The organism is Paraburkholderia sp. A1BS-2L (genome assembly GCF_051125205.1).
Taxonomy (GTDB): domain Bacteria; phylum Pseudomonadota; class Gammaproteobacteria; order Burkholderiales; family Burkholderiaceae; genus Paraburkholderia.
In genome coordinates, this window is the sequence record NZ_CP120431.1 from 685,768 (window position 1) to 801,110 (window position 115,343).

The following is a 115,343-nucleotide window of genomic DNA, read 5'->3' on the forward strand; positions in this document are numbered from 1 at the left end:
ACCACGCTGCGCCTGCAGACCATCGTTTCGCGCGAGATCGCGCCGAGTGATCGCGCCGTGCTCACCGTCGGCTCATTGCAGGCGGGCACGAAGGAAAACATCATTCCCGACGATGCCACGCTCAAGCTCAATGTGCGCACCTACGACGAGGACGTGCGCGAGTACATGCTCGGCGCGATCCGGCGCATTTGCTGCGCGGAATGTGCAGCTTCCAATGCGCCGCGCGAACCTGAGTTCACCACGATCTCGACCCTCCCGCTTACCGTGAACGACGACGCCACCACCGCGCGCCTGCGCACGGCATTCGAGGCGCATTTTGGCGAGCGCGCCTACGAAACGCAGCCTGCGGCCGCCAGCGAGGACTTCAGCGTGTTTGGCCGCGAATGGGGCGTGCCATACGCGTTCTGGTTCGTCGGCGGCACCGATCCCGAGATTTACGCGAAGGCCAAAGCGGCAAAGAAGATCAACGAGATTCCGAGCAATCACTCGCCCTTGTTCGCGCCGGTTATCGACACGACGCTGCGTGCGGGCGTCGAAGCCATGCTTTGCGCCGCCGGCGCGTGGCTTGGCTACGAGAATCAGCGCGAGTGCACAACCGGACAGGAAAGCGAGGCAGCGTGAGCGCAGCACTGGGTGCGCACGTCAGCGCGCATATGAACGCCCATACGGCGTACACGGTCCTCGATCTGGTCGGCACCTTTGCATTCGCGATCTCGGGCGCCGTGGCCGCGCGGCAGCGGCGGCTCGATCTGTTCGGCATCATCGTCGTGACCTTCATGGTGGCGTGCGGCGGCGGCATCGTGCGCGATGTGAGCATCGGCGCGATTCCGCCCGCGGGGCTGTCCAACTGGGCGTATCTGGCGGTGTCGCTGCTCGCGGCGGCGCTCACTATTGCCGCTTATCCAAAAGTGCGGCGGCTGCGCCATCCGGTGCTGTTTTTCGATGCGATCGGGCTGGGACTGTTCGCGGTGTCGGGTGCGCAGAAGGCGTGGATCTGGACCAACAGTGCAGAGACCGCGATCCTGCTCGGCATGGTGAGCGCGGTGGGCGGCGGCGTGCTGCGTGACATTCTGCTTTCGCGCGTTCCCGCGATTCTGGAGCGCGAGATCTATGCGTCGGCTGCGCTCCTGGGGGCGGCGTTACAGGTCGGGCTCAATGCGGCCGAGTGGTCGTCGTCCTGGACGCCATGGGTCGCGACTGCGGCCTGCGTGGCGCTGCGGCTCGCGGCGCTGCATTTCGGCTGGCGTCTGCCCGTGTTTCATGCGCGTGAAGGCGCGAGGCACACGCATTCCCGTACCAATCCGGCCGACGATCGGCAACACCAAAACGAACGATAGCGTGTTCAAGGGCCGATGAAGCGCGGCCGTCCATGCCGCGCATGATGGCGGCGTGCAGCGAGAAAGCACTCGCTTCAATGACGCGCTATATTTTTCCAGACGCAGTGCGGTTGGATCAGTGTGCATCGAACGATGCCTGGCCCCTGGCGCCGCGTGAAGCATCCCCAGCGGTACGGAAAAGCGAAGCAAGAAACCCACCTGGGAGCTGAGATGGGAAAAAAGCAACTGGGCGCGTGTGTCCTGCTCGCAGCCAGCACGGCTGCCTCGGCACAATCGAGCGTGACGCTCTATGGCCGCGTCGACGGCGGCATCGAATACCTGAACCATATCGCCAACGGCACGGGCGGCAGCTCGACCCGCTGGAGCGCGGAAGGCGGAGATTGGGGCACCAGCATGTTCGGCCTCAAGGGCAGCGAGGATCTGGGCGGCGGCACCCGTGCGCTGTTCGACCTCGAAACCGCCGTGCAGATCATGAACGGCACCACGGGGGGCGGCCGGTTGTTCTCGCGCCGCGCCTATGTCGGCATGAAGAACGAGACGTGGGGCCAGTTGCAGGCGGGCCGCAATCTCTTCATCGACAGCGATGGCGTATGGGAATTCGATCCGTTCGTGCAGCAGGCGGTGTCGTCGGCTTCGCTCGTGCGCGGCCGCAACTGGCAGCAGACCAGCAACAACGTCGAATATCACAGCCCGGTCTGGCATGGCTTCGACGTGCAGGGGCAATATGCGTTCGGTAATCAGCCGGGCGCATGGAACAGCGGCGCGCCGGGCGAGTTCGGCCGCTCGGACGGCATCATGCTCACGTATCACTCGTCGCTCTTCGACGTGCGCGGCATCTACGACGAGCTGCGCGATCAGAACGGCCGCCTTTCAAACATCTTCACGGCCTCGCGCGAGTATTTCGCGGGCGGCAATCTGCGCGTGCAGAAGTTCAAGATTCAGGCTGCCTACACGCACTATTCCGCGCCCGACTCGCCCGTGGGCGTGGCGCATAGCGCCGACCACTACTGGTTGGGCGCGACCTACCAGGCTACGCCGCGCTGGGCCATGACGGCGGCGGGTTTCTATATTCACGTGGGCGAGGGCGGTGGCGACGCTGCGCATGATCCGTCGAGCCATGCCATGCTCTATGCGCTCGGGACCACTTACAACCTGAGCGCGCGCACCTTCCTTTACGGCACCGTTGCGTACGTGGATAACAGCAAGAACGGGACCTTCTCGGTGTTCGCCACGCCGCGCGATTCGGGTTCGCCCACGAGCCCGATGGCCGGCGAGTCGCAGACTGGCGCGTACATCGGCATGATGCACGTATTCTGATCTGATCAAGAGCGGTGAAAGCGGCGCCCTCAAACGGAGGTTGAGACCATCATGTCCAGGCAAGCTGCATCGTCGACGTCGCCGGGGTTCATCGGCGGCATTACGCTAGTTTTCATCGCGCTTACGGCGCTCTATCTGCTGGCGGGCGGCGCATGGCTGCTTTCGCTCGGCGGCTCTCCGTACTACGTCGTGACCGGCGTCGTGCTGCTCGGCGTGACGTGGCTGTTGCACCGGCGCAGTCCCGCCGCGCTCGTGCTCTATGCGCTCGTGCTGGTGGGCACGGCAATCTGGTCGCTCTGGGAGTCGGGGCCCGACTTCTGGGCGCTCGCGCCGCGCTCCGGCGTGCTGGTCGTCTTTGGCGTGTGGCTCCTGCTGCTCGTGAGCTGGCGGCTCGAAGGCGCGAAGAAGCTGGGCGTGAGCACGCTCGTCGCCGCGCTCGTGATCTGGGCGGGCGTGCTGGTCTACGCGTGCTTCAACGATCCGCAGACGATCAACGGTTCGTTCGGCGCATCGGCGGGTACGACGCCTGCTGCGAATCCCGACGGCATCGATCCTGCCGACTGGCCCGCCTACGGTCGCACTCAGGAAGGCACGCGCTATTCGCCGCTGCAACAGATCACGCCGGAAAACGTGAAGAACCTGCGGGTGGCCTGGACCTTCCGCACGGGCGACATGAAAGGCCCGAACGATCCGGTCGAGATCACCAATGAGGTCACGCCGCTGAAGATCGGCAAGCTGCTCTATCTGTGCTCGCCGCACCAGAAGCTTTTCGTGCTCGACGCGCAGACGGGCGAGCTCAAGTGGAAATTCGATCCGAAGCTGCAGGCCGATCCGTCCTTCCAGCATGTGACTTGCCGCGGCGTGTCGTATATCGATCTCGCGGCGAATGCGGCGAACGCGGCAACAACGCCCGCCGCCGCCGCGAGCGACGTTGCAGCCAGCGCTTCGTCCGCGCAAGCCGCGGCATCGGACGCCATAGCCACTTCGTCGACGCAGGGCGCTGCGCCCGCCAGCGACGCAGGCGCATCGGCCAGTCAAGCTGCCGCGCCGGCGAGCGATGCCGCACCGGCCGCGCCAGCGACCACCGCATCGGCGAACGGCGCCTGCACGCGCCGCATCCTGCTGCCCGTGAACGACGGCCACCTCTATGCCCTCGATGCGATCACCGGCGAGCGCTGCGCGGGCTTCGGCAACAACGGCGAGCTCGACCTGCAGCATGCGATGCCGGTCAATACGCCGGGCATGTACGAGCCCACCTCGCCGCCGGTCGTCACGAACAAGGTGATCGTGATGGCGGGCGCGGTGGAGGACAACTTCTCGAACCGCGAACCGTCGGGGGTGATCCGTGGCTTCGACGTACGCACGGGCGAGCTGCTCTGGGTGTTCGACACGGGCGCGGAGAGTCCGAACAAGATTCCAGGCCCGGGCGAGCATTACACGTGGAATTCGCCGAACTCGTGGGCGCCCGCCGCCTACGACGCGAAGCTCGACATCGTCTATCTGCCGATGGGCGTGAAGACGCCGGACATCTGGGGCGGCGACCGCACGCCGCTGATGGAGCGCTACGCGAGCGGCATCCTGGCGCTGCACGCGTCCACAGGCAAGCTCGCCTGGTTCTACCAGACCGCGCACCACGACCTGTGGGACATGGACATGCCCTCGCAGCCCACGCTCGCCGACATCGCCGACAAGGACGGCAAGACCGTGCCGGTGGTGTACGGCCCTGCGAAGACGGGCAACCTGTTCGTGCTCGACCGCCGCACCGGCCAGCCCGTCGTGCCGGCGCCCGAAATGCCGGTGCCGCAAGGCGCGGCGCCTGGCGACCACGTCGCGCCGACGCAACCGTTCTCCTCGCTCACGTTCCGCCCGAAGAAGCTGCTCACCGACGCCGACATGTGGGGCGCGACGATGTACGACCAGCTCGTGTGCCGCGTCATGTTCCACAAGCTGCGCTACGAAGGCACCTTCACGCCACCTTCGCTGCAAGGCACGCTGGTATTCCCGGGCAACCTCGGGATGTTCGAGTGGGGCGGCATTGCCGTCGATACGGACCGCCAGATCGCCATCGCCAACCCGATCGCGCTGCCGTTCGTCTCGCGGCTGATCCCGCGCGGCCCGGGCAACCCGATGGAGCCGGAGCCGGGCGCCAAGGGCAGCGGCACGGAGTCGGGTATCCAGCCGCAATACGGCGTGCCCTACGGCGTGACGCTCAACCCGTTCCTCTCGCCGTTCGGCCTGCCGTGCAAGCAGCCGGCATGGGGCTACATGGCCGCAATCGATTTGAAAACCAACGAGATCGTGTGGAAGAAGCGCATCGGCACGGTGCGTGACAGCTCGCCTGTTCCGCTGCCGTTCAAGATGGGCATGCCGATGCTGGGCGGCCCGATCGTCACGGCGGGCGGCGTGGCCTTCATCGGCGCGACGGCGGACAACTATATCCGCGGGTTCGACGTGAACACCGGCAAGGAGATCTGGCGCGCCCGTCTGCCGGCAGGCGGCCAGGCCACGCCGATGAGCTATTCGGTCAACGGGCGGCAGTACGTGGTGATCGCGGCGGGCGGGCATGGCTCGTTCGGCACGAAGCTCGGCGACTACGTGATCGCCTACGCGTTGCCGCAGTAACGCGTGCGGCTTTGTGTGTGGTTTTGTGTGCGGCTTCGCGCCCGCTTTTGCGAGCGGAGCGCGCCGCCAGGCGCGCTCGTCTTGCTCTTCGTGCTCTTTGTGCTGGCGGCGCACCCGCGTGACGCGCATGCCCAAAGCACCGTCACGCTCTACGGCTTGCTCGACACGAGCATCGAAGTCACCAACCCTGGCGCGGGCTACGTCGCGCGCATGGACTCGGGCGCGTATCGCGGTTCGCGCATGGGCCTGCGCGGCGCCGAGGACATCGGCAACGGTGTGCGGATTCTGTTCGCCCTGGAGAACGGCTTCGGCTCGAACGACGGCACGTTCGCGGTGAATAACACGATTTTCAACCGCCAGGCGTGGATCGGCCTGGGCACGCCGTACGGCACGCTGCGCGTGGGCCGCCAGTACTCACCCATCTACATTCCATTCAAGGGCGGGCTCGATGCGTTCGGCGCGGGCACCATCGCCTCGGGGCTCAACAATCTCTCGAAGATCACGCCGTACGAGAGCAACGCCATCACCTGGCTTTCGCCCGAATTCCACGGCTTCTCGACGACGCTGATGATCGCGCTGCGCAATGCGAGCGATGGCGATGGCAACGGCATCGCGGGAAACATCGAAACCTTTGTGTATCGCAACGGCCCATTGCGCATTTCATACGCGCACCAGCAAACGCATGGCAATGGCGCGCTGCGTGCGAATCTGGGCGGCGTTTCGTATGTATACGGCCCGATCACGGGTTTTGTTTCGTTCTTCAACGGCGATGGCGGCACGCCGCGCTATCACAACGATGGCGTGTCGATATCGGCGCGCTATGCGGTGAGCGCGCGTTTTCGCGCTGCGCTGGGCTACACGTTTATGCGCGACCGCTCCGGCGGCGACAATGACGCCGACCAGTTCAGCGCGGCTTGCGAGTACGACGTCTCGGCGCGCGTATTGCTTTACGCGAGCGCTGGTTGGCTGCGCAATCACGGGCAGGGCGAAATGACGTTGCGTGGCGTGAGCGTCACCGGTCTTCCGCCATCGTGGCCGGGCGCGACGGTGCGGGGTGTGCAGCTCGGGATGATCGACCGGTTCTAGCCGCCGGCCCTTGCCTTTGCGGCGCGCTTTGCGCTTTCTGCCCGTGGCAATCAGCGCTCGACCTGGCAGGACGACTTCGACAAGTTCAGGATCGGCTAAACCGGTGACGATGCGGGCCGGCTGTTGCACGCCTCGCCCAGCTCGAACGAGAAGTCGAGGCCCACTGCCGGCCGCCTGCGCCCATAGCCGCCGTCGATGAAAGGCATCACGCGCGGCGGCGGCGTCTTCGATTTTCCGGATGAATCGAACTGGGGAATGGCGAGATTGTCGACCTTTGCGCTGTCGACGATGTTGCGCGTGGCCTTGACCGAAACGCTGGAGCCGTTGAATAACGCGCCGCTGAGCGCACTGCCCGTGGCGCCGAGGTCCTGCGCCTGGGCAAGCACCGGAGCCAATAGCGCTGCGCACGCGATCATCGCGCGCAGCGTCAATTGCCTCGTATTGCTAAACGAATCCACCGCATCTCTCCTGAAAGCCGGGAAGCGCTGGCAGCGGAGCTGCTCCGGCAGATTCGACTTTACGCCGGGAGTATACGAATCCATTAAACGAAATGCAGCCATTTTCAGGCGTTAATTGTCGCTTTCTTGTAACCCGTATTCGACCCCGTAAATTGAAAAGGGCACTGCCAATAGGGTCCTGTAAATGCTGCAATGCGGCGCGCCACGCTGTTCAGCACCGCGCGCAACGCGCACATCCAGCCCTTTCCAGCGTGAGGCCGGTGCATAATGAACTCCCGCCGATGCAGTCCATGGCCGTCCTTTCTGGAGTCCGCCATGCAAGTAAGAAACGAGGAATTCGTCACCCATCTGCTCTCCGATCTAGTGGAATTCGCGCGTGGGCGTTTACCCGAACCGACCTTCCAGATCGTCGAACCTTTTCTAAGGCATTACTACGACTTCGTCGACGCCGAAGACCTGCGCAGCCGCAGCGTGGCCGATCTCTACGGCGCCGCCATGGCGCACTGGCAGGCGGCGCAGCGCTTCGTGCCGGGCAGCGAGCGCATGCGGGTCTACAACCCGATCCTCGAGCAGCACGGCTGGCACTCCGACCACACGGTGATCGAGATCGTCAACGACGACATGCCGTTTCTCGTCGACTCGGTCTCCATGGCCGTCAACAAGCTCGGGCTCGCGCTGCATTCGGTGATGCATCCGGTGTTTCGCATCTGGCGCGGCCAGGACGGTGCGATCGTGCGGGTGGACATGGGCGGCGCGGGCGCAGACGACGGCCAGTCGCAACTCGCCTCGTTTATCCATTTCGAAGTCGACCGCTGCGGCGATGCAGCGAAACTCGAGGAACTGCGTGGCGCTATCGCCAAGGTGCTAGGCGACGTGCGCGCGGCGGTCGAGGACTGGCCGAAGATCGTCGAGGTGGCGCGCGCCACGATCAAGGCCATGAAGGCGCGCGAAAGCAGCGCCGAAGACGTCGAATCGCGCGCGTTCCTCGAATGGATGGCGGCCGACCATTTCACCTTCCTCGGCCAGCGCGACTACGCGCTCGTCGAGCACGGCGATGGCTTCGCCCTGCGCGGCGTGGAAGGCTCGGGCCTCGGCATCCTGCGCGAGTCGCTGCGCGCGCCCGGCACGCCCGATACGACGCCGCTGCCCAGCGCGGCGTCGGAAATCATCACGGGCGCGTGGCCCATCTTCCTGACCAAGGCGAATTCGCGCGCGACCGTGCATCGGCCCGGCTATCTCGACTATGTGGGCGTGAAGCTCGTGGGGCAGGACGGCAAGGTGAGCGGCGAGCGGCGCTTCGTGGGGCTCTACACCTCCACGGCCTATATGGTCTCCAGTTCCGAAATTCCCATCGTGCGCCGCAAGTGCGCGAACATCGTGCGGCGCGCGGGCTTCCTGCCCAAAGGGCACCTCGGCAAATCGCTCGTGACGGTGCTCGAAACCTGGCCGCGCGACGAACTCTTCCAAGCCGACGAAGACGACCTTTTCGACGTTGCCATGGGCGTATTGCGCTTGCAGGAACATCAACGCACGCGCCTGTTCGTGCGGCGCGACCGCTTCGGCCGTTTCGTGTCCTGCCTCGTGTACGTTTCGCGCGACAAGTACAACACGGATCTGCGCCTGCGCGTCGCCAATCTGCTCAAGGAAGCGTTCAACGGCGAATCGGTGGAATTCACGCCGCTGCTGTCCGAATCGGCGCTCGCACGCATTCATTTCGTAGTCCATGCGAAAACCGGCGCCATGCCCCAGGTGAACACGCGCGAGCTGGAGGCGCGGCTCGTGCAGGTCACGCGGCGCTGGCAAGACGATCTGGCCGACGCTTTGCTCGACGCTTTTGGCGAAGAGCAGGGCACGCGGCTCCTGCACCGCTACGCCGATTCGTTTCCCGCCGGCTATCGCGACGACTATCCGGCGCGCACCGCCGTGCGCGACATCGAGCTGATCGAGCGCGTGCAAGGCACGCGGCGCATTGCCATGAATCTTTACCGCCCCATTGAAGCCGGACCGCGCGCGTTCCGCTTCAAGGTGTACTGCACGGGCGAAGCCATCGCGCTGTCGCGCAGCCTGCCGATGCTCGAGCATCTGGGCGTGCGCGTGGATGAAGAGCGTCCTTACATCATCGAAGCGCCGGGCTGCGAACCCGCATGGGTACACGATTTCGGCCTCGAGCTCGCCGACGACGCGGAGTTCGACATCGAACGCGTGAAAGACCTGTTCGAAGACGCATTCGAAGCCGTGTGGAGCGCGCGTATCGAGAATGACAACTTCAATCGCCTCGTGCTGCGCGCATATTTGAGCGCACGCGAAGTCACCATTTTGCGCGCGTATGCAAAGTATCTGCGCCAGGTGGGATCGACATTCAGCGATGCCTATATCGAGCGTGCCCTCACGGGCAACCCGGCCATCGCGCGCCAACTCGTCGAGCTGTTCGTCATTCGTTTCGATCCCATGGTCGGCGATGTGGGAGAAGCGCGTGAGGTGCGCACCGAGCGCGCGCTCAAAGCCATCGAAAGCGCGCTAGACCAGGTCCCCAATCTCGACGAAGACCGCATACTCAGGCAATTTCTCGGCGTCATCAACGCGACGCAGCGCACCAACTATTACCGTCGCGATGCGGACGGCGCGCTGCTTCCGTCGCTGTCGTTCAAGTTCAATCCGGCAAAAGTGCCCGGGCTGCCCGAGCCCAAGCCGATGTTCGAGATCTGGGTCTACTCGCCGCGCGTGGAAGGCGTGCACCTGCGCGGCGGGCGCGTCGCGCGCGGCGGCTTGCGCTGGTCCGACCGGCGCGAGGACTTCCGCACCGAAGTCCTCGGCCTCATGAAGGCGCAGATGGTGAAGAACGTGGTGATCGTGCCGGTGGGCTCGAAGGGCGGCTTCGTGGTGAAGAATCCGCCGCCGCTCACCGACCGCGAAGCGTGGATGCGCGAAGGCGTGGCGTGCTATCAGACCTTCCTGCGCGGCCTGCTCGATCTCACCGACAACCTCGTGAACAACGTGATCGTGCCGCCGCCAGACGTGGTTCGCCACGACCCCGACGATCCGTATCTGGTGGTTGCGGCGGACAAGGGCACCGCGACCTTCTCCGACTACGCCAACGCGATTTCGCACGAATATGGCTTCTGGCTCGATGACGCCTTCGCTTCGGGCGGCTCGGTGGGCTACGACCACAAGAAGATGGCGATTACGGCGCGCGGCGCGTGGGAGTCGGTCAAGCGGCACTTCCGCGAAATGGGCGTCGATACGCAGGCGACCGACTTCACCGTGGTCGGCATCGGCGACATGTCGGGCGACGTGTTCGGCAACGGCATGCTGCTCTCGCCGCATATCAAGCTGGTTGCCGCGTTCGATCATCGGCATATCTTTCTCGACCCCAATCCCGATCCGGCAACGAGCTTCGCGGAACGCAGCCGGCTCTTCGCGCTCGAGCGATCGAGCTGGGCCGACTATGATCCCGCGGCCATCTCGGCGGGCGGCGGCGTGTTCGCGCGCACCGTGAAGACCATTCCGCTTTCGGCGGCCGTGCAAAGCGCGCTGGGCATCGAGGCGGCGTCGCTCGCCCCAACCGAATTGATTCGTGCGATCTTGCTCGCGCCCGTCGATTTGCTCTACAACGGCGGCATCGGCACCTATGTGAAGGCCGCGCGCGAGACCCATGCCCAGGTCGGCGACAAAGCGAACGACGCGGTGCGCGTGAACGGCGCGGAACTGCGCTGCAAGGTCGTGGGCGAGGGCGGCAATCTGGGCGTCACGCAGTTCGGCCGCATCGAATTCGCCCAACGCGGCGGGCGCATCAATACCGACGCCATCGACAATTCAGCGGGCGTCGACTGTTCGGATCACGAAGTCAACATCAAGATCTTGCTTGGCCTCGTGGTGGCCGATGGCGAGATGACCATGAAGCAGCGCAACACGCTGCTCGCCGACATGACCGACGAGGTCGGATTGCTCGTGCTCAGCGACAACTACTACCAGACCCAGGCGCTCTCGATCGCGGGCCGCTACAGCGCGGAACTGCTCGATGCGGAAACGCGGCTCATGCGCTGGCTCGAACGCGCGGGCCGCTTGAACCGCGCCATCGAGTTCCTGCCGACCGACGAGGAAATCGCGGAACGGCAGGGGGCGAAGCTCGGTTTCACGTCGCCCGAGCGCGCCGTGCTGCTCGCCTACAGCAAAATGTGGCTCTACGACGCGCTGCTCGAATCGGACGTGCCGGAAGATCCGCTCGTCGCCAACTTGCTGATCGATTATTTTCCGAAGCCGCTGCAGCAGCGCTACAGCGAACCGATGCAGCGCCATCCGCTGCGCCGCGAGATTCTCGCGACCCACCTGACGAACGCGCTCGTGAACCGCGTGGGCTGCGCGTTCGTGCATCGCCTGATGGAAGAAACAGACGTGCAGCCCGGCGACATCGTGCGCGCATGCATCATGGCGCGCGACGTGTTCGACCTCAACGATGTGTGGCGCGACATCGACGCGCTCGACAACCGCGTGCCCGACGACGTGCAGGCACGCATGTTCGTCGACGTTGCGCGGCTGCTCGAACGCGCTGCGCTCTGGTTCCTGCGGCATCTGCAGGCGGGCGCGGTGGACAGCGAAGGGGCGCTGCTCGCGCGTTGCCGCGACGCGGCGCAGCGGCTCGCGCCGCAATTGCCGATGCTATTGCCTGCCGGCGATCTCGAGGCGTTGTCGGCCCGCCAGGCGGCGCTCGTGAACGCGGGCGTGGAGAGCGCGTTGGCGGTGCGGGTGGCAAGCGGTGAAATTTCCATCGCACTGCTCGATATTGCCGATGTGGCGGCGGCGTGCGACCGGCCGCTCGAGCACGTGGCGGCAGCGTATTTCGCGCTGGACATGCGCCTGAACTATGGCTGGATCGGCGAACGCGCGGCGGCGCTGCCTACGCCCACGCATTGGGACACGATGGCGCGTGCAGCGGCGCTTGCGGAGGTGGCGCGCCTCAAGCGCGCGCTCACCACGAATGCGCTTGCCGCCGCGCCCGACAGCGCCGATGCGCAAGCCCTCGTGGATGCCTGGTGCGAACAGCACGCAGCGGCGCTCGAACGCTACGGGCACCTGCTAGCGGAGTTGCGTGCGACGAGTGGCGTGAGCCTTTCCGTGCTGCTGGTGATCGTGCGCGCGATGGCGGCGCTGGAGCGACCTTGAGGTGCAAGACGTCACGCGGGAACCATCGGCTAAATGCGGGTGGTTCCCGTGCTGAACATTTCGCGAATTGGCATTGCGTCAATCAATAGATTTAATCTCCGGAATTGATAATCTCGAGTCAATGTGGATGTCCATTCCGATTCTTTCAATAATTAATAAAGCCTTTCATGAATGAATTGCGTCAATTACACGCATTCATTTATTCGCATCGACTCGATCTCTTAACGCTACTTCCTGCCCGCGTGCAAGCACAACGCTTGTTCGCGCGTCTTCGTGCGCTCCACGGGGAGCCGCTCGCCCACCGTGTCTACGCCCGCTGGGAACGGCCCGTCGGGTTCGGAAACACCGGGTCCTTCAGCACGCGGCGCTATATCGATCAACTGAAATTCGGTTAATTTTCACAAGAATTAGAGCGCTATCAAAGCGCCAATTTAATTGCATCGGAATTTGACAGAAACGAGAGTCTTTAAGAGAGGCCTGTGCGATGCTTCCGCTCAAAATCCGAAGGCATGAAATTCGCCATGCCCGCGCGATGCGTGCCTTTCGGCAAGACCATGAAAAGGAAACACTATGTCGTGGCTGACAGACACACTTCGGCAGTACCCCGAGATCGCCATCTTTCTTTCGTTAGGCATTGGCTACTGGGTGGGGGGCAAGAGCTTCAGGGGCTTCAGCCTCGGGGCCGTTACGGCAACCCTGCTTGCGGCTATCGCCATTGGCCAGCTCGGCATCACGGTTTCATCCAATGTCAAATCCGTGTTCTTTCTGATGTTCCTGTTCGCAGTCGGTTATGGGGTGGGGCCGCAGTTCGTGCGCGGCATCGCGAAGGACGGCCTGCCGCAGGCCTTGTTCGCTGTCGTGCAGTGTCTGTTGTGCCTCGCCGCTCCCATCGTCGCCGCCAGATTCGCCGGCTATGACCTGGGATCCGCTGCGGGCCTGTTCGCCGGCTCGCAAACCATTTCCGCCTCGATGGGGCTCGCGACCGATGCCATCGGCCGGCTCCATCTTCCGCCGGAGCACGCCAAGGCGCTGCTCGACGCCATGCCGACCGCCTATGCTGTCACCTACATCTTCGGCACGATCGGCTCCGCGCTCATTCTCGCGACGCTCGGCCCGCGGCTGCTCGGCATCGACCTGCCGGCCGCATGCAAGGAATACGAAGCAAGCTTGGGCGGCAAGCGTGCCGGCGCGCAGGAGGGCCGCGAATGGCATGACTACCAACTGCGCGCCTATCGCATTGCCGGCAACAGCGCGCTCATCGGCAGCACGATAGGCCAGATTGAGGCTTCCGAGGCGGCGGGTGTGCGGCTTTTCATCGAGCGCGTCAGGCGCGCGGACGCCGTCCAGGAAGCCACGCTGGACTTCGTTGTGCAAGCCGGTGACGTCATAGCCGTTGCCGGGCCGCGCGACCAGCTCGTATCGCAACTCGGCCCGAGCGGGGCAGAGGTGGAGGACGCGGAACTGGTCGCCGTCAGCACCGAGGGCGTGGACGTTTACGTCACCAGCAAGTCGGTTGCCGGCAAGACCTTGCAGGAACTCGCGGACCTGCCCGGCGCACGCGGGGTGTACCTGAAGAAGATCAAGCGCGGGCCCACCGAAACGCCGATCCCGGTGTTGCCCAATACGAAGCTCGAACGCGGCGACACCGTCACGATCGTGGGCCGCACCCAGGACACCAGCGCCGCCGCCAAAGCACTGGGCGTGCTCGATCGCCCCAGCACGGTTGCCGACATTGCCTTCGTGAGCCTCGCCATCGCGCTGGGCGCGTTGATTGGCGCGATCGTGATCAACGTGCACGGCATTCCGCTAACGCTGTCCACGGCGGGCGGCGCGCTCATCGCCGGGATCGTGTTCGGCTGGCTGCGCGCGATCCACCCGACCTTCGGGCGCATTCCCGAACCTACCGTGTGGTTCATGAACTCCGTGGGTCTCAATGTGTTCATTGCCGTGGTGGGCATCACTGCGGGCCCCGGATTCGTCGCCGGCTTGCAGCAACTCGGCGTCAGCCTGTTCCTCTGGGGCATTTTCGCCACGGCGGCGCCGTTGGTCGTCGGCATGTATATCGCGCGCTACGTGTTCAAGTTCCACCCCGCGATCCTGTTCGGCGTATGCGCGGGGGCAAGAACCACAACGGCGGCACTGGGGATGATCTGCGACGCCGCACGCAGCCAGGTGCCCGGACTCGGCTATACGGTGACCTACGCGGTCGGCAACACGCTTCTGACGATTTGGGGAATGGTGCTCGTGATGATCCTGAGCTGATGTCTGGACCAATTAGATATTTCGCTAACTAATGAAATGGAGCACAAATTGACGACTTCAAAAGACAACCACGCAACCCAGGCGCAAAAATTCTCGGCGCTCAGTCCGTTCGAACTCAAGGACGAACTGATCAAGGCGGCCGGTGGCGGCGCAACGGCTCGTTCGGCTGCAAACCTGCCCATGCTCAACGCCGGCCGCGGCAATCCCAACTTCCTCGCGACGATTCCGCGTCACGGCTTCTGGCAACTGGGCCTGTTCGCCATGCGCGAGTCGGAGCGCTCGTTTGCCTATATGCCCGAGGGCGTGGGCGGCTTCCCGCAGCGCGAAGGCATTGTCGAGCGCTTCGACCTGTTCGTGCGCGAGAACAAGGGGCAAGCCGGCGTCGATTTTCTCGCGGGCGCGGTGTCGTACGTGCGCGACCAACTGGGCCTTCCCGCAGGCGACTTTCTTTACGAAATGTGTGAAGGCATTCTCGCCTGCAACTATCCGGTGCCGGACCGCATCCTCAAGAACACGGAAACCATCGTCGGCCAGTACCTGCGCCGCGAGATGATCGGCAAGCATCCGTTCGTGGGGGAGTTCGACGTGTTCGCGGTGGAGGGCGGCACCGCGGCCATGACGTACATTTTCAACACGATGCGGGAGAATTTTTTCATCAAGCCGGGCGACACGATCGCGCTCGGCATGCCGATCTTCACGCCATACATCGAAATTCCCGCGCTCAACGACTACGAGCTCAATATCGTCAACGTCCAAGCGGATGTCGCGAACGGCTGGCAGTACTCGAAGAAGGAACTGGACAAGTTGCGCGATCCGAAGGTCAAGGCGTTTTTCCTCGTGAATCCGAGCAACCCGCCTTCAGTGAAGGTGGACGCGGCGAGCCTCGAATATATCGCCGAGATCGTCAAGACGCGCCCGGACCTCATTATCCTCACCGACGACGTGTACGGCACCTTCGCCGACAACTTCGTCTCGCTCTTCGCACTCGCTCCGAAGAACACGATTCTCGTGTATTCGTATTCGAAATACTTTGGCGCAACGGGCTGGCGTCTGGGTGCAATCGCGACGCACCGCGAGAACGTTCTGGACAGCGCGCTTGCGAAGCTGTCGAAAGAGCAAAAACAGACGCTGCACAAGCGCTACGAGTCGATCACGACGGAGCCGGAGAAGCTGAAGTTCATTGACCGGCTGGTCGCGGACAGCCGCACCGTCGCGCTCAATCACACAGCCGGCCTTTCGACGCCGCAGCAGGTGCAGATGGTGCTGTTCTCGCTGTTCTCGCTCATGGACACACCGGACGCGTACAAGAATGCGCTCAAGCGCCTCATTCGCAGCCGCAAGCGTGCGCTCTTCGAGACCATCGGCATTCCGTTGAAGGAAGGGGATCCGAACGTCGTCGACTACTACACGGTGCTGGATCTCGAGTATTTCGGCGAGCGCGCCTATGGCCGCGATTTCGTCGAGTGGCTGCTCAAGAACACCGAGGCTTCTGAACTGCTGTTCCGTCTCGCCAGGGACGCACATGTCGTGCTCCTGCCTGGCCAGGGCTTCGGCACGCCTCATCCGTCGGGCCGCGTGTCGCTCGCCAATCTCAATGAGTCGGACTATCGCGCGATCGGCAATGCGATTCGAACGCTGCTCGACGAATACCTGGAGCGCTATTGCGCGCAGACGGGTAAGAGCGTAGCGCGCTAATCCAGGCGCTGCCTCAACCGTCCGCGCAGCCGGTTGAGGCGGTGCGTGGGAATGAAGCGTCCAACCCGAGGGCGCGTACCGAAAGGAGCATTCAGATGTCTTTGGATTTCGAGAAGATCACTCCGTACGACGAATTCAATTTACCGGTTCCGCAGGACGAATTTCCGGCAACCGGAATGTCGGCCAGGGCCGCAGCCGCGCTTGTCGAAAGCGACGAATGGACGGATACCAATCCTGTTCTGAACATGTCGTCGTTCGTGACGACCTTCGCCGAACCCGAAGCATTGGAGACAGCGAAGCGCAATATCTTCAAGAACTATATCGACCACGACATGTACCCGCAGTTGTTCGCGATGGAAACGCGAATGGTGCGCTGGCTTCACAAACTGTGGAATGGCCCGCGCGACGCGGAGCCTTACGGAACTGCGACGGTGGGCTCATCCGAGGCGTGCATGCTCGCGGGTCTCGCGCACAAATGGAACTGGAAGCAGCAGCGCGAGAAAGCGGGTAAGGACGCAAGCCGGCCCAATCTGGTGACGGGCGGCAACGTGCAGATCGTCTGGAAGAAGTTCATGCGGTACTTTGACGTCGAACCGCGCATCGTGCCGCTCAAGCCGGGGCAATATAGTTTGACGGCCGACGATCTCGGCCAGTACGTCGACGAGAATACGATTGCCGTCGTGGCCATTGCCGGGCAGACGTTTACGGGGGAAGACGACGACTTTGCCGGCATTCATGCCTGGCTGGACGACTACGAACGGCGCACGGGAATTTCGGTTCCGATGCATATCGATGGGGCGTCGGGCGGCTTTATTCACCCGTTCCTCTATCCGGATTACCAATGGGACTTCCGGCTGCCGCGAGTGCAATCGATCAACGCATCCGGACACAAGTACGGCCTCACCCCGCCGGGGCTCGGCTGGGTGATATTCCGCGACCGCAAGGTATTCAATGAAGACCTGGTGTTCTACGTGAACTATCTGGGCGGTGAAATGCCCACCGCGACTTTGAATTTCAGCCGCAATGGTTTCCAACTGGCCGTTCAGTATTATCAGTTCCTGCGCCTTGGATTCGATGGCTACAAGCGCGTCATGCAGCACACCCTCGATAACGCGCTCGCGCTGCGCGAAATGCTCGTGAAAAGCGGCTATTTCACGATCATGAACGATACGCAGCGCATTCCGGTGGTGGCCGTTACGCTGGACAAGAAAATCACGCGCTTCAACGAATTCGACGTGTCGAACAAGGTGCGCGAGAAGGGCTGGGTGCTATCGGCCTATACGATGCCGCCAGACGCGGAGTCGGTGAGAAGCCTGCGCGTTGTGGTGCGCCCGCACATCAACCGCAACGTCGCGAGCAATCTCGGGCGTGACATCATCGATGCCTGCCGCTATCTGGCGGAGCACGGCGGTAATGCCACGCCGCCGGCGCTGCATGGCCACGCGCATCTAAAGGGCTCGCCGGCCAAGTGCTGAAGCGGGGCGCGCGCATGGCCTGGCGCGTGTGATCACGTGCCAGGCCGCGCCGACGCCCACGTTGATTGAGGAGCGCATCTGGAGTCAGGCGACCACCCGCGAAGTTTTCGCGCGCGGCGACGGGTCGACTGCGGAGGACGCGGTGGCGCAGGCGCGCTGAGCGCGTCTTGCGGCTTCGTTCACGTGCAGGCTTGTTCGATGTGTGTCAGTGCGCGGCGATGGACGCCGCGATACGGTCTGCGAGCATCCCGAGCACGCGGCTCATCGCGGCAGCCTGGGTCGTTGCGGCGTCGGCTGCTTCGTCGTCCGCTGCGCTGGCCGGGGCCGCGGTTTCGAGCGTCGCCTCGCGAGTCAGCGTGGCACGCGTGGGCTGACCCGACAACAACGTCCACGATGCCTGCATCTTCAGTGCCCCGCGCGCATCGGCCTGAACACCGAGTATCGTGACGACCAGCGTGCGCGTGTCCGCGGGCACCGGCGCGTCGGGGAAAACGAAGGCGCCGGCGGGCAATCGCATCACGAGGTCCTGAGCGAGCGTGCGCCTCATCATACGCGCGAGCGGCGCACCCCATCGGTGGTTGTCATCGATCGCCAGCCGGTTCGGTGCGATCTGCGTGACCACTTCGGGCCGATCGAGTTCGGCGGGAATATGCACCGCGGTCAGTTGCACCGCCTGCATTGCCGGCATGGCGCCCGCTGCTTGGCCCGGCGCCGCGCTCAGCGTCACATAGTGCATAGGCGGGCTGTGTCCGCAACCCGCGAGTATGAGCATCGCGCCCATCCGCGCGGCCGCCCCGGCCGCTGCCCTGAAGCGGGCGAGGCGGGCATATGACGCAGAGTGCACGCCTGTGCGTGTAGCCGGTCGCCGGGAGCGGCGCATCATGGGCCTACTCCTCGGGCCGGCCGCGCGCCAGCGCTTCAGGGTGACGGTCGAGATAGTCAGCGAGCGTTCGCACCGAGCGCGCCGCGTCGCTCAACTCGCGCAGGGCAGCGGGCAGATCGTCCTGGCTTGATACATCGCCCCCGAGCGTGCGGTTCGCAGCGGCGACAGTGCTATCGACCGCCTTCGCGGTTTCGCGCAGTTGCGCCACGAGCGGCCCAACTTGCGGCGAGACCTGTTGCAGCGTGCGGTCGATCTGTGCCACCGAGCGGTCGATGTGGGTGAGGCTCTCGCGGATCTGCGGCGAGTTGCTCAAGGCATCAACGTGGGCCGCGATGCTGCGGACCTGGTCGCCCGTTTCCTTGATCGGCAGTGCGTCGATCTTCGCCACGACGTCATTGGCTTGCGCGGCGATGGCGTCGAGATCGGCGGATGGCGCATCCGGAATCACCGGTACGCCGTTTTCGGCAGTGAGGGTGGCGGCGGGCGCGGTTTTCACGAAGTCGAGCACGACCTTGCGCGGTCCCACGAGCGGCGGGTCTTGCATCAGACGCGCGCGTAAGCCCCGAGCGATGAGGCGTTCGAGCATGGTGTCGACGATCGGCCGCCAGTCGCCGTTGGCTGGCGCCGCCACGCCTGCGATGCCAAGCCGCGATGGATCGAGCGCCAGTTGCGCGAGCGTGCTCAGTGCGCCCGTGCCGGCGTCATAGTTCAGGCGCACACCGGTGACCGTGCCCACGCAAAATCCGCGCAATTGCACATTGGCGCCGCTTTTGAGCTCGCCGGCGGCACCCTCGAAGCGCACGGCATAGCTCACCATCGGCCCATGCAGCGGCGCGAGCGCGGGCCGGTGCTCAGCGCCATCGAAGTGCGTGGCGGGCTTGCCGCGGCCTGGCTCCATGACGATCTCGGGTCCGGAGAGCAGTGCTTTCATCGATGCCGGATCGCTCAAGTCCAGCTCGGCGCCGCGCAGAAAGAACTGCGTACCGGCGCGCAGGTATGGCGCGTCCTTGCGGTCGATTTCGAGTTTCGCCTCAACGCGCCGCCCGTCGGGCGTGAGCGCCACGCTCGACACCTGGCCCACCTTGACGCCGTGCAGCGTGACGATCGTTTCGTCTGCGGCCATGCCATAGGCGTTGTCGAACCCGACCGTGACGGTCTCCCCCTTGTGAACCAGCGCCTGCACGCCGAGCCATCCCGTCACGCAGATCGCCGCAATGGGGACCGCCCAGATCCAGCCTGGCCAGGCGCTGCGACGGACCTCGGCCTGGGTGCGCCGCGAGCGCGCGTCTGTCATGGCCAGCTCCGGAGATGCACGTCCCACATCATGCGCGGGTCGAACGCGTGCGAAGCCGCCATCGTGAGCATCACGGCGAGCGCGAATGCCGTCGCGCCGATCGCTGGGCGCGCTTGCGCCATGCCGCCGAAATGGATCAGCGGCACGAAGGCGGCAATGGTGAAGACATCGACATTGGACCAGCGGCCCAGCTCGTCGATCCAGCGGTACAGATGGGTTTTCGTGCGCAGATGCCGGCGCGAGCGCCGCCGCACGGACGCGATGAACCAGCCCATGCCGACGATCTTGGCCACGGGAATGACGATGCTCGTGCCAATGATAAGTATGCCGAAGGGCCAGAGGCCCGCGAGAAAGAGCTCGTGGACGCCATCGGCGATGCGGTGAGAATCGTGCTGGCCGAGTTGCAGCGAGACGGTCATCGGATAGAGGTTGGCGGGCACCGTCAGCACGAGCGCCGCGAGCGAGAGTGCCGCCGCGCGCACGACGGCGTCGGGTTTGCGCACGTGCAGCTTCAACCCGCAGCGCGGGCAGGGCCGGTTTTCGTGCGACACGGGCACGACCAGATCGCATACGGTGCACGACAGGGCGCGCTCGCGCGGGTGCAGCGTGTGTTCCGCGGCGAGCGCGCGCCACACGGTGCGGCGATCGAGCGATGCACGTGCGAGCATCGACATCAACGCTGCGACGATGAAGCAATATCCGCCCACGCCTATCGTACCCGTAAGGTTTTGCGTTACCCGCGCATAGCCGACGCAACAGCCCATGAGATAAACGTCGGGCATGGCCCAGGCGTCGAGCCGGATGGTCCAGCGAAAGAGCCGTCCCATGCCCCTGAAGCGCCAGCCGAAGCGCACCGCGGCCAGCACGAGCACGAGGCCGCCGAAGCGCACGAAAGGCAGCACGATGCCGCACGCCCCGAGCAGCAGCGCGAGGATCAGCGAGCCGTCGCGCCAGATCGCCACGACGCCCGAGGCGAGCACCGACGAGCGCTCGGCGCCCAGCACGTGTACCGTCATCAAGGGCGCGAGATTGGCCGGGAACAGCAGAACAAAGGTGCAGACCGCACAGGCGAGTGCCGCGTCCACGCTACGGCCGCTGCGCCGCTCCAGCGGGTAATGGCAGGTCCGGCAACGCGCGATACCGTGCGGGGAGAGCGGCGGAAGGTCCTGAAGCGCGCCGCATTCGGGGCAGCCGAGTGTCATGCTGGTTTATCCGCTCGATTGTTCGCTGGTTCGGTCGCTGGCTCGTTCATCAGGCGCTGGCAGCGGGCCGTTCATCGCGTGTCCGCGCGCGCCGGCAACGGCGCCGCTTTGCCGCCCGTTCGAGCAACGATTGTGCCCAGCTCGAGAAGATGCGCGGCGCCCGCACCGCGATTCGCAAAGGAACGCAGGCTGCTGCAATGAGAGGGCGACTTGCCGCGCTCGCCATCCGCGCAGAGCGTCGCGCCAACCGCGCGTCGTCAAAGGAGGACGTCATGAACAGCACGCTGGACCCCGACAACGAACCGACACAGCAACCTGCCGCACCGGGCCACGACAACGAGGCACTGGGCCCTGGGGACTCGTCCGATACGGGCAGCGACAGCAGAGGTGCGAAGCGCCACGACTTCGATCGCGACACGGAACTCGACAATCACGCGCTGGAAGCCGGCGCCGACGAAGCGCAGAGCGACACCGACCGCAGCGGCACCGGTGAGCGCGCCAGCGCCGATGGTGACGAGACGCTGCGCCCCGGCAGCGATGTATTGCCGGACGACATCGAGGAAGAACAGGCGCAAGAGGGCGCGGACGAAGAAGAGGACGAGGACGAAGGCAAGACTTGAGGGCCGCTCGCGACGCTCAATGGAAGCGAAGGGCGTAACGCATCGAGCCGTCGCGAAGTGAGCGCGAGAGAAACGTCGAACCGCGCATGTAGAAGCTACAGGTAAGCGATGAAACGCCGCGTGACGTGACGGCGCGTGGCTGCGCGACGCGTGGGCGCGCTTACGGCACATCCGTTGCACGGTTTCACTACGCCAACGCAACCCAGGAGGTGACGATCATGACTCAGCATTCCCGAGGGCACGCCTCATCGCACGACAGCAACGCTGGACATCGTTTCATCGACGTGCAAAAAGCGCTAAAGGGCGCGTCCTATCCGGCGGACAAGCAAAGTCTGCTCGAATGCGCACGTTCGAACGGCGCGAGCGAGGAGGTCGTGCACGCCCTCGACAGCCTGCCGGAGCGCGAATTCGCGAATCCCGCCGATGTGTCGAAAGGCGTGGGCAACGAGGCCTCCTGACGTATGCCATGTCGAGCCGTCCTCTTCCGGAGGGCGGCAGTAGTCACGAGTGTCTCGGGCGGCGCCTTGCGCCGGCCGGAAGCAGCACCTGTTCGGCGATCGTCTGCGATACGTCGTAATGCTGGCGTCGGGGATGCACCCGGCTCGTTGTAGTGCAGCTTCGCGAGCAGCGCTTCGGGCCGACCGCACTGGCCGCGCCGATGGCGTTGCTGCGGGTTTTGACGGTCAGCCGTCTCGCGGACTAGCGTTCGCGGCGGCGCTCATGCGCATGTTAGTCCGTTAGTGCGAGGTCTCGCCGACATGTAGCGCGTTCGTGACCGAGGTGAACTCCGTCCAGTTCTTGAATGGATTGGGCGGCGCGATTCTTCTGTGCATCGTCGGAGACCGTACCCGTGAGCGTCACGACACCGCGATTCGTCGTAATGTGCACATCGTTCGAGTCGAGATCAGCAGTGCCGAGCAACGCCGCTCTCGCTCGGGCGGTGATGATCGCGTCGTTCGTCTCTGAGCCGACCGACGAACTCCCGGCGACCAGGCCGTGCGGTGGAGGAACCTCCGGGCGCGCGGCGCCAGAGCCGGACTGGGCAAATGCACCGGCAGCCATCGTGCCTATGGGGACCCCGGGGGAAAAGCAACGGCGCTACCGTTGCACGCCCATTTTTCGTGCACGAAATAGGCGAAGGGGAAGCGCCTGGCCGGATCATGTACCTTGATGTTTTTCTTCCCTTTTATTTTACATAAGATAAATTATCGACGTTTTAAGTTGTACGGGCTAAGTTGTAGTGTCCGCTTTTAGCCAAGTTCAGATGTCGTACCTGGGTCCGATTTGAGGCGCACGCGCGCGTCGACGTCCCGCTCTTGCTCCGCCACGACAGGAAGCTGTACAGCAGCGCGGCACCAATGGCGGCGGACTTGCATTTAGTCCGTTTGCTACCTTCTGCGGTATTCGAGCGTCAGAGCGAAAAGGATCACGGCGACGTTGAATATCGCCCGTGCGAAGCCGTGTATCGCGCTGGTAGCGCCACCAAAGGCAAACACCGCGGACACCGATGCAACAACAAAAAATACGAATGCAACAATCACCAACTTCTCCAGGTGAATTTGTGGGTTGCGGCGACGTTCCGGAACTTGCCACGTCCTGCTTCCACACCTCGCGGTTTCGGCTCAAACAGGCAATACCTCGCTATCGCGCAACACAACTTCGCGCTGGCGAAATTCACGTTGCGCTTCGGAACGAATAACGGGCCGATCGAAATGCGAGACCGCCTGATCGACAAATGCGCGCACCTTGCCCGGTAGGAATTCCCGCGCCGGGTAGACGATGTTTATGGTGACGTCGTCGTTGCCGATTCGATATTCATCCAGCACCCGGATCAGCGTCCCGAACCTCACGTCGTTGGCCACCACGAACTCGGGCGCGACGGCGATACCGGCGCCGGCAAGCGCGATATGCCTTTGCATCAGCGCGCTGTCTACCGCGAAGCTTGCTTCGTGTGGAACGCTGTGATCAATGCCGTCTCCGTCGGTTAAATGCAGTACTTTGCCGTGAGCCGTATGGGTGATCAGGCGATGCCTGGCGAGATCAGCCGGCCGCAGCGGTGCTGGCGCCCCCATCAAATATGCGGGTGAGGCGACGGCCACGAGCGGTGCGCGCGCAAGCGCGCGCGAAACCCACGATACGGAGGTGATCATCCTGTCGGCGACCATCCCGACATCGAAACCACCTGCGAGCAGGTCGACTTCCGCTTCGGTCAGGGTGATGCGCAGTGCAACGTCGGCATAGCGCGCCCTGAAATCTGCAAACAGCGCAGCGAGTTCGGGCGACATGAGGCTCCCGAGCACGACCACGTGCAGGTCCCCGCAAACGCGGCCAGACTCATGCATCGCGCAGGTTTCGATTCTCTCGAGGTCGGCCAATAGCGCGCGGCACCCATCCGCATAGCGCGCCCCCACCTCGGTCAGCACAATTCGGCGTGTCGAGCGCTGGAAAAGCCGCACGCCGAGATGTGCTTCCAGTTCGCTGACATGGCGCGTCACTCTTGCAGGTGAAAGCTGCAATTGCTCAGCGGCTCGTGTAAAGCCATGCATATCAACAACTTTCAGAAACGTACGCATGGCAGCGATGAGATGGTTCAAATTGACACCTGAATCAGCATGGAAAATCGGACGTCGACCGGCGTCTGGACACCGCCTTTGCGGCTTCGGATAGACGCCATTCAGGAATGGGTTCAGCTGCCGAGATAGATATTGCAGAAACTTGCAGGGCCGACGCAGGGAGACGGGTTTTGATTGCCCGCGGCAGGCGTAGCCGCTTTGGCTGCGTCCTTGCTGGCCACGCCTTGCGTGGCCGCGACCTGCAACGGGTGTGCCTGATTCGCAGCTACAGCAGGGTCCTTCTCAGTCGGGCTTTGTTGTGCGAACGCGCCTGCGGCGAATCCGAACGAAGCGATGGAAAAAACGATGACTTTGGCGGACGAAACTTTAAACATGATTGAACTCCAGAATGATTAAATTCGAACTACGAATCATTGAATGAAGATGCCTGCTTCGCATCGTTCTGTTTCCCTGCTTCGCTGTCGACGGATGAATCATGCGACAAACTCGGGCGACTGTCCAAATCGTTTTTTCGATTCAGTCTATAAGGATAAACGATTAGTTTCGGGCTTTTGCCGGCCAATGGAGTCGAAGGCGCGCAACGAAGCAAGGCGCGCCGGATGCTGCGTGGCGCGCCAATGGGAAGGTCCGTCGGGAGAGAACGATGGCCGCTCGAACGAGACTTCCGTACGGAACGATTTCAATGCGGAACTAGCACGAGCGAGGGACAGACGCCCGCTCGCGCAAATGGCTCAACTACCGAAGAACACCGAACAGAAACTCACGGGGCCGACGCATGCATTTGCTGCCCGATCCTGCGCAGCCTTCGCATGTTGAGCAGCGACAGCTGCCGGCGCGTGGTTTTCTGCCACTTCACGCTGTACGCCTGCAACCGTACCCTGAAGATCAGCCACTAGCGTGGCGCGAGCGCCGCCGGGGTGCCCCTGTGCGTCGGCTACATCAGTCTGCGCATAAGCCTGCGCCGATACGGTCGCAAACGCGCCCATGGAGACAAGCGCAATTGCCGCGAGGCGGGTCATCGATTGCTTCTTCATTTTCAGTTCCTTGCAAAAATCCAGATACGATTTTGTCGATCCATCCGGCCCGCGTACCGTAAGCCGGTGAGGCGGCGGATCGACGGACCGAAGCATGCAGCGTCTGGCGCACGATGTCCAAGCCGAAAAATCGATCTGCTCCATAAGGGAAACCGATGATCTCCTCGTGACCATTTCACGGATGGTGCCGCGCTCCTGCGTGACCGCCCAGCATTGCCATAAGTAAAACCGATCGGTTCTTTCAGAAATCCGACTTGGACGCGCCATCGGGCGGCAGGCACAATTTGTCGCGTCCGCAATAGAGTAAAACCCGGATCCATTCGTTGGATCTATCACTGACCCTGATTGTCAGAGCGCATATCGACATGCCCTGCCCCGGCGCGGCACGTGGTGCGCTCGCGCCAAAAATGCCTGTATATCCAGTACTTTCCGTGTGGAACTTTTTTCCCCACACAGATCATCCCCGCCATTTCCTCTGCCCTCACCGTTTGGCAAGTGCCACCGCTTGTCACCCAGGCGACCCGCATCGACGCACACCACCCGCTGTGACGATGCAGACCGCGCTTCGCGCCTGATATCACCGGCCGTTGTATTCGCAGAATTTCACAGGATTTCCCGTGCCGCATGCCTCTGCCGCGCCGCTTCGGTCGCGCGACGCATTCACCATTGATTCTGGAAAGGTGCTTTTCTCGCTGAGCACTTATCTAGCTGCAGCACTTGTGCTAGTCATCGCGTTCACGGCCAGTCTGCCGCGACCATGGTGGGCACTCCTTACGGTCTATGTTACGGCGCAGCCCATGGCGGGCGCGTTTCGCCCGCGCGTGCTTTATCGCCTGGCCGGCATCGCTACCGGCGCGCTCGTTACGATCGCAATCGCGCCGAATCTGCAGAATTCCCCTGTATTGCTGGTTCTCTGCCTGGCCATCTGGATCGGTCTATGCATCTATCTCGCGGTGCTGGATCGCACGCCGCGTGCCTTCCTTTTCCAGATGGCGGCATTCAGTTCGGCCGTCATCTGCTTTCCATATCTGGATGATCCTTCGTACATTTTCACGACGACGATTTCGCGCGTCGAGGAAATGACGGTGGCCATTCTTTGTGTGACCACTGCACACTGGATTTTCCGGCCTGTCGATATTCGCTCCGTCATTCACCAGCGTGCATTGTCGTTCCTGAACGATGCCTGCCGCTGGACGGGTGAAGCCTTCGGCGTTCAGCACACGCGCCTCGAATACGAGCACCGTCGCAAGCTCGCGGCCGACGTGACCGAACTGGGCATGATGGCCGTGAATCTGCGCGCCGAACATCGCTTCGCCTATGCGACGCGTTCCGCCGTGACCGAATTGCAGCATCGGCTCGCTACGCTGCTTTCGATCGCATCCGCGGCCGCGAACCGGCTCGATCTGCTTCGCTCGCTCAACGCAGTTGACAGCGAAACCGAAGCGCTGATCGATTCACTGGTGAGCAGCCTGAGCGCCTCGCAGGAAGTGGGTGATGCGTGTGACGACGGCCTGGTCGCCCGCTGCCGCGCCCTCGCTGCAGAGCGTCTGCACAGAAGGCAATGGCAGTCCCTGCTCGCCGCGAACCTGCTGGAGCGCACCGCAGAGTTCATCGAGACACTGCATGCTGCGCGCGGCCTGGTTCGCGCGTTCGTCGAGGACAAGCCCGTGCATGGCCCCACCATGCAACTCGCCTCGAGCAACGACAATTTCCCGCTAGCGCGGGACCATGGCGTGGCACTGCTCGCCGGCGCAGCAATGACGACGGCCATCATGATCTATTGCGCCGTATGGATTCTGCTCGCTTGGCCCAGCGGCGCTGCAACGGCTGCATTCGCCGCACTCGTCACCTGCTCGTTTGCCGCTCAGGACGACCCCGCGCCGGTGATAGGCCGCTATCTGATCGCTACGCTCATGACGTTTCCGCTGGCTGCGCTCTACCTCTTCGTGATCCTGCCGCGCGTGGATGGAGCCATCATGCTCATCGTGACGCTCGCGCCGGCTCTCGTATGGATGGGTTATCTCCAGGCCGATCCGGCGCACAGCGCGCGCGCGCTGCCGATGCTTTCCTGCTTCATCGTCGCGATGGGTTTTCTCGACCGCTTTCAGGCCGACTTCGCGGGCTTCCTCAATACGGGGCTTGCGCAAATTGGCGGCATCGTCACCACCCTCGTCGTCACCCGGCTGTTTCGTTCTGCCAGTTCACGCTGGACCGCTTATCGGATTGTGCGCCAAAGCTGGGCGGATCTCGCGCAACTCGCGGATATGGCTCATCCGCTGGATGCGCAGGCTTGGACGGCACAGGCTGTAGACCGTCTTGGCCAGGTTGCGGCACGCATGGCGCTCGCCAGTGCCGACGATGTGCTGCACGCCGCCGATGGTCTCAACGACCTGCGTATCGGCCGCAACCTCATTCGCGCGCGCGAGGGTCGCGCGAGCCGCGATGCGGCCACGCACATCGCCATCGAAACGGCGCTGCGCGAAGTGTCGAAGCTGTACCGCGCGAGGCTCGCGGCCCATCATCCGCTGCCCGGCTCGCCCGAATTGCTCGAAGCGCTCGACCGCGCGATCGACTTTGTCGCCGGCCAGCCTCTGGAACGTGCGGACCCCACACTCATGGCGCTCGTTGGCTTGCGATGCAACCTGTTCCCGCAGACATATCAACACCGAGAGGTCGAACGATGATTGAAGAGATCCGCATTCTGGGGGTCTATATGCCGGCGGCGCTCTTCTGGGCCGCCATCGCACTGGTCGTCACGTTTCTGTTGCGCGGTGCACTGTTGCGCTTGCCTCTGCGGCAAGTGCTGTGGCATCCCGCGTTGATCGATCTCGCCGCCTTCTTCGCACTTTGGTGGGGACTCACCCGCCTCGCCGACGCCTGTTGCCCCCACGGTTTCATTTCCTGACATGCAGCGATTTTCCAGCCTCTTGCGCACCGGCCTCACCGTAGCGATCATCCTCAGCATCCTGGCCGCCATTTACGCCCTATGGGTTCGCTACCAGATCGAGCCGCTCACGCGAGACGGCAAGGTGCGCGCCGACATCGTGCCGATCGCCCCCGATATCAGCGGACTCGTGACCGATGTGCGCGTACACGACAACGAAACGGTCAAACAGGGGCAAGTTCTGCTTGTGATCGACCCGTCGCGCTATCAGATTGCACTCGCCCAGGCCGACGCCAATCTCCAGAGTGAACGCGCCGACCTCGATGAGGCCGTACGCGAAGACCGCCGCAACCGCTCCATGCCCGACGTGGTCGCAACGGAGTCCACAGAACAAGGCACGGCCCGTGTGCAGAAGCTGCGTGCCGCCGTTGCGCAGGCGCAGGCTGCCCGCAACCTCGCCGCATTGAATCTCGATCGCACGCTCGTACGGGCGCCCGTCGACGGCACGGTGTCCAATGTGGGCCTGCTGCCCGGCACGTATCTGACTGCCGGAAAGGGGGCGATGGCGCTCGTCAGCAACCAGTCGTTGCGCGTGGAAGGCTACTTCGAAGAAACCAAGCTGCCGGGTATTCACGTTGGAGATCCGGCCAGCGTCTATCTCATGGGCGTCGCCACCGCCATTCGCGGCCACGTTCAGAGCATCGCCGGCGGTGTGCAGGATCGCGAACGCGAAGGCGGCGACGCGCAGCTCGCCAACGTGAACCCTTCGTTCACCTGGGTCCGTCTTGCGCAGCGTATCCCGGTGCGCATTGCGATCGACTCGGTGCCCGCTGGCGTGCGTCTGGTGCCGGGTCAGACGGCTTCCGTCGAAATTCAAGCGCGTGCGGGCGATGTCGCGGTACGCCGGAGCTTGCCATGGTAAGCACGCGAGCCGTTGCGGCTGTAGCGATCAGTGTGCTTCTCGCGGCTTGCGCCGAGGTGGGTCCCGATTACAAGGTCCCGCCACAAGCGCTCGTCAACGCGCCGGTGGCGCAAGGTACGTTCATTTCCGGGGCGACCGTGGCCTCGGATGATGCACTGCCCGATCACTGGTGGCGCCTCTACAATGACCCTGTGCTCGATCGCCTGGTCGAAAACGCGCTTGCCAACAACGTCGATCTCAAGGCCGCAGAGGCCAATCTCGAACGCAGCGATGCGCTGCTCGCGCTCGCACACACGGCGCGCGAACCGTCTGTCGCAATCGGCGCGTCCACCAGCTACACCCAGCAGTCTGCGCAGGCCGTGCTTTCGCATGTCCAGCCGCCCAGGCACGAGATCTACGACATGGGTGTTTCGATCAGCTACGACCTCGATCTCTTCGGCGGCATTCGCCGCGGCATCGAGGCAACTGCAGCCGATCGCGACGCGGTCGTCGCGGCCCGGGACCTCGTGCGCGTGAACGTCGCCGCGCAAACGGCGCACGCCTATTCGGATCTGTGCAACGCCGGCAATCAGATCGACATCGTGCAACAGCAGATCGCCGTGCAGGAGCGACGCCTCGCACTCACGCGAGAACTGATCGCGAACGGCCGCGCCCCCGCGTTCAGCCAGGACCAGCAGCGAGGGGAAATCGAGAGCAGCCGCGCACAACTCGCTCCGCTTGAAGCAGGCCGCATGAACGCCGCGTTTCGTCTAGCCACCTTGATGGGCGAGCCGCCCGCCAACTACGACAAAGCCCTGCTCGCCTGCCACACGCCGCTACAGTTGAAGGCGCCGCTTCCCGCGGGCGACGGCCGCGCATTGTTGAGCCGCCGGCCCGATATTCGCGCAGCCGAACGCCATCTGGCCGCAGCGACTGCGGATATCGGCGTGGAGACGGCGGCGCTCTATCCGGACATCAAGATTGGAGCGTCGATCGGATCGACCGGTGCGGCCACCAGTTTCCTTTCCCCACTCACGAACCGCTTTGCTGTGGGCCCGATGGTCAGCTGGGATCTCCATCGCAGCGCGATTCGCGACCGGATTGCGGCTGCGCGTGCGCAGAGCCGCGCGAGCCTCGCACATTTCGATAGCACGGTGCTCGCAGCGCTGCGCGAAACGGAAACTTCGCTCGACAATTACGCGAGTGCACTCGCCAGGCTGGAGCGGCTCCAATCCGCTCGCGACGAAGCGCGTGAAGTCGACGCCCGCACCAACGAGTTGTGGCGCGGCGGCAAGGTCGGAGGTCTGGCAGCGCTGGATGCACAACGCACGAGGCTAGCAGCCGAGAGTGCCGTCGCGCTTGCGCAGGCCGATGTCAACAACGATCAAATCGCCACCTTTCTGGCGTTGGGAGGCGGATGGCAGTGACCCTCCGCTAGTCACGCCGCATTTCACCCAGCCAAACCTGTTATTTACCTGACTTCCAATCGATGCTCGAAAATACCAACGCAACACCGCAGCACACTGATCTCGGGACCGCTGCTTGCGCGCAACCCTCGATCCAGGCCGGGAAAGCCATCGTTGCCAATCACGGATTCAACCTCCGCAACCGAAATCTGATGCATCGCAATCCGCTCCTGCGAAACATCAGCTATCTGCTCGCCGTCGACGAACATCGAAACTTCACGCGTGCGGCGGATGCACTATTCGTTTCGCAGTCGGCCCTCTCGCAGAAGGTTCGACAACTGGAGGACGAGCTTGGCGCGCAGTTGTTCGATCGTGGCGGTCGGGCCGTGCGCCCGACCGATTTCGGCACGATCTACCTGGAGTACGCGCGCCGCGCATACTATGATCTTCTTACGGCGCAACGCGCCGTACAGGACGTACAGGACCTTTCGCGCGGACAGTTGCGTCTCGCCTTTACGCCAACGTTCACCGAATATCTCGTCGCCCCTGTCGTCGAGCATTTTCATGAGCTGTATCCCGGCATCGTCATCGAAATGATCGAGATGTCGCTGGACGCCGTCGAAACCGCGCTGGTCGAGGACCAGGTCGATCTCGCATTCGGCTTTACAGACGTACGCTCCGAAGAGATCGAAGCGGAACCGCTTTTCTCCGAGCAATTGATGCTCGTGGTCGGCAACAGTCATCCACTGGCTAAACAGCGTGTCGCGGTCGCACCGGAGGAATTCGCGAAAACGCCGCTTGCGCTGCTCACCACGAGCTTCGTTTCGCGCTTTTATGTCGACAGCTATTTTCTGTCGCGCGATTTGCAGCCCACGGTTGCATTGCAGGCGAATTCGATCAGTGCCGTGCTCAAGATCGTGAGCCGCGGAACGATTGCGACCATATTGCCCAGCTCGATCGAATTCGAGCACCGCAACCTGCAGTATGTGTCGTTGAACCCGGCTTTTCCGGTAAGAACCGTCGCGCTGCTGCGATGCAAGCGTGCCTACCGTTCCGTGGCATCCGCCGCGTTTGCGGCGTCGGTTCTCGAGCTGCTTGGTGACGGATGCCTGTCTTCGCTTAGAACATCCATACAAGGCGCCGCTTGAGCCCTAGCCGGGTGTAACGCATCAGTAACCCGGACGGCACGTCCCGCCCGTTCCGGTTTTGTGGATTACCGCATGTCAGCAAGAAACAGATCAATATCCCTCGCCAACGAAGTCCCTTCATGCACACGTGCTGGAAATGCGCCCGTCGAGCGTACGACGGCCGAAATGCAACCACCCATTGCCGTCCGCAAGAACAAGGTGAGGGTCATCGTCTCAATCGATCCCGATCTGCTCGCGTCCCTCGACTCCCTTGCAATGCGCAAAGGCCTCAGTCGCGCCGGTGCTATTTCGCTAGCCTGTGCTGATCTTCTCGAGGTGCATCGCCACTCCACCAGGCCGGCGGAATAGCAGCTCGCAGACTGCACTCGGCGCCGAAGCCGGCTCCGCGCGATCATCGGCCCCCAGCCAATCAATCGTCCACGACTCTTCACGACGACTTTGCTAACGCGATTACCAGGAAACGCGCAGCGTTCTCATATTGAATCCAGTGTCCTCCGGGAAGAACCGCCCACTTGCGGCCGCGACGACTCCGTGAGAGCCAATTTGCGACCTTGGCCGGGTAATTCGCGGTTACGTTGCCTTCACCCCAGATGAACAGAATGGGATGGCGAAGTACTCGATCACGGCGGCAATGTCATTCCTGGCCTCTTCGCATGCGGCAACGATCTTGCTTCGATCTTCCGCGGCACTTACCCAGGACCCGGCACGACACTCGGCCCGGCTATCGTGTTCGGCTGGCGCATTTCAGGCCCATATTTTGGCCTTGTGCGCGCCCTGTGGGGTCGCGGCTCCGCCCTGGGCGACGAACTTTGCGAGGTGTAACTGGCGAGCGCCCAGAAAGCGATTTTGTTCAGTACAAGATCAAAAATCACTCGACTGGCTCGTACGGCAAACCCACGTAATTTTCCGCAATCGTCTTGAGTCCAGCTTCGGACGTCGTGTAGTAGTCGTAGTCTGTACCCTGCATGCGCTTGTCGAAGGTGTCTCGCTCCGAGAACTCGTGCAGCAGGTTCGTCATGAACCATGAAAAGCGCTCTGCCTTCCACACGCGGCGCAGCGCGATCTGCGAATATTTTTCCAGCAGATCGGTGCGACCGTCGCGGTAGACCCGATTCAGAATACGATACAGCGTGCTCACATCGCTCGCGGCAAGATTGAGCCCTTTCGCGCCGGTCGGCGGTACGATATGCGCCGCGTCACCAACTAGAAACAGCTTACCGTACTGCATCGGTTCAACTACATAGCTGCGCAGCGGTGCGACGCTCTTCTCGAGCGACGGACCGGTGACCACCTTCTCAGCCACGTTCAGCGGCAGGCGCGCTTTCAATTCTTCCCAGAAGCGTTCGTCGGACCAGTCTTCGGCCTTCTCGGTCAACGGCACTTGCAGGTAGTAGCGGCTGCGCGTCGTCGAACGTTGGCTGCAGAGCACGAAACCGCGTTCGTGGTGCGCATAAATCAGTTCGTGATTGACCGGCGGTGTGTCGGCGAGCAGGCCGAGCCAACCAAAAGGATAGACGCGCTCGTAGTGTGTGAGCACCTCGACCGGGATCGTCTTGCGTGAAACGCCATGAAAACCATCGCAGCCGGCGATGTAATCGCAATCCAGGCGGTATGTTTCGCCGTTCCTTTCGAATGTGATGTAGGGCGCGTCGCCTTTCACGTCGTACAACTGAACGTTGGCCGCTTCGTAAATCGTGGTTGCACCGCTGGCCTCGCGTGCCGCCATCAAATCACGCGTCACTTCGGTCTGGCCATAGACCAGGACCGACGAGCCACCTGTGAGCGCTTTGAGATCGATCCTGTCACGTCGCCCGCCGAAAATAAGTTCAATGCCGTCGTGAACCAGTCCTTCCGCATCCATGCGCTCGCTCACCCCCGCCTCGCGCATCAGATCGATCATGCCCTGTTCGAGCACGCCCGCGCGGATCCGGCCAAGCACGTACTCGCCGCTTTGACGCTCAAGAACGACGTTGTCGATGCCCGCCTTGTGCAGCAACTGCCCCAACAGCAGGCCGGACGGCCCGGCGCCGATGATCGCTACCTGGGTTTTCATAACCGATGTCTCCTGTATTCCTATCTACACCGTGACCTTTTCACTTTTGCTCTTCGAGCCCGAATCATTGGCGTCACGGTTGAATTGCATTTTTCTAGAAATACAGAGCGCTGGTAAGGCAATTTTTTCGATTAAAATTGGACTTTTAGAAAGTCTCCTGCGGGCCGACAACCGGCGACAGATCCATGAAGCAACCGGCACAGCACAACATCCCTGTATTCAAGTTATACGGAGAAGGACCTGACTGGAGCACGCTCGACTTGCTGCACTGTGAGTCGATACCTGAGCGAAGCAGTTTGCACGACTGGGAAATCAGGCGGCACACGCATGCCGACCTCGCGCAGCTGCTGTACGTGCAGAAAGGAGTTGCACTGCTCGAAATTGAGGGCGAAAAGACCAGGATCGACACGCCTTCGGTCCAGGTCGTCCCGCCGATGTGCGTACACGGTTTCCAGTTTTCTCCGGAAGTCGACGGCTACGTGATCACGATCGCCGCGCCCCTGACGAACTGGCTTCAGCAGCAAATCGATGCGCCTCGCCGCGTACTGGAGCATCCAGCGTGCTATTCGGTCGGCAACGATCTACCCTACCTGAATACCCTGTGCAGCCAGTTAAACCAGGAGTACGGCCTTCCCGCGCCTTCGAGGGACTTATTGCTTCGGTCGCTCGTGAGCGCGCTAGTCGTGTGGGTCAGCCGTCAGGATCAAGAAGGCGAGGAAAGGGACGCCCCCCAGGATCGCGGCCAAGCGCTCCTGAAAGCGTTCTCCGGGCTGATCGAAAAACACTACCGCGAACATTTTCCCATTAGCCGCTATGCCGAACGCCTCGGGGTGACGCCGGTGTATTTGAATATGGTTTGCCAGCGCATTGCAGGCAAGAGCGCGCTCGCTCTCGTCCATCAGAGACTGCTGCTCGAAGCGAAGCGAAGCCTGACTTACACCTCGCTCAATATCAATCAGGTGTCCGACTTTCTGGGCTTCACGGAACCGGCGTATTTCACGCGATTCTTCAAGCGATTCACGGGTGCTACGCCAAACGCATTTCGCAAGCGAGAATGATTTCTCCGCTTTCAATATCCGGCCGTGTACGGAAAAACCACCCCACATGCTCTCGCGCTAACACGATCCGGCCGGATCGGTCGTATACAAGCAGGCTTTGTCGCAACAAGCGATCTTCACCATTGCCTGGCGCGGAACTGCTCAACATCACACAACCGTCGTCGAATACTTTCCGGGCCACAGTTCCAACCACGGTGCAAGGGCGCGCGCACGAGCACGTGGCCGCAGTTCGACGAGTCGTCCGCGTTGCCCAGGGTGGCCACTGCCGGCGTGCCTGTGGACCGGGCGCCTACGACACTAACAAACGGCCCTAGTGCATGGGCACGCTTCCCTGAACACCCGACTGAACCACGCTGCCGCCTCGCCCGATCATAGCGAACAGTGCGGACGCGGACACGAGGGCCGGGAGCGCGAGCAGGCCGAATACCGAGCCGAACTGCCAGCCGAAGCCCATCAGTGCTGCGCCGACCAGCGCCCCCGCCACCCCGCCGATACGGCCGACTCCGAGCATCCATGCGACGCCCGTCGCCCGCCCGTGCGTCGGATAAAAGGCGGCAGCAAGCGCGGACATCGACGTCACTGCGCTCGTCACCAGTGTGCCAGTCAGAAACACAAGCGTGCCGAGCCACAACTGATGTCCGACACCGCGCCCCACCAGCAGGACCATCAGTGCAGCAAGCACATACGTGGCCGCAATCACGCGGTTGGCGTTGAGGCGGTCCATGACCCAGCCCACACAGAGGTTGCCGACTACACCGCCGAGCGGGAACAGTGACGTCATGAGCGCAGCGCGCTCGCCGGAAAAGCCAGTGTCGCGAAAGAGCGTAGGCAGCCAGCTAGTGAGCAGGTAATAGATCAGCAGGCCCATGAAATACGCGAGCCACAGCATCAGCGTCCCGAAGCGGTACTGTCGCGACAGGACGACGCGAATCGCCGATTCGTGCTTCGTGCTCACGCCGCGCTCCGGGGCAACGAAGCGACAACCTTCGAGCGTTGTACCGTGCGCAATACGCCCGAGGATGCTCGCGATTTTCGCGTCGGCACGTTGACGTACCGCCATGAACTGAACCGACTCCGGCAAGAGCAAGATCAACAGAAAGGTAAGCACGATCGGCCCGATGCCGCCAGCGATCAGCACGCTTTGCCAGCCAAAATGCGGAATCAGCCATGCAGACGCGAATCCCCCGAGCGCGAGGCCGGTGGAAAAGCCACAAAACATCGTATTGACGACAACCGCACGCACGCGTGTCGGCGCATATTCGGACATCAGCGTGACGGCGTTCGGCATGGCTGCGCCGAGTCCGAGGCCCGTGCACAAGCGCAGGATGGTTAGCGACTCGACCGAGCTGGCGAATGCCGCTGCAAGACTCCATAGTCCGAAAAAGGCTACCGAAAGCACCAGCACCGTCTTGCGCCCGAGGCGGTCGGCGAGCGGACCAGCCAGAACTGCACCGATGCCAAGCCCGACCAGAGCCGCGCTCATTACCGGACCCAGCGCGACTCGCGCAATACCCCACTGCTGCACGAGCGACGGCGCGATGAAGCCGATGGCAGCCGTGTCGTAGCCGTCGGCCGCCACAACGAGAAAGCACAGCACGAGAATGATCCACTGAAATGGGGAGAACCGCTGGCTGTCGATAAAGGCCTGGGTATCGACGACGCGTTCCAAGGTCTTCATTACAGCCCTCCAGCGAAGTGATAGACGAGCGGGGGCAACGCGCGGGCGGAGCCGGCGCGATCGAGCGCTTCCATTGCAATGTCTCCAAGGGTCGATGTCGTTTTATTGCTGCGCCGTACCCGCGGACGCGGAACGGCCAGGGTGACAGGGTCGCTTCCCGCCCCATCTTAATCAGGCATCCGAATCTCTTCCGTAAAGAGCGGACACAAGACATGTTCTGCGTCTTCCACGAAAGAATTTCTGTCGATTCCGCCTGCCTGAAGTATAGGCAGACGGCGTCGGCCGATCATGGACAAAACTATGTAAAAACAGGACAATCTGCACATGCGAGGGAAGACATCATGAGGAAAATCCCTAATTACGAGCTGTACGGCGAAGCCTCGTCCGCCCGGCCCCCGTGGCACGATGCATTCAATTTCGAGTGGATTCCCGAGCGCAGCCGGCCGAATGACTGGAACATTCCCGCGCACCGCCATGACGCACTCCTGCAGTTTTTGTACATCCGCAACGGCCACGGCCACGTCGTCGTCGAGAGCGAAAAAACCCCGTTTGACCCGCCGTGCCTCGTGATCCTTCCCGCGACGGTGGTGCACAGTTTCGTGTTTTCGCCGGAGATCGACGGCCTTGTCGTGACGGCGGCGCAGCGCGCGCTGGAGTCCATTGCGAAGTCTGTTTCGACGACGCTTATCACGGTTCTCCAGCGCCCCGCCGTGATCCCGGTGCGCGGGCCGGCGGCCAGCGACGAAACACTGATGCCGCTATTCAATCTGCTCGAATTGGAATTCCGCCGTGGTGCGGCAGGTTATACGGCGGCGGGGATGTCACTGTTAATGGCACTTTTCGTACAGGCGGCGCGACTGGTCGAACATGCCGACATGCCGGTGGCCGCCCTCGCCGCGCGACGCAGTTTGCAAATCAGACGCTTTCGTGAACTGATTGCCCAGCATTTCCGCGAGCATCGTCCGGTCGAGTTCTATGCAGACGCGCTCGATATCACCGCGCCACAACTCGGGCGCATCTGTCGCGACGAGCTCGGCGCGTCACCCACCGCGCTAATCAACGACCATCTGATTCGCGAAGCGCAGCGCGACCTCGTCTATTCGGGAATGACCGTCAAACAGATCGCGCACAGCCTGGGATTCGAGGACAGCGCCTATTTCAGCCGCTACTTCCGCAAGCAGACCGGCGCGACACCCCGCGAGTTCCAAAGCTCGGCTCATCGCGACCTTGCACTGGGTACGTCGTAGTTGGCTTACTTTGCGACGCTACTCAGCGCGGCCGCACGAATGAGCCGCGTCTCCTGTGCCGTGATCAGATGGCCCGATGCCTCGAGATAGGCCGGGAAATCTGGATGCGTATCGCGTGCAAGGCATCGTCGTTCGTAGTCTGCCAGATCGTCATATCCCCACAGGTGCGTGAACTGGTTCTGCGCCCCGACCAGGCTTGTCCAAAAGCCGAGCGGATGTCCAAGCGTCTCGAGCAGGATCGGCATGGCGAGCCTGTCAAACACTTCGAGAAACTCCGGCATTTTGCGCAGCGCGATCGTGTAGACCCGGAAGTCCACGAGGGGCTTTGCCAGATACATTGGTTGGGTGCTCATGCGCGTACCTTCTCTTTGCAGGTCATGGCCTTGGTGGCGATGGCGTTACCGGTGACATAGCCGAACGTCATGTTGGGTCCATGGGTGATGCCGGCACCCGGATAGTTGCCGCCCATCACGCTGCGCCGGTCATTGCCGACCGCGTAAAGGCCCTCGATCTCGCTGCCGTCGGCACGCAGTACCTCGCCGGTGACGCTGGTCCTGAGGCCGTCGAACGTGCCCAGATCGCCCATCACCACCTTCACTGCATAGAAGGGGCCGGTCGCGATCGGCGCAACGCAAGGGTTGGGCTTGTTATCGGGATCGGCGAGATAACGATTGAACGACGTGCTACCGCGATGGAACGCCGGGTCTTCTCCGCGCGTGGCGTCGAGATTGTAGGCGCTGACCGTCGCTTCGAGCGCATCAGGAACAATCCCGCAATTGCGCGCCAATTCGCTGATCGTCTCGCCCTTGATCAGGTAGCCTTTGCGCAGCAACGGACCCACCGGCATCGGCGCGGGCTTCGCGTACCCCAGTCCATACTTGGCCAGCGCGACCTTATCGCAGATCAGCCACATCGCCGTCTCCCGTTCACCCTCGCAGGCGCGGATCAGCGCCGCGCCAACATCATGGTAAGAGTTCGACTCGTTGGTAAAGCGCTGACCGCTGCGCAGCACACCGATCACGCCCGGCTTGTAGCGGTCGAGCAGGTGCGGAAACACGCCTGTGCGGCCCTTGCCGAAGGGCACCTCGGAGACAGGCATCCAGGCCGCCGCATCGGGAAAGCCAAGTTGCACTGCGCCGCCCACCTTCTCCGCCATGGTCAGCCCGTCGCCCGTATTGCCGACGGGCGTGGGCGAGAGATGCTTCCCCCCACGCTTCACATGCGGATAGACCTGCGCAATGCGCTTGCGATCATGCGGAAAGCCACCGCAAGCCAGCACGACGCCGTGCCGGGCAGTGATGCGAAGATCGCCGTCCGCAGCGGTTGCGCGCACACCGACCACCGTGCCGTTCTCGCTCAGCAGTTCCTTCACGGGCGTCGAAGTGCGGATCGGAATATCGATTGCCAGCGCCGACTTCGCGAGCCTCGCAGCAAGCGCGTTGCCGCTCGTGACGTTGATCCCGCGCCGGTAGAGCGCCAGTTCCTTGAGGTGCGTGGCCAGACGCCGGGCCACGTAGCAAAATGAAACAAGGGATTTGGTCGCGCGGAAGAAGTGTTTGAGGTCAGCGTTCGAGGAATTGAACATCATTCCCATGAAGGTGATCGTCTCGAGCGGCGGCTTGAGGCGCTGCATGTCCTTGCCCAGACCGCGAATGTCATAGGGCGCGGCGAGGATCGAGCGGCCGATGTCGACGCCGCCGGGCGCATCCGGGTGGTAGTCCGGATAGAGCGTGGGCACGAACTTCATCTCGGTCTCCCGCTCGAAGAACTCGACCATTTTCGACCCGTTCTCGATAAAGCATTGGACCGCAGCAGCATCGTAGTTGCGGCCCGTCTCGCTCATCATGTATTCGCGCACGTGCTCGACGGTGTCCGCCGGGCTCTGCTGCCGGCCATATTTGCTCAGCGGAATCCACAAGACCCCGCCCGACAGCGCGGTGGTACCTCCGAACACGGACTCCTTTTCGAGCACGATGACATCGAGGCCGCGCTTCTTTGCAGTGATCGCGGTGGCGAGGCCTGCGGCACCCGATCCGACCACGACCAGATCGCAAGTGATCTCCTTGGCCATATTCACTCTCCTTTTCGTTATGGTGTGAGGGTGCTCACACGGCCGGGGTGGCGTTAAAGCCAGGGCGCGGAACCATGTCCATCAGCATGCAATCGAGCCCGCCGTCGACAAGCACTTCGGCGCCATTGACGTAGGCAGCCAGGTCAGAGGCAAGGAACAGTGCCGGACCGGCGAGATCCTCCGGCTCGCCAATGCGGCGGCTCGCGGTAGCCGCAGCGCGGCGAGCCTCGAATCCAGGCTCCTCGTAGAATTTCGCGGACAACGCAGTGCGGATCATGCCGGGCAGCACGCAGTTGCTGCGCACGCCGCGCGGGCCCCACTCCGCCGCCAACTGCCGCGAGAGCAGCAGCACGCCGGCTTTGCTCGGGCTATAGGAGCCACTATTGGTCTGCGGATTGAGCGCCGCAATCGAGGCAACATGAACGATACTGCCCTTGCCCCCTGCCAGCATGTCGCGCCCGAACGCGCGGGCACACAGCAGATAGCCGGTGAGGTTCACGGCGATGGCCTGATTCCAGTCTTCGATCGAGACCGTCTCGAGCGGACCGGAGCGTAGCAATCCTGCATTGTTGACCAGCACGCTGGCCGGACCGAGCGCTGCGCGAACTTCGCCGGCGGCTGCGGCAACCGAAGCTTCGTCCGACACGTCGCAGCCGATAGCGTGCGCCACGGCGCCGGCTTTCCGAAGTTCGGCGGCAACGGCTTCAGCGCCGGCAAGATTCCGGTCTACGAGCGCCACACGTGCTCCAACACCGGCGAAGGCGCGCGCAATACCGGCACCAATACCGCTACCCGCGCCCGTGATCACGCAGACCTTGCCGTCGAGGTTCAAACCGTAGGGGGCCGAAACGGCGGCGAGATTTTCCATTTGCTGTGCCATGTAATTACTTTCCCTAAAATTTTCCGTGCAATTACGCTTCCTGAAATCCGTATCGCCATTGAACGCCCCAGGCGCCTGTGGAACAATGGACAGAGACTACATATAACAGGACATACCGTGCATCATGGCCCATGACCCAAAGCGCCGCCGGACCGTTCTGCACTTCGCGCTCTACGGCGCGGAAGCCGGCCAATCCTGGGTCGACATGGTCCATTACGAGCCGATTCCCCTGCGAGCCGGACGCTTCGACTTCGAGATCAAGCCGCACGTCCACGACGCGCTGATCCAGGTGCTCTACGTCACCCGCGGGGGCGGCGAAACCTTCATCGACGGCAAAACATGGGCAGTCGTTGCACCATGCCTGATCGTCGTGCCCGCTCACTCGGTCCACGGCTTTCACTTTCGCAGCGACATCGACGGGCACGTCATTACAGCCGCTCAGCCCGCGCTGGAATCGCTGGCGATGACGGCCGCGCCCGAGTTGCTGGAATTCATGCGCACGCCAACGGTGCTCACGGTCGATCCCGACGTCGAACGCGGCACACCGCTGGACACGCTTTTTCAGTCGATCGGGCACGAGGCGGAGAGCCACGAGCGCTGGCAGTTCACCGCAGGCGCGGCACTGGCGATCGCCCTCTTCGTCAAGATCGGACGCCTCAGCGAGAGCGCCCGGCTTTCAGCAAGCTCCGAGCAGCGGACAATGGCGGCGCGCATCGAACGGTTCCGCGCCCTGCTCGACCGCCATTGCCGCGAGCGGCGGCCAGTGGCGAGCTACGCCGACGAGATGGGTGTAACCACCGGCCAGCTCTCCCGAATCTGCCGCGCCACCTTCGGGGTCTCGGCAATCGAGGCAATCGACGCACGCTCGATCCACGAGGCCAAGCGGCTGCTCGGCTATTCGACGCTCAGCGTGAAGCAGATCGCCAGTGAACTGGGCTTTCAGGACGAGGCCTATTTCGGCCGATTCTTCCGCAAGCAGACGGGACTGCGGCCAACCGAATACCGCTCCGCGGCCCACGATCGATCCTTGCCGCCTGAAAAGGGGGAAGCGGACTGACCCGAGCGCCCCTCCTCCGGTTCAGGCCGACAATCTGTCCAGCTTGACGAACAGGTGCTCGGGCCCTGAGTTGGTCAGATTGTTTCCCCGCACATACTGGATCGGCCTTGCTGGATCGAGCGCAATACCGCCAATCTTGCGGGCCAGCGCCTTCGTCGCAATCAGTGTTTCCAGCTTGGCGAGCGGCGCGCCAAGGCATTTGTGCATGCCGTTGCCGAAACCCAGGTGGCCGCTGGAATCGCGGTCGATGTCGAACGTCTCACCGTCGACAAACTTGCGGCTGTCGCGGTTCGCGGCCGACAGCAGCAATCGCACCACCGCCCCCTTGGGCAGATCCACGCCCGCGACCGTGGTTGCTTCGGTGGTGATGCGGCTCACACGCTGGACTGTTCCGCGATAGCGCGCCACCTCCTCGACGAAACGGTCGGCGTCGGCGGAGTTTTCGCGGATCCGTCCCAGCAGATGCGGCTGTTCGGCGAACATGCGGAAAGCGTTGGCGACAAGGATGGTCGTCGTGTCATGCCCGGCGATGAAGACGAAGGCACACAGTTCCTTCGCCTCCTTTTCCGAAAGCAGACCGTCCTTCCACATGCGCGCGATATGCCCGCCAATCGACTGGCTGTCGGTGAGTGCAAGCCGCTCCATCGCTTCCTTCAGGTATGCGAAGAAAGCCTGCGCGCTTTGCTCGTCGGTGCCGGTCCCCGGTGCATTGCGGGCGAGCCGCCCGAAATAGCTAAAGGTCTCGTCCGACCAGAACTTCATCTTCTCCTCATCCTCGTTCGGCACGTCGATCATCGTGGAGATGGTCGAGATGCTGAGCGGGATGGCGAAATCGTTGACGACATCACCGCCGCCTTTGTCAATCATCGCGTCGAGCAGGTCCTCTGCCCTTTGCGCGATCTGTTCGACAAAGGGATCGAGCGACAGCGGCAGGAAAGACGGCTGGACGACCTTGCGTAAGCGCGAATGATCGGGCGCATCGAACAACGTGAGGAACGTCAGTGGCGGCGGGCTGACAACCTCGGATGAAAACAGCTTTGGATTACGAATCGCTTGATAGACGTCGTCATAGCGCGAGAGGAACCAGACGTCCGAAGTCGCCGACTGGCAACGCAGCACCGGCGCGTGCTCCCGCATCCAGCGGTAGTGCTCGTAAGGGTCGCCTTGCGAGCCGTCATCGACCACCTTGAATGGCTCCAGCCCCTCGGGCCAGTCCAGTTCGTGTGAATAGGCCGGAAGAGTCCTGGCGGTGAACGGGCAAATCTGCGGTGCGCTCTGCGGCACGGCAAACGGGGCAGCGGTGGGCGCTGCGACCATGGGTGCGCTCTTGCCCAGCGCCATACGCTCCAGCGCCCGGCTCATCGTGGCCCTGGAATGGTGAGCATGCAGCGCAATCACGTCTCGCGCCGCATTCAGGTCCCCCAGTTCGAACGCGGCAACAATGTCCCGGTGCTGCTGGACGATATCGCCGACGATCTCGATCTGGTCGGTCAGCGCGCGGGCGATGTAGTCCTGCACAGCCAGTTGCCGGTAGAGCGCGATCAGCTGGGTATTGCCAGAAGCTTCGATCGTGAACATGTGGAAGGCGCGGTTTGCCTCGATGTAGCGCGCCACGTCGGTAAAGCGGTGCCCGCACACGAACTGCGCCGTCGCTTCGGCGAGTTGGCGAAAGTTGATCAATTGCTCGCTCGACAGCCGGCCCATCGTCAGTTGAGCCGCTCCCAGTTCGAGAGCCATGCGCAGGTCGAAGGCTTCATCGACATCAACAGGCGCGATGCGCTCCTCGCCGGTCTGCACCACCAGGCCAGTGCCGGCGAATTTCTCATAATAGAAGTTACGCGGCGTCAGCCCTTCGGACGAGAGAAAATTGCGCACTGCATCGACCATCGGCGGCGGGCCGCAGAGATAGACATCCGCATCGCCATCGTTGAGCTGGGAGGCAACGATGTGGTGAGTTACATACCCCTTGTTGGGATAGGCACTGTCGGGGTTGGAGACGGTGCAGGCATAGGTGAAGTTCGGCAGGCGCTGCGCATAGGCTTCGAGCCGGTCGAGGCCGACCAGATCCTCATCGTTGTTCACGCCGAGGATCATGTGGACTGGATACGGGCTGCCGCCGTCCTCCACAATCTTGTCCAGCATCGAGAGAAACGGCGCGAGGCCCGTGCCACCCGCCAGGAACAGCACCGGGCGCTCGATGGAGCGCAGGTAGAAGCTCCCCATTGGGCCACGAAATTCGATTGGATCCCCTACTTTGGCGGATTCGCAAAGCCAGGTCGACATCGTGCCTTGACGCACGTTGCGCACAAGGAAGGACACGTGCCGCGCGGACGGCCCCGAACTGAACGAGTAGGACCGCGTCTGATCGGTGCCGGGCACCCGGATGTTGACGTACTGCCCAGGAAGGAAGCTGAGATCCACACGATTATCGAGTTCGACCGAGAAGACGATCGTGCTGTCCGACGCTCGTTGGCAGGTGATGATCTGTCCACTGAAGGAGGACGGGCCGGTGCCCGAAACATCGGAGTTCGTGGCGATCTGAATCACGCAGTCCGAACGCGGGCTCATCTGGCAGGTGAGAACCTTGCGGGCGCTCGCCTCCTCAGGACTAAGCGCATCTTCCACGCAGTCGCCCAGAACGTACTCGCCAGACTCGCAAACCGCCTTGCAGGTGCCGCACACGCCATCACGGCAATCGAGCGGAATATTGATTTTCGCGCGAATGGCGGCATCGGTGATGCGCTCTGTATCTTCGCATTCGATGAAGCGGGTCACTCCATCCTCAAAACGTAGGCTTATCTGGTGGGCCATGGCGGTGTCTCCTCTAGAGCCGCCCGAACATGGCGCTCCGCTGGCGGCATGCTCGGGCTGGGGCGGCGCGAGCTAACCGTGTTTCTCGCAAGCGCCCGGTGGGGTTAATGCCGCCAATTTAGAGCCTGTGCCGCATTCCCCTCAACGGACAGAGACAACGTTCACCCGGACAAAACGTGCATCGCGATCGATGCCAAAGGAATGTAGCAATTTGCGCTCCACCCGCCTTCCGCGGGCACTGTCAGGTTGAGGGAGATGTAACGGTAGAACGCTATAATCAATTCAACCCCGCCTGCCCCCGTTTGCATTGGCACGTTCGCGACGCGGTCCTTGCCCCCAATCCGATGACAACGCAACTATCAGCCCAAAGTCCGGAAGCGACGCTCAAGATCATTCCGCCGCGCGCGCCGAGGGACATGCTGGCCCGTACCCGTCTGAGGTCGGACAGCGAGCAGTTTCGCGATCGCGCCGTGACCGTTGTGCAGGCGCCGCCGGGCTTCGGGAAGACGTCGCTCCTGATCCAGTGGCGACAGGAATACCTGAGACACGGCAGCGCTGTTGCGTGGCTCTCGCTCGACGGGCACGACGATCCTCAACGCCTGCTCGGAGGTCTCACGCTTGCCGTGCGCGCCGGGTCCGGCAAGGTGACGTTCGGCAAGCGCCTGCTAGAGGGCGGCGCGATTGCGGAGTCGCCACTGGAGGCGCTCACGGTATGGCTGGCGGAAGTGGCCCGCACTGCGTTCGATACCGTGCTGATGCTCGACGAAGCCGAAAAGCTGCCGCAGGCGAGCCAGGACGCGCTTGTCTATCTGCTCGAAAACCTGCCGCCCAACCTGCGTGTGGTGATTGCCGCGCGCGCCGGCTTCGACAAGGTAATCAGACGCCTGGGGGCGGCTGGACGGTGCGTCACGGTGGATGCCGCTGCGCTTCGCTTTCGGCTGGACGAAACCATTGCCCTGATAGGCAAGCGGCTCGACGCAGTTGTCGATGCTGAAGCGAGCGCACGATTGCATGACATCGCGGAAGGCTGGCCGCTAGGCCTGCAACTCGCCCTTGCCACCATTGCCGACTCCGGTGACCCCGTAGCGAGCATCGACGCCTTTGCCAGCAGCACCGCCGGCATTCGCGAACAGTTCGTCACCGCGCTGCTGGAGAGGCTAAGCACTGAGGACACGGAATTCCTCGTGCGCGTATCCATTGTCGAGATTCAGCACGAGGATCTTTGCGCGGCACTCACGGGGGAACACGACGCAGGTAAGCGCCTCCTTCGGCTTGCGCGGGAGACGCCGCTCTTCGTTGTCGGCGCGCAGGGGCGTGGCCAATGGTTCCGCATGCACGCGATGGCGCGCGAAGCGCTGCGCGCGCGTCTGGGCGCGCAGCCACAGTCCGCACGCGAAGATCTGCACCGCCGCGCGATGCAGTGGCTGGCCGACAACGGCATGGCCGAAGCGGCCGCGCGCCACGCGCTCGCGTGCGGGCAGGAGGAAACCGCATATGTGCTCGCCCAGCGGTCGTTGCATGAGGCCGTCACGCAGGGCCATGTCGTGGCCGTGCTCGAGTGGCTCGAATGGTTGCCTGAGCCTGTGCTGGAGCGACATCCGCGACTACGGCTTGCGATGGCATGGGCGCTTGCGCTCAGCGACCGGCAGCGACAGGCCGAGGAGCAGGCGCAGGCGATCTTGCGCAGCACCGAGCCGGATGACGCAATGCGCTTTGAGATCGACCTCATTCTGAGCGCGGCGGCCTACTTCGCGGATGAGCCGGACCGGGCGGCGCACCTGCTCGAACGCTGGGGCAACGCTCCGCCCGTTGGCGATCCTTGGTTGCAACAGGTGCAAGCCAACCGGCTGTCGGTGCGCGCCATCATGGCCGGTGAATACGCGGCGGCGCGTCAGTACGGACGACATGCGCCGCGCGGGGGTGCCAGTGCGGCCGACCGTTACGTGGTTCGCTGGCGCACGTGCTTTACGGGCTTCAGCTACCTGCTCGAAGGGCAGGTCCTGCTGGCGGAGCGCACGTTGCGCCCGTCGCTCGTGCAGGCGGACGACGATCTCGGTCGCCGCCACCCGTTTTCCTGCATGCTCGCGGCCCTGCTCGCTGCAACGCGCTACAACCAGGGCGACCTCGACGAAGCGGCGGCGTTGCTTGCAAACCGGCTGGACGTCATCGAGCGCAGCGGTACGCCCGATGCGGTGATCTTCGCCTACCGTACCGCCGCCCGGGTCGCAGCGGCTTGCGGCGCGGAGCACCGGGCCTTCGATTTGCTCGAAACGCTCAATGCCATCGGCGCCGCCCGCCATATGCCGCGGCTAAGCGTGGTGAGTCTGGCCGAGCAGATCAGGCTGCACAGCGGCCGTTTCCGTTCGGCGAGCTGTCACACGCTTGCCAACCGGCTGGACGATCTGGTCGCCGCACACGCCACCGAGGATGCACCGCTCGCGCGCGGCGTCCTGCTCATGCACCAGCAGATCGCGCGAGCGTTTGTCGCATTCGCTGCTCAGGACTGGCGAAGCGCAGACGAGGCACTGGCACTTGCGCAGCGGTGGACCGATTCGATGAAGCTCGGAGTCGTTGGCGCCGAGATCATGGCTTTACGGGCGTTCGCGCGGGACCGCTGCGGGGAAGACGGCACCGCTCTGCTGCGGGAAGCGAAAGACCTGGCGGCGACTTATGGAATGAATCTCGCCGCGCTCGCCCTTCATCCTGCGCTCGTCGACTGGTTGCGCGAGCGCGCGGCCGACAGCGACGCACCGCCCGTGCGCGTCCGCTCGACCATGCCCGCGTCCGCTGGCGCGTTGCAGGATGCCGAAACAGGAGACGGCCCGCGCGTCATGCCCAGTACAGCGCTTACGCCCAAGGAGCGCACCGTGCTCGAACTGGTAAGTCGCCACCTCACGAACAAGGAGATTGCGCTTGCCATGGGTGTCGGCCAGGAAACGGTGAAGTGGCATCTCAAGAATCTCTTCGTCAAGCTCGACGCGACGTCGCGCAAGCAGATCGTTCGCCGCGCGCAACTGATGGGTTTGATTCAGGAAATCGCCTGAAGGACCCAATGAACCCGTCAGCGTCTTAAAGGCTCCCCGCGTTTTCCCTATGATGAATGACAAGATTCAAAGTTCTACGTTGAAGTACGGCATTTTCAAACGTTGAACGATTAGCCTCTCGATAGATGACATATCAATCTAATACCGAATCGAGCGGGACTCCATGATTTTGTCAACAGGATGCAACGCGAATAGGACGTCACCCGGTGTCATGGACCTGAAAAGCGCCTGCTGATCGGGCCCGGAAGTCCGACCCGCAAGGCTTTCCGGCTTATACCACGTCACGGAATTACGGAAAACCCGCCCACCCACTGATGGGGGGAAGGATTTGTACGCTCGCACGTATCCTTCTTAATCAGTTGCAGCGTCATCTTTTTTGAGCGCTGTCACCCGGGTGATAGAACATAGTTACGCAGGAGACCACATGAAGTTGAGAATCACGTGCGCCGCGGCCATTTTCGCATTTGCAGGCGCAGCACACGCGCAATCGTCGGTGACGCTTTACGGAGTCGTGGACTCTGGTTTGCTTTACCAGAGCACGTCGGCATCGTACGCAGCGGCGCCCTTCCTGCCGAACACCAAAATAAACGGCAACGCAGGTCATGTGGTCCAGCTCAAGGACGGTGGCATTTACTCGAGCATCTTTGGCATGAAGGGCTCGGAAGACCTTGGTGGCGGATACGCCGTCAACTTCAAGCTTCAGGGCGCGTTCAACAGTTCCACGGGCCAGTCGCAGAAGACCGGCACGCCCACTGGAACCGCGATGTTCACCCAGGTCACGTCCGTCGGCGTGTCGGGTCCGTTCGGCAAGATCGATTTTGGCCGTCAGTTCGCTCCGATGGCCTATGCAATGGCCGAAACGGACGTGCGCAATGCGCAGTACTTCGGCAGCGTCCTGACCGCCTGGCTGACCATGAACACGATGTCGGGCTGGACCGGAAGCAACACGAACGGCCAGATTGGCGCACTGTATGACGACAATGCGATCGTCTACAACTCGCCGTCGTTTTACGGTGTGTCCGCTGCACTCGAGTTTGCTCCCGGCGGCGTGGCGGGGCAGGCTCAAGGCGGCACGCGCGAGTCGGCCGTGCTCAAGTATTCGGGCTTTGGTCTGAACGCCGATGCCGTCTACTACAACGGACACGATGCCAACCCGTACTCGTATGCCTCGCTCGGTAACCCTGCGACTGCCACGACCGGCATCCAGCCGACCGGCCTGAACAACAACCGCTTCGTCTATTTTGGCGCGAAATACACGTGGCACGGCATCTCGATCTCCGGTTCGTTCAGCAACGGGCGCAATCCGGCCAACCCGAATGGGGTACCGAAGGCATTTGTGGTCTCCGGTGACTTCGACATGTGGACTGGCGGTCTTGGCTACCGCTTCTCCCCGGCGCTCAATTTCACCTCGGGCGTCTACTACCTGAAGGACAACAAGAACAACTCGAACCAGTCGACCGCCTACGCAATCGGCGCCGACTACAACGTATCGAAGCGCACGCTGATTTATGCGCAGGCTGGCTACGTGTCCAACCGCGGCCAGATGAACCAGGAACTTATTTATGGAACGCCTGTAGCCCCGGGCAAAAACACCACGGCCTTCAACATCGGCATGCGCCATACCTTCTAAGACGTATCCGCTCAACCCGAAGCCGCCGAAAGGCGGCTTTGTCATTTTCTGCTTTGTCGTTTCTGCGCCGCCCACGATCTTGTAGCGCGCATCCACGAAACGTCGGACCCGATCCACTTCCGCCACCAATCTGCATGGCCCGCCGGCAGGCTACAGCCTGCGGCGTGCCTTGCATGCTTACATACCGCCCAGGGGCTTCTGGACCGTCAGCTTGTTTGTCACCGAGGTCACGCCGGGAACGCCCCTGGCGATCTCAGCGACCTGCTCGACCTGTGCGGCATCCGTAACCGAGCCATTCAGCGTCACCGCCCCATTCTTCGCGGTGACACCAATACTGCCGCCGTGGATCTCCTTGTGCCTCGCAATCGCCGCGTACACCGCACGGCGCAGCTTGGTGTTGCCTGGTGCAGCGGGCGCCGCTGTGCTGGACGCCGTCGCAGCCGCAGTGCCAGGTGCGCTGGCCGAGGTTTGGGCCGACGCGTTCAGGGCCGCTGCGGCGAGCAGTGCGCAGAGCGCCAGGCTGAGGGTCTTCGTAGTCGTGTTCATTACATACTCCTGTGGTTATTGCTGCTGGGTGAAACGCGGTAATCCAGCCGGCCATTACGCCGCCCGGTAGATTCATGCAAGCGCTCTGTTTTGCGCGATGTCGAATCTCTTGTCTTTTACTCGGACGCAAAAAGCAATTCGCCTGTGGCGGAACTGGCTCGTCCCTGCCCCAGGCGTCTTTCCCTGATCTGCATTTGCTTGAATTGCAAGGCACGCGGCGGCACCCATGACTACGAGAAGTGTTCTCGTGCAACTTTTAAAAACACGATGTTAAATCAATTATACAGTTGCAAAATCAATCACATTTAGCGCACGGCCTCTTCGCGCAACCTGTTCACGCGATCGAGATCGACGACGTAATTGCGCCTGCCGATCAGGAACACGGCTGCTGCAACCAGCGGCGCGAATGGCACGAGCTGCAGCGCACCGAGCAACCCGATGCGATCGGCCATGAAGCCGGTCAGCACGGCGGCGGGCGCGAGCCCCAGCAGGTTGTTAGCCAGCGTCAGCGTGGCAAACGCTGAGGCGTGGATCGACGGCGGCGTGAGGTTCGCCACCATCGCGCCCGAGGGGCCGGCCGCGCCTGCGCAGAAGAACATGCCGGCGCCGATCATGGCGAGTTGCGCCGGACCTGCCGGCATGCGCAAGCCAATTGCGAGCAGTGCGAAGCAGATCAGGCAGTACGCTATCGCGATGCTCCATTTCCGTTCGCCGACGTGCCTGCTGAAGCGGTCCGCAAGGTTCCCGCACACCACCATGCCGAGGCCCGTCACCAGGACGAACGCCGCGGCAGTCACGGCAGCCTTGCCGGTGGCCATGCCGTAGTAGCGGTTCAGGAAGCTCGGCATCCAGCTCCAGATGGCGGCCGGAACCAGCAGATGAACGCCGCTGCCCACATAGGCACATACGACCGAACGCGTGGAAAACAGCCCCTTCATCAACGCGCGCAAGCTCGTGCGCATACCGATGTCCTGCGCTTGCCTGCCCACGCTTTCCAGCTGCAGCGGCGCAAGCCGCTTTTCGGTGACAACGATACGATAGAGACCGACCAGCACGATCCCCATGGCCGCCATCGCGCCAAACGAGGCGCGCCAGCCGAGATGAGCCGCAACCGCACCACCGAGCGCCATGCCCAGCACCGAGCCGAACGCGCCGCCCGCCATAAAGGCGCCGGTGATCGTGGAGCGCAGCCGCGCCGGGAAAATACTTAGGACCACCGCGATTCCGACGCTGCCATAGGCGGCTTCGCCAATACCGACAAAGGCGCGCGCGAGGAGCATTTCGCCATAGTTGGTCGAGAGCGCACAGCCGAGCGTCGCGAGGCTCCACATGGCCGCCATCAGGGCGATGCTCTTCACGCGGCCCCAGCGGTCGGCCAGCACCGAAAGCGGAAAGGTGAGCACGCCCACCATCAGCGCGACCACACTGCTCAGCGAGCCGAGCCGGGTGTCCGAGAGGTGCCATGTCGTCTTGAGCAGCGGGAATACGGCATTCAACACCTGCCGTGACATGTAATCGGAAAGCAGCAACCCGACGGTCAAGGCGAACACGACCCACGCATATGTGCGCACGTTCGTTTGTTTCACCGAAAAATCGCCCGCAATGGGCTCGGCATGCGTGGTAAGCATCTTGGGTCTCCTTACGTCGCGCTCGAGGTCGGGCGCTGTTGTGACATGCTGCACATCGGAAAAATGGCGGCAGGTTATCGATACTGGCTGGGCCGTCACCAGCCCGCCGAGAATTGCATCGTGTTCTTCGATATGGGTGTCCCGGCATTTCGCGCCGCGGCTGGTCGCATGAAACACCCGGAACATGACTGACCCATGGCGATGGCAAGATACGCCTGAATCGCGATACACTTTTATGATTGGACGCCATCGTTTTAGGGCTTCGTGCCACCAGGCGTTAACACCAATCCATGCGAAAACGCGGCCGCTGCCGAATGAAGACAGGCGGCAAGCCAGATGCGTGGGGGAGACGTAATCATGGAAACGATGCTGCGCGCGGGCGCAATGAGCGGATATCTCGACGTGGCGCGGCGGGCTGGGCTGAACCCGGTCGAGCTTGCTCAGGAAGCCGGAATCGACGCCGCGGCGCTCGCAAATCCGGACGGGCGCATTCCCGCCTCCGCCGCTTGCCGGGTCCTCGAGCTCACGGCCGAAAAGGCATCGTGCCCGACTTTTGGCCTGCGAATGGCCGAAACGCGCCAGAAGTTCGGCACGGGCCTCATCAACGTGCTGCTCGCGCACAAGCGCACGTTGCGCGAAGTGCTGCTCGCCGCGGCCGAATACCGCCATCTGTTGAACGAAGCCCTCGCGATCTATGTCGAGGATGCGGGTGACACGGTGACCATCCGCGAGGAACTGGTCGTCGATCCGGGCATTCCGACGAATCAGGCGATCGAACTCGCTGTTGGCGCGCTTGCGCGCCACGCCAGCGCCCTGCTCGGTGATCGCTGGAAACCCCGTTCCGTTCATTTCGTCCATCGTGGGCCGGCTGATCTCACGTTTCACCGCCGCTTCTTCGGCTGCCCGCTGGAGTTCGGCAGCGACTTCAATGGCCTCGTATGCGCCGCCGCCGACCTCGACTACCCGAACCCCGCCGCCGACCCTGAGTTGGTGCGCTATGCCGAGAGCCTCGTCGATTCGCTCAATGTGGCGGGCGTCGGCTCCGTCGCGCTCGAAGCGCGCAAGGCGATCTACCTGCTGCTGCCGCTCGAGCAGGCCACTGTTGAACGGGTGGCCGCGCATCTGCATCTGAGCGTTCGCACCATGCAGCGCCAGCTTGGGCTCGCCGATACGAGCTTCACGCGACTCATCGAGGAAGTGCGCTCCGAGCTGGCTGTGCGCTACATGAATAACCCACGCTATCCGATCGGGCGGGTCTCCCTCCTGCTTGGCTATTCGCAGCAGGGCTCATTCACGAACTGGTTCAGCGCTCGCTTTGGCATGACGCCGCGCGACTGGCGCAGTAGCCACCTGAAATGACCGCGTGGCGATCGCGTTGCGCGCAGGACAACCACTCGGCAACGGCCTTCGTCATGGTCGATGATTCAACTTCATGATTGATCCATCAACCTTTTGCAGCTCGTGGTTCGATCGCCCGCACTGGGCCATGCAACGTAACGGCCACGATGGGGTCCATGTAAAATAAGGCCAGATTGAATGTCAAGTCCACAAACAGAGAGTAGTCATGGCAATCACTGCAGCGCCCGATCAATCCCTGACGTACCGGCTAAAGGCTTTAAGCAAGATCGCTGACAAGAAGAGCGGCGAAGTCGCGCGCGACAGGCTTGGCCTGAGCTACCCCGAGGCGATCGTGCTCAGCGTCGTTGGGACGTTCGGTCAGCAAACCATCAGGGATATTTCCCGCCGTGGCAATCTCGACAAGGGCCAGGCAAGCCGTACCGTGGAAAGCCTGATCGCCCAGGAAATGCTGACGAAAACAAGCAACGACGTTGACGGGAGAAGCGTGGTGATCGGGCTGTCGGCTGACGGCCGGAAGATTTTCAAAAAAGTCGGTCCGGCGATGGAGAGACGGGACAAGGAACTCTATAAGGGCATGGAAGAAGAAGAACTTCTGGCTTTGCGCTACCTGTTGGACAAGGCGCTCTCCATCAACGGATGGGACGAGTCCTGAAAGGGCTGCCGCGAGCCGGCGAATTCCCTGCCGCTAACGGGCGCATGGAGTTCACCGCGCGCGGCTGCCGCTCTGGCTGCCATCAATTACCCTATCGCCCCGTCATCCAGGACACCCCTTGAAGCAAACCCGCCAGATTCAAACGTGGCGGGTTTTTTTTGCCTGCGTGGGCCTGGTTGCCGCCTTCCTCGCTGGCTGTTTCGCGGCCGTTGCCGCAACCCGAGGGCTACGCCGCGCATTCCGCTCGGGTGTCTTGCTACGAAAGTCGATGCCCGCTTTATCGAGGATATCGATAGCCAGCTTGCCTTTGTCCGCGCTTGCGCTCGCGGATGCCAACTGTGCGGCCTCGGTCGAGGCGGCCGTCTTCGGGGCCGCTGCACTCGCCTTCCCGGCCGCGGTGGCAGGCTTGCGGCGGACGACGGGATTTTCGACTTCAGCGCTTGCGCTCACCTCTTCAAGCGTGATGCCAAACCTGGCCATCTCCGCGCGGATTCTCACGATCGCCTCGGCGCGCTCGCGCTCCAGCGCTCCCTGCGCCTCTTTCTGCAGATTCTGGATGTCGAACATGATCTCATCGTATGTACGCGGCATCGCCAACTCCGGATTTTTTGCCTCGCCATTATAGGCCGGGCTGATGCCGAGATTAGGCGATTGGTCCACGATCTGCATCGGATCCCATCGGCATTCGTTGGCGACGCGATACGAACAACATCTTCATCGCAATTGAACATAGTTGATTTGTCATATAAATGACGATGACAGATTGCCGGCTCGTACTGGTGTTAACACCGAGTGTCACGAAATACCAAAACTCTGGCGTCCAATCATAAAAATATGATGCGGGATTGTCGTATTGTTCATAGCAACAACGAATACCCATCCTTTAGATTAAAGAAACCCATGAATGAGCTTTCTGGTTACGACTTCGAAGACTTGAAACCCGGTATGGAGGCAAGCTTCGCAAAAACGATCACTGAAGCAGACATTGTCCTGTTTGCTGGCGCGTCGGGCGACAACAATGCCGTCCATATCGACGAAGAATTTGCGCAAGGCACGCAGTTCGGGGGCCGCATAGCACACGGAATGCTGACTGCAAGCGTCATCTCTGCCGCGATAGCTGGCCGGCTGCCGGGACCGGGCACTGTCTATCTCGGGCAGAATCTGCGCTTCAAGGCGCCCGTCAAGCCCGGCGATACGGTACGGGCAACCGTGACAGTCCGCGAACTGATTCCGGGCAAGTGCCGCGTTGTTCTGGATACCGTGTGTACGGTGGCAGGAAAAGTGGTCATCGATGGCGAAGCCGTCGTCATGCCCACATCACTTCAGAAGCGCAGTAGCGCCAAGTTGAGCGTGGTGAATCGATAAATACTCAACGAGCGCGCAAATGATTACTCAACCCAATGTGGCGGAAGGCGCCGTTCAGGCGTGGTCCAACGCGATGCTGGAGTTCCTGAAGATGTTCTCCGGCGTCGCATTTGTTGCAGACGCTCTCCCGGGTCCGCAACTTGACGCGAGCACGCAATACTTGCAACAACAGTTGACGCTGTGGGCCGCCACGCTAACCCGCTCCGTTGGCATGGACACGCTGCCTGCGATCAGCCCTGAGCGGCACGACCGCCGGTTTCAGGCGGACGATTGGTCGAGCAATGCCTGGTACAGCTTTCTCAAGCAAAACTACCTGCTCAACGCCCGCCTCCTCGAACAGTACGTCGAGGCAGTATCCCTTGATGATAAGGAAAAGCAAAAGCTGCGGTTCTTCACGCGCCAGTTCATCGATGCTGCCAGCCCGGCAAACTATGGCGTCACGAACCCGGAAGCCCTGCGGGCGGCGCTCGAATCCAACTGCGAAAGTCTATGGGGCGGCATCGCCAACCTGCAAGACGACTTCGCTCGCAAGACCATTTCCATCACCGATGAGACCGCTTTCGAAGTTGGCCGCAACGTCGCCGTATCGGAAGGGGCAGTCGTATTCGAAAACGATCTCTTTCAGTTGATCCAGTACGCACCCCTAACCGCACAGGTCGCGAAGCGGCCATTGCTGATCGTGCCGCCCTGCATCAACAAGTTCTACATTCTCGATCTGCAGCCCGAAAACTCGTTTGTGCGCTTTGCGGTCGAGCAGGGACAAACCGTATTCATCATTTCCTGGCGTAATCCCGACGCCGATCTGGCACGCACGAGCTGGGACGACTATCTGGAATCGGGCGTTATGCAGGCGATCGACGTCACGCTGGCGATTACGGGCGCAGACAAGGTCAACACCGTCGGCTGGTGTGTGGGCGGCACGATCCTCTCGTCGGCGCTGGCGGTGACGCGTGCGCGCAACGAAGACAAGGTCGCGAGCCTGACGCTGCTCACAACGATGCTCGACTTCACCGATCCCGGCGATCTCGGTGTTTTCATCAACGAGCAAACCGTTTCACAGCGGGAGCTGACCATTGGGCGCAGCGGCATCTACCCTGGCCGCGAACTCGGCTTTACGTTTCAGATGCTGCGCGCCAACGATCTCATCTGGCCTTATGTCGTCAACAACTATCTGAAAGGCAAAACGCCGTCGGCTTTCGATCTCCTGTACTGGAACGCCGACAGCACCAACCTGCCGGGACCGATGTACACGTGGTACGTGCGCAATATGTATCTCGAGAACAATTTGTGCGAGCCCGGCAAGCTGAGCATGTGCGGCATGCCGGTGGATCTTGGCCTGATCGACACGCCCGCCTATGTGCTGGCCACGCAGGACGATCACATCGTGCCGTGGCAATCGGCATGGCGCAGCACGCAGCTGCTTGGCGGCGACGTGAACTTCGTCCTCGGGGCTAGCGGTCACATTGCCGGCGTCATCAATCCGGCAACGAAGAACAAGCGCAGTTATTGGGCCGAAGGCGATCTCGGCGGCGACGCCCAAGGCTGGCTGGCTTCTGCGGAGGAAATGCCTGGGAGCTGGTGGAATCATTGGGCCAGTTGGCTGGCGACTCACGCGGGCGGCCGGGTCAAGGCCCGCGCGCGGCTTGGGAATCGCAAGCACGAGCCGTTCGAGCCGGCACCGGGCCGTTATGTCAAGGTGCGGGCAGACTGAGCAACGCCGGGCAAGGCGCGCGGGTTTCCGCGCTCGCGCGCCTGAATACGCGCTCGCATCGGCGCCATCTGTTGGCACGCCAAGCCGTGCCCTCCCCTTTGGCGGGCAAGTTGCACTAGCCGGCGAGGGACAAGCGCTGCGCCATTTCACGAGACCTGCATTGCGCCTCGGTCATGATTTCATTCTGCTCGACCAGGCATGCCGCGCCATTTTCAGCGATCTTGATGCCCATATCGGTGCGCAACGCGTCCACCTCAACGTGGCCTTTTAGGTTTCGTTTCCATCGACAGTCTTCGCGCTCGTGTCGAACGGCTTGGGGATTTCACTGCTGACCGCCAACTCCCGGCTGAACCGCCTGAATGCGAATGGCCGCCATCAAGGCAACGGCCGGATGTTCTGATTCATGCGAAAGAAGTTCGTCTGATCATACCGGGCCTTGATCTGCTGAAGCCTCCGGTAGTTCGGACCGTATGCCGCGGCAATGGGCTCGCCCGCCTCGTCGTCATCAAGGTAGTTGACGTAGCGGCCGGAGGCGAAGAATGGCTGCATTTTTTTGTAGGTCTCACGCGCCCAGGCCACACATGCCCCGGTCTCGGCAGGCTGCATCCATTGGCTGAGCACGAGGAAGTTGTAGCCTTCGCGGCGATGCGGGAAAGCCGTATCGCTCACATCGACACGGGTGACCGCGCCGTGAAAATGCTCGAGCAGCAATTGGCCCATAGGCGTCGGGCAACGCGCGAAGCAATCGATCATGGTGTCGATCACGGCATCGCTTAGTTCAGCAAGGAAGTTGGATTTCCAGTAGTTGAGCGCGCCTTTGGGGTAGTTGGCGTCGAGCATGCCATTGAGTTGCGTGTAGGGCATGGGCCCCACAGCATCCAGCAGGGGCGCGGCGAACTGCTTGAGCGGGCGCATGGCCGTTTCGGCGTCCGCCAGCGGCCCGCAGTGGCAAGTCACCATGGCGGTCACCGGCAGGCCTGAGCCGTCCGGCGCATGCGTCAGCGTCGCGAACAGCGTGTGCTCGTCGGGCAGCGCGCGTGTGCGATCGCGGAAAAATTCCAGCAGATCGCGAGCGCGCTCGATCGGATGGACGATTGGCCCGCCGGTGATGGTCGGGCCTACCGGGTACAGCGCATACTCGAAACCCGTGGCGACTCCAAAGTTCCCGCCGCCGCCGCGCAGCGCCCAGAACAGTTCGGGCTCCTGCTCCCTGCTCGCTTGCAGGACCTTGCCGTCGGCTGTGACGAGTTCCACCGCCAGCAGGTTATCGAGCGCCAGTCCGTATTTGCCCATCAGCCAGCCGATTCCACCTCCGAGAGTCAGCCCTGCAATGCCCGTGCTGGAGACCACGCCTCCGGTGACCGCCAGGCCGTGCAACTGCGTCTCGCGGTTGAGTTCGCCCCAGGTGACGCCGCCTTGCGCCCAGACCGTTCTATGCTGCGGATCCACGCGGATTCCCTTCATCAGCGACAGGTCGATGACCACCCCGCCATCGATCGTCGCCCGTCCCGCCACGTTGTGGCCACCGCCTCGTACGGCGACTTCGAGGCCGAGTCTGCGGGTCAAGTCGAGGGCGGCCACCACGTCGGCCACGCCAAGGCATCGGGCGATCAATGCTGGCCGCTTGTCGACCAGACCGTTGTGAACCTTCCTCGCATCGTCATAGCCAGCGTCCGTGGGACACAGCAGCTGCCCGCGGAAAGTGGTTGCAAGCTCGGCCGCGGCTTCGGCCAGGGACCCAATTGGCAGCATGGCGTTTTCTCCTCGAGTTCGCTTCAAGTCTCCATCGAAACGACCCCAGGAGCAAACGCGAAGAATTCAGCTGAAGGTGAAATAATTTCATCTACACTGCCCATATGCACAAGCTGCCGCCTCTCGTCGAGCTCCGCACCTTTGAAGCTGCCGCGCGCCATATGAGTTTCCAGAAGGCCGCGCTGGAATTGTGCGTGTCGCCCACCGCGATCAGCCACCAGATCCGGCTGCTCGAGCGCTACTGCGGCTGCGCGCTGTTTCGCCGGAGGCCACGGCCTCTTGCGCTGACCGAAGCCGGCGCTCGGCTGCTCCCTGGCGTGCGTAACGGACTGGAATCTTTCGCAGTTGCCATCGCGGCCGTGAAACGGGATGGCGACCAGCAGCCCCTTCGTGTAACGGCCACCAACGCCTTCGCCAGCCGCTGGCTGGTGCCCCGACTGCCGGCATGGCGGAAATTGCATCCGCACGTGCCGCTGGAAGTGATCGGCACCGATGCCGTGCTCGATCTGCAGGCCGGCGATGGCGACGTCGCCATTCGTTATGCGACCTGCCGGAAAACGCCCTCGGACGGGATCGTCGATGCACTCGTGAGCGATACCTTTTGGCCCGTCTGCAGTCCGCACCTGCTATTAGAAGGCGAACTAAAGCGGCCCGCCGATCTCGCGAGGCATGTCCTGGTCCACGCCTGGTGGGGGCCGGCCGACCGTGACCCACCCACGTGGCAGCGATGGCTGGCCGTGGCTGCGCGAAGGTGGCGCGGCGTACCCGAGTTCAAGGACATGCAGCACCTGAGTTTCCGCGAGGAACTGCATGCGATTGAGGCGGTCATCGCAGGCCAGGGCATCGGCATTTTCAGCGACATGCTCGTGGCGCCCGAACTCGCCGCCGGTACGCTGGTAAAAGCCTTCCCACTGAGCTTGCCTGGCTATGGCTTTTATGTAGTACGCAGACCAAACCATCCGCGCGAGCGAACCATTGCGGCGTTTTCTGAGTGGTTGCGCTCGGTCGTTTAAAAGGTATTGATTCGCTTCTGGGTTACTGGTTTTGCCAGTTTTGATACTCGCGAATCGGCATATCGGCCTGATTCAGCTGCGACCTCTGAAATGCCATAAAGGGCAGGCTGCAGCGTGAGCAGGCCGAGCGAAAAATACGCCATAATCTGTCGCCAGATAATCTTGTTTCGAATCACGGGTATTGCCAGCGTTTCCACCATAGCGAATCACGGTTTGTCACGAATCTTGACGCGATAAAACTGGAGAAGCGAGTCACGGATGTCCAGACCCAATCCCACGCTGCATCGCAGCCAGAAACCGCCCATGACCCGGGCGAAGCGGCGCCTCTTGATCTTTGGGACAATCGCTTTGTTAGCGGCGCTTGGCGCGATACTGGCGAGCGTGATCGCCCCAGCCTTCCAGCACACCATCGTCATCACCACGGGCGCGGACAACGGCATCTATCGCGGCTTTGCGGATCGCTATGCGCCCATCCTGAAGCGCGCAGGCATCAAACTCGACATCCGCAGTTCATCCGGCTCGGTGGAGAACTATGAGCGGCTGCGGGACCCGAATAGCGCCTATGAAGTCGGCTTTATCCAGTCGGGCACGACCAGTCCGCAGGCAACCGACGGTCTGCAGACGATTGCTGCCGTGTCGTACGAACCGATCTGGGTGTTCTATCGCAGCGACACCACGGTCGACCGGCTGACGCAACTGCGCGGCAAGAGGATTTCCATGGGCGTGCCCGGCAGCGGTCTGCTCAACGTGGCAAAGGTATTGCTCGGTTATAGCGGCATCACGAGCGAAAATTCCACGCTGCTGCAAATGGATGCGCCTGCCGCTTATCAGGGACTCCAAAGCGGCCAGATCGATGCGGCGTTCTTCATTGGCAGACCCGATGCCGATATGCAGAAAGCCCTGCTGAATAACAAGACCCTGAAGTTGATGAACTTCGCGCAGGCCGACGCGCTGGTTCAGAAATTCCCGTCGCTTTCGAAAATTGTCTTGCCGCGCGCCTCCACCAGTGTCGCCGAGGACCTGCCACGCACCGACGTCACGCTGCTCGCGGCAACGGCACTGCTCGTATCGAAAGACACGATGCATCCGGCGCTTGCCTATCTGCTGCTCGACGCGGCTCACACCATTCACGGCGGCGAAGATTACTTCACGCCGATTGGCACGTTTCCGAACCTGCGCACCGAGGAATTTCCGATCTCCGATGAAAGCATCCGCTATTTCAAATCCGGCCAGCCATTCCTTTACCGCTATCTGCCCTTCTGGCTCGCGAGCCTGATTGAACGGCGGTTATTGATCCTCGTGCCATTCGCGGCGCTCCTGATCGGTCTGATTCAGGCATTGCCACGCATGGTGGAAGCGCGGATGAAAAAGCGGCTCGTGGTCTGGTACCGCGAAATCAAGGCGCTGGAAGACGAAGTGTGGAACAACCGCGAGCCGTCTCGCGCACAAATTGCGCAATGGCGCGATGAGATCGAAAACATCGACGCGAATGCCAGCCGGATACGGATTCCCTATCGCTATTTTCAGGACGTTTACGCGCTGAAGCAGGCGATCGGTGTCGTGCGCGACCGCATTGCGCAGGTTGCCCAGAGGGCGAAGGAATAGGCAATAAGCCTGTGCGCAAAAATTTACGCCCAGGGCTTATTGCCCGCTTTTGCCCCGAAGCAGTGATTCAGGATGGCGCTCCAGGTAATCCGCCATCGCGTTGAAATATTGCAACGTGGGCGTCAGACCTTGCAAGGACTGATGCACCTCCACATGGAATGGCGAGCCTTGCTGCAAGAAGACCCCGGCTCCAGCAAGCGATTGCTGGGTGGCGTCCAGAGCGTCGCTTAATGGCGGCAGGACATCATTGCTCAAAGACGTCATCTTTCGGTTCATGCCTTGCAATGACGTATTCAGGTTCGTGCCCATTTCATCGAGCGGCACCTTGTCGAGCTTTGCCGCCATCTCGCCGGCCTGGTTTTGCAGCGCGAGGACCTTGCTTGGCACGGTCGGCAATTCGATTACATCGTGATCGAAATCTGCCTTGGCGGGCTTCGCCTCCGGGAACAGGCTCAGCGCCACATAGAGCCGCCCCGTCAGCACGTTGGCGATGCGCAGTTGCCCGCGCAAGCCGCGCGCGACCATGGCTTTCATCGCGGCTTTACCCTCGATCGAGTGCGTTTCAGGAAATTCGCCGCGCGAAAGGCGCCGCAGGCGTTGCGGGTACACATTCATGCTCACCGGCATGATGAGAGTACGCGCCCGGCGATCGTAATCGATGCCGATGTTCGTTACCTCGCCGATCACGATTCCCTGAAAGTCCACCGGTGCGCCCACCGCGAGCCCACGAAGCGACTGATCGAAATACATCACCACGCGCAGCGGCAAACCGTCCGGCTCACGCATTGCTTCGGCCTGGTTTGCAGCTAGGGTGAACGCCGTGTTGTCGGGGGCTTGAGGCTGCGGCGGACTATCGGGCCGCGCTTCGAATGCCAGCCCTCCCGCAAGGATGCTTGCGAGCGACTGCGTATCGATATTGACGCCGTTCGAGGCGATTTTCACCTTCACGCCACTCTCGCGCCACCATCGCGTGTTCGTCATCACGTACTGATCGAAGGGGGCCTTCACAAACACGTCGACGTTGACGCTCGCCCCGTCCTTGCCGATCGAATAGCCGATCACCTGACCAACCCGATCTCTCCGGTAAAAAATGGGCGAGCCGACGTCGAGGGCGCCGAGCGTTTCGGCGTGCAGCCGGTAGCGATGGCCCTTTTCATCGACAGTCACGGCGGGCGGCGCTTCCAGGCCGACGAAATCGCTTGCCTGCTGTTTCGATCGGCCGGCGTCGGCTTCGATATACGGGCCGTTCAGCAGTGCGGAGAGTCCCGACACGCCACTTGCGCCAACTCGTGGCGCCACCACCCAGAACCGGCTGTCCTTCGCGGTGAATTTTTCCGCGTCCCTGGTGAGTTCAACGGTAACCAGCACGCGGGAGAGGTCGTGAGAAAGCCTGATCGCGCGGACAATGCCGATGTCGACGGACTTGCATTTGATGCGGGTCTTGCCGCGCTCGAGGCCTCCGGCGGCAGCAAAGCTGATCGTGACGGTGGGACCGCGCGAGTTTGCCGACCGGACGATCAGCACGACGCCAAGCAAGGCTGCGACGAGCGGAATGGTCCAGACGAGCGAAGGCAGCCAGCGCGCCCGGGAACGCGACGCCCCCTCCCTCATTTCGCCACCGGCTCGCGACGATATAGATCGATCAGATGAATGAGCCGCGCTGGAACCCGTTCGACACGCATGGAACCACTCCGTACGTTGGACAAACGACGATAGCTCGACATTGAATCGAGCGACTGCAATGTGCGCAACGGCCCCGGATTGCTGTCCGTTCCGCCAATACCACTCAACCGCACACCAACTCCCCCTCAGTGAAACCCCTGGGCGGTTCGCCAAGTGGCCTGCGCTATCATGCGCACACATTTTTTAGAACGACGTTCTGCTAGATAGAACATCGAGACAGCAAAGCCCTTATTCCGCCCCCAGGAGGCGCCCCATCATGTCCAGCCTGCCGCTCGACGTCATCCACGAATCGCCCCCAGTTCACGCCCTTGCAGCCAGCGCCGCGCAAATCAACGCGCGCATCGACCGCCTGCCCGCCACGCGCGCGATCTGGACGCTCGTGCTGATGCTCTCGCTGGGCGGCTGGTTCGAGTTCTACGATCTGTTCTTCACCGCCTACGTGGGCCCCGGTCTCGTGAAGAGCGGCCTCTACTCGACCACCACCGCGTCGTTCTTCGGCTTCTCGGGGCTCGGCGCCTTCGTGGCCGCCTCGTTCGCGGGCTTGTTCATCGGCACGTTCTGCTTCACCCGGCTCGCCGACCGCTATGGCCGCCGGACGATGTTCACGGCGTCGCTGCTCTGGTACTCGGCCGCGACCTTCATCATGGCGTTGCAGACCACCGCGCCGGCCATCAACGTTTGGCGTCTGATCGCCGGCATCGGCGTGGGCGTCGAGCTGGTCACCATCGATACGTATGTGAGCGAGCTCGTGCCGATGCACATGCGCGGCCGCGCGTTCGCCTTCGTCCATTTCGTGCAGTACACGGCGGTGCCGTCGGTGGCGCTGCTCGCGTGGTGGTTCGTGCCGCGCGCGCCGCTCGGCATCGACGGCTGGCGCTGGGTGGTGCTGCTCGGCGCGTGCGGTGCGCTCATCGCCTGGGCGATCCGCCGCCGCGTGCCGGAGAGCATGCGCTGGCTCGCGCAGCGCGGCCGCACCGAAGAGGCCGCGCGCGTGCTCGCGAAGCTCGAAGCCAAGGTCGAGGCACAATACGGCCGCCCGCTGCCCGCGCCCGACTACGCTCGCGCAAGCGCCAGCGCGCCGCAAAGCAAGGCGCGCTTCGCCGAAATCTGGCAGCCGCCGTATCGCCGCCGCACGCTCACGATGCTCCTCTTCAACCTGTTCCAGGCGATCGGCTTCTATGGCTTCGCCTCGTGGGTGCCCACGCTGCTCGTCGCCAAGGGCATTACGGTCACGCACAGCCTGCTTTACGCATTCGTGATCGCCGCTTCGAATCCGTTCGGCCCGCTTATCGGCATGACCTTCGCCGACCGCATCGAGCGCAAGTCGCTCGTGGTGCTCTCGGCGCTCGCCATCGCCGTGTGCGGCGCGCTGTTCGCCATGCAGACCGCGCCCGCCATGCTGATGCTGTTCGGCGTCCTCATCACGTTGGGCGGCACGCTGCTCTCGGTCGGCTATCACGCCTACCAGGTCGAGCTGTTTCCTACCCGCATGCGGGCGACGGCGGTGGGCTTCGTCTACTCGATGTCGCGGCTTTCGGCGATGTTCTCGGGCTTCATGATTGCGTTCGCGCTGCGCCACTTCGGCGTTCCCGGCGTGTTCGCGCTCATCACGGGCGCGATGGCGGTGGTTATGGCGGCAATCGGTTTGTTCGGCCCGCGCACCAACAATCGCGCGCTCGACGATATTTCTCATTGATCAAGAGGCTGGAATCACTGTGACTATGCTGCCTTTGGCCGGAGTGCGCGTTCTCGATCTGTCCAACGTACTCGCGGGTCCATTCTGCGCCTATCAACTTGCGCTGCTGGGCGCCGACGTCATCAAGGTCGAGCATCCCGAAGGCGGCGACCTCGCGCGGCGCCTGGGCGCCGACAAGGATGCCGCCGCGCGCAATATGGGCGCCTCGTTCGTGGCGGTGAACGCGGGCAAGCGTTCGATTACGCTGAACCTGAAGGACCCGCGCGGCAAGGAGATCCTGCTCGCACTCGTGAAAGACGCCGACGTGCTGGTCGAGAACTTCCGCCCCGGCGTGATGGATCGTCTGGGGCTCGGATACGATCGGCTATCCGAAGCAAATGCGCGCCTCGTGTATTGCGCGATTTCCGGCTTCGGCGATAGCGGCGAGCTTTCGCCCCGCCCGGCTTACGATCAGATCATCCAGGGCATGGCGGGCGTGATGAGCGTGACGGGCGATTCGACGAGCGCGCCGCTGCGCGTCGGTTATCCGGTCTCGGACACGGTAGGCGGATTGACGGCGGCGTTCGGCATTTGCGCGGCGCTAGTCGATGCGCGCACGAGCGGGCGCGGCCGGCGTCTCGACGTTTCGATGCTCGAAGCCACGCTCGCGACGATGGGCTGGGTGGTGTCGAACTACCTGAACGCAGGCGTCGAGCCCACGCCGATGGGCAACGAGAACTTCACCGCCGCGCCCTCGGGCACGTTCAAGACGGGTGACGGGCTGCTGAACATTGCCGCGAACGAGACGCGCCAGTTCGAGAGCCTGTGCGAGACGATCGGGCGTCCCGAGCTGGCGCGCGACGAACGCTTCGCGGCACGCCATGCACGCAAACACTACCGCGCCGAATTGAAAGCCGAGATCGAGGCCGCGCTTGCGGGCGACAGCGCCGAGAGCTGGGAAACGCGTCTGCTCGCGCGCGGCGTGCCGGTGGGCCGCGTGCTCTCGGTGCCGCAGATTCTCGCGCATCCGCATCTGGCCGAGCGGCGTTTCGTACGCGAATTCGCTCCAGCCCAAGGCGAGGCTGCGCAACGCGTAACCCGCGCGGGCCTGCGCCTCTCGGACGGCGACGCCGCGCCCACCGCGCCCGCGCCCACGCTGGGCGCACACACGCGCGAAACGCTCGCTCAGCTCGGCTACGACGCCGCGCGCATCGACGCGCTGCTCGCGCAAGGAGTCATCTGAACATGTCCACGACAAACGACGCGACGGGCCAACCGGCATCGCTCCGGGCAGAGCACCCCGACGCCGCTGCGCTATGCGCCGACTACTGGCGCACCTCGATCATCGACATTCATCCGGGCTCGATTGCCGTGCGCGGCTACCCGATCCAGGAGCTCATCGGCCGCGTGAGCTTCCCGCAGATGATCTGGCTGATGCTGCGCGGCGAGTTGCCCGATGAAGCACACGCGTCGCTGCTCGAAGCGGCGCTGGTGGCTTCGGTGGATCATGGTCCGCACGCGCCGTCGATCGCGATCTCGCGCATGGCGACGAGTTGCGGGCTGCCGCTCAATGGCGCGATGGCTTCGGCGCTCAACGCACTCGACGACGTGCACGGCGGCGCGGGCCAGCAGGCGGTCGAGCTTTACGAGGCGATTGCCGCGCGCATCGATGCGGGCAATGGGCTCGAAGAAGCGGTCGAAGCAGGCGTGGATGCGTTCGTCGCCGCACACGGAAAATACTTGCCGGGCTTCGGGCATCGCTTCCATCCTGTCGATCCGCGTGCGGGACGGCTGCTCGAGCTCGTGGATGCGCGCGTGCTGGCGGGCGACATTGGCGGACGCTACGCGCAAATCGCGCGCGGGATCGAAGCCCTGCTGAAAATGCGCAAGGACAAGCCGGTGCCGATGAACATCGACGGCGTGACCGCCGTGATCTACGCGGAGCTGGGCTTCGCGCCCGAACTCGCGCGCGGCGTGTTCTGCCTGTCGCGTGCGGTGGGCATTCTCGCGCATGCGTGGGAGCAGCGCGCACGCGGCGAGCGCAACAAAGGGCCCATGCCACGGCAGATTCCTTATGCGTATGCGGGACCGGGCGAGCGCCACCTCGAAACCGGCGGCGCCTGAAAACAGCCGCTAAAACATACGCCGGGCTCAGGCGCCCATATTCGCGGCGCGGGCGCGCTGTGCGGCGCGCAACGCGCGCGAGTCGCCGCCCAGCGCGTCGGTGGCACGCGCGGCGCAGTCGAACAGCGCGTCGAGATGGGCTTCGATGAACGCACGGTCGATGCGCGAGCTCGGCCCCGCTAACGTGAGCACGCCGCGCAATGCGCCTTGCACGCCGAATACCGGCATCGACACGCCGGCGGTTTCGCGCTCGCGCTCGCCAATCGACATGCAGTAGAAGTCCCGCCGCGTCTGCTCGAAAATCTCGCCCGGCTCGCCGCTGAACGCGAGCAATGCGCGCCCGCCCGAACCCGTCTCCAGCGGCAGCACGTCGCCTTCGCGCACGTGATGGCGCACGACGTGTTTCGAATCGACGCGATGAAGGCACACGCGCACCGCATTCTCACGCACGTAGAACGAAACGCTCTCTCCGCTCGCGTCCATGAGTTCGCGCATCAGCGGCACGAGGATATCCCCCAGATTCAAACTGCGCTGATAAAGCGCGCCGAGCGTGAAGGTGGCCGGCCCGAGTTGATAGCGGCCATCGTCGAGACGCAGCAACAGCCGGTGCTGGATCAGCGCGCCCGCCAGGCGCAGCAGCGTGCTCTTGTAAAGGCCCGTGCGCGCCGCGAGTTCGGCGAGCGTGAGCGCGCCGTCGTCGGGGCGAAACGCGAACAGGATGGCGCACGCACGGTCAATGACGGCAACGCCTTCTTCCTTCTTGAGCGGCTTTTCCGCGGGCATGAGTGTCGATGCGGGAATGAGAACGAAGCCGATTTTACGCGATGTCGTGCGCTATTCGGGCCGCGCGCCAAAGCCGTCTCAATGCGCGCCGTAGTCGACTCTGGTTGCGCCCAGAATACTGCCGTCCGGCGCCTGAACCAGCACCGCCGCCAGATCGCCAGAAGGCACGCGATGACTGAGCGTCATCGAAGCGCCGTTCCACTCGCCGATGGGCTCGATGGAGCGAACGATGTTCGACTCCTTGAGCGCGCGGCCGGTGTTCTCGCCGCGTCCAACCGCTGTGACATGCTCGCGGTCGTAGCCGATGAGAAGGATCTGGCCTTGTCCGTTTCCGGCTCCCAGCGTAATCGACAGCGTGTTGCCCGAGCGCATGCCCTTGACGGACACCGGGTCGGCGTCACTCGTTTGAGCCGCGAGGATGGCTTTCTCTCCGGCGTGACGGTCCCAGCCGACGAAGCTCTTGCGACCGTCCACGACCATTTCCGGCGTGTAGGAACTGCTGCCGAAATGCGAACTGTAGGCGGCCTGTCGTCGCGTGGCCGCTTCCAGCGAATACGGATCTTTCCAGCCGAGGCCGTCCCACCAGGTCACGTGAAACGCCAAAGGAAGCACGTCCTGGCGGCCGCTCGAAAGATCGGACAGGTAGGCATCGGCAGGCGGGCACGAAGAACATCCTTGCGAGGTGAACAGTTCGACTACGACAGGCCGGGCCGACGCGGCGACAGGCACTGCAACAAGCAAGGCGAAACCGGCAACAAGACGGGCGTACACGATGGACCTCCGAAACGTGGCGTGCTCGCTTCTAGTTCGTCCAGGCCATCTGAAAAGTTACACCGTGATCAAGCCGCTTCCGTAGCACCGCACCTCGCCCGACACATGCCGGCACGGCGGCTCGTGCGAATCGAGCGCCGCGCCGGCAGACTTGCGGCGATTTACATCGACGAGCCCTGGCCCGAGCCCTTCACGCCAACCGATGCGCCGCCTTGCGCCGCAGCCGCGCCGTCGAGCGTTTCGCCAGCCTTCGCCTTCGCGCCGCCTACGGCGTCTTCGGCGCTCGACGTGGCCTCCTTCGCTTGATGCTTCGTCTTTTTAGCGACGTGCTTCGCGTGCTGCTTCGTCGAATGAGTCGCCGACTTCGCGGTCTCCTCGGCGGTATCAGCCGTCGCGCCCGCGGTATTCGCCGCGCCGTTGGCGACGTTGCCAGCAGCTTCGCCAGCGCTGCCCACCGCCTTGCCAGCGCCATTCACCGCGCCGCCGACGAGACCGCCGGCACCCGCGCCCGTGCCAGCGGCGTTCGCACCGGCGCCTGCCTGCGCACCTGCGCCCAGAACCGGCGTCTGGACATTCGCGCCCACGCCGGCCGAACCCTGCGCGCCCGCCTGGTTGGTTTGCGCAAAAGCAGCCGTGGTAGCGAAAGCGGTCAATGCGGCGCCGAGCAACATCGTGCGAATCGTGTTCATGGTTTTCTCCCTAAAGTCACTAAAGGCATCAATCAAGCTTGGATGATCTTGGCCGAATCGTCCCGGCCATTCATCTTTTGCTCACCGCACCGTGCGGCAGGCAGGGCCACTTTAGCGAGCCTTGGGCAAGAAATCGTCGATTCTTGAGGACTGTTACTCCGGTTGCAATTGCTGACGATTGGCTGACTTTCTTTAACAGTTGCCGCGTTGTGCGCGGCGAGGCATCGTGTTCAAGCCGTCTTTCATGCCGCCGGAGCAACCGAAGCGCCCTCGATGCCATGGCGTGCCAGTGCTTCGGCCACGAAGCCCGACGCCTTCATCGTCTCGACGAATTCGCCAAGCACCGCAGCCGCGTGCGGCCCGCGTTGCTTCGCTACGCCCATCGCCTGGCGGATCACCATGAAGCGCTCGTCGAGCAAACGCAGCCCCGGCGCCTTGCGTGCATCCGCTTCGAGTTGCTGCTTCACGCCTGCCGCCACTTCGAGCCTCTGGTCGAGGAACGTTTGCACGACCGCGGGCGACGACGGCGCACGCACGATTTGCGCAGCCTTCAACTCGCGCGTGAGAAAAAGATCGTATGCACTGCCCTTGCCGACCGCAACGCGGTTGTGCGGCTGGTCCACGTCCGCGTTGACGCGCACCGGCGAGTCGTCGCGCACCAGATAGAACCCTTCGATCAGCACATAGGGCGCGGTGAAGGCGATGGTCTCTCCGCGTTTGGGATCGACGGCGAAGAAACCGAAGTCGGTGCGCGCCTCGCTCACCGCTTCCACCGACTGCGCCGCCGTGTCGAGCACGACGAGTTCGAGCGGCACGCCGAGTTGCTGCGCGAACGCCCGCGCAAGATCGACGGACACGCCAGACGCTTCGCCCGAAGCCGGGTCGCGCCCCGCGAGAATGGGATTGCCGAGATTGATGGAAGCGCGCAGCGTGCCGGTGGGCGCGAACGCGTCGACGATGGCGGAATCGATGTTCATGAGCGTGGCAAGGTGAGCGCCGCGCGCGTCGCGCGCGGCTCGGTGTGAGGGTGCGGAAGTTCAAAGAGGTCGCCGGAGCCCCGGCGAAGGCATTATCACACCGCGGCAGCCAGCCGTCGAAATCTGGCGCCGCGCTCCCGGCCTTGCGCCGCGGAGTTAGGTCAGTGCCGTGCGCTCATGCTGCTCATCGCACCCATGCCGCGCATGCGCCGTGAAAAATGCGCGCGCTCGGCGTCGTCCATCAGCGCGAGAAACTGATCGGCGTCCATGTGAATCAGCGCTTCGTGGTCGCCGGCTTCGAAGTAGACATCCGGTTGCCCCGCGAGGCTCGAATCAAGCCAGGTTTTCATGCCATAGGCCATGCACACCGGCGGCAAGGCGCCCGCATCGCAATCCTTGAACAATTCGCGCAGCTCGACCTCCGTGGCGAGCGCGAGGCGGCGTCCGGTTTTGCTCCATAGCTCGGAGAATTGCACGGCGTGGGTCGAGGGCAGCACGGCGGCCACATAACCGTGCTCGTCTTCGAGCAGCACGGTTTTTGCGAGGCGGACACCGGGAATGTGCGCCGCGGCAGCCGTTTCCATGCTGGAATGGCTGTAAGGGTGACGCACGATTTCGTAACGGGAGCCCTTGTTGCGCAGGCACTCCTGCAAAGTTGGCGAGATCGACATGGCATACCTCCTGTCGAAAACCAGAAAAGAAATGAACGTCTGGTGTCTCTTCAGAATAGGTCACGCGGCGCCAGTCGGCACAATGAGCTCGCATCGAATTGCAGCACCTCAGGCGGCGATTTCGCGCACGAAGTCGAGAAAAACACGGACCTTCGCTGAAACGAAATTCGAGCCATGATAGTAGGCATATAGCGGGAATGTTTCGTCCACCCATTCGGGTAAAAGAAGGATGACTTTCCCGTCGGCAATCAGCTCTTTCGCATAGAGTTCCAGCAATTGCGCAATGCCCGTGCCGCCGAGACAGGCGCCAAGCAGCGAACCGGTATCATTGACCATCAGTCGGCCGGCGACGGCGAGCGGAATCACTTCGTTGCCACGATGGAATTCCCATTCGAAAGCGCGGCTGGTCTTGGGATCGCGCATCAACACGCACTGGTGTCCTGTCGCGATATCGTTGGGGTGCCTGGGCTCACCGTACCGAGCGACATACGCTTTCGATGCGCAGGTGAGCACGCGCGTTTCCAGCAGCAGTCGCGCGCGATACGAGGAAGGCTCGGGAATGCCGAAACGCACCGCTACGTCGAACCCGTCGGCAACGAGATCACCCATTCGGTCGCGAACGCTGATCTCGACGGAAAGATCGGGGAAACGCTCGAGGAACTCCGCCAATCTCGGGGCCAGTGCGTAATGTCCAAACGTTCCATCCACATTGACCCTTAGCTTTCCCCTCACGCGCGCCCTGGATTGCGCGGCGTCGACTGCGGCTTCCTCGATGCCGGCCAGGTGCGGCGCCACGGCTTCGTAGAAGCGACGCCCTTCATCGGTTAGCGAAATTGCGCGCGCCGTGCGGTTGAAAATGCGGATGCCAACGCGCTCTTCGAGTCGGGCCACGGCGCGGCTCACCGCAGGCTGCGTCAAGCCCATGGCCTCACCCGCCCGCGCAAAGCTGCCAGCTTCGATGACTGCCGAAAGTACGCCGATTCCACCAAGGAGTCTGCTGTCGAACGCCATGAGACATACATTTGGTCATTGTTCAAATAATCATAATTCATTTTTTTAATTTATCGAGCCGATCTACATTGCTTCTTGTCGCCGGATGCACGGCATGAGTAGACATAAGGAGCAGCAATGAAGACGCTGGAAAAGAAAGTCGCCATCATCACCGGGGCGTCGCGCGGTATCGGGGCGGCACTCGCCCTTCGTCTCGCAGCGGATGGGTTCAAGGTCGTCGTGAACTATGCGGGCAGCGCCGGCCCGGCGCAGGCAGTCGCCGACAAGGTCAAGGCCGCGGGCGGCGAAGCGATCGTCGCTCAGGCCGACGTCGCCGATCCGGCGGCCGTCATCGCCATGTTCGACGCGGCAGAGCGCGCCTTTGGCGGCGTGGATGTTGTCGTCAACTGTGCCGGCATCATGAAGCTCGCACAAATTGCCGAGTGTGACGACACGACTTTCGATCAGACCGTCGCAATCAATCTCAAAGGCACCTTCAACGTCTGCCGCGAAGCGGCAAAACGCCTGCGCAACGGCGGGAGAATCATTAATCTCTCGTCCAGCGTCATTGGCGTTCGCTTGCCGTCCTATGGGATCTACATCGCCACCAAGGCGGCTGTCGAAGGCCTGACCCAAGTCCTGGCTCAGGAAATGCGGGGGCGCGGCATCAGTGTGAATGCGGTCGCGCCCGGCCCTGTCGCCACCGAGCTTTTCCTCGACGGCAAGAGCGCTGAACTCATCGATCACATGGCGAAGATGAACCCGCTCGAACGGCTTGGCCAGCCAGACGACATCGCGCAGGTCATCGCTTTCCTCGCTGGTCCCGAGGGCGGCTGGGTCAATGGCCAGACGATCCGCGCCAACGGCGGCATGTGCTGACTCAGCTTTTCACGCGCAATGCACGCGGATCGTAGGGGGCGCTCAGATGCACGTTGACCGGAACCCGTTCCCCGGCCACGTCGATCGCATAGCGCCCGTCAGCGAGCCACGCCGCATCGACCGCGCCATCCTCGCGCGAGACGAAGCCCATCGCGACCGGGCAGCCGAGTGTGTGGCCGAAGGCCGCCGAGGTGACCGAGCCCACCGCCTCGCCATCGCGCAGAATGGCCTCGCCGCCCCACAGCATCTGCTCGCTCGCGCCTTCTGCGGTGAGCACGACCAGGCGGCGCTGCAAGGGCTGCTGGCGCAACCGCAAGAGCGCTTCGCGGCCCCGGAACGCAATGTCCTTGTCGAGCTTGCACGCGAACGAGAGACCAGCCTCGAACGGATTGCAATCGGGCGAGAGCTCGCGGCCCCACGCACGATAGCCTTTTTCGATGCGCAGCGAATCGATCGCGTAATAGCCGGCATTGACGAGCCCGAAGGCCTTGCCCGCTGCATGCAGGGTTTCGTATACGCCGACCGCGAATTCGACCGGCACGTACAGCTCCCAGCCCAGTTCGCCCACATAGGTGAGGCGAGTCGCGCGCACCGTCGCATAACCGATGTCGGCCTCGCGGCTTTGACCGAACGGGAACGCTTCGGCGCCCCAATCGGCCTTCGACACGCTTTGCAGCAGCGCGCGAGAATGCGGCCCCATGACGGCGAGCACCGCGTACTGGCTCGTCACGTCCACGAGCACGCAGTGGCGATCGGCGGGAATCGCTTTCTCCAGGTAATCGAGATCGCGCGTTGCCTGGGCCGAGCCGGTCACCACGAGGTACTGATCGTCGGCGAGACGCGTGAGCGTGAGGTCCGACTCGTAGGTGCCGCGCTCATTTAGCAACCCTGAGTAAATGGTGTAGCCAACCGGTACCGCCACATCGTTCGCGACGATCGATTGCAGCACCGCTTCCGCATCGCGCCCCTTCACGAGCAGCTTCGCAAACGAACTCATGTCGAACAGCGCGACGCCTTCGCGGCACGCGCGGTGCTCCGCGCCGCTCCACGGCAGCCAGTTTTGCTGACCGAATGCGTAGTCGATGCGCGCTTCATGCGGGCTCGGCGCGAAGAAGTTCGCGCGCTCCCAACCCATCTTGCTGCCGAAGCACGCGCCATCCGCCGCGAGTTGCGCGTAGATCGGCGAGCGGCGGAACGGACGCGCCGTGTCGAGCTCGCGGTTCGGCCAGGGCATCGCATAGTGCAGGCCCAGCGTTTCCTTCACGCGGTCATGCAGCCAGGTGTCGTTGCCGTTGAAGCGCGCGAAGCGGCGAATGTCCACGGGCCACAGATCCATGGTCGGCTCACCCGCGACGATCCACTCGGCCAGCGCCATGCCTGCTCCGCCCGCCGAGGCAATGCCCATCGAGTTGAAGCCCGCGCCCACGAAGAAGCGCCGCAACTCGGGCGCCTCGCCCACGATGAAATTGTTGTCGGGAGTGAACGATTCCGGCCCGTTGTAGAACTGCCGGATCTGCGCGGTTTCGAGCGCGGGCACGCGCTGCAGCGCGTTTTCCATCAGGATTTCGAACTGATCCCAGTCGTCGGGCAGTAGCTGGAACTCGAAATTCTCGGGGATACCGCTCATGCCCCACGGTTTCGCGTTGGGCTCGAAGCCGCCCATCACCAGGCCACCCACCTCTTCCTTGAAATAGATGAAGCCGTCCGGATCGCGCATGACCGGCAGATCGGGATGCACACCGGCGATGCGCTCGGTCACGATGTAGTAGTGCTCCGCCGAATGCAGCGGCACGGTCACGCCGCACATGCGGCCGACCGCCTTCGCCCACTGCCCCGCGCAATTGACGACGATCTCCGCGTGCAGCGTGCCCTCCTCGCCGTCCTTGTTGCGCCACGATACGCCGGTGGCCGCGCGGCCCGAGGGCGTCGCTTCCGTATGAACCGCGGTGATGCGCGTGTTCTCGACAATGCGCGCGCCGCGCTGGCGGGCGCCGCGCGCGAGCGACTGCGTGAGGTCGGTGGGGTTCGCCTTGCCGTCGCCGGGCAGCCAGACCGCGCCCAGCAGGTCGTCGGTGCGCATCACCGGCCAGAGCTCGCCGGCCTCGCGCGGGCCGATCACGTCGCACACCACGCCGTAGGCCCGCGCGGAGGCCGCTGTGCGCTTGAGTTGCGTCATCCGCTCCCCGGTGCGCGCCACCGAGAGCGAGCCGCACTGCTTCCAGCCCGTGGCCAGCCCCGTCTCGGCCCCCAGCTCGGCGTAGAGCGCCGTCGAATAGCGGATCAGCTTCGTCATGCTCTGCTGCGAGCGCAACTGGCCGACGAGACCTGCGGCGTGCCAGGTGGTGCCGCACGAGAGCGCGCCCTGCTCGAGCAGGACGACGTCGCGCCAGCCGAGCTTGGTGAGGTGATACGCGACGGAGCAACCGACAATGCCGCCGCCGACGATGACGACGCGTGCGTGCGTGGGGACAGAGGTAGACATGGGCATGAGCCTCGATGCAAAGAGAGAGGACGTGGCGGGCAATTCATACCAACAGCGGACAGGCCAAAGAATGCAACACAAAACAACAAAAAACAACATCAAAGTCACATCCAGGGATTAACGGAATTGCCCGGCCCGAACGCCACATCCGCCTGCTCCGACAAGGGTTCCCTATCCATCTCATCGGGAATTCACCGTATCGCGCCGTCTCCTTCGGGGTACCGCACACCACGCCGGATCGAGTCACACGGTATTTTGTGGTATTTTGTGACTTCAGCTGTTTCATCCGGGAACCCCACCATGGCCGATAACCACGCCGCTCCGCCCGCTGCATCCGTTACGCCGGCCACGCTGCTCAGCCGGCGGCTCGCCGTGGGCCGCATCGACTACATCCTGCAAAGCCTCGACGCGAGCGGCTCGGTGAGCGTCGCGGACATGTCGGCCACGCTCGGGGTCTCGCGCGAAACCATCCGCCGCGACCTCAAAGCGCTGGCCGAGCAGGGCCGCCTGAGCCTCGTGCACGGCGGCGCCGCGAAGCGCGCGCAAGACGAGCCGTCGCTCGCCACGCGCGAAGCGGCGAACGCCGTTGGCAAGGCGGCCATCGGCGCGGCGGCGGCGCGCCTCGTGACCGACGGCATGGTCGTGCTGATCGATTCGGGGTCGACCACGCTCGGGCTCGCGGCCTCGCTCGCGAACCATAGCGACCTCACCGTGATCACCAACAGCCTGCCGATCGCGCTGCTACTGTGCCGCTCGCCGGGTGTGAAGGTCATCATGCTCGGCGGCGACATCGAGCCCAACGACGAGGCAGCGTTCGGCGTCGAGACCATGGCTGCGCTCGCGCATTTCCGCTGCGATCTCGTGTTTCTGGGCGTGGGCGGCATCTCGCCCGAAGGCGAACTCACCGACTATTCGCGGCTCGCCGCCGAACAGCGCCATCTCATGATGAAGGCCGGCAAAGAGGTCTACGTGCTCGCGGACCACAGCAAGTTCGAGCACGGCACGCCGGTGCGGATCGCGCCTGTGCCGCACATCGCCGGGCTGATCGTCGATGCGCCGCCGCCCGCGCATATGTCGCGCGTATTCGCGCAGAACCAGTGGAACGTGATCGTCGCCACCAGCCAAAGCTGACGCGCCCTCGCGCATCCCCGCTCCGGGCGGCCCAGGCCGCCCGTCTCTGCTTCCCCCCGATCGACTTCGCTGCCTGCACTGCCATCGATTGCCGGCGCGCCGCACGCCCTCCCCGACACATCGGTATATTTCCTGGGTATGTGGCAATTTATGGCGTATTGACTGTTTTTGTTGCGAGGCCTAAAGTGGCTTTAACAATGCAGTGACGCAGTGTCAGAACCGAAGTCAGAACCAAACTTCACGGAGACACCTCATGACAGCTTCCACGTCTTGCCCGCCCGCCACTTCTGAAACTGGCGATCCGCTGCTGCTCACCCCCGGCCCGCTCACGACCTCGCGCACCGTCAAGGCGGCGATGGTTCACGACTGGGGCTCGCGCGACGCAAACTTCATCGAGATCAACCGCTCGGTGCTCGCGCGTCTCGCCAGCATCGCCAACGGCGCCGACGACTGGGTGACGGTGCCGATGCAGGGCTCCGGCACGTTCGCCGTGGAAGCGATGCTCACCACCTTCGTGCCCTCGAACGGCGAGGTGCTGGTGCTGATCAACGGCGCTTACGGCAAGCGCGCAAAGCGCATCCTCGATATTGCCGGCCGCAAGACCGTGGTTCATGAAACGCCCGAAGACACTCCGCCCGATCTCGCGCAGGTCGAGGCCATCCTCGCGGGCACGCCGTCGATCACGCATGTGTTCACGATTCACTGCGAAACCACCTCGGGCATCCTGAACCCCATCGCGCAGATCGGTGCGCTCGCACACAAATATGGCAAGCGCTTTCTCGTCGATTCGATGAGCGCATTCGGCGCGTTGCCGCTCGACGTGCAGACCATGCATATCGATGCGGTCGCCGCCTCGTCGAACAAGTGCATCGAAGGCGTGCCGGGCCTCGGCTTCGTGATCTGCCGGCGCAAGGCGCTCGAGCAGACGCAGGGCAACGCCACCACGCTCGTGCTCGACCTGCACGAACAGTGGGTCAACATGGAGAAGACGAGCCAGTACCGCTTCACCCCGCCCACGCATGTGATCGTGGCATTCCACCAGGCGCTCGAGGAATTCGAAGCCGAAGGCGGCGTGGCCGGACGCGGCGCACGCTACCGCAACAACTGCCGGATCCTGCTCGAAGGCATGCGCGCGCTCGGCTTCAAGCCGCTGCTGCCCGATGCCTTGCAGGCCCCCATCATCGTCACGTTCCACATGCCCGAGGACCCGCGCTTCGTGTTCAATCAGTTCTACGAAAGCCTCAAGGCGCGCGGCTACGTGATCTACCCAGGCAAGCTCACGGTAGCGGACTCGTTCCGCATCGGCTGTATCGGCCGCATTGGCGAGAAAGAAATGCGCGCTGCGCTTGTTGCGATCGGCGAGGTGCTCGACGAGATGGGTGCGGCCGGCGTAGGTGTGACGAGTCCGGTCGCTAAAACCGCTTGAAGGAAAACGCAATGAGCACGCTGAACGACAACGCACTGGCCGTGAATGGCCGCGAATACCGCTTCCCCACCGCGCCCGTCGTGGTGATCTGCCTCGACGGTTCCGAGCCCGCCTATATCGAAGAGGCCGTCAAGGCCGGATGCGCCCCGAACCTCGCGAAGCTGCTGCGCACCGGCACGAGCCGCATCGCCCAGTGCGTGATCCCGAGCTTCACGAACCCGAACAATCTCTCGATCCTCACGGGCCGCCCGCCGAAGGTGCACGGCATTGCGGGAAACTACTTCTACGACCGCACGAGTGGCGAAGAAGTCATGATGAACGACGCGCGCTTCCTGCGCGCGCCCACCATCTTCGAGACCTTCTTTAGAGCCGGCGCGAAAGTGGCGGTCGTGACCGCCAAGGACAAGCTGCGCACGCTGCTGGGCAAGGGGCTCGATTTTTCGAGCGGCCGCGCGATCGGGTTCTCCGCCGAAAAGGCCGACCAGGCCACGCGCGAGGCCAACGGCATCGGCGACGTGCTGGCCTTCGTGGGCAAGCCGCTGCCCGACGTGTACTCGGCCGACCTCTCGGAATTCGTGTTCGCGGCGGGCGTGAAGCTGCTCGATACCTTCCGCCCCGACCTGATGTATCTCTCGACAACGGACTACGTGCAGCACAAGGCCGCGCCCGGCGCGCCGAAGGCCAACGACTTCTACGCGATGTTCGACCACTACGTGGGCCAGCTCGACGCGGCCGGCTGCGTGCTCGCGATCACCGCCGACCACGGCATGAACGACAAGCATCGCGCCAACGGCGAGCCCGACGTGCTCTACCTCCAGGACCTGTTCGACGAGTGGATTGGCAAGGGCAAGGCGCGTGTGATCCTGCCGATCACCGACCCTTACGTTGCGCACCACGGCGCGCTCGGCTCGTTCGCCACCGTCTATCTGCCCGAAGGCGCGGACGCGGCAGCGCTCCTCGAACGCCTGCGCAAGACCGATGGCGTGGAGCTCGCGCTCGACAACGCGGCCGCCTGCGAGCGCTTCGAGCTGCCGCCCGACCGTGTGGGCGACATCGTGGTGGTCGGTACTCGCAGCAAGGTCTTCGGCACGAGCGCGGCGCGCCACGACTTCTCCGGACTCACCGAGCCGCTGCGCTCGCACGGGGGGCTCTCGGAGCAGGACGTGCCGCTGCTCGTGAACCGCAAGATCGACTGGCCGCAGGGCCGCGCGCTGCGCAACTTCGACATCTTCGACGTCGCGCTGAACTGCGTGGTGCAAACCGCCATCGCTTGATCCACTACAGGCGCGACCAGCACCACAAGCAACGGCCCCACCCTGCATGCCGCCGCGCCTGGGCGAACGGCGCATGCAGGCCAAAGCACAGCCAACGAAAAACTCACCGAAACCGAAACACGGAACGAGGTAGCGATGAACGTCATGACGAAACCCGCATTCAAGCAGGAGTCCATGCGCATCGCCGGCCGGCAGGTCGCGACCGACGAAGTGATCGAAGTCCTGAACCCATACAGCAACGAAGTCGTCGGCACCGTGCCGGCGGGTCGTCCCGAGCATGTGCAAGAGGCCTTTGCCAAAGGCCATGCCTACAAGCCGACGCTCACGCGCTTCGAGCGTCAGCGCATCCTGCAAGCCACGGCCGAGGCGCTGCGCGATCGCAAGGAAGATTTCGCGCGGCTCATCACCGCCGAATCGGGGCTCTGCTGGAAGGATTCGCTCTATGAAGCGAGCCGCGCCTACGATGTCTGGTCGTTCGCCGCGCAGCTCACGATCAAGGACGATGGCGAAATCTATTCGTGCGACATCAGCCCGAACGGCAAGAACCGCAAGATCTTCACGACGCGCCTGCCGCTGCTCGGCGTGATCTCGGCCATCACACCGTTCAATCACCCGCTGAACATGGTGAGCCACAAACTCGCACCAGCCATCGCCACCAATAACCGCGTCGTGCTCAAGCCCACCGAGCTCACGCCGCTCACCGCGCTCGCGCTCGCCGACGTGCTCTACGAAGCGGGCCTGCCGCCCGAGATGCTGAGCGTGGTCACCGGCAATCCGCGCACCATGGGCGACTCGATGATCACGGACCCGCACTGCGACCTGATCACCTTCACGGGCTCGGTGCGCGTGGGCAAGTACATCGCGCAGAACGCCGGCTATCGCCGCACGGTGCTGGAGCTCGGCGGCAACGACCCGCTCATCGTGATGGAAGATGCCGACCTCGAGCGCGCCGCGCAGCTCGCGGTCACGGGCGCGACCAAGAACTCGGGCCAGCGCTGCACGGCGGTCAAGCGCATTCTCGTGGTGGAGAGCGTGGCCGACGAATTCGTCGAGCGTGTGCTCGTGCACGCGAAGAAGCTCAAGTGCGGCGACCCGATGGATCCGAACGTGGACGTGGGCACCGTGATCAACGAGGCCGCCGCGCAACTCTTCGAGCGCCGCGTGGCCGACGCTGAAGCGCGCGGCGCACGCGTGCTGTACGGCGCACCACGTCGCGGCGCCCTCTTCGCGCCCACCGTGGTCGACCACGTGCCCTACGACTGCGAGCTCGTGCATGAAGAAACGTTCGGCCCGGTGATTCCGATCATCCGCGTGCCGGACAACATCGAAGAGGTGATCCGCATCTCGAACTCGACGGCATACGGCCTCTCTTCGGGCATCTGCACGAACCGGCTCGACTATACGACGCGCTTCGTCAAGGAGCTGGAGGTGGGCACGGTGAACGTCTGGGAAGTGCCGGGCTATCGCACGGAGATGTCGCCGTTCGGCGGCATCAAGGACTCGGGCAACGGCTACAAGGAAGGCATGGTCGAGGCCATGAAGAGCTATACGAACGTGAGAACGTGGTCGATGCCCTGGGAATAAGGCACTCACGAAGCACGTGTTGCGCGGCCTCTGCTGATGCTCCAGGCACGGCCGCGCAGTAACCCTGGCTGGTCCCCAACAAATCGAACAGGCAACATTGCCACGCTGTTGTCACACGGCAGAACTGCAAGAACACACGAGATTTTCCCAGCATCCAAACCCAACGCAAGGAAGGATGGATATGAAGACTCAACTGATCGCCGCGGTGACTTGCGCATTCGCGCTCGCAGCGGGCGCTGTCCACGCGCAATCCAACGTCGTGACCATCTATAGCGCGGACGGCCTTCATGACGGCACGCCGAGCTGGTACGGCAACCAATTCGAAGCATTCACGAAAGCCACCGGCATCAAGGTGCAATACATCGAAGCCGGTTCGAGCGGCGTGGTGGACCGCCTCGGCAAGGAGAAGTCGAACATTCAGGCCGACGTGCTCGTGACGCTGCCGCCGTTCATGCAGAAGGCCGCCGCCGATGGTCTGCTGCAGGCCTACACGCCGGCCGGCGCGGACAAGATCGAGGCACGCGACAAGGATCCGAAGGGCATGTATGTCGCGATGGTCGACAACTATCCGACCTTCATCTACAACTCGGCGGTGCTCAAGACCCCGCCTAAAGCCTATTCCGATCTGCTCGCGCCGCAATACAAGCAGAAGGTGCAGTACTCCACGCCGGGCCAGGCCGGTGACGGCACCGCGCTCATGCTGCAAACCTTTCACGCGTTCGGCAGCAAGGACAGCGGCTTCGATTATCTGCGCAAGCTCCAGGTGAACAACCTCGGGCCGTCCGCCTCCACGGGCAAGCTCACGGCGCTCGTGAACAAGGGCGAGCTCTACGTGGCCAACGGCGACCTGCAGATGAACCTCTCGCAGATGCGCGAGAACCCGAATATCCAGGTGTTCTTCCCCGCCGGTCCCGATGGCAAGCGCACGACTTTCTCGCTGCCCTATTACGTCGGGCTCGTGGCCGGTGCGCCGCATGCCGATAACGGCAAGAAGCTGATCGACTTCCTGCTGAGCGCCGCCGCCCAGCAAGAGGTCAGCAAGACCGCCTACGGCATGCCGGTGCGCACCGACGTGCATCCCACCGACGACAACTTCAAGACGCTCAACGCCATGATGCAGGGCGTCGACGTTTGGTCGCCCGACTGGAATCAGGTCATGCGCGACCTGAAAGCCGACGTGGCGAAATACAACCACGCGATTTCCAGCAACTGATCGAGCGACTCATGGCCAATTCCCTCACCATGGAACGGAGGCAGCAGCAAGCCTCCCCGGTGCCGGCTTCTCTCGCGCAAGGCGCGAGCGGCATCGGTTTCGAAAATGTGTCGGTGGCATACGGCGGGCAGACAATTCTGGATTCGCTCACGCTCACCGTGAAGCCTGGCGAGATCGTCGCGCTCATCGGCCCTTCGGGCTCGGGCAAGACGACCGCGCTGCGGGCCGTCGCGGGCTTCGTGCAGCCGAGCGCGGGACGCATCGTGATCGGCAACAAGGACGTGACGCAGTTGCCGCCCTATGCGCGCAATATCGGCATGGTGGTGCAGAACTACGCGCTGTTTCCGCACATGCGCGTGGAGGACAACGTCGCCTTCGGGCTGCGCGCACGCGGCGCCGAAGCTGACCTGATCCGCGCACGCGTGCCCGAGTGCCTCGGGCTCGTGGGGATGTCCAAGTATGCGAAGCGCTACCCGCGCGAGCTCTCGGGCGGCCAGCAGCAGCGCGTCGCGATTGCCCGCGCGCTGGCAATCCGGCCGCAGGTGCTGCTGCTCGACGAGCCGCTCTCGGCGCTCGACGCGCAGATCCGCCGCTCGATGCTCGACGAGCTCGCCAAGCTGCACCGCAGCCTGCCCTCGCTGACCGTGCTGTATGTGACGCACGACCAGACCGAGGCGCTCACGCTCGCGAATCACATCGGCATCATGCGCGACGGCAAGCTCGTGGCCTATGGCGACACCCAGGGGCTGTACCGGCATCCGCCGAACCGCTTCGCAGCCGAGTTCCTCGGCCGCGCGAACGTGCTGCCGGCGCGCCAGCTGGAGCCGCTCGACGATGGCTTCGCACGCGTGCGTTGCGGCGATTTCGTGATCGAGGGACGCAACCATCACAACCTGGCCGCGAGCAGCGCCTGCTACGTATGCGTGCGGCCGCACGACCTGCACTTCGAGCCGCGCGCGCAGAAGTCCAACAGCGTGACGGGCGTCGTGCGCAGCGTGCAGTGGCTCGGCGAGCTGCACAGCGTGATGCTCGAAGTGGGCGACGAGATGCTGCGCCTCACGCGAGCGCCGCTGTCGAGCCCACCCGAACCCGGCGCCGTGCTGCCCGTGCACTTCGATGCGGCGGACGTCACGCTCGTACCGGAGGGCGAAGGCCATGTCTGATATCGCCGATCTCGCGATAGCGCCGCCGCCGGCGCGCGCCGGCGCGGCCAGGGCGCTCGCGCGCAACCTGTGGATCGCGCCGCCGCTCGTCGTGCTCGCGGCCATCTTCTTCTACCCATTCGGCCTGATCGTGGCGCAGGCGCTGGGCGGCGACACGCACACGCTATCGCTCGAGAACTTCACCACGGTGCTGCATTCGCGGCAGTTTCTGAGCGGCCTTTATCACACGATCGCGATTGCGGTGTGCGCATCGGCGGGCTGTCTCGTGCTCGGCTTCGTGTTCTCGCTCGTGATCGCGTTCGTGCCGTTTCCGGGGGCGCGCTTCGTGGGGCGCCTGATCGACACCTTCATCGCGCTGCCGACTTTTCTGGTCGCGCTCGCATTCACGTTCGTGTACGGATCGGCCGGTCTGCTGAACCAGTCGCTGATGGCGATCTTTCATTTGAACCTCCCGCCCTTCGACTTCCTGTACACGCAATGGGGCGTCGTGCTCTCGGAAATCACGGTCTATACGCCGTTCATCATGCGGCCGCTGCTCGCCTGCTTCTCGCAGATCGACAACGCGCAGATCGAAGTGGCGAGCAGCCTCGGCGCGAAGCCGCTGCGCATCATCCGGCAGATCATCCTGCCGGCGGCGCTGCCCGCGCTGCTTGCGGGCGGCAGCCTCTGCCTGCTGCTCACCGTGAACGAGTTCGGCATCGTGCTGTTCATCGGCGCGAAGGACGTGATCACGCTGCCGCTGCTCATCTACGGCAAGGCGATTCAGGAGTTCGACTACACCACCGCATGCGTGATCGCCGTCATCAACATCGCGCTGTCGCTTGGGCTCTATGCCTGCTATCGCACTGTCCTGTCACTTTTCGGAGGTCGCCGTGCTGCTCTGGGCTAGATGGGCAAGAATGTCGACGTGGAGCGTCGCTGCGCTGCTGTTTTGCGCGATCTACGGGCTGCCCGTCGCGATGATCGCACTCGCGAGCGTGAGCGGGCAATGGAACGGCATTTTGCCGAGCCACTTCACGCTTTCGCACTACACGCGGGCGCTGCACGGCGATTCCGCCGAACTGCTGCGCGTGAGCGTCTTCACCGGCGCGCTGGCGAGCGCCGCGGCACTCGTGAGCGGCACGTGGGCCGCGCTCGCGCTCAAGCGCATGAAGGGCATGTCCAAGCGCGTGCTCGACGTGATCTTCTTCGTGCCGAGCGCGGTGCCCTCGGTCTCGATCGGTCTCGGACTGCTGGTGGCCTTCAGCCAGCCGCCGGTGCTGCTCAACGGCACGGCCACGATCGTGTTCCTCGCGCATTTCCTGCTGATCTCGGCGTTCACATACGGCAACGTCTCGGCAGGGCTCGCGCGGGTCGCGCCCGAATATGGCGAGGTGGCCGAAAGCCTCGGCGCGAAACCGTTCTACCAGCTCACGCGCGTGACGCTGCCGCTCGTTGCGCCCTACCTGCTCGCATCGTTCAGCCTGAGCTTCGCGCTCTCGATGGGCGAGCTAGGCGCTACGCTGATGATTTATCCGCCGGGATGGGTGACGCTGCCCGTGGGCATCTTCGCGCTCTCCGACCGCGGGGCGATCTTCGATGCATCGACGTTCACGATGGTCCTTGGTGCAGCCACGCTGCTCGTGCTGCTCGGGCTTTCGCGCATCTCGAACAAGGCCGCGGTGCGCTAAGACGCTCAGGATACCCAGGGAGATAGCTGGCAGGGAACGCAAAGGGCAATCACGGCGGGCACGCAGGTTGCTGCAGGCACAAAAAAAGCACAGGGAGGAACCCGTGATTCTGATCGTCCTTCATCTCGCAGGCGGCGTCGCGTTGCTGACGTGGGGCCTGCACATGGTCGAATCGGGACTGATGCGCGCGTACGGCGCATCGCTCAAGCGCTTCATGGGGAAGAGCCTCGGCAACCGCTTCAACGCTTTTTTCGCGGGGCTCGCCATCACCGGCGCGCTGCAGAGCAGCACGGCGACCGGCATGATCGCGTCGTCATTCGCAGCGCGCGGGCTGATGCGGCCCGTTACCGGCCTTGCTGTGATGCTCGGCGCGAACGTGGGCTCGACACTGATCGTGCAGGCCTTCTCGCTCGATCTCAGCTGGATCTCGCCGGCTTGCCTGCTGGTGGGCATGGGCATGTTCGAAAAGGGCAAGGGCTCGCGCAACCGTGACATCGGACGCGCCTTGATCGGTCTCGGCCTGATGCTGCTCGCGCTCACCCTGCTCGTCTCCACGGTGCAGCCCGCCGAGAGCGCGCCCGCGCTGCGCACGGTGCTGGGCGCGCTGGCCGGCGAACCCGTGCTCAACGCCGCGCTCGCCTGCCTGCTCACATGGGCCGCGCATTCGAGCATTCCTGTCGTGCTGTTCGTGATGTCGCTTGCGAACCTCCATTCGGTGCCGATGGACAGCGCCATCGCCATGGTGCTGGGCGCGAACGTGGGCAGCGCGCTCAACCCGTATTTCGAAGCCGCCAAAGGCGACGACCGCAGCCGCCGCCGGCTGCCCGCCGGCAACCTGCTGCTGCGCGGCGGCGTGTGCCTGCTGTTGCTCGGCCTGTGCACACCGCTTGCGCAACTGCTCGAGCGCATGCCCGGCGACGCGAGCCACGCGATCGCCAACTTCCATACCGGCGTGAACGTGGGCATTGCGGTGCTGTTCATCGGCGTGCTTGATCCGGTGTCGCGGCTGCTCGAGCGGTTGCTGCCCGCGCCCGGCGTAGCCGACGATTCCGATTCGCCGCGCTACCTCGACATGGATGCCTTGCAGGCGCCCTCCCAGGCGCTTGCGTGCGCGGCGCGCGAAGTCATCAGAATGAGCGAAATCGTCGACGCGATGCTGAGCGCGAGCGTGCCGGTGCTGCTCGCCAACGACCGCCGCGCGGTCAGCGAACTGGCGGACCGCGACGACTCCGTGGACATGCTGCACGATGCGATCAAGCGCTACGTCACGGACATCACGCGCGAACCGTTGACCGAGGAGGACCGGCGCTGGGCTTCGGCGATCATGACAGCCGTGATCAACCTCGAGCATATCGGCGACATCATCGACAAAAACCTGCTGGAGAACGCGCAGAAAAAGATCAAGATGCAGTTGAGCTTTTCACCCGAGGGCGCGGAGGAACTGAGCATGATGCACCGCTCGGTGACCGACAGCTTCCACCGCGCCCAGGCGCTGCTGGTCTCGGGCCGCACGCAGACCGCCGCGCAACTTATCGCCGACAAACAGGCGCTGCGGCGGCTCGAACGCGCGGCGCGCGACCGGCACCTCGAACGGCTGCGCGATGGCCTGCCGGACAGCATTGCGTCGAGTTCGCTGCATCTGGACGTGTTGCGCGATCTCGTGCGGATTCAGTCGCATATCTGCGCGCTTGCTTATCCGCTGCTTGAGCGGGAACGGGAGGAAACGCAGGTGCTGGAGGCGGCGGAGGTGCAGTTGCGCGACGTGAATTGAGGGGGGAAGACGGGCTGTCCTGAAGGCGCCGTTGCGGCGGCGCCTGTTTCGAAGCCACCGAGCGTGACACCCAGCATACGACCATGCAATCCGGTCTGCAATCGCGCAGACCACTTCTCACTCGCTAGCCGTGACGGCTAGTGGAATAGTGACGACAACGCCCCACAGCGGCAATCATTATCGACCCAAGCATAGGGTTGAATACAATTCAACGATTTCCATTATTTATTTTGTCATGGATATAATTATTTTCGCTTTGCTTGGCATGCCGCAGTAATTGAGGATTATCTATCCGGAGAATATTGATCGCCTGGATAAATGATTCGTACTATGACGCCAGATATCGCACGATATTAATAAAATTCGATTAACTGCTCCCGGCTGTTCCAGGGTATTCCTCTGCCGTGTTCCGGCAACAAGACCATGCGCTTCGAACCAGACCTGTTTGACAAGCTCTTTTATAACGCGCCCGATTCATCTACGGTACGCAAGATATCGCTCGATGAACTCAAGAATTCGGTGGCGCGGAATATCGAATCAATTCTGAATACGCGCATGATATTTTCAGAGGAGTACATGACCCGATTTCCCGAATGCACCAAATCGATTCTCACCTACGGTCTGAACGATTTCACCGGGCTCAGTCTCTCGAACTCCGCAGCTCGCGATGCCATCGGCGAATCCATCAGGGTGGCCATCAAGCGGCACGAGCCCCGTCTGGTGGGGGCCGAGGTAACGCTGGAGCAGCGTCCGCAGTCTATCGGTGGATTGCAATTCGCCATCAAGGCCATGCTGGTGGTTCACCCGGCGCGGGAGCCGGTCAGCTTCGACGCGCAATTTCAGGCCACGACGGGCCAATACTCGGTCAGCCGTGCCGGCGGCAGGCGCCCTGGTGCTATCGATGGATGAACTGCTGCCTTATTACGAGCGTGAACTGGCGTTCCTGCGGCGCTATTCGGCCGATTTTGCGCGGCGCTACCCGAAAACCGCGGGCCGGCTCGGGATCATCGGCGAGCATGTAGAGGATCCACATGTCGAGCGCCTGATCGAATCGTTCGCGTTTCTTGGCGCGCGCATCAGCAAGAAAATCGAGGACGACTATCCCGAGTTTACCGATGCGCTGCTCGAAGCACTTTACCCGCATTATCTTCGGCCCTTTCCGGCGTGCTCGATTGCGCAGTTCGCCGGCGCCCGGCGGCTGCCGCAACGGCGCCGCCGCCCGTTATCGCGCGCGGATCAGAGCTGAAGTCCGACAAGATAGGCGAAACAGAATGCGTTTTCCGCACCGTTCATGACGTCGTGCTGGCCCCGCTGCGGGTGTCGGAAGCGCGCCACGCCCCAATCACCGTGGTGCCGGGTCTCGAGGTCGAGTCATCCAGAGCCGCGGGGCAATGGTATGAACTGATGAAATGGCGCGCGGTTTAGACAAACTGAAAAGGGCACAAGACGATGACAAACCGGAAATTCCGTGTATGGCTGGCGGCGCTCGGTATTACGTTGCTGGCTGGGCTGGCAGCCTGCCAGTCGGCCGGAAAAGAAAAGAAATTTGGCTACTCCATGGGCGGTATCGACCACCTCGCCGATAACCTGAGCGTCACTGACTTTTGGGTCAACGGCGCGGCGGGTCAGCAGGCCGGCACCGGTAATGCAGGTGTGTCTGCGCCTCTCCTGCCGGTCAAATGGCGTCCAGGGATGACGGTGCATGTGGTCTGGGACGTGCGGGATTGGCAGCACGACAAGGGCAGCACATACGTAGCGGATGTGCCGGTCGAACCCTACCCGGAAGACGGCGGCGACCTCTGGGTGCATTTTCTTGCCAACGGCACCGTGCGTGTGGTGGTCGCCGATCATGGGCCGCGCGCACCCGATTACCCCGGCCCTCACGATCCGATTCCGATGAAGGAGCCTTGGTATATGTATCCGGCACGAACTGAAAGCCGTGACTGGGATGAGCGGCTACTGGATGCCCGGATCATCAAACAGCGGTGTGCCAGCGTGTCCGATCCGGCGACCTGCATGAAGCAGGAGAATGAAAAAATACTCGATGACCAACGCGCGGATGCGCGCCGTTATCTGCCTCAATGCGCATCGATAAAGACCAGCTACGAATCCCAGGAATGCTTGAGAAATGCCGATCAAAGCATGCGTGCCGCGCGCTTCGCCCGACGCTGCCAGGTGTCGCCAGGCTTGCCTGAGTGCGCGCCTCAAAAAAGCACCACGACTACTTCTCATCGTGACGCAGGAGCACCCAGCCAATGAGCGACGATATCAGCCTGTTGCAGGCCGCCGCGCACCCGGGCAACACAGAAGGTGTGACCGCAACGACACAAACCATGAGATACCGTCCGGAAAAATGCGAATTTGCACTCCATATCGGTGTGTTCTTCGATGGCACCGGCAATAACCAGGACTGGGACGAGTCAGGTAAGGGAGGGGGGACGCAACTCGCGCTAAAAAAGACAGCAACGTCGCGCGCCTGTACCGGGCATATCCGACAAACAAACTGAAAGGTTACTACCCGGTCTATATTCGCGGCGTCGGCACGCCATTTCCCCAGATCGGCGAGAAAGGGCCAAGCATGCTGGGAATGGGCTTTGGCGCGGGTGGCGACGCGCGCATCGTATTCGGCCTGCTACACGTGCTTAACGTCATGCACCAGTCACTCGACAACTATGACACGCCCATGATCGAGCGGCAAACCGTCCAGGCGCTATGCAGCAACGCATGGCTGTCGATCCAGACCGGCGTAGAAGGCGGCACTCCCAACACCCTTTCGCCAGCCGATCAACGGGCGCTGGACAAGGTAGGCATGAAAGACCAGGGCGGACTGCTTACCCTCAATGGCCATTCTCACCGGACAACGTTCCTGAAACAGCAGTTCGCACAACTCGCGCAAAAAATCGACGAAATACCCTCTCCGAAGCTGGTCGAGGTCTTTATCGATGTGTTCGGCTTCAGCCGTGGCGCGGCTGAGGCGCGCGTGTTCTGCAACTGGCTCGATGAATGTTGCGACGGCGACACGCTCGCGCAGGTCAATACGCATATCCGTTTTCTCGGAATCTTCGACACGGTGGCCGCCGTCGGCCTCGGGCCGGCAGCGAGCCGCTGGACCAACGGCCATGAGGCTTGGGGCGAAACAAGGAATCTGCGTATTTCTCCACGTGTACGTCACTGCTAGCACTATGTCGCGATGCATGAGCAGCAGCGCGAATCGTTTCCCTTGGAGGACGTGCACACGCCTGGCGATGTGATGCCGCCGCGCTGCCGCCAGTTCCGCTTTCCGGGGATGCACTCCGATCTCGGTGGTGGGTACCTGCCTGGAGAACAGGGCAAGAACGGCGGAGACGATGAGAACGGACCTATCCGGCATTTTGTGGGTGAGGCATATCATGAGAGGTAAAAGTCATGGATATGCCAATGAAAAAGAAACGTACGGTGGCGTCTCAGGCAGCGGCCCGAGGGCCGCTGCCTGAACTGCCCAAGGCGCTGCTGGACGAGCTGGTCAAGGGGCCGATGACGCCGGCCGAGGTGCAGGACCTGATGCTGGCGTTCAACAAGGCAGTTATCGAGCGGGCAATGGGTGCAGAGATGAACCTGCATCTGGGCTACCCACCGGGCCAGTCCAAACCGGCCGGGCAAGCCAACGAGCGCAACGGCGCCAGTGGCAAGACAGTCATCACCGATCGCGGCCCCGTGCGCGTCGAGGTGCCTCGCGACCGTGACGGCAGCTTCGAACCCATCCTGATCCCCAAACACGAACGCCGCTTCACCGGATTCGACGAGCGCATCATCGCGATGTACGCGCGCGGTATGAGCGTGCGCGAGATTCAGGCCTTTCTGGCCGAAAGCTACGGCACCGAGGTGTCGCCTGATTTCATCAGCTCGGTCACCGACGAGGTGATGGCCGAAACGCTGGCCTGGCAGAACCGTCCGCTCGATGCGATGTACCCGGTGGTGTTCTTCGACGCCCTGCGCGTCAAGATCCGCGACGACGGCGTGGTCAGCAACAAGGCGGTCTATCTGGCACTGGGCATTCAGGCCGATGGCCAGCGCGATGTACTGGGCCTGTGGATCGAGCAGACCGAAGGCGCGAAGTTCTGGCTCAAGGTGTTCAACGAACTGAAGGCCCGTGGCTGCCAGGACATCCTGATTGCGGTGGTTGACGGCCTGAAGGGACTGGCCGACGCAATCGGCACCGCTTACCCCCGCACGGCCGTGCAGACCTGCATCGTGCACCTGATCCGCAACAGCCTGGATTATGCCAGCTACAAGGACCGCAAGGCCCTTGCGGCGGCGCTGCGACCGGTCTACTCCGCCGCCAGCGAGCAGGCCGCGCAGCAGGCGCTGCAGGCGTTTGCTGATGGTCCCTGGGGCCTCAGATACCCGATGATCGTGCAGTCGTGGCAGCGCGCGTGGGAGCACGTCACGCCGTTCTTCGCGTTTCCGCCGGAGATCCGGCGCGTTGTGTACACAACGAACGCCATTGAGAGTCTGAACATGCAGCTACGCAAGATCATCAAGACCCGCGGCCACTTCCCGAACGACGAGGCTGCCATCAAGCTGCTCTGGCTGGCGCTACGCAATGTCCTGGCAAAATCTGTTCGCGCTGCCTTCGATTGGAAGTCGGCCATGAACCAGTTTGCTATCCTGTTTGGTGATCGATTCACGCAGGCGCGCGGGTAACGATTCCTTTAACCGCCTCGCCCACAAAAATGCGGACAGGTTCATGAGAACAAGCTGGCCCGCATACCACTGAACATGATGTATCTGGCGGCCAAAGCGGCCAAAGTACCAATCGATATTCGAAACGCGACCATCCGTGACGGCTGGGACGCATTCGTGATCGGTGAGCAGCTTCAATCCGACTACGACGCCTTCATTCAGGCCAACGGCACCGGAATGCGCGCTATCACCGACTGCCTGATCGATATTCTCGCGTGGCGCTACGAGTACCGCCATGCCTACGACACGCTGCCGTTCGTGCAAAGCGCCGGCTGCGCCGACCAGAATGATCTGCTCGGCGCACACAAAATATTCCTGAAGAACATCGGCGAAAACGGCAGCGCAACTACTCAAGCCGACAACGCCCAAAACGAAGCCTGCTCCCGGAAGCCATCGCTGCGCAGCCGGCTCTTCGGCAAGAACGGTTCCAAACCCGCACGCACACCACTCTCCCAGGACATGCCGATCCCGCCGAAGGAGCGGCGCGAGATCCTTGACCGGATCATGCAGCGCAGGCCCGGCGAGGATGAGCTGAAATTGTTCAGCACGTACTGCCACGACTCATACGCCGGCTTCAAGCCATTCACATCGAAAGCCGCCGCGCCTCTGCGCAACGCGCCATGGGAAAGCGGTGGCTATCTGCAATACCGCACGCGTTACGCGGGCGAAAGCCTGCGGCTCGCAATGCTCGAATCCCTCCAGCAGGAAGAGGCAATAGCCTCCAGCGCGTAACACGGAGAACCGCAAATGAAAGACGAACACGGTCGAGGCGTTATTCGCCTTCACGACAAAACCACGCATGGCGGTGAAGTCATCACCGCGTGCGACGAGATAATGGCGATGGGGGTCCCAGTTGCCTTGCAGGACGATTTGACGTGGTGTCCTAAATGTAACGGGAAATTCAGAATCCTGCCTGAGATCGGTCAACGTAGTCACCACGGCAAGCGGGTTGCATACCACGATGACCCCACCGAATGCGGCGCCCGTCTGATTTCATCGGTGTAGCCAGACACAACCGCAGTCCGTCGGCCACTGCTGCTGCACCTCGAACCATTCAAAGGCTGACACCATCGCCCAAAGCTCACCCGCCTGAACCAATACACCCCATGCCACCCCAGCCCCAAGCCCCCTCTCCTCTCGACCACCTACTAACCGAGCCCTGGCGCTTCGAGTTCTTCAACGCGGTGCGCCTGCTCGAACGCTGGTTCGTCGAGCACGGCGGAGCACGGCCACGCGACGCACTCGCCTACCGAATCACGTTTCGCACGACGCTATCGACCACATTTCCACCCAGCGAGATCAAGCAAATCGTGTCGTATAACGTCGCTGGCGAACGTCTGACCGACACGTCGCAACATACGGCCTCCGAGGTATTCCGCGTCGACCTCACCCCAGCCTTCTTTGGCCTGCTCGGCAGCCAGGGCGCACTGCCCCTACGCTATACCGAACAAATCACGAACGAAGAGCATGCTAACCGCGACCGTTCCGGCCGTGCGTTTCTCGACATCTTCTCAAACCGCGCGACAGCCCACTTTTACGCCGCATGGAAGAAGTACCGGCTGCCCCACCACTACGAACTCGACCGAAACGAGCGCTATTTGCCGATTCTGCAATCGCTGGCCGGCATCGCCGACGCCAGCACGCAGCAGATGCTGCACAGCCAACCCGGCGCGCTCATCGGCGATGCGGTCGCAGGACACGGCACAGTGGCACGCCATCGCGCCGTCTCGGCGTATTACCTGCAGCGCACGCTGTCCGATTACTTCGATGTGCGCGTCCGCATCGAGCAATTTGTCGGCCATATGTACGATTTACCGCCCGTTCGGCAATCGCAACTCGGGCAAATCAATATCGTCCTTGGCGCGACCGCGTTAGCCGGAGAGCGGATCTGGCTGCGCAACCTGCGCGTGCGTCTGGTCATCGAGCCGCTAACGGCCGCGCAGTACGACAAATTCCTCCCTGGTTCGGAGCGCTCGCTCGCGCTTGCCCGCATGCTGTATCTATTGGTCGGCATGACGCTCGAGTATGAGGTCTGTCTCGTACTCCATCGCGAAGGCGTGAAACCGATTGAACTCGGCAGCCATGGCCGGCTCGGCTTCAGTGCCTTCCTCTCCACGCGTCCCTCCGGAATCAATCGCCCCGATATGTCTTACAGGTTACGCAGGCCACGTTGAACTTGCCCGAGAATCATTACCAACATGAATGCTCACTCATTCACCAAATAAACTTCATCAATACCACCGCCACCCACTAAGCTAGCCCTACTCCTCCAATAGCTAGCGAAGCGATGGCTGAACTCTTTCTGATCAGGCACGGGCAAGCGTCTCTAGGCGCGGACGACTACGACCGCCTCTCCGCCCGAGGCGAGCAACAAAGCCTCTGGCTCGGCGAACATTTCGCTCGCGACGGCATCCAGTTCGACCGCATCATGACCGGTACGCTGCGCCGCCACGCGCAAACGCTCGACGCGATCCGCCGCGCCATGCCCGGCCTTCCCGCCCGTTGCGAAGTCCATGCCGCGCTCGACGAATACGATTTTTACGCGCTATTTGCCGCGCTGCCCGACGAGCATCGCCACCTTGCCGATACCGCGAAGCATGATTCGCGCGAATTCTTCAAAGCCTTGCGGCAGGTTCTGCACCTATGGACCGAAGGCGCGCTCGACGAGCGCGCGCCCGAAACGTGGAGCGCATTTCAACAGCGCGTTGCCCACGCCCGCGCCGCCATTCAGCAAAGCGTCGCGCAGCGCGTCCTGGTGGTCAGTTCGGGCGGCGTCATCGGCGCATTCGTTCAGCAGATCCTGCAAGCTCCCGCTGCAACGGCCATCGCGCTGAACATGCAAATCCTCAATAGCAGCGTGACGCATTGCTATTTCAACCGCGAGGCGCTGCAACTGTCGAGCTTCAACGGCCTCGCCCATCTCGACGATCCGCAGCGTCACGCGTTTCGAACCTATGGCTAGACCATTCGCAAGATCAGCCCCGAACCCGTCAAGCATCGAACGATATGACCACTGAACTCTCCAGCCCGTCGCTCGACCTCGACCGGCTCACGCCCTACCTCGAACAGCATCTCTCGGGCTTTCGCGGCCCCGTGCGGGCCACTAAGTTCCCGGGCGGCCAGTCCAACCCCACCTGGCTGATCGAAGCGCCAAGCGGCCGCTATGTGCTGCGCCGCCAGCCTCCGGGGCAACTGCTCAAATCCGCGCACGCCGTCGACCGCGAATTTCGTGTGCTGAGCGCGCTGGCCGAAACGCCGGTTCCGGTGGCACGCGTCTGGCACCTCTGCGAAGACCGCGACATCCTCGGCAGCCTGTTCTATCTGATGAGCTACGAGGATGGGCGGATCTTCTGGAACCCCGCGCTGCCCGAAATCGACCGCGATGCACGGCGCGACTATTACGCGGCCATCATCACGACGCTCGCGGCGCTGCACGATGTCGATCCCGAACGCGTGGGCTTGAGCGACTACGGCCGGCCGGGCAATTATTTCCAGCGCCAGATCGAGCTCTGGACCAAGCAATACCGCGCCGCCGAAACGGAGCGCATCGTGCCCATGGAGGCGCTAATCGAATGGCTGCCCGCGCATTGCCCGGCCGACACGCAGCGCCCCGCGCTCGTGCACGGCGACTTCCGCATCGACAACCTGATCTTCGACCACGCTGCCCCGCGCGTGCGCGCCATACTCGACTGGGAGCTTTCGACGCTCGGCAACCCGCTTGCGGATCTCGCGTACTTCTGCATGTGCCTGCGTCTGCCGTCGAAGGGGCATATCACGGGGCTGCGCGGCCAGGACCGTGCCGCGCTGGGGATTCCCGAAGAAGAAGAAATGATTGCGCAGTACTGCAAACTACGCGGCCTGCCCGGCATCGCCAACTGGAACTTCTATCTGGCGTTCAGCTTCTTTCGCCTCGCATCGATTGCGCAGGGCGTGAAAGCGCGCGCGCTGCAAGGCAATGCTTCGAATGCGAACGCACACGAAGTGGGCAGCATGGTCGAACCGCTCGCGAGTCTCGCAGCGGAACTGATTGCGTGACGCCTCACCGCGTCGAGACACTCACACCGAATTAAGGAGACGAGATTGACCACGAACCCGTTTGACCTCTCGGGGCGGATCGCCCTCGTGACCGGCGCGAGCCGCGGCATCGGCGAAGCCATTGCGAGGCTGCTGGCCGAGCAAGGCGCCCATGTGATCGTGTCGAGCCGCAAGCTCGAAGACTGCGAAGCCGTTGCCGCCAGCATTCGCGAGAACGGCCACAGCGCCGAAGCGCTCGCCTGCCACGTCGGCCGCATGGAAGACATCACCGCCACGTTCGCCCATATCCGCGAGAAGCACGGGCGGCTCGACATTCTCGTCAACAACGCGGCGGCCAATCCGTATTTCGGCCATATTCTCGATACCGATCTGGCTGCGTACAACAAGACCGTCGAAGTGAACGTGCGCGGCTATTTCTTCATGTCGATCGAAGCAGGCAAGATGATGAAGGCGCAGGGCCGCGGCGCCATCGTGAACACCGCTTCGGTCAATGCGCTGCAGCCCGGCGATCAGCAGGGCATTTATTCGATCACGAAAGCGGCGGTTGTCAACATGACCCGCGCGTTCGCCAAGGAGTGCGGCCCGCTCGGCATTCGCGTGAATGCGCTGCTGCCCGGTCTCACGAAAACGAAGTTTGCCGGGGCGCTGTTCGAGAACAGGGACATCCACGACAGCTGGATCAGTGCGATCCCGCTGCGCCGCCACGCCGAGCCGCAGGAAATGGCCGGCACCGTGCTCTATCTGGTGTCCGACGCGGCGAGCTATACGAACGGCGAGTGCATCGTCGTCGATGGCGGACTGACGATCTAGCTTACGGAGTGAACCCATCATGAATTTCGCTTATAGCCCCAAGGTCGATGACCTGATCCGCCGCGTGCGCCACTTCATGGACGAGCACATCGTGCCGCGCCAGCGCCAATGGCACGAGGAAGTGCACGCGGGCCGCTACCCGGTCTCGTTCATGGAAGATCTCAAGGCCCTCGCCAAAGCCGAAGGCCTGTGGAATCTGTTTCTCCCGCATTTGCACGACGACGAACCCGGCACGCGCCTGACCAACCTCGAATATGCGCCGCTTGCAGAAATCATGGGACGCGTTTCGTGGGCGCCCGAAGTCTTCAACTGCAATGCGCCCGATACCGGCAACATGGAGTTGCTGCACATGTTCGCGACGCCGGCGCAGCGCGAGCAGTGGCTCGTGCCGCTGCTCGAAGGCAAGATTCGCTCGGCGTTCGCCATGACGGAGCCCGACGTCCCCTCGTCCGATGCGACCAACATCACGACCTCGATCCGCCGTGACGGCGACGACTATGTGATCAACGGCCGCAAATGGTTCATCACGAACGCGGCGCACCCGAACTGCAAGATCTTCATCGTGATGGGCAAGACCGATCCCGATGCCGAAACCCACCGCCAGCAAAGCATGATTCTCGTGCCGGCGGGCACGCCCGGCGTGAAGATCGTGCGCAATATCACGGTCATGAACCACGTCTCGCCGGAAGGTCACTGCGAAATCACGTTCACCAATGTGCGCGTGCCGGCATCGAACCTGCTCGGCGAGGAAGGCAGCGGCTTCGCGCTCGCGCAGGCGCGCCTGGGACCAGGACGCATTCACCACTGCATGCGCTCGATCGGCGCGGCGGAACTCGCGCTCGAACTGATGATCGAGCGCGCGCAGGAGCGCAAGACCTTCGGCAAGTATCTGCATCAGCACGGCACGGTGGGCGAAAGGATCGCGAAGTCGCGCATCGAAATCGATCAGGCCCGGCTGCTCGTGCTCAAGGCCGCGTGGCTGATCGACGAGGTGGGCGCCAAGGCGGCGCGCAAGGAGATCTCGATGATCAAGGCGCTGGTGCCGCAGGTTCATACCGCGGTTTGCGACCGTGCGATGCAGGTATTCGGCGCCATGGGTGTGAGCCCCGACACGCCGCTGGCCGATCACTGGACCTGGGGGCGCGCGCTGCGCTACGCCGATGGCCCCGACGAAGTCCACCTCCAGGCCATTGCGAAAATGGAGCTTGCGAGCGGCAAGGAACGGCTCGGCGCGATGGCGGCCTACCTGAACGCCCCGCTGCGCGATTGATCACTCGCGCAGCACGGCGAAAGAAGACCGAAGCGGAACGAACGCATCGTCACCGCACCTCTCGTTTATGATGACGGCAAACGGAGACTGTGAGATGCGTTCCCCCAAACTGGATCTGAATCTATTCGTCGTATTCGAATCGATCTACGAAAAGCGCAATCTGACTCGCGCAGCCGAGGCGCTCTTCATCACGCAACCCGCGGTCAGCAATGCACTGGCCCGCATGCGCAAGGCGTTCGACGATCCGCTTTTTGTGAGCACGTCGACGGGCATGGTGCCCACGCCGCTCACCGAGAACATCATTGGCCGGGTGCGCGAGGCGCTGCAACTGCTCGAAGCGAGCGCGACCGAAGGCGATGTGTTCGTGCCCGCCACTTCGGAGCGAACCTTCCGCCTGAGCATGCCCGACTTGAGCGAGGCCATGCTGCTGCCCGCACTGGGCGAGGTGCTCCAGCAACAGGCGCCCGGCATGAGCATCGAATGCTATTTCACGCCGCGCAGCGAAATGTCCACGGCGCTGGCCACCGGCAAGATCGACTTTGCGATCGACGTGCCGCTCGTCGACGACCCGCAACTGCATCAGGCACCGCTCGGCAACGACCACTATGCGTGCATGCTGCGCCACGATCACCCGTTTGCGGGCGAGACGCTGACCATGGACGATTACCTCGCGCTTGGCCATATTCAGGTGTCGAGCCGCCGCCAGGGGAGCGGCTTCGTCGATGCGGAATTGAAGAAACTCGGCCGGCAGCGGCGCATACAAATGCGCGTGCAGCACTACATGGTGGCGCCGCTCGTGGCGCTGCGCACCGACCTTGCGCTAACCGCGCCGGTCGAGCTTCTGCAACGCCACGACGCGCGCATTTTCGAACTGCCGTTCGAGCTTCCCGATCTGCAATGGCATCTGTACTGGCATCGCAGCAGCGAGCAGGACCAGGCCAGTCTGTGGCTGCGCGCCCAGATTCTCGAGCTCATGAACGGCATGAGCGGCGCGCCCGTGCAGTCCGCGGCGAAGCGCGCGGGGCGCCGGCCCGCGCGCTTCGCCCGCTCATAGCGTCTGCACCTGAACCGGCGCGCCCGGCTTGCCCTCCACGAGCGGGACCACCACCAGATAGCGGCGCTTGTCGCCGGACGTGCTCGTTTCCGGCGTGACCAGTTGGCGAATCTGCCCGAGCGCGTTGACGATTGCGGAACCCGCAGGGTTGGTCATGAAGTTCGCAAGCACCTGCACGTCGCCGGTGCCATCGGGATGATCGGCAAGTCCCAGTGCATAGTGCTGTTTCGGCTGCAAGCCGGTCACGGCGGCCTGCAGAACCTGCACGAGCCCCTGGTCGAACAAAGCAACCGTGGTAGGCGAGTGCGCGGCGTCCGTTGCGCTGCCCGAAGCCGCAGAACCCGCCGGCACCAGCGCAACGTGGGCGGTCTGCCCCGCGAGTCCCAGCGGCTGCAGGTTCTGCGTGCCATCGCCTTGTGGCACCGCGTCCGGCACGTAGGTCACAGCCTGCGGAGCCTGGCCGATCGGCACCGTGGCAACCACGGTGTTCGTGAGCGTGTCGATCGCCGCCATCGCATCGGCGTTTTCCAGGCCGACATAGATGCGGCTGCCGTCGCCCGATGGCCAGAGGCCGTGCGGCAAGCTGCCGACCGGAATCGTCGCGACTTGCGAAAAGTCGTCGGTCCGGAACACCTTCACAACATTCAGTCCTCCTACCGTTACATAGGCAAACGTGCCCTTCGCGTTATGCACGATGTTCACGTGATTCGTGATCGGGCCCGTGTCGATGGTCTTGAGCACGGCAAACGGCGGCTTGGCGTCGAACACCTGCACCTTGCCCACGTCCTTGAGCGTGAACCAGACCTGCTTTCCATCCGGCGTGGCGGCAAGATCCGGGCAGAACGGGCTGGCCTGCTTGACCGTGCCCACGATCTTGTGGTCGGCCACCGAGATCACCTCGGTCTGCGGATTGAAGGACGAGCACACATAGCCATACTTCCCGTCTGGCGAGAAAATCTGCATGCCGGGGCCTGCCGGAACGGTAATGCGCGTTTTCTCCTCATACGTCGTCCCGTCGAGCACGGCGACATAGTTTTCGCCGCGCACGGTCACCCATACTTCCTTGCCGTCAGGCGTGAAGAACGCCTCGTGCGGCGAGCGGCCCACGTAGGTGACGTGCTTGACGGCGTTGGTCTGCGTGTCGATGAACGAGACCGAGTTCGAACCGATCGACACCACCGCGATCGTGCGATGGTCCGGCGCATAACCCATGCCATGCACGAGCAATTGCCCCTTGTACAGCGGGCTGAAGTTACCCGGCGACGGATCGCCGAGACGGATCAGGCCAAGCAGCTTGTTATCGGCCGGGTCGATCACCGAGACGGTGTTGGAAAATTGCTCGGCGGCATAGACGCGATCGTGGTGGCTTACCGGAATGTCGGGGGCGGATAGCAATCCTGGGGCCTGCCCGGCCCAGACCAGCTGCGCGGCTGCCATAGCCGCCGCCGACATGGCGACGGTGCAAAACGATATGCGTTTCATCACGGCTCCTTCTGTGTGGGATTCGGCATGCGCATCGGCATGCCCTGATGTGTCGACGGATCAAGGTGGGCTGCGGGTCCGGAGGCTGGCCCTTGCTGCTGATCGGGCGTGCTTGCAGGAGGAGGCAAGGGTTGCCCGAGCGCGAGGCGCATGGCAACGATTTCCTGCTGTTGCTCGACCACGATCTCTTGTGCAATGCGGCGCAATTGTTCGTTGTGCCCGTGGCGCAACTCGGCCTGGGCCATGTCGATGGCGCCTTGATGATGCGGGACCATCATCGCGACGAAATCGCGGTCGATGTCGCCGGTCGGTTTGACCGACATGCCGTCCATCATCCTTGTCATGGCGGCGTCGTTCTCGGCCATGAAGGACGTTTCGTCGGAAGATGCGGCCTGCGAGCCCGCCGCGAATGCAGCCGGACCGCACAACCCGAGAATGACAACGCCGGCCGTAAAGGCGCGCTGGACTATTCGCACGATGGTTCCCCCTGCAAGTCATTGAGTCTTAATGGGGTGAACCAACCGCGTGCGAGATTATTCCGGGTGAGCCGGATATTTCTTGCGTAATCACGCCGACGGCAGGCAAGCAAACGCCGTGGGCGCCGTGCGCCAGGGCGTTATTCCGCTGGGTTTGCGTTGGTCGTGCTATCGGCTCGCATCGGCGTGCTCATCGGGCACGTCCTGGCGCTTGCGCGTGGGCGCAAACAGCGTGCTGCGCGGAATCCATACCTGGCGGAAGTGCTCCAGTTCGCGCTCCTCGGCGAAGACCTGCATCGAAGGCTTGACCAGGTCGTGCCGCGACACCACGCCGAGCAGGCGCAAGGTTTTCGCGTCATCCACGACCGGCACGCGGTCGAGGCCCGTAATGGCGAGCCGCGCCGCCACATTGCGGCAAGTCTCGCCGGGCAAGGCGATCTCGGGCTGCGTCCGGGCAAAAGCCGAGCCAATCGGCATCCCGGCCTTGCCCGGCGCAATCCGGTCGAGCAACGTGCGATCCACCATGCCCACCAGCACGCCGTTCCTGAGCACCGGAAACGCGCGAAACTTCTGCCCCTTGCCGAAATAGTCGTCGAGCACGTGGGCAACCGTTGTGGCCGCATCGATCGTTACTACGTTGCGCGTCATTACCTCGTCGACATAATGGCGCTCGAGCGGATCGATGCTGTATTCGCGGTAGATGTGATAGCCGCGCCGCGCAATTTTCTCGGTCAGGATCGAGCGGCGCATGAACATGACCGTGAAGCCATAGGCCACGGCGGCGGCAGCAAGCAGCGGCAGCAACGCGTTGGCGTCGCCGGTCAGCTCGAAGGCGAACACCGCAGCCATCACGGGCGCGCGCATCATGCCGCCAAGCGCGGCGGCCATGAAGATGAGCGGCCATAGCGCGGGGTCATGGCCCGGCATGTAGGGCCCCATCAGTGCCCCCACGCCCGCGCCCATCATCAGCAGCGGCGCGAGCACGCCGCCCGACGTTCCCGAGGCCAGCGCGATCACCCAGATGATGGCCTTCACCACGACGATGCCGATCACGGCCTGCATGGCCAGATGATTCTGCAGCAGGTCGCCGATCACGTCGTAGCCGACACCGAGCGTGCGCGGCTGAAAATATCCGCCGATGCCCACGGCAATCGCGCCCAACGCGGGCCACCACATCCAGTGAACCGGCAACTTGCCGAACAGGTCCTCCACCTTGTAGAGCCACGTGGACAAGGCCCACGACAACGCGCCCGCGATCACGCCCGCAATGGCCGCCGAGACGATGCCGATCGGCCCGATGGGCAGCGTATGCAGCGGAAACAGCGGGCCGCTGCCCAGAAACAGCGGGCGCGCGAAGCCCGCCACGGCGCAGGCGATGGCAACCGGCAGGAGGCTGCGGGGCCGCAGTTCGAACAGCAGCAGCTCGATGGCGAGCAGCACGGCGGCCACCGGCGTGCCGAACACGGCGGTCATGCCGGCGACGGCGCCCGCCACCAGCAGCGCCTTTCTTTCGGCGCTCGACAGATGGAAGAACTGCGCGATCAGCGAGCCGATCGCGCCTCCCGTCATGATGATCGGCCCTTCCGCGCCGAACGGCCCGCCGCTGCCGATCGCGATGGCCGAGGCGAGCGGCTTGAGCACGGCCACCTTCGGCGACATCTTGCTCTTGCCGAACAAGATCGCCTCGATGGCTTCGGGAATACCGTGGCCGCGAATCTGCTCCGAGCCAAAGCGCGCGATCAGCCCCACCAGCAGCCCGCCGATCACGGGCGCAGCCACCACGAACCACCCTAGCGTGTTCTGCGCAGGCGAATGATTCCCGGTCGACAAGGTCTGGAAGAAAAACAGGTTCGTAAAGAAGCGGATGAGGTGCAGCAGAAAGTCGGCGGCAAGGGTGCTCAGTGCACCGCCCACCGCCGCGATGGCGCTGATGCGCAGAAGCCGGACATCGGTTGCGAAATCGCCCTTGTGCGCGCTGTGCTCGCTCATGATTCCCCTTGGCGGGTGCGGGAGGGTCGGTGTCACCCACGGGGATATTTATATCACAACGTGATGGAACAAATCTGGTCGTTCCTCTCGCCGGCGCAACGTCTTGCGGCGAGAGGGACGACACACGGCAGGTGGAAATGGCCGTTTGCTTACGCGCTCGCGGCCATGCGCACCGGGTTGCGGTATTCGCGCAGCCATTGCTCCCGCTTGCTGGCTGCAGCGCGAATATTGTTCTCCTTCACGTGACCGAAACCGCGAATATCGTCGGGAATGCCCGCCAGCTTGAGCGCCATCGCAAGACGTTCGGCATCGAGCGTCGCGCAGAATTCCTCCACCAGCGCGAGGTAATCGGCAATCAACTGACGTTCGCCGCGCCGCTCCGCCGTGTGGCCGAACACGTCCAGCGCCGTGCCGCGCAGCCCCTTCAGGCGCGCGAGCGCATGCAGGGCCGGAAGTACCCACGGACCAAATTGCTTTTTCTTCAAGCGGCCCTGTTCATCGCGCTTTGCGAGCAACGGCGGCGCGAGATGGAATTTCAGCTTGTAATCGCGGCCCGGCTCGCCTTCGAATTGCTCGCGCAGCTTCGCAAGGTAGACTGGATCGGCATAGAGACGCGCAACTTCGTACTCGTCCTTATAGGCCATGAGTTTCGCGAGATTCACGGCAACCGCACGCGTGAGCGGCAGCTTCGCATTGCCGGTGGCTTGCGTTTCTTTTGCGCGAATCCGCTCGACGGCATCGCGATAGCGCCGGGCATACGCCGCGTTTTGATACGCGGTCAACAACGCTTCGCGCGAGGCGATCACCGTGTCCAGCGACTCGGGCATGCGCACGACAATCGCCTGCTGCGCGGGCTTCGCATGCGCCTGAATGGCGGCTTCGCCGTGATGCGCCACATGGCGGCCCCAGTTGAACGCAAGACGATTCTTCTCGACCGCCACACCGTTGAGCTCGATCGCGCGCAGCAGGCTCGCAAGCTCAAGCGGCAGCCAGCCCTTTTGCCACGCAAAGCCCAGCAGCAGCGGATTGCTGTAGATGGTGTCGCCCAGCAGCGTCAGGGCGAGTGCATTGGCGTCGATGAACTCGCAGCCCTCGCCGATGCTCTCGCGCAGGCTCGCTTCCGTCTGCGCGCCAGGGAATGCCCACTTGGGATTGCGCACGAGGTCCGCCGTGGGCGTCGCGCCGCTATTGACCGCGGCCACCGTCACGCCGTGCTGGGTGCGCGAAAGCACATCGCTCGATGCGCTCACCAGCGCGTCGCAACCGATCACGAGCCGCGCTTCGCCCGTGGCGATGCGCGTCGCATGCAGCGCGCTGGGCGCGGACGCAATCTGCACGTGGCTGAGCACGGCGCCGCCCTTCTGCGCGAGGCCCGCCATGTCGAGCACGGTCACGCCCTTGCGCTCGATATGCGCAGCCATGCCGATCAGCCCGCCGATGGTCACCACTCCCGTGCCGCCCACGCCGGTGACGAGAATGCCGTAAGGCCGTGCAAGCGCGGGCAGCGTGGGCGCGGGCAACGCGTCGAAATCGGGCGCGGCGGCATTGCGCGCGGCTTGGGGCTTGCGCAACTGCGCGCCTTCCGCCGTCACGAAGCTCGGGCAAAAACCCTTCACGCACGAAAAATCCTTGTTGCACGATGACTGATTGATCTTGCGCTTGGTGCCGAGCGGCGTGTCGAGCGGTTCGACGGACAGGCAGTTCGATTGCACCGAGCAATCGCCGCAGCCCTCGCAAACCGCGTCGTTGATGAACGCGCGGCGCGCAGGATCGGGATACGTGCCGCGCTTGCGGCGGCGGCGCTTTTCCGTCGCGCAGGTCTGGTCGTAGATCAGCACGGTCGTGCCCGGCACTTCGCGCAGCGTGCGCTGCACGGTGTCCAGTTCGTCGCGGTGGAAAATGTCCACGCCCGCGGGCAGCGTGATACGCGAATCGTATTTCTCCGGCTCATCCGAAACGATCACGATGCGCTTCGCACCTTCGGCATGGACCTGGTGCACGATCTGCGAAACGGTCAGCACGCCGTCGATAGGCTGGCCGCCTGTCATGGCGACGGCATCGTTATAGAGAATCTTGTACGTGATGTTCGCGTTGGCCGCGATCGCCGCGCGAATGGCAAGCAGTCCGGAATGAAAATAGGTGCCGTCGCCGAGATTCGCAAAAACATGCTTGTCGCCGGCAAAGTGCATTTGCCCGATCCACGTCACGCCTTCGCCGCCCATCTGGCTGAAGGTTTCGGTCTTGCGATCCATCCAGATCGACATGTAGTGGCAGCCGATGCCCGCGAGCGCGCGTGAGCCTTCGGGGACGTTGGTCGAGGTGTTGTGCGGGCAGCCCGAGCAGAACCACGGCTTGCGCTCGACGCCGACCTGGGGCTTCGCGGCCTCGCGCTCCTTCGCCTCGATAATGGCCACGCGCGCCAGCATGCGCGCCCGCACATCGTCAGGCAGATCGGCGCGTGCAAGACGGCGAGCGATGGCCTTCGCGATCAGCGCCGGCGACAGTTCGTAATGCGCGGGCAACAGCCAGTTGCCGCGCGGCACCGACCATTCGCCGCCTTCGTTGTCGCGTTCGTCGAACTTGCCGTAGATCTTCGGGCGCACGTCTTCGCGCCAGTTGTAGAGCTCTTCCTTCAGCGCATATTCGAGAATCTGGCGCTTTTCCTCCACCACGAGAATTTCTTCGAGGCCGGTGGCGAATGCGCGCGCGTCCTGCGCATCGAGCGGCCACACGCAACCCACCTTCATGACGCGCAAGCCGATCCGCGCGCACGTTTGATCGTCGAGGCCGAGGTCGCTGAGCGCCTGGCGCACGTCGAGATAGGCCTTGCCCGCGGTCATGATGCCAAAGCGCGGCTGCGGCGAATCGATGACCACGCGGTTCAGCTTGTTCGCGCGCACGTAGGCAAGCGCCGCATACCACTTCTCGTCGAGCAGGCGGGCTTCCTGCACGAGCGGCGTATCGGGCCAGCGGATATTGAGGCCGCCCGCGGGCATGGCGTAATCGTCGGGCGTGACGATCTCCACGCGGTCCGGATCGAGATCGATCGATGCCGTGGATTCGATCACGTCGGTCACGCACTTCATGGCCACCCACAGGCCCGAGTAGCGGCTCATCGCCCAGCCGTGCAGGCCGTAGTCGATGTACTCCTGCACATTGGACGGATAGAGCACGGGAATGCCCGCCGCGATGAACGCGTGCTCGGACTGATGCGCGACCGTGGACGACTTCGCCGCGTGGTCGTCGCCAGCGAGCACGAGCACGCCGCCGTGGGCCGCGCTGCCCGCGGAATTCGCGTGTTTAAAGACGTCGCCGGTACGGTCGACGCCCGGGCCCTTGCCGTACCACATGCCGAATACGCCGTCACGCGTCGCGCCCGGCCACAGGTTGACCTGCTGTGAACCCCACACGGCGGTGGCAGCCAGATCCTCGTTTACGCCCGGCTGGAACACGATGTCGTTGTCGTGCAGATGCTTTTTGGCTTTCCACAGCGACTGATCGAGCGCCCCCAGCGGCGAGCCGCGATAGCCCGAAATAAAGCCCGCGGTGTTCAGCCCCGCCTTGCGGTCGCGCGCCTTTTGCAGCATCGGCAAGCGCACCAGCGCCTGCGTGCCACTGATGTAAACCCGCCCGCGTTCGAGCGTGTATTTGTCGTCGAGCGAAACCGGGGTGGCCGGCGAGTCGATCGTTACGTCCTGTGCATCGTGTGCAATCGGGTCGCGCGCATTCATGGGGGTTGTGTCTCCAATGGATGATCGTTTTCCGGCGAGTATAGGAAGCCATATTCGTATCGTAAAATCACAAATAGGCAACTCTGATATGCGAAAAACAGATGGCGTTCGATCTCACTCTGCGGCAGCTCCGCTACTTCGTGGCGGCGGCGCAAACGGGCCAGTTCTCGATGGCGGCGGCCAACGAGCACGTCTCGCAATCGGCGATCACCAATGCCGTGCTCGCGCTGGAAAGCGGGCTGGGCACCCGACTCTTCGAGCGCCTGCCCCATGGCGTCGTGCTCACGCCGGACGGTCAGGATTTCTACAATCACGCGCGCCGCGTGCTGGACGCCGCGCGTGATGCGGTGCACAAACCACCGTTCCGCGCGTACGACATGCGCGGGACCGTGCGCATTGCCGCGACCTATACGCTGCTCGGCTATTTCCTGCCCGAATTGCTCGCGCGCTTTCGCGCGACTTACCCGTTCGTGGATTTCGACTTGCAGGACCGCGAACGTCCCGATATCGAAACCGCGGTGCTGAACGGCGAACTGGATCTGGGCGTGGTGCTGCTATCGAACGTCGAACGCCTGAACCGCTTCGGCAGCCATGTGCTCAATCGCTCGCGGCGGCAGTTGTGGATGGCGCCCTCGCATCCGCTCGCGCAGATCGACGCGCCGTCGCTCAAGGACATCGCCGCGCATCCCTACATTCTGATTACAGTGGACGAAGCCGAGCAGTCGACACTGCGCTACTGGAAAAAGAAAAGCGCCAAGCCGAATATCGCGTTCCGCACGTCTTCGATGGAGGCGCTGCGCGGGCTCGTCGCGCATGGTTTTGGCGTGACGGTGCTATCGGATATGGTGTTTCGGCCGTGGTCGCTCGAAGGCAAGCGCATCGAGGCGCGCCCCGTGCTCGACGCGATTCCGCCCATGGAAGCCGGCATGATCTGGCAGAAGAATGGGCAGATGAGCGGGCCCGCCGCCGCGCTGCAACAGTTTCTGATTCATGCGTGCGGAACTTGAGCCCGCGCGTCATCGGCTGGTTGTGCATCGGCGCAAGTCTTTCAACCGGTCGAGACGCGCAAGGAGGTCTTTGGCCTGCTCCTGTGCGTGCATCGGCAGCGCCGGCGTGGCCAGGATCGCGCGGATCCTGGCCTGCCAATAGTCGAGACTCGTCATCGGGCCAGTTTCAGGCACGCGTCCTCCCACCGCCGACTGCTCCAGATAGCAGAGAACATTGCCAATGTGCGCCAGATCTCTTTCGGCGAAATCGTTGCTCAAGATAGATCCCCGTCGCTTGTTGCAGGACTACATGTCCTGTCGGCGTCGCTGCCAATTCAACCTCGTTGCCGCTCGAAAGACGCCGTTGCCCCTGCCGTCTTTTTGATTCGTGATACTTAGCGTATGAATCGAATCTATCGGTACCCATCGTGATGATCGAGGCTGCGCAGCCGCTCTCCTAGCGCACGCGCGCCACCGCGCGCAATAGCGCATCGCCACGCGGCGTCACGCGCGGTAGCGGAACGCCGAATTCCGGCGGGCCGATATCGATCAACTGAAGCTCGCGAAGCGCGCCGAGCTCGATCCGGTCCGGCTCGATCCATTCGGGCGCACTCTTCACCAGCATCAGCGTCGCAAGCTCGTGAGGACTCAACATGACCCTACCTCCACCCGTAAAGCCGAAAACAGAATGAACAAATACCTGCAGCAGCGGCTGCAGGTCAGCGCTGTCGATGGAGCGCCGTGCGGCGCTGGGAACGTTGGCTATCGAGCCGATACGTCACGCCCCCGAAAAGGGCGTCGTCGTTTTTGCGGAGCCAATACCGTTGCAGGCGCAACGTAGCCGGCCAGGGCGAGCAGGACGGCCGCGCTGGATTCCGGCGTAGTGGCAAAAGACGTTCTTTCAGGAACCGTCACGCATCGTCTCCCGTTTTCATCGACAGGCTGGCCGTTGCCACAGCGGCCAATGACCGGCGTCACGGCAGCCAGAAGCTCTGCTGCCTGCATAGGGATGCGCCGCTCAATTTAGAGACTTCATTCTAACTTTGTTAAATCTGTCCCGTTCATTCAGGATGTTTGGGGGTTTCCCCAATTCATGGCGGCCGCCTAATCGTGGTTCGAACACGCCGGTACGTCTCTCGCGGCAGCGCGTTCCTGCGGGGTCGGAGCGAATCGGGGCACAGATGAACTGACATTTCAATGTGCATTGGGCATCACCAGACAGCATTATTGCGCCGGCATCCTGAATAATATGCAGCCCGTTTTCATGCGGGTTTAACACTATCAATCAACGGTTTGTTGTGCCGTCAGTAAAGGTGCGGAATGGGTAATCTCACGACCGAATCCACGGTACAGCTACCAGGAAATATTCTCCGATGTACACACTCAGCTTCCGGCAAAAACTCTGGCTGCCGCTCGTAGTCAGCCTGACTGCATTGCTCCTTGTATCGATCGGCTCCGCATGGCTCTCCTATCAGACACGCATGGAGGAACGCCGCAATGATCTGAAGAATATCGCGCAGGTCGGACTGCGCATCGTCGAGGAATATGCCGCGCTCGCGCACGGCGGCGCGCTAACGCTGACGCAGGCGCGCAAGGAAGCGCTGGAACGGTTGCGCGGCCTGCGCTATGGCAGCGACGGCTACCTGCTCGTGATCGATTCGACGCCCCGCATGATCATGCATCCGATCAAGCCTGGCACCGAGGGCAAGAACCTCTCTGAGGTGGTGGATGCCGATGGCAGGCGCCATTACCTGACCTTCGCGTCCGTCGCCCAGTCCCCGGAAGGCGGTTTCGTCGACTATGTGTTTCCGCATCCGAACGTCGTGCCGGCCAAGGCCGTCGACAAGCTCGGCTATGTCGTTCGCTACGCGCCGTGGGACTGGATCATCTCGACAGGCGCCTACATCGACGACATCGAACGCGCGTTTATCCAGTCGCTCTATGTGTCGGGCGGCGTGTTCGCCGCGGTGGCCGCGCTGCTCGGGCTGATCGTCGTGTACACGAACCGCAGCATCGAGCACACGATCGGCGGCGATCCTCGCACGGCAGCGCACATGGCCGGTGCGATTGCCGCCGGTGACCTGGCGACACCTTTCGCCATTCGCGAAGAGGACTCACGCAGCCTCATGTTCGCGATCAGGCAGATGCGCGACGCACTTGCGATGACTGTCGCGCAGATACGGGCAAGCGCCGGCAACGTCGCGGCCGCTGCGGGAGAAATCGCCAACGGCAACATGGACTTGTCCGCGCGCACCGAAAGCCAGGCCGCTGCGCTGCAAGAAGCGGCGTCGAGCATGCATGAGTTGACTGGAATGGTCCGCAACACCTCGGAAAACGCGCGAGCAGCGAGCGAACTGGCCGGCACCGCCGCGCAGATCACGAACCGCGGGGGCGACATGGTCACGCGCGCCGTCGCAACCATGCAGGAGATTCGCGACGAATCGCGCAAGATGGTCGACATCATCGGCGTGATCGAGGGCATCGCGTTTCAAACCAACATTCTTGCGCTGAATGCCGCCGTGGAAGCGGCGCGCGCCGGCGAGCAAGGCCGGGGCTTCGCAGTGGTGGCGGCCGAGGTGCGCACGCTCGCGCAGCGCAGCGCGAACGCGGCAAAGGAAATCCGCGCTTTGATTGGACAGGCGGTCGAGCGCGTGGGCAACGGTGCGGAACTCGTCGAGGCCACCGGCGCGACGATCAGCGAAGCACAAAGCGCGATCGGACGCGTGAGCAGCATCGTTCACGAGATCGCGGCGGCGGCAGCGGACCAGAGCAATGGGCTGGAACAGATCAATGCCGCCGTCGCACAGATGGACGACAAGACCCAGCAGAACGCGGCACTCGTCGAGCAAGCGGCTGCGGCCACGCAATCGCTCGAGGAGCAGTCGCATCGTCTTCAGGAAGCGGTCGCGGTGTTCAGAACGACAGCGGACGCGCACGGCTAACGTTGCCTCGGACAGGTCTTGCAACTATGCTGATTTCTGCATCGGCAGAGTTTATTTCCCACAAGACCCGACAAGCTCCGGGTTCGTATATTGGTGACAGCCGACCGTAAAGAACGGAACGCGAGGAGACATGTGCCTGCAAGGCTGTCGTGGGTGCGGGCACCTGCACGATTTACCATCGAGGAGCACAACAAGAATGACGTTTCATCGCACTGCCCTTTCCGCCGCATGTATCCTGGGTTTTACCCTGACGAGCGCTTCCGGCGCCTTTGCAGCCTCGCCGGTCGACGTGAAGATCGGCTTCGCAGCACCGCTCACGGGTGGCCAGGCGCACTACGGCGCCGACTTCCGCAGCGGTGTGGAACTCGCCGTCGAGGACATGAACGCCACCAACCCGGTCATCGGCGGCAAGCCCGTGCATTTCGTCCTTGACGCCCAGGACGACCAGGCCGACCCGCGCACCGGCACGACGGTCGCGCAAAAACTCGTGGACGACGGCGTAGCCGCCGTGATCGGCCACTACAACTCGGGCACCAGCCTTCCTGCCGCGCCGATCTACGCCAAGGCGGGCATCCCCGAAATTGCCATGGCCACGGCGCCTACCTACACGCGTCTTGGCCTGCCCACCACGTTCCGTCTGCTGACTTCGGATACGCAGTTGGGCAGCGTGCTTGGCGACTACGCAGTGAAGGGTCTCAAGTTCAAGCGCATTGCGATCGTGGACGACCGCACCGCCTACGGGCAAGGCGTGGCCGTGGAGTTCGCCAAGGCCGCCAAGGCAGCGGGCGCGACCATCGTCGATCAGGAATTCACGAACGACAAGGCCGTGGACTTCCGCTCGATTCTCACGAGGATCAAGTCATCGAACGTGGATGCGGTGTTCTACGGCGGCGCCGACACCCAGGCCGCGCCGATGCTCAAGCAGATGCGCTCGCTGGCGATCAAGTCCACGCTGATCGGGCCGGACATGGTGCAGTCGGAAAACCTGATCAAGATTGCGGGCGATGCGGCGGAAGGCACGCTGGCCGCATCGGAAGGCAGCCCGCTCGACCAGATGCCGGGCGGCAAGGCGTTTGCCGAGCGTTATGAAAAGCGCTTCAATCACCCGGTGGAACTGTATGCGCCGTATGCGTACGACGGCACGATGGCGGTGTTCAACGCCATGAAGAAGGCGGACTCGACTGATCCGCATGTGTTCCTCACGGCACTGAAGGCGACCAACATGAAGGGCGTCACCACCAGCGAGCTCTCTTACGATCAGTACGGAGACCTGAAGTATGGCGGCGTGACGGTGTACAAGGTCCAGGGCGGCAAGTGGGTGCCGTTGCAGACCGTGGGCACGAAGAAGTAACTGCTCGGGAAATTTGCGCGCCGCGCTCGTGTGTTTCGCGAGCGCAGCGCGTTTTAGGCCGATTGCGGATGCGGCAGCCGTCACATCCCTATGGTGAACGGCTGGATGCATTCTCTTAAAATGCAGTGGACTAGACTAAATCTGACAGTGGTTGGTTTCTCATGCTGGCGCGCGTTGGCGCGGAGGGCGTAGCCCGTAGCGCAATGCGCGCCGCGAACAGCAAGGAGTCCGCCATGACTCAGGAGCAGAAGGTAATTCGTGCCAAGGTCGGCATACTTGAGTTGGCCCGGCAGCTCGGCAACGTCAGCCAGGCGTGTCGCGTGATGGGTTACTCGCGCGACAGCTTCTACCGATTTAAGGAACTGTACGATCGAGGCGGTGAGGCTGCGCTGCAGGAGATTTCCCATCACCGGCCGTTGCTCAAGAACCGCGTAGATCCGCAGATCGAGGCCGCCGTTGTCGAGCTGGCCCTCGAATTGCCAGCCTACGGCCAGATCCGTATCGCCAACGAAGTCCTCAAACGACATGCCCTGTCCGTTTCGCCCCAAGGCGTCCGTAGCATCTGGTTGCGCCACGATCTCGAGACCATGTCGAAGCGCCTGAAGGCCCTGGAAGCCAAATCCGCCCAGGAGGGTTTGGTGTTGACCGAGGCGCAGCTCGTCGCGCTCGAACGCGCCAAGCACGAGAAGGAAGTGCACGGCGAATTCGAGTCAGAGTGTCCAGGCTACTGCGGCGCGCAGGATACGTTCTATGTCGGCAACCTCAAGGGCGTAGGCCGTGTCTACCAGCAGACTTTCGTCGACACCTACTCGAAAGTTGCATTCGCCAAGCTCTATGATCGCAAGACGCCCTTGCCGGCGGCGGACCTGCTCAACGATCGCGTGGTCCCGTTCTTCGACGGCTTCGGCATCCCGCTGCTACGCGTGCTGACAGACCGCGGTACCGAATACTGCGGCAACCCCGAGCATCACGAATACGAGCTGTACCTGGCTGTGGAAGACATCGACCATACCCGAACAAAGGCCAAGTCGCCGCAAACCAACGGGATCGTCGAGCGACTGCACAAAACCATGCTCAACGAGTTCTACCGCATCGCTTTCCGCAAGAAGATCTACGAATCGATCGCTACCTTGCAGACGGACCTTGATGCGTGGCTCGACCAGTACAACAATGAACGGGAACATCAGGGACGGTGGTGTTACGGCAAGACGCCGATGCGCACCTTTCTCGATTCGCTGGAACTCGCCAAGGAGAAACTCATTCCCCATTGACCGCTTCCTCTCTATCGGCCCGACTACCTGTCAGATCGAGTCCCGGCTAATACACTTAAAACGTTGCCCACTCGCCGCTTGCCGCAGTGATCGCGGCCTTTTCCGGCTTCGACGGTTCCGGACGACGCGTGGTTTTCTTCACCGTGCCATGCACCTTAGGGGCTACAGGCTCCTTCTGGGACATAGCGTCGACCCGGAAGATGGACACCGCTGCTCGCAGGCTTGCCGCCTGATCGGCCATCGACTGCGCCGCGGCGGTTGCCTGCTCGACCAGAGCCGCGTTCTGCTGGGTGACCTCGTCCATCTGGGTCACGGCGACGTTGACCTGTTCGATTCCGGTGCTCTGCTCCGCGGACGCAGCGGCGATTTCACCCATGATGTCGGTGACGCGCTTCACTGAACGGACAATCTCGTCCATGGTCGTGCCAGCGCCGGCAACCAGCTGCGAACCAGCAGCAACATGCGATACCGACGTCTCGATCAACTCCTTGATCTCCTTGGCCGCCACCGCACTGCGCTGCGCCAGGGTGCGCACTTCCCCAGCGACGACAGCAAAACCACGCCCCTGCTCTCCTGCGCGCGCCGCTTCGACTGCCGCGTTGAGTGCCAGAATGTTGGTCTGGAAGGCGATGCCCTCGATAACTGAAATGATCTCGGCAACCTTCTGGGAACTCGATGTAATGTCTTCCATCGTACCGACTACCTGCCTGACCACTTCACCGCCGGACAAAGCGGTCTGCGAAGCCGTTACCGCGAGCGTACTTCCCTGACGGGCGTTGTCGGTGTTCTGCTTCACCGCCGACGTGAGCTCTTCCATGCTGGCAGCGGTCTCTTCGAGCGATGCGGCCTGCTCTTCGGTGCGTTGGGAGAGGTCGACATTGCCCTGCGCGACTTCATTAGCGGCAACGGATATGGACTCGGCAGAGGTCTTGATCCCTTGAACGATAGACGTGAGCCTTGCGCGCATGGCCTCCAAAGACGCCATAAGGCTGGTTGAGTCACCGCGCCTCAGGTGCAGATCCACCGTCAAGTTGCCATTGGCGATCTCCGACGCGACAGACTGGGCGAGTGCTGGTTCACCGCCAAGCTGCCGCAGGATGCTGCGGGTGATGAGGATCGCTGCCGCGGCCCCCGCAAGCATGGAGCACGCAACGATGACCGAGATCAGTACCCGAACGCTCGAGTAAGTGGCAACTGCGTCCTGCTGAGCCTGCACGCTAAGCTGGTCCTCGAAATCCGCCAGCTCTGTCGCATGTGCCAGCCATACCCCCTGGGGTGGTCTGACATTCTGCAGCAGCTCTGTCCTCGCACCGACCGTATCATTCGACAATCCTAGCTGCGCTGCTTTGCGCAGTGGAGGCATTGCCGCCGCCTCGTCCTGCCTCAGCTGTGCAATGAGTGTCCTTTCCCGCTCGGTAGTGCCCGGTTCATCTGCAAACATCCGGGAGAGCTTCTGGTATGCGTCTGCATAGATCTGCTCCTGTTTGCTGATGCGCTCGGCTTCCTTCGCCATTTCCTGCGCATCCGTAAGCAACGCCAGGTTTCGCACGGCAATCGCACGATCCTGTATCGTTGAGCGCAGGCGATTAGCCAAACGCGCTTCGCTGTTATTCACCCGCGCGATCGCGTCCAGCTGTACGTTCAACTGCCACAGCCCGTAAAAAGCGGTCGCCGCCACGGTCAGCAATAGTGCTGCCAACAACCCAAACCCAGTCATCAGGCGGGTGGATACTTTCATGTTTTTCATTGCGGCTCCCAGACCGTGTCAGAACATCCTTCCTTTTGTTTACGGTTGGTTTGCGCGATTGCTGAAGGGATGGGCAGGCCCTGCGACTGCTTGCTCGGGCGAGCTTTCAAGGGACAGAGACGCAGCCAATGACGGCGATGATCTTGAAAGCGGACTCGTGCGAGACGGTGAGCCGAATGGCGGTTCAGGGACGTGTTATGCCGCTTGCATGAGGGGCGCACCCGATACGATCGCCGCACCGGCGCTCAGGCGCCAGTGGGCCCGACAGGAGATGTTGTGGCAGGTTCTCCGGTTGTCAGTCGAACGGCTGGCAAGCCCGGGATACGACCTGCCTGCGCGGATCCCTGGTTAGTGGCATTACTGTGCGCAAGGCCACAGAAATTCGCGAGTATGTCCTGCATGGTCATGGAGAAAAGGATCTTGTCGCGACAGACAGGAAGTCGCAACCGGCAGACCTCCGCAGAATTCGGCGACGTGTAATCCACAGATTGCTCAGGGCGAACAGCGTATGCCGTTGCTGCGTGCTCTTCATCAACCCGCGATTACGCACCGTCAGGTGGCCGAACTGCGTGTCCTTGTTCAATGGAGACAACCATGTCAGCAATTAAAGTCCTTAAACTTATCACCCCTCCGCTGATTACCATTGGAGTCAGGAAACTACTCGCCCCCGAAAAAAGGAAGGGTCTTTTCGATGGCGATGACGCAATGTTCAAGCGACTCACAGCCTCGTCGAGCCTCTATTTTGAGTACGGCTGCGGAGAAAGCACGATTTGGGTAGCAGAGAATACCAAGGCAAAGATCCATAGCATCGACACGAGCAAAGAATGGATTGATTTTGTGCGGAATAGAATCGGCGAAAAAGACGCCATAATTGAGTGGATCGATTGCGGAGAACTGGGGGAATGGGGCGCTCCAATTAGCTATAAAAGGAAGGAAAATTTTTTTAGATACGCCAATGCCCCATGGACAGGCCACCACAACCCCGACATTGTTCTTATTGACGGTCGGTTTCGCGTTCTATGCTTTTTAACAACACTGAAATTATCCAATGAAGGGACGAAAATCATCTTCGACGATTACACGAATCGCCCTCATTATCATATAGTCGAGGACTTCATTCCTCGTGCCGACACTTTCGGCAGACAGTGCCTGTTCATAGTCCCCAACAAGAAAAATATTGACATGAAGCTTATCGACCACATGATTACTAAATTCGAATATGTTATTTCATAATGCGTGACTCCACAACAATTGCAAATCCTCGCCACAGATGCGCACGAGACCAAGCCGTTTCGATACGGCAGATTCATCGTTGAACGCGTCCCTGGGCCGCGTGCTCCCGCACAAGTCACCACGTGGCCAACGATCCTGCAATGCGCACCTTCACGGCCGCCACGCAGTCAAGCGCTGTCGCCAGTACGGGGTTGGGTGACGTATCGCTGTAATAGAGGCGCACTGTCTCCAGAAATCGTGCGCCCTTGAGCGCGAGAATCGCCAGCGCACCGCGCTCCACGCCGCGTCTTGCCACGGTCAGCGGCATCAGCGCAAGAAAGGGATAAAGGCCAAGCATCGTTTCATTCGCCTGGAGCGAAACCGACTGCACGCAACCGGCCGGCAGTTCGAGGCCGCCCTGCTGAAGCCAGCGTTCGAGCGCAATGAACGTGGGCGCTTCACGCGGCGGCAAGATCCACGGCAGGCCTGCCAGATCGGCACGCGCGACGGCGCGGCGTGCGGCCAGCGGATGATCTCGTCCGCACACGATCACAATCGGATCATCCAGCAGCGCGCGCGACGCAAGCCCGGCAACGTCGTCCGAAGGCTCATTGCGGCTCAGCACGATGTCGAGCCCCGCCGCTGCGAGCATCAAAAAGAGCCGGTCGCTCGTCGCCTCGAAGAACGACACGTTCACGTGCGGCGCGCGCTTTTTCAGTTCGAGCACGAGTTCGGGCGCGAACACGGACAACACCGTCGGCACGGCACCCACCGCAATGCGCCCCGACAGGC

The 115,343-nt window shown here is 62.8% G+C and carries 95 protein-coding genes and 2 pseudogenes (2 of these 97 only partly in view); 61 read left to right on the forward strand and 36 right to left on the reverse strand.

The window, feature by feature from the left end; genetic code table 11:
• The 5 genes from P5W98_RS32930 to P5W98_RS32950 form a co-directional block, all read left to right on the forward strand.
• On the forward strand, positions 1–621 hold the 3' portion of the coding sequence (locus tag P5W98_RS32930) for a M20 family metallopeptidase (protein WP_421028601.1). It extends 678 nt beyond the left edge of the window; 621 of the gene's 1,299 nt are visible here — the last part of the coding sequence; its start codon lies beyond the left edge, outside the window; its stop codon occupies positions 619–621.
• 32 nt (positions 622–653) lie between these two features.
• Positions 654–1,337 carry a trimeric intracellular cation channel family protein gene (locus tag P5W98_RS32935; RefSeq protein WP_421028793.1) on the forward strand — a complete coding sequence of 228 codons (684 nt, stop codon included), beginning with the start codon at positions 654–656 and terminating at the stop codon, positions 1,335–1,337.
• A gap of 210 nt (positions 1,338–1,547) precedes the next feature.
• On the forward strand, positions 1,548–2,654 hold the full coding sequence (locus tag P5W98_RS32940) for a porin (RefSeq protein WP_421028602.1): 1,107 nt from the start codon (positions 1,548–1,550) through the stop codon (positions 2,652–2,654).
• A 51-nt stretch (positions 2,655–2,705) separates the two neighbouring features.
• Positions 2,706–5,276, forward strand: a complete 2,571-nt coding sequence (locus tag P5W98_RS32945; RefSeq protein ID WP_421028603.1) for a glucose/quinate/shikimate family membrane-bound PQQ-dependent dehydrogenase — start codon at positions 2,706–2,708, stop codon at positions 5,274–5,276.
• Positions 5,277–5,357: 81 nt separating this feature from the next.
• A complete protein-coding gene (locus tag P5W98_RS32950) occupies positions 5,358–6,362 on the forward strand; it encodes a porin (RefSeq protein ID WP_421028604.1) in 1,005 nt (334 codons plus the stop codon).
• Positions 6,363–6,457: 95 nt separating this feature from the next.
• Here P5W98_RS32950 and P5W98_RS32955 read toward each other — a convergent pair whose 3' ends face one another.
• On the reverse strand, positions 6,458–6,820 hold the full coding sequence (locus P5W98_RS32955; protein WP_421028605.1) for a hypothetical protein: 363 nt from the start codon (positions 6,818–6,820) through the stop codon (positions 6,458–6,460).
• Between the two features lie 315 nt (positions 6,821–7,135).
• Here P5W98_RS32955 and P5W98_RS32960 point away from each other — a divergent pair, with 315 nt between their 5' ends.
• The 4 genes from P5W98_RS32960 (at position 7,136) to P5W98_RS32975 (ending at position 17,412) form a co-directional block, all read left to right on the forward strand.
• Positions 7,136–11,980 (forward strand): NAD-glutamate dehydrogenase, encoded by a 4,845-nt coding sequence (locus P5W98_RS32960; RefSeq protein WP_421028606.1) that lies wholly within the window; start codon positions 7,136–7,138, stop codon positions 11,978–11,980.
• Positions 11,981–12,550: 570 nt separating this feature from the next.
• A complete protein-coding gene (aspT, locus tag P5W98_RS32965) occupies positions 12,551–14,242 on the forward strand; it encodes an aspartate-alanine antiporter (protein ID WP_421028607.1) in 1,692 nt (563 codons plus the stop codon).
• A gap of 48 nt (positions 14,243–14,290) precedes the next feature.
• Entirely contained in the window at positions 14,291–15,937 is a 1,647-nt protein-coding gene (locus tag P5W98_RS32970) for a bifunctional aspartate transaminase/aspartate 4-decarboxylase (protein ID WP_421028608.1), read from the forward strand.
• A 95-nt stretch (positions 15,938–16,032) separates the two neighbouring features.
• The gene (locus P5W98_RS32975; protein ID WP_421028609.1) at positions 16,033–17,412 is read left to right on the forward strand and encodes a glutamate decarboxylase; all 1,380 of its coding nucleotides are present in this window, start codon (positions 16,033–16,035) and stop codon (positions 17,410–17,412) included.
• Positions 17,413–17,617: 205 nt separating this feature from the next.
• On the opposite strand, the gene P5W98_RS32980 is transcribed toward P5W98_RS32975, so the two are convergent.
• The 3 genes from P5W98_RS32980 to P5W98_RS32990 all read right to left on the reverse strand — a co-directional run bounded on the left by P5W98_RS32980 (position 17,618) and on the right by P5W98_RS32990 (position 20,791).
• Complete coding sequence (locus P5W98_RS32980) at positions 17,618–18,100, reverse strand: PqiC family protein (protein ID WP_434717000.1); 483 nt, start codon at positions 18,098–18,100, stop codon at positions 17,618–17,620.
• A 199-nt stretch (positions 18,101–18,299) separates the two neighbouring features.
• Positions 18,300–19,589 (reverse strand): MlaD family protein, encoded by a 1,290-nt coding sequence (locus tag P5W98_RS32985; protein WP_421028611.1) that lies wholly within the window; start codon positions 19,587–19,589, stop codon positions 18,300–18,302.
• Positions 19,586–20,791, reverse strand: a complete 1,206-nt coding sequence (locus P5W98_RS32990) for a paraquat-inducible protein A (RefSeq protein ID WP_421028612.1) — start codon at positions 20,789–20,791, stop codon at positions 19,586–19,588. The genes P5W98_RS32985 and P5W98_RS32990 overlap by 4 nt, the downstream gene beginning before the upstream one ends.
• A 272-nt stretch (positions 20,792–21,063) precedes the next feature.
• Here P5W98_RS32990 and P5W98_RS32995 point away from each other — a divergent pair, with 272 nt between their 5' ends.
• Together P5W98_RS32995 and P5W98_RS33000 are read left to right on the forward strand one after the other, a co-directional pair.
• The gene (locus tag P5W98_RS32995) at positions 21,064–21,411 is read left to right on the forward strand and encodes a chemotaxis protein (RefSeq protein WP_421028613.1); all 348 of its coding nucleotides are present in this window, start codon (positions 21,064–21,066) and stop codon (positions 21,409–21,411) included.
• Between the two features lie 218 nt (positions 21,412–21,629).
• On the forward strand, positions 21,630–21,869 hold the full coding sequence (locus tag P5W98_RS33000; RefSeq protein ID WP_421028614.1) for a DUF2795 domain-containing protein: 240 nt from the start codon (positions 21,630–21,632) through the stop codon (positions 21,867–21,869).
• 271 nt (positions 21,870–22,140) lie between these two features.
• On the opposite strand, the gene P5W98_RS33005 is transcribed toward P5W98_RS33000, so the two are convergent.
• From P5W98_RS33005 to P5W98_RS33025, 5 genes are all read right to left on the reverse strand, one after another.
• Positions 22,141–22,473 carry a BON domain-containing protein gene (locus P5W98_RS33005; RefSeq protein WP_421028615.1) on the reverse strand — a complete coding sequence of 111 codons (333 nt, stop codon included), beginning with the start codon at positions 22,471–22,473 and terminating at the stop codon, positions 22,141–22,143.
• Positions 22,474–22,799: 326 nt separating this feature from the next.
• The gene (locus P5W98_RS33010) at positions 22,800–22,952 is read right to left on the reverse strand and encodes a DUF1328 domain-containing protein (protein ID WP_421047339.1); all 153 of its coding nucleotides are present in this window, start codon (positions 22,950–22,952) and stop codon (positions 22,800–22,802) included.
• A gap of 81 nt (positions 22,953–23,033) precedes the next feature.
• A complete protein-coding gene (locus P5W98_RS33015; protein ID WP_421028616.1) occupies positions 23,034–24,005 on the reverse strand; it encodes a LysR family transcriptional regulator in 972 nt (323 codons plus the stop codon).
• Positions 24,006–24,097: 92 nt separating this feature from the next.
• Positions 24,098–24,358 (reverse strand): hypothetical protein, encoded by a 261-nt coding sequence (locus P5W98_RS33020; RefSeq protein WP_421028617.1) that lies wholly within the window; start codon positions 24,356–24,358, stop codon positions 24,098–24,100.
• 357 nt (positions 24,359–24,715) lie between these two features.
• Positions 24,716–25,018 carry a hypothetical protein gene (locus tag P5W98_RS33025; protein ID WP_421028618.1) on the reverse strand — a complete coding sequence of 101 codons (303 nt, stop codon included), beginning with the start codon at positions 25,016–25,018 and terminating at the stop codon, positions 24,716–24,718.
• A 719-nt stretch (positions 25,019–25,737) separates the two neighbouring features.
• On the opposite strand from P5W98_RS33025, the gene P5W98_RS33030 reads away from it, so the two are divergent.
• From P5W98_RS33030 to P5W98_RS33055, 6 genes and pseudogenes are all read left to right on the forward strand, one after another.
• The gene (locus P5W98_RS33030) at positions 25,738–27,702 is read left to right on the forward strand and encodes an FUSC family protein (RefSeq protein ID WP_434715582.1); all 1,965 of its coding nucleotides are present in this window, start codon (positions 25,738–25,740) and stop codon (positions 27,700–27,702) included.
• Positions 27,699–27,923 carry a DUF1656 domain-containing protein gene (locus P5W98_RS33035; RefSeq protein WP_421028620.1) on the forward strand — a complete coding sequence of 75 codons (225 nt, stop codon included), beginning with the start codon at positions 27,699–27,701 and terminating at the stop codon, positions 27,921–27,923. The genes P5W98_RS33030 and P5W98_RS33035 overlap by 4 nt, the downstream gene beginning before the upstream one ends.
• Before the next feature lies 1 nt (position 27,924).
• A complete protein-coding gene (locus P5W98_RS33040; RefSeq protein ID WP_421028621.1) occupies positions 27,925–28,824 on the forward strand; it encodes an efflux RND transporter periplasmic adaptor subunit in 900 nt (299 codons plus the stop codon).
• Entirely contained in the window at positions 28,818–30,230 is a 1,413-nt protein-coding gene (locus P5W98_RS33045; protein ID WP_421028622.1) for an efflux transporter outer membrane subunit, read from the forward strand. Before P5W98_RS33040 ends, P5W98_RS33045 begins: the two co-directional genes overlap by 7 nt.
• A 191-nt stretch (positions 30,231–30,421) precedes the next feature.
• Positions 30,422–31,357, forward strand: a complete 936-nt coding sequence (cynR, locus tag P5W98_RS33050; RefSeq protein WP_421028623.1) for a transcriptional regulator CynR — start codon at positions 30,422–30,424, stop codon at positions 31,355–31,357.
• Between the two features lie 627 nt (positions 31,358–31,984).
• Positions 31,985–32,179: pseudogene (locus P5W98_RS33055) on the forward strand (FAD-binding protein); the annotation flags it as partial.
• A 46-nt stretch (positions 32,180–32,225) separates the two neighbouring features.
• On the opposite strand, the gene pobA reads toward P5W98_RS33055, so the two are convergent.
• Complete coding sequence (gene pobA / locus P5W98_RS33060; RefSeq protein WP_421028624.1) at positions 32,226–33,410, reverse strand: 4-hydroxybenzoate 3-monooxygenase; 1,185 nt, start codon at positions 33,408–33,410, stop codon at positions 32,226–32,228.
• A 185-nt stretch (positions 33,411–33,595) separates the two neighbouring features.
• On the opposite strand from pobA, the gene P5W98_RS33065 reads away from it, so the two are divergent.
• Complete coding sequence (locus P5W98_RS33065) at positions 33,596–34,468, forward strand: helix-turn-helix domain-containing protein (RefSeq protein WP_421028625.1); 873 nt, start codon at positions 33,596–33,598, stop codon at positions 34,466–34,468.
• Positions 34,469–34,778: 310 nt separating this feature from the next.
• Here P5W98_RS33065 and P5W98_RS33070 read toward each other — a convergent pair whose 3' ends face one another.
• On the reverse strand, positions 34,779–36,146 hold the full coding sequence (locus tag P5W98_RS33070; RefSeq protein WP_421028626.1) for an MFS transporter: 1,368 nt from the start codon (positions 36,144–36,146) through the stop codon (positions 34,779–34,781).
• 341 nt (positions 36,147–36,487) lie between these two features.
• Here P5W98_RS33070 and P5W98_RS33075 point away from each other — a divergent pair, with 341 nt between their 5' ends.
• Entirely contained in the window at positions 36,488–37,393 is a 906-nt protein-coding gene (locus tag P5W98_RS33075; protein ID WP_421028794.1) for a helix-turn-helix domain-containing protein, read from the forward strand.
• A gap of 5 nt (positions 37,394–37,398) precedes the next feature.
• Here P5W98_RS33075 and P5W98_RS33080 read toward each other — a convergent pair whose 3' ends face one another.
• From P5W98_RS33080 to P5W98_RS33090, 3 genes are read right to left on the reverse strand one after another with little or no spacing between them, the layout of a single operon-like run.
• Entirely contained in the window at positions 37,399–37,746 is a 348-nt protein-coding gene (locus P5W98_RS33080; protein WP_421028627.1) for an NIPSNAP family protein, read from the reverse strand.
• A complete protein-coding gene (locus P5W98_RS33085) occupies positions 37,743–39,464 on the reverse strand; it encodes an FAD-dependent oxidoreductase (protein WP_421028628.1) in 1,722 nt (573 codons plus the stop codon). Before P5W98_RS33085 ends, P5W98_RS33080 begins: the two co-directional genes overlap by 4 nt.
• Positions 39,465–39,498: 34 nt before the next feature.
• Positions 39,499–40,344, reverse strand: coding sequence for an SDR family NAD(P)-dependent oxidoreductase (locus P5W98_RS33090; protein WP_421028629.1), 846 nt, complete (start codon positions 40,342–40,344; stop codon positions 39,499–39,501).
• 124 nt (positions 40,345–40,468) lie between these two features.
• Between P5W98_RS33090 and P5W98_RS33095 the strand changes: the two genes are divergently transcribed.
• On the forward strand, positions 40,469–41,401 hold the full coding sequence (locus P5W98_RS33095) for a helix-turn-helix domain-containing protein (protein WP_421028630.1): 933 nt from the start codon (positions 40,469–40,471) through the stop codon (positions 41,399–41,401).
• 21 nt (positions 41,402–41,422) lie between these two features.
• Here the strand turns inward: P5W98_RS33095 and benC are convergent, their stop codons facing one another.
• Entirely contained in the window at positions 41,423–44,212 is a 2,790-nt protein-coding gene (benC, locus tag P5W98_RS33100; RefSeq protein WP_421028631.1) for a benzoate 1,2-dioxygenase electron transfer component BenC, read from the reverse strand.
• 416 nt (positions 44,213–44,628) lie between these two features.
• Between benC and P5W98_RS33105 the strand changes: the two genes are divergently transcribed.
• Positions 44,629–47,256, forward strand: coding sequence for a LuxR C-terminal-related transcriptional regulator (locus P5W98_RS33105; protein WP_421028632.1), 2,628 nt, complete (start codon positions 44,629–44,631; stop codon positions 47,254–47,256).
• Between the two features lie 424 nt (positions 47,257–47,680).
• Entirely contained in the window at positions 47,681–48,886 is a 1,206-nt protein-coding gene (locus P5W98_RS33110; RefSeq protein ID WP_421028633.1) for a porin, read from the forward strand.
• A gap of 177 nt (positions 48,887–49,063) precedes the next feature.
• On the opposite strand, the gene P5W98_RS33115 is transcribed toward P5W98_RS33110, so the two are convergent.
• Both P5W98_RS33115 and P5W98_RS33120 read right to left on the reverse strand, forming a co-directional pair.
• Positions 49,064–49,432, reverse strand: coding sequence for a BON domain-containing protein (locus tag P5W98_RS33115; protein WP_421028634.1), 369 nt, complete (start codon positions 49,430–49,432; stop codon positions 49,064–49,066).
• Positions 49,433–49,737: 305 nt separating this feature from the next.
• Entirely contained in the window at positions 49,738–51,060 is a 1,323-nt protein-coding gene (locus P5W98_RS33120) for an MFS transporter (protein WP_421028635.1), read from the reverse strand.
• 45 nt (positions 51,061–51,105) lie between these two features.
• Here P5W98_RS33120 and P5W98_RS33125 point away from each other — a divergent pair, with 45 nt between their 5' ends.
• The 3 genes from P5W98_RS33125 to P5W98_RS33135 all read left to right on the forward strand — a co-directional run bounded on the left by P5W98_RS33125 (position 51,106) and on the right by P5W98_RS33135 (position 53,071).
• Positions 51,106–51,252 (forward strand): hypothetical protein, encoded by a 147-nt coding sequence (locus tag P5W98_RS33125; protein ID WP_421028636.1) that lies wholly within the window; start codon positions 51,106–51,108, stop codon positions 51,250–51,252.
• Positions 51,253–51,417: 165 nt separating this feature from the next.
• The gene (locus tag P5W98_RS33130) at positions 51,418–52,419 is read left to right on the forward strand and encodes an AraC family transcriptional regulator (protein ID WP_421028637.1); all 1,002 of its coding nucleotides are present in this window, start codon (positions 51,418–51,420) and stop codon (positions 52,417–52,419) included.
• 205 nt (positions 52,420–52,624) lie between these two features.
• Positions 52,625–53,071, forward strand: coding sequence for a MarR family winged helix-turn-helix transcriptional regulator (locus P5W98_RS33135; protein ID WP_421028638.1), 447 nt, complete (start codon positions 52,625–52,627; stop codon positions 53,069–53,071).
• A gap of 138 nt (positions 53,072–53,209) precedes the next feature.
• Here the strand turns inward: P5W98_RS33135 and P5W98_RS33140 are convergent, their stop codons facing one another.
• Positions 53,210–53,740 carry a hypothetical protein gene (locus P5W98_RS33140; protein WP_421028639.1) on the reverse strand — a complete coding sequence of 177 codons (531 nt, stop codon included), beginning with the start codon at positions 53,738–53,740 and terminating at the stop codon, positions 53,210–53,212.
• Between the two features lie 231 nt (positions 53,741–53,971).
• Between P5W98_RS33140 and P5W98_RS33145 the strand changes: the two genes are divergently transcribed.
• A complete protein-coding gene (locus P5W98_RS33145) occupies positions 53,972–54,436 on the forward strand; it encodes a MaoC family dehydratase (protein ID WP_421028640.1) in 465 nt (154 codons plus the stop codon).
• Between the two features lie 73 nt (positions 54,437–54,509).
• Positions 54,510–56,147: a class I poly(R)-hydroxyalkanoic acid synthase gene (gene phaC / locus P5W98_RS33150; protein ID WP_421074018.1), complete on the forward strand. Its 1,638-nt coding sequence runs from the start codon at positions 54,510–54,512 to the stop codon at positions 56,145–56,147.
• A gap of 375 nt (positions 56,148–56,522) precedes the next feature.
• On the opposite strand, the gene P5W98_RS33155 is transcribed toward phaC, so the two are convergent.
• Positions 56,523–57,899, reverse strand: a complete 1,377-nt coding sequence (locus P5W98_RS33155) for an FAD-binding oxidoreductase (RefSeq protein ID WP_421028641.1) — start codon at positions 57,897–57,899, stop codon at positions 56,523–56,525.
• A gap of 104 nt (positions 57,900–58,003) precedes the next feature.
• Between P5W98_RS33155 and P5W98_RS33160 the strand changes: the two genes are divergently transcribed.
• A complete protein-coding gene (locus tag P5W98_RS33160; protein ID WP_421028642.1) occupies positions 58,004–58,912 on the forward strand; it encodes a LysR substrate-binding domain-containing protein in 909 nt (302 codons plus the stop codon).
• Here P5W98_RS33160 and P5W98_RS33165 read toward each other — a convergent pair.
• Positions 58,909–59,112 carry a hypothetical protein gene (locus P5W98_RS33165; RefSeq protein WP_421028643.1) on the reverse strand — a complete coding sequence of 68 codons (204 nt, stop codon included), beginning with the start codon at positions 59,110–59,112 and terminating at the stop codon, positions 58,909–58,911. The two genes, P5W98_RS33160 and P5W98_RS33165, sit on opposite strands and share 4 nt — an antisense overlap.
• Positions 59,113–59,215: 103 nt before the next feature.
• Here P5W98_RS33165 and P5W98_RS33170 point away from each other — a divergent pair, with 103 nt between their 5' ends.
• Positions 59,216–60,517 (forward strand): TAXI family TRAP transporter solute-binding subunit, encoded by a 1,302-nt coding sequence (locus tag P5W98_RS33170; RefSeq protein ID WP_421028796.1) that lies wholly within the window; start codon positions 59,216–59,218, stop codon positions 60,515–60,517.
• A 36-nt stretch (positions 60,518–60,553) separates the two neighbouring features.
• On the opposite strand, the gene P5W98_RS33175 is transcribed toward P5W98_RS33170, so the two are convergent.
• The gene (locus P5W98_RS33175) at positions 60,554–62,128 is read right to left on the reverse strand and encodes an intermembrane transport protein PqiB (protein ID WP_421028644.1); all 1,575 of its coding nucleotides are present in this window, start codon (positions 62,126–62,128) and stop codon (positions 60,554–60,556) included.
• Between the two features lie 328 nt (positions 62,129–62,456).
• Between P5W98_RS33175 and P5W98_RS33180 the strand changes: the two genes are divergently transcribed.
• The 3 genes from P5W98_RS33180 to P5W98_RS33190 are packed head-to-tail and all read left to right on the forward strand — an operon-like array spanning position 62,457 to position 65,999.
• Entirely contained in the window at positions 62,457–63,896 is a 1,440-nt protein-coding gene (locus tag P5W98_RS33180; RefSeq protein WP_421028645.1) for an MFS transporter, read from the forward strand.
• Positions 63,897–63,921: 25 nt separating this feature from the next.
• Entirely contained in the window at positions 63,922–65,118 is a 1,197-nt protein-coding gene (locus P5W98_RS33185; protein WP_421028797.1) for a CaiB/BaiF CoA transferase family protein, read from the forward strand.
• A 2-nt stretch (positions 65,119–65,120) separates the two neighbouring features.
• Positions 65,121–65,999 (forward strand): citryl-CoA lyase, encoded by an 879-nt coding sequence (locus tag P5W98_RS33190; RefSeq protein ID WP_421028646.1) that lies wholly within the window; start codon positions 65,121–65,123, stop codon positions 65,997–65,999.
• A 27-nt stretch (positions 66,000–66,026) separates the two neighbouring features.
• On the opposite strand, the gene P5W98_RS33195 is transcribed toward P5W98_RS33190, so the two are convergent.
• The 6 genes from P5W98_RS33195 to P5W98_RS33220 form a co-directional block, all read right to left on the reverse strand.
• Positions 66,027–66,782 (reverse strand): IclR family transcriptional regulator, encoded by a 756-nt coding sequence (locus tag P5W98_RS33195; protein WP_421028647.1) that lies wholly within the window; start codon positions 66,780–66,782, stop codon positions 66,027–66,029.
• 78 nt (positions 66,783–66,860) lie between these two features.
• Positions 66,861–67,553, reverse strand: a complete 693-nt coding sequence (locus P5W98_RS33200) for a DUF1223 domain-containing protein (protein WP_421028648.1) — start codon at positions 67,551–67,553, stop codon at positions 66,861–66,863.
• A gap of 161 nt (positions 67,554–67,714) precedes the next feature.
• Entirely contained in the window at positions 67,715–68,242 is a 528-nt protein-coding gene (locus tag P5W98_RS33205; RefSeq protein ID WP_421028649.1) for a hypothetical protein, read from the reverse strand.
• 242 nt (positions 68,243–68,484) lie between these two features.
• A complete protein-coding gene (locus tag P5W98_RS33210) occupies positions 68,485–69,219 on the reverse strand; it encodes an ABC transporter substrate-binding protein (RefSeq protein WP_421028650.1) in 735 nt (244 codons plus the stop codon).
• Positions 69,220–69,380: 161 nt separating this feature from the next.
• Positions 69,381–69,890: an aminoacyl-tRNA deacylase gene (locus tag P5W98_RS33215; RefSeq protein WP_421028651.1), complete on the reverse strand. Its 510-nt coding sequence runs from the start codon at positions 69,888–69,890 to the stop codon at positions 69,381–69,383.
• Between the two features lie 108 nt (positions 69,891–69,998).
• A complete protein-coding gene (locus P5W98_RS33220; protein ID WP_421028652.1) occupies positions 69,999–70,901 on the reverse strand; it encodes a LysR family transcriptional regulator in 903 nt (300 codons plus the stop codon).
• Positions 70,902–71,018: 117 nt separating this feature from the next.
• Here P5W98_RS33220 and P5W98_RS33225 point away from each other — a divergent pair, with 117 nt between their 5' ends.
• The gene (locus P5W98_RS33225) at positions 71,019–71,759 is read left to right on the forward strand and encodes an SDR family oxidoreductase (RefSeq protein WP_421028653.1); all 741 of its coding nucleotides are present in this window, start codon (positions 71,019–71,021) and stop codon (positions 71,757–71,759) included.
• Position 71,760: 1 nt separating this feature from the next.
• Here the strand turns inward: P5W98_RS33225 and P5W98_RS33230 are convergent, their stop codons facing one another.
• Positions 71,761–74,241 carry a GcvT family protein gene (locus P5W98_RS33230; RefSeq protein ID WP_421028654.1) on the reverse strand — a complete coding sequence of 827 codons (2,481 nt, stop codon included), beginning with the start codon at positions 74,239–74,241 and terminating at the stop codon, positions 71,761–71,763.
• 300 nt (positions 74,242–74,541) lie between these two features.
• Between P5W98_RS33230 and P5W98_RS33235 the strand changes: the two genes are divergently transcribed.
• From P5W98_RS33235 to P5W98_RS33345, 23 genes and pseudogenes are all read left to right on the forward strand, one after another.
• Positions 74,542–75,372, forward strand: coding sequence for a DeoR/GlpR family DNA-binding transcription regulator (locus P5W98_RS33235; protein WP_421028655.1), 831 nt, complete (start codon positions 74,542–74,544; stop codon positions 75,370–75,372).
• Between the two features lie 253 nt (positions 75,373–75,625).
• Positions 75,626–76,798, forward strand: coding sequence for a 2-aminoethylphosphonate--pyruvate transaminase (locus tag P5W98_RS33240; protein WP_421028656.1), 1,173 nt, complete (start codon positions 75,626–75,628; stop codon positions 76,796–76,798).
• Positions 76,799–76,809: 11 nt separating this feature from the next.
• Positions 76,810–78,072 (forward strand): phosphonoacetate hydrolase, encoded by a 1,263-nt coding sequence (phnA, locus tag P5W98_RS33245; RefSeq protein WP_421028657.1) that lies wholly within the window; start codon positions 76,810–76,812, stop codon positions 78,070–78,072.
• A 135-nt stretch (positions 78,073–78,207) separates the two neighbouring features.
• On the forward strand, positions 78,208–79,656 hold the full coding sequence (phnY, locus tag P5W98_RS33250) for a phosphonoacetaldehyde dehydrogenase (protein ID WP_421028658.1): 1,449 nt from the start codon (positions 78,208–78,210) through the stop codon (positions 79,654–79,656).
• Positions 79,657–79,837: 181 nt separating this feature from the next.
• The gene (locus P5W98_RS33255) at positions 79,838–80,869 is read left to right on the forward strand and encodes a 2-aminoethylphosphonate ABC transporter substrate-binding protein (protein WP_421028659.1); all 1,032 of its coding nucleotides are present in this window, start codon (positions 79,838–79,840) and stop codon (positions 80,867–80,869) included.
• An 11-nt stretch (positions 80,870–80,880) separates the two neighbouring features.
• Complete coding sequence (locus P5W98_RS33260) at positions 80,881–82,032, forward strand: ABC transporter ATP-binding protein (protein WP_421028660.1); 1,152 nt, start codon at positions 80,881–80,883, stop codon at positions 82,030–82,032.
• Positions 82,025–82,921 (forward strand): 2-aminoethylphosphonate ABC transporter permease subunit, encoded by an 897-nt coding sequence (locus P5W98_RS33265; protein WP_421028661.1) that lies wholly within the window; start codon positions 82,025–82,027, stop codon positions 82,919–82,921. The genes P5W98_RS33260 and P5W98_RS33265 overlap by 8 nt, the downstream gene beginning before the upstream one ends.
• A 10-nt stretch (positions 82,922–82,931) precedes the next feature.
• Positions 82,932–83,702, forward strand: a complete 771-nt coding sequence (locus P5W98_RS33270; protein ID WP_421028662.1) for an ABC transporter permease subunit — start codon at positions 82,932–82,934, stop codon at positions 83,700–83,702.
• A gap of 103 nt (positions 83,703–83,805) precedes the next feature.
• Positions 83,806–85,473 carry a Na/Pi cotransporter family protein gene (locus tag P5W98_RS33275; RefSeq protein WP_421028663.1) on the forward strand — a complete coding sequence of 556 codons (1,668 nt, stop codon included), beginning with the start codon at positions 83,806–83,808 and terminating at the stop codon, positions 85,471–85,473.
• Positions 85,474–85,896: 423 nt separating this feature from the next.
• The gene (gene tssE / locus P5W98_RS33280; RefSeq protein WP_421028664.1) at positions 85,897–86,382 is read left to right on the forward strand and encodes a type VI secretion system baseplate subunit TssE; all 486 of its coding nucleotides are present in this window, start codon (positions 85,897–85,899) and stop codon (positions 86,380–86,382) included.
• Positions 86,375–86,862: pseudogene (locus P5W98_RS33285) on the forward strand (type VI secretion system baseplate subunit TssF); the annotation flags it as partial. The gene tssE and the pseudogene P5W98_RS33285, both read left to right, overlap by 8 nt.
• A gap of 60 nt (positions 86,863–86,922) precedes the next feature.
• Positions 86,923–87,732 (forward strand): DUF3304 domain-containing protein, encoded by an 810-nt coding sequence (locus P5W98_RS33290; protein ID WP_421028665.1) that lies wholly within the window; start codon positions 86,923–86,925, stop codon positions 87,730–87,732.
• Positions 87,729–87,980 (forward strand): hypothetical protein, encoded by a 252-nt coding sequence (locus P5W98_RS33295; protein WP_421028666.1) that lies wholly within the window; start codon positions 87,729–87,731, stop codon positions 87,978–87,980. The genes P5W98_RS33290 and P5W98_RS33295 overlap by 4 nt, the downstream gene beginning before the upstream one ends.
• A 71-nt stretch (positions 87,981–88,051) precedes the next feature.
• Positions 88,052–88,651: a hypothetical protein gene (locus P5W98_RS33300; protein WP_421028667.1), complete on the forward strand. Its 600-nt coding sequence runs from the start codon at positions 88,052–88,054 to the stop codon at positions 88,649–88,651.
• A gap of 233 nt (positions 88,652–88,884) precedes the next feature.
• Positions 88,885–90,156 carry an IS256 family transposase gene (locus P5W98_RS33305; RefSeq protein WP_421025294.1) on the forward strand — a complete coding sequence of 424 codons (1,272 nt, stop codon included), beginning with the start codon at positions 88,885–88,887 and terminating at the stop codon, positions 90,154–90,156.
• A gap of 75 nt (positions 90,157–90,231) precedes the next feature.
• The gene (locus P5W98_RS33310; RefSeq protein ID WP_421028668.1) at positions 90,232–90,927 is read left to right on the forward strand and encodes a hypothetical protein; all 696 of its coding nucleotides are present in this window, start codon (positions 90,232–90,234) and stop codon (positions 90,925–90,927) included.
• A gap of 15 nt (positions 90,928–90,942) precedes the next feature.
• A complete protein-coding gene (locus P5W98_RS33315; RefSeq protein ID WP_421028669.1) occupies positions 90,943–91,200 on the forward strand; it encodes a PAAR domain-containing protein in 258 nt (85 codons plus the stop codon).
• A gap of 101 nt (positions 91,201–91,301) precedes the next feature.
• Complete coding sequence (gene tssG, locus P5W98_RS33320) at positions 91,302–92,369, forward strand: type VI secretion system baseplate subunit TssG (protein ID WP_421028798.1); 1,068 nt, start codon at positions 91,302–91,304, stop codon at positions 92,367–92,369.
• A gap of 113 nt (positions 92,370–92,482) precedes the next feature.
• Positions 92,483–93,157, forward strand: coding sequence for a histidine phosphatase family protein (locus P5W98_RS33325; RefSeq protein WP_421028670.1), 675 nt, complete (start codon positions 92,483–92,485; stop codon positions 93,155–93,157).
• 44 nt (positions 93,158–93,201) lie between these two features.
• Positions 93,202–94,230 carry a phosphotransferase gene (locus P5W98_RS33330; RefSeq protein ID WP_421028671.1) on the forward strand — a complete coding sequence of 343 codons (1,029 nt, stop codon included), beginning with the start codon at positions 93,202–93,204 and terminating at the stop codon, positions 94,228–94,230.
• 45 nt (positions 94,231–94,275) lie between these two features.
• Entirely contained in the window at positions 94,276–95,040 is a 765-nt protein-coding gene (locus P5W98_RS33335; RefSeq protein ID WP_421028672.1) for an SDR family oxidoreductase, read from the forward strand.
• A 19-nt stretch (positions 95,041–95,059) separates the two neighbouring features.
• A complete protein-coding gene (locus tag P5W98_RS33340; protein WP_421028673.1) occupies positions 95,060–96,310 on the forward strand; it encodes an acyl-CoA dehydrogenase family protein in 1,251 nt (416 codons plus the stop codon).
• A gap of 94 nt (positions 96,311–96,404) precedes the next feature.
• Positions 96,405–97,364: a LysR family transcriptional regulator gene (locus P5W98_RS33345; protein WP_421028674.1), complete on the forward strand. Its 960-nt coding sequence runs from the start codon at positions 96,405–96,407 to the stop codon at positions 97,362–97,364.
• Here P5W98_RS33345 and P5W98_RS33350 read toward each other — a convergent pair.
• From P5W98_RS33350 to P5W98_RS33365, 4 genes are all read right to left on the reverse strand, one after another.
• Complete coding sequence (locus P5W98_RS33350) at positions 97,359–98,846, reverse strand: YncE family protein (RefSeq protein WP_421028675.1); 1,488 nt, start codon at positions 98,844–98,846, stop codon at positions 97,359–97,361. The genes P5W98_RS33345 and P5W98_RS33350 overlap by 6 nt on opposite strands.
• On the reverse strand, positions 98,846–99,322 hold the full coding sequence (locus P5W98_RS33355; RefSeq protein WP_421028676.1) for a DUF305 domain-containing protein: 477 nt from the start codon (positions 99,320–99,322) through the stop codon (positions 98,846–98,848). The genes P5W98_RS33350 and P5W98_RS33355 overlap by 1 nt, the downstream gene beginning before the upstream one ends.
• 168 nt (positions 99,323–99,490) lie before the next feature.
• The gene (locus tag P5W98_RS33360) at positions 99,491–101,311 is read right to left on the reverse strand and encodes a chloride channel protein (protein ID WP_421028677.1); all 1,821 of its coding nucleotides are present in this window, start codon (positions 101,309–101,311) and stop codon (positions 99,491–99,493) included.
• 149 nt (positions 101,312–101,460) lie between these two features.
• Positions 101,461–105,042 carry an indolepyruvate ferredoxin oxidoreductase family protein gene (locus tag P5W98_RS33365; protein WP_421028678.1) on the reverse strand — a complete coding sequence of 1,194 codons (3,582 nt, stop codon included), beginning with the start codon at positions 105,040–105,042 and terminating at the stop codon, positions 101,461–101,463.
• 101 nt (positions 105,043–105,143) lie between these two features.
• On the opposite strand from P5W98_RS33365, the gene P5W98_RS33370 reads away from it, so the two are divergent.
• Positions 105,144–106,049: a LysR family transcriptional regulator gene (locus P5W98_RS33370; protein ID WP_421028679.1), complete on the forward strand. Its 906-nt coding sequence runs from the start codon at positions 105,144–105,146 to the stop codon at positions 106,047–106,049.
• Between the two features lie 9 nt (positions 106,050–106,058).
• Here the strand turns inward: P5W98_RS33370 and P5W98_RS33375 are convergent, their stop codons facing one another.
• Positions 106,059–106,307 carry a hypothetical protein gene (locus P5W98_RS33375; protein WP_421028680.1) on the reverse strand — a complete coding sequence of 83 codons (249 nt, stop codon included), beginning with the start codon at positions 106,305–106,307 and terminating at the stop codon, positions 106,059–106,061.
• Positions 106,308–106,485: 178 nt separating this feature from the next.
• Complete coding sequence (locus P5W98_RS33380; protein WP_421028681.1) at positions 106,486–106,683, reverse strand: hypothetical protein; 198 nt, start codon at positions 106,681–106,683, stop codon at positions 106,486–106,488.
• A 718-nt stretch (positions 106,684–107,401) separates the two neighbouring features.
• On the opposite strand from P5W98_RS33380, the gene P5W98_RS33385 reads away from it, so the two are divergent.
• The 3 genes from P5W98_RS33385 to P5W98_RS33395 all read left to right on the forward strand — a co-directional run bounded on the left by P5W98_RS33385 (position 107,402) and on the right by P5W98_RS33395 (position 111,592).
• Entirely contained in the window at positions 107,402–108,970 is a 1,569-nt protein-coding gene (locus P5W98_RS33385) for a methyl-accepting chemotaxis protein (RefSeq protein WP_421028682.1), read from the forward strand.
• Between the two features lie 196 nt (positions 108,971–109,166).
• A complete protein-coding gene (locus tag P5W98_RS33390; protein WP_421028683.1) occupies positions 109,167–110,321 on the forward strand; it encodes a branched-chain amino acid ABC transporter substrate-binding protein in 1,155 nt (384 codons plus the stop codon).
• Positions 110,322–110,554: 233 nt separating this feature from the next.
• Positions 110,555–111,592, forward strand: a complete 1,038-nt coding sequence (locus tag P5W98_RS33395; RefSeq protein WP_421028684.1) for an IS481 family transposase — start codon at positions 110,555–110,557, stop codon at positions 111,590–111,592.
• A gap of 55 nt (positions 111,593–111,647) precedes the next feature.
• Here the strand turns inward: P5W98_RS33395 and P5W98_RS33400 are convergent, their stop codons facing one another.
• Positions 111,648–113,339 (reverse strand): methyl-accepting chemotaxis protein, encoded by a 1,692-nt coding sequence (locus tag P5W98_RS33400; protein WP_421042770.1) that lies wholly within the window; start codon positions 113,337–113,339, stop codon positions 111,648–111,650.
• A gap of 594 nt (positions 113,340–113,933) precedes the next feature.
• On the opposite strand from P5W98_RS33400, the gene P5W98_RS33405 reads away from it, so the two are divergent.
• Complete coding sequence (locus tag P5W98_RS33405) at positions 113,934–114,572, forward strand: hypothetical protein (protein ID WP_421028686.1); 639 nt, start codon at positions 113,934–113,936, stop codon at positions 114,570–114,572.
• A gap of 115 nt (positions 114,573–114,687) precedes the next feature.
• Here P5W98_RS33405 and P5W98_RS33410 read toward each other — a convergent pair whose 3' ends face one another.
• On the reverse strand, positions 114,688–115,343 hold the 3' portion of the coding sequence (locus P5W98_RS33410) for a LysR family transcriptional regulator (protein ID WP_421028687.1). It continues 295 nt past the right edge of the window; 656 of the gene's 951 nt are visible here — the last part of the coding sequence; its start codon lies off the right edge, out of view — the gene reads right to left on this strand; it ends in the stop codon at positions 114,688–114,690.

What these genes read in the sequence shown, in the direction of transcription:
- P5W98_RS33370 (WP_421028679.1), top strand. Translation starts at nt 105,144, where the DNA reads ATGGCGTTCGATCTCACTCTGCGGCAGCTCCGCTACTTCGTGGCGGCG.
- P5W98_RS33365 (WP_421028678.1), bottom strand. Translation starts at nt 105,042, where the DNA reads ATGAATGCGCGCGACCCGATTGCACACGATGCACAGGACGTAACGATC.
- P5W98_RS33145 (WP_421028640.1), top strand. Translation starts at nt 53,972, where the DNA reads ATGAATGAGCTTTCTGGTTACGACTTCGAAGACTTGAAACCCGGTATG.
- P5W98_RS33005 (WP_421028615.1), bottom strand. Translation starts at nt 22,473, where the DNA reads ATGGCTGCCGGTGCATTTGCCCAGTCCGGCTCTGGCGCCGCGCGCCCG.
- P5W98_RS33180 (WP_421028645.1), top strand. Translation starts at nt 62,457, where the DNA reads ATGTCCAGCCTGCCGCTCGACGTCATCCACGAATCGCCCCCAGTTCAC.
- P5W98_RS33025 (WP_421028618.1), bottom strand. Translation starts at nt 25,018, where the DNA reads ATGAAGAAGCAATCGATGACCCGCCTCGCGGCAATTGCGCTTGTCTCC.
- P5W98_RS33195 (WP_421028647.1), bottom strand. Translation starts at nt 66,782, where the DNA reads ATGCCCGCGGAAAAGCCGCTCAAGAAGGAAGAAGGCGTTGCCGTCATT.
- P5W98_RS33135 (WP_421028638.1), top strand. Translation starts at nt 52,625, where the DNA reads ATGGCAATCACTGCAGCGCCCGATCAATCCCTGACGTACCGGCTAAAG.
- tssG (WP_421028798.1), top strand. Translation starts at nt 91,302, where the DNA reads ATGCCACCCCAGCCCCAAGCCCCCTCTCCTCTCGACCACCTACTAACC.
- P5W98_RS33220 (WP_421028652.1), bottom strand. Translation starts at nt 70,901, where the DNA reads ATGGCGTTCGACAGCAGACTCCTTGGTGGAATCGGCGTACTTTCGGCA.
- P5W98_RS33230 (WP_421028654.1), bottom strand. Translation starts at nt 74,241, where the DNA reads ATGTCTACCTCTGTCCCCACGCACGCACGCGTCGTCATCGTCGGCGGC.
- P5W98_RS33405 (WP_421028686.1), top strand. Translation starts at nt 113,934, where the DNA reads ATGTCAGCAATTAAAGTCCTTAAACTTATCACCCCTCCGCTGATTACC.
- P5W98_RS33360 (WP_421028677.1), bottom strand. Translation starts at nt 101,311, where the DNA reads ATGAGCGAGCACAGCGCGCACAAGGGCGATTTCGCAACCGATGTCCGG.
- P5W98_RS33130 (WP_421028637.1), top strand. Translation starts at nt 51,418, where the DNA reads ATGGAAACGATGCTGCGCGCGGGCGCAATGAGCGGATATCTCGACGTG.
- P5W98_RS33090 (WP_421028629.1), bottom strand. Translation starts at nt 40,344, where the DNA reads ATGGCACAGCAAATGGAAAATCTCGCCGCCGTTTCGGCCCCCTACGGT.
- P5W98_RS33085 (WP_421028628.1), bottom strand. Translation starts at nt 39,464, where the DNA reads ATGGCCAAGGAGATCACTTGCGATCTGGTCGTGGTCGGATCGGGTGCC.
- P5W98_RS33110 (WP_421028633.1), top strand. Translation starts at nt 47,681, where the DNA reads ATGAAGTTGAGAATCACGTGCGCCGCGGCCATTTTCGCATTTGCAGGC.
- P5W98_RS33390 (WP_421028683.1), top strand. Translation starts at nt 109,167, where the DNA reads ATGACGTTTCATCGCACTGCCCTTTCCGCCGCATGTATCCTGGGTTTT.
- P5W98_RS32945 (WP_421028603.1), top strand. Translation starts at nt 2,706, where the DNA reads ATGTCCAGGCAAGCTGCATCGTCGACGTCGCCGGGGTTCATCGGCGGC.
- P5W98_RS33380 (WP_421028681.1), bottom strand. Translation starts at nt 106,683, where the DNA reads ATGTTGAGTCCTCACGAGCTTGCGACGCTGATGCTGGTGAAGAGTGCG.
- P5W98_RS33265 (WP_421028661.1), top strand. Translation starts at nt 82,025, where the DNA reads ATGTCTGATATCGCCGATCTCGCGATAGCGCCGCCGCCGGCGCGCGCC.
- P5W98_RS33185 (WP_421028797.1), top strand. Translation starts at nt 63,922, where the DNA reads ATGCTGCCTTTGGCCGGAGTGCGCGTTCTCGATCTGTCCAACGTACTC.
- P5W98_RS33270 (WP_421028662.1), top strand. Translation starts at nt 82,932, where the DNA reads ATGTCGACGTGGAGCGTCGCTGCGCTGCTGTTTTGCGCGATCTACGGG.
- P5W98_RS33190 (WP_421028646.1), top strand. Translation starts at nt 65,121, where the DNA reads ATGTCCACGACAAACGACGCGACGGGCCAACCGGCATCGCTCCGGGCA.
- P5W98_RS33035 (WP_421028620.1), top strand. Translation starts at nt 27,699, where the DNA reads ATGATTGAAGAGATCCGCATTCTGGGGGTCTATATGCCGGCGGCGCTC.
- P5W98_RS33300 (WP_421028667.1), top strand. Translation starts at nt 88,052, where the DNA reads ATGCTGGGAATGGGCTTTGGCGCGGGTGGCGACGCGCGCATCGTATTC.
- P5W98_RS33330 (WP_421028671.1), top strand. Translation starts at nt 93,202, where the DNA reads ATGACCACTGAACTCTCCAGCCCGTCGCTCGACCTCGACCGGCTCACG.
- P5W98_RS33095 (WP_421028630.1), top strand. Translation starts at nt 40,469, where the DNA reads ATGGCCCATGACCCAAAGCGCCGCCGGACCGTTCTGCACTTCGCGCTC.
- P5W98_RS33140 (WP_421028639.1), bottom strand. Translation starts at nt 53,740, where the DNA reads ATGCAGATCGTGGACCAATCGCCTAATCTCGGCATCAGCCCGGCCTAT.
- P5W98_RS33345 (WP_421028674.1), top strand. Translation starts at nt 96,405, where the DNA reads ATGCGTTCCCCCAAACTGGATCTGAATCTATTCGTCGTATTCGAATCG.
- P5W98_RS33400 (WP_421042770.1), bottom strand. Translation starts at nt 113,339, where the DNA reads ATGAAAAACATGAAAGTATCCACCCGCCTGATGACTGGGTTTGGGTTG.
- P5W98_RS33040 (WP_421028621.1), top strand. Translation starts at nt 27,925, where the DNA reads ATGCAGCGATTTTCCAGCCTCTTGCGCACCGGCCTCACCGTAGCGATC.
- phnY (WP_421028658.1), top strand. Translation starts at nt 78,208, where the DNA reads ATGAACGTCATGACGAAACCCGCATTCAAGCAGGAGTCCATGCGCATC.
- P5W98_RS33070 (WP_421028626.1), bottom strand. Translation starts at nt 36,146, where the DNA reads ATGAAGACCTTGGAACGCGTCGTCGATACCCAGGCCTTTATCGACAGC.
- P5W98_RS32975 (WP_421028609.1), top strand. Translation starts at nt 16,033, where the DNA reads ATGTCTTTGGATTTCGAGAAGATCACTCCGTACGACGAATTCAATTTA.
- P5W98_RS33395 (WP_421028684.1), top strand. Translation starts at nt 110,555, where the DNA reads ATGACTCAGGAGCAGAAGGTAATTCGTGCCAAGGTCGGCATACTTGAG.
- P5W98_RS33290 (WP_421028665.1), top strand. Translation starts at nt 86,923, where the DNA reads ATGACAAACCGGAAATTCCGTGTATGGCTGGCGGCGCTCGGTATTACG.
- P5W98_RS33235 (WP_421028655.1), top strand. Translation starts at nt 74,542, where the DNA reads ATGGCCGATAACCACGCCGCTCCGCCCGCTGCATCCGTTACGCCGGCC.
- cynR (WP_421028623.1), top strand. Translation starts at nt 30,422, where the DNA reads ATGCATCGCAATCCGCTCCTGCGAAACATCAGCTATCTGCTCGCCGTC.
- P5W98_RS33155 (WP_421028641.1), bottom strand. Translation starts at nt 57,899, where the DNA reads ATGCTGCCAATTGGGTCCCTGGCCGAAGCCGCGGCCGAGCTTGCAACC.
- P5W98_RS33105 (WP_421028632.1), top strand. Translation starts at nt 44,629, where the DNA reads ATGCTGGCCCGTACCCGTCTGAGGTCGGACAGCGAGCAGTTTCGCGAT.
- P5W98_RS33315 (WP_421028669.1), top strand. Translation starts at nt 90,943, where the DNA reads ATGAAAGACGAACACGGTCGAGGCGTTATTCGCCTTCACGACAAAACC.
- phnA (WP_421028657.1), top strand. Translation starts at nt 76,810, where the DNA reads ATGAGCACGCTGAACGACAACGCACTGGCCGTGAATGGCCGCGAATAC.
- P5W98_RS33240 (WP_421028656.1), top strand. Translation starts at nt 75,626, where the DNA reads ATGACAGCTTCCACGTCTTGCCCGCCCGCCACTTCTGAAACTGGCGAT.
- P5W98_RS33260 (WP_421028660.1), top strand. Translation starts at nt 80,881, where the DNA reads ATGGCCAATTCCCTCACCATGGAACGGAGGCAGCAGCAAGCCTCCCCG.
- P5W98_RS33065 (WP_421028625.1), top strand. Translation starts at nt 33,596, where the DNA reads ATGAAGCAACCGGCACAGCACAACATCCCTGTATTCAAGTTATACGGA.
- P5W98_RS32995 (WP_421028613.1), top strand. Translation starts at nt 21,064, where the DNA reads ATGAACAGCACGCTGGACCCCGACAACGAACCGACACAGCAACCTGCC.
- P5W98_RS33205 (WP_421028649.1), bottom strand. Translation starts at nt 68,242, where the DNA reads ATGAACACGATTCGCACGATGTTGCTCGGCGCCGCATTGACCGCTTTC.
- P5W98_RS32990 (WP_421028612.1), bottom strand. Translation starts at nt 20,791, where the DNA reads ATGACACTCGGCTGCCCCGAATGCGGCGCGCTTCAGGACCTTCCGCCG.
- P5W98_RS33350 (WP_421028675.1), bottom strand. Translation starts at nt 98,846, where the DNA reads ATGAAACGCATATCGTTTTGCACCGTCGCCATGTCGGCGGCGGCTATG.
- P5W98_RS33385 (WP_421028682.1), top strand. Translation starts at nt 107,402, where the DNA reads ATGTACACACTCAGCTTCCGGCAAAAACTCTGGCTGCCGCTCGTAGTC.
- P5W98_RS33125 (WP_421028636.1), top strand. Translation starts at nt 51,106, where the DNA reads ATGCTGCACATCGGAAAAATGGCGGCAGGTTATCGATACTGGCTGGGC.
- P5W98_RS33170 (WP_421028796.1), top strand. Translation starts at nt 59,216, where the DNA reads ATGACCCGGGCGAAGCGGCGCCTCTTGATCTTTGGGACAATCGCTTTG.
- P5W98_RS33080 (WP_421028627.1), bottom strand. Translation starts at nt 37,746, where the DNA reads ATGAGCACCCAACCAATGTATCTGGCAAAGCCCCTCGTGGACTTCCGG.
- P5W98_RS32980 (WP_434717000.1), bottom strand. Translation starts at nt 18,100, where the DNA reads ATGCCGGCAATGCAGGCGGTGCAACTGACCGCGGTGCATATTCCCGCC.
- P5W98_RS33020 (WP_421028617.1), bottom strand. Translation starts at nt 24,358, where the DNA reads ATGTTTAAAGTTTCGTCCGCCAAAGTCATCGTTTTTTCCATCGCTTCG.
- P5W98_RS32985 (WP_421028611.1), bottom strand. Translation starts at nt 19,589, where the DNA reads ATGACAGACGCGCGCTCGCGGCGCACCCAGGCCGAGGTCCGTCGCAGC.
- P5W98_RS33310 (WP_421028668.1), top strand. Translation starts at nt 90,232, where the DNA reads ATGATGTATCTGGCGGCCAAAGCGGCCAAAGTACCAATCGATATTCGA.
- phaC (WP_421074018.1), top strand. Translation starts at nt 54,510, where the DNA reads ATGCTGGAGTTCCTGAAGATGTTCTCCGGCGTCGCATTTGTTGCAGAC.
- P5W98_RS33340 (WP_421028673.1), top strand. Translation starts at nt 95,060, where the DNA reads ATGAATTTCGCTTATAGCCCCAAGGTCGATGACCTGATCCGCCGCGTG.
- pobA (WP_421028624.1), bottom strand. Translation starts at nt 33,410, where the DNA reads ATGAAAACCCAGGTAGCGATCATCGGCGCCGGGCCGTCCGGCCTGCTG.
- aspT (WP_421028607.1), top strand. Translation starts at nt 12,551, where the DNA reads ATGTCGTGGCTGACAGACACACTTCGGCAGTACCCCGAGATCGCCATC.
- P5W98_RS32935 (WP_421028793.1), top strand. Translation starts at nt 654, where the DNA reads ATGAACGCCCATACGGCGTACACGGTCCTCGATCTGGTCGGCACCTTT.
- P5W98_RS33255 (WP_421028659.1), top strand. Translation starts at nt 79,838, where the DNA reads ATGAAGACTCAACTGATCGCCGCGGTGACTTGCGCATTCGCGCTCGCA.
- P5W98_RS33215 (WP_421028651.1), bottom strand. Translation starts at nt 69,890, where the DNA reads ATGTCGATCTCGCCAACTTTGCAGGAGTGCCTGCGCAACAAGGGCTCC.
- P5W98_RS33295 (WP_421028666.1), top strand. Translation starts at nt 87,729, where the DNA reads ATGAGCGACGATATCAGCCTGTTGCAGGCCGCCGCGCACCCGGGCAAC.
- P5W98_RS33045 (WP_421028622.1), top strand. Translation starts at nt 28,818, where the DNA reads ATGGTAAGCACGCGAGCCGTTGCGGCTGTAGCGATCAGTGTGCTTCTC.
- P5W98_RS32960 (WP_421028606.1), top strand. Translation starts at nt 7,136, where the DNA reads ATGCAAGTAAGAAACGAGGAATTCGTCACCCATCTGCTCTCCGATCTA.
- P5W98_RS33000 (WP_421028614.1), top strand. Translation starts at nt 21,630, where the DNA reads ATGACTCAGCATTCCCGAGGGCACGCCTCATCGCACGACAGCAACGCT.
- tssE (WP_421028664.1), top strand. Translation starts at nt 85,897, where the DNA reads ATGCGCTTCGAACCAGACCTGTTTGACAAGCTCTTTTATAACGCGCCC.
- benC (WP_421028631.1), bottom strand. Translation starts at nt 44,212, where the DNA reads ATGGCCCACCAGATAAGCCTACGTTTTGAGGATGGAGTGACCCGCTTC.
- P5W98_RS33075 (WP_421028794.1), top strand. Translation starts at nt 36,488, where the DNA reads ATGAGGAAAATCCCTAATTACGAGCTGTACGGCGAAGCCTCGTCCGCC.
- P5W98_RS33225 (WP_421028653.1), top strand. Translation starts at nt 71,019, where the DNA reads ATGAAGACGCTGGAAAAGAAAGTCGCCATCATCACCGGGGCGTCGCGC.
- P5W98_RS33325 (WP_421028670.1), top strand. Translation starts at nt 92,483, where the DNA reads ATGGCTGAACTCTTTCTGATCAGGCACGGGCAAGCGTCTCTAGGCGCG.
- P5W98_RS32940 (WP_421028602.1), top strand. Translation starts at nt 1,548, where the DNA reads ATGGGAAAAAAGCAACTGGGCGCGTGTGTCCTGCTCGCAGCCAGCACG.
- P5W98_RS33175 (WP_421028644.1), bottom strand. Translation starts at nt 62,128, where the DNA reads ATGAGGGAGGGGGCGTCGCGTTCCCGGGCGCGCTGGCTGCCTTCGCTC.
- P5W98_RS33210 (WP_421028650.1), bottom strand. Translation starts at nt 69,219, where the DNA reads ATGAACATCGATTCCGCCATCGTCGACGCGTTCGCGCCCACCGGCACG.
- P5W98_RS33305 (WP_421025294.1), top strand. Translation starts at nt 88,885, where the DNA reads ATGCCAATGAAAAAGAAACGTACGGTGGCGTCTCAGGCAGCGGCCCGA.
- P5W98_RS33115 (WP_421028634.1), bottom strand. Translation starts at nt 49,432, where the DNA reads ATGAACACGACTACGAAGACCCTCAGCCTGGCGCTCTGCGCACTGCTC.
- P5W98_RS33120 (WP_421028635.1), bottom strand. Translation starts at nt 51,060, where the DNA reads ATGCTTACCACGCATGCCGAGCCCATTGCGGGCGATTTTTCGGTGAAA.
- P5W98_RS33160 (WP_421028642.1), top strand. Translation starts at nt 58,004, where the DNA reads ATGCACAAGCTGCCGCCTCTCGTCGAGCTCCGCACCTTTGAAGCTGCC.
- P5W98_RS33165 (WP_421028643.1), bottom strand. Translation starts at nt 59,112, where the DNA reads ATGGTGGAAACGCTGGCAATACCCGTGATTCGAAACAAGATTATCTGG.